Origin of the sequence: Burkholderia sp. Ac-20345, assembly GCF_017104825.1 — a bacterium.
GTDB lineage: Bacteria > Pseudomonadota > Gammaproteobacteria > Burkholderiales > Burkholderiaceae > Burkholderia > Burkholderia lata_B.
The window spans coordinates 1-87,893 of record NZ_JAAGPO010000021.1 but is presented as its reverse complement, the minus strand read 5'-3'; the positions used below and the strand labels follow the sequence as shown (position 1 = coordinate 87,893).

The 87,893-nt window shown below is 60.9% G+C and carries 77 protein-coding genes and 1 pseudogene; 48 read left to right on the top strand and 30 right to left on the bottom strand.

Annotated features, from left to right (window positions below; genetic code table 11):
* Positions 1-900 precede the first annotated feature (900 nt).
* Positions 901-1,161 (bottom strand): hypothetical protein, encoded by a 261-nt coding sequence (locus tag G3O06_RS10930; protein WP_174966828.1) that lies wholly within the window; start codon positions 1,159-1,161, stop codon positions 901-903.
* 118 nt (positions 1,162-1,279) lie between these two features.
* Between G3O06_RS10930 and G3O06_RS10925 the strand changes: the two genes are divergently transcribed.
* Both G3O06_RS10925 and G3O06_RS10920 read left to right on the top strand, forming a co-directional pair.
* Positions 1,280-1,504, top strand: coding sequence for a hypothetical protein (locus G3O06_RS10925; protein ID WP_205816012.1), 225 nt, complete (start codon positions 1,280-1,282; stop codon positions 1,502-1,504).
* 26 nt (positions 1,505-1,530) lie between these two features.
* Entirely contained in the window at positions 1,531-3,132 is a 1,602-nt protein-coding gene (locus G3O06_RS10920; protein WP_205816011.1) for a GMC family oxidoreductase, read from the top strand.
* Positions 3,133-3,328: 196 nt separating this feature from the next.
* On the opposite strand, the gene G3O06_RS10915 is transcribed toward G3O06_RS10920, so the two are convergent.
* From G3O06_RS10915 to G3O06_RS10900, 4 genes are all read right to left on the bottom strand, one after another.
* A complete protein-coding gene (locus G3O06_RS10915; RefSeq protein ID WP_175002061.1) occupies positions 3,329-3,643 on the bottom strand; it encodes a helicase in 315 nt (104 codons plus the stop codon).
* Between the two features lie 166 nt (positions 3,644-3,809).
* Positions 3,810-4,940, bottom strand: coding sequence for an ISNCY family transposase (locus G3O06_RS10910; protein ID WP_346779505.1), 1,131 nt, complete (start codon positions 4,938-4,940; stop codon positions 3,810-3,812).
* A 55-nt stretch (positions 4,941-4,995) separates the two neighbouring features.
* Positions 4,996-5,982, bottom strand: a complete 987-nt coding sequence (gene waaC / locus G3O06_RS10905; RefSeq protein WP_205816010.1) for a lipopolysaccharide heptosyltransferase I — start codon at positions 5,980-5,982, stop codon at positions 4,996-4,998.
* Between the two features lie 144 nt (positions 5,983-6,126).
* Positions 6,127-6,549 carry a TerB family tellurite resistance protein gene (locus G3O06_RS10900; protein ID WP_051890144.1) on the bottom strand — a complete coding sequence of 141 codons (423 nt, stop codon included), beginning with the start codon at positions 6,547-6,549 and terminating at the stop codon, positions 6,127-6,129.
* A gap of 641 nt (positions 6,550-7,190) precedes the next feature.
* Here G3O06_RS10900 and G3O06_RS10895 point away from each other — a divergent pair.
* From G3O06_RS10895 to G3O06_RS10850, 10 genes are all read left to right on the top strand, one after another.
* A complete protein-coding gene (locus tag G3O06_RS10895; protein ID WP_205816009.1) occupies positions 7,191-7,904 on the top strand; it encodes a DsbA family oxidoreductase in 714 nt (237 codons plus the stop codon).
* 34 nt (positions 7,905-7,938) lie between these two features.
* Positions 7,939-8,595 carry a DsbA family protein gene (locus tag G3O06_RS10890; protein WP_205816008.1) on the top strand — a complete coding sequence of 219 codons (657 nt, stop codon included), beginning with the start codon at positions 7,939-7,941 and terminating at the stop codon, positions 8,593-8,595.
* 776 nt (positions 8,596-9,371) lie between these two features.
* Positions 9,372-10,370, top strand: coding sequence for an NADPH:quinone oxidoreductase family protein (locus G3O06_RS10885; protein ID WP_205816007.1), 999 nt, complete (start codon positions 9,372-9,374; stop codon positions 10,368-10,370).
* A gap of 66 nt (positions 10,371-10,436) precedes the next feature.
* A complete protein-coding gene (locus G3O06_RS10880; protein WP_205816006.1) occupies positions 10,437-12,125 on the top strand; it encodes a class I adenylate-forming enzyme family protein in 1,689 nt (562 codons plus the stop codon).
* Positions 12,122-12,910, top strand: a complete 789-nt coding sequence (locus tag G3O06_RS10875; RefSeq protein WP_051890147.1) for a glucose 1-dehydrogenase — start codon at positions 12,122-12,124, stop codon at positions 12,908-12,910. Before G3O06_RS10880 ends, G3O06_RS10875 begins: the two co-directional genes overlap by 4 nt.
* A gap of 137 nt (positions 12,911-13,047) precedes the next feature.
* Positions 13,048-14,424 carry an MFS transporter gene (locus tag G3O06_RS10870; RefSeq protein WP_205816005.1) on the top strand — a complete coding sequence of 459 codons (1,377 nt, stop codon included), beginning with the start codon at positions 13,048-13,050 and terminating at the stop codon, positions 14,422-14,424.
* A 20-nt stretch (positions 14,425-14,444) separates the two neighbouring features.
* Positions 14,445-15,320 carry a MaoC/PaaZ C-terminal domain-containing protein gene (locus G3O06_RS10865; RefSeq protein ID WP_241019755.1) on the top strand — a complete coding sequence of 292 codons (876 nt, stop codon included), beginning with the start codon at positions 14,445-14,447 and terminating at the stop codon, positions 15,318-15,320.
* Positions 15,317-16,087 (top strand): enoyl-CoA hydratase-related protein, encoded by a 771-nt coding sequence (locus tag G3O06_RS10860; RefSeq protein WP_205816004.1) that lies wholly within the window; start codon positions 15,317-15,319, stop codon positions 16,085-16,087. The genes G3O06_RS10865 and G3O06_RS10860 overlap by 4 nt, the downstream gene beginning before the upstream one ends.
* Before the next feature lie 64 nt (positions 16,088-16,151).
* A complete protein-coding gene (locus G3O06_RS10855; protein WP_277403706.1) occupies positions 16,152-16,994 on the top strand; it encodes a class II aldolase/adducin family protein in 843 nt (280 codons plus the stop codon).
* Between the two features lie 122 nt (positions 16,995-17,116).
* Positions 17,117-18,445: an MFS transporter gene (locus G3O06_RS10850; RefSeq protein ID WP_043186857.1), complete on the top strand. Its 1,329-nt coding sequence runs from the start codon at positions 17,117-17,119 to the stop codon at positions 18,443-18,445.
* A 186-nt stretch (positions 18,446-18,631) separates the two neighbouring features.
* Here the strand turns inward: G3O06_RS10850 and G3O06_RS10845 are convergent, their stop codons facing one another.
* The 3 genes from G3O06_RS10845 to G3O06_RS48985 all read right to left on the bottom strand — a co-directional run bounded on the left by G3O06_RS10845 (position 18,632) and on the right by G3O06_RS48985 (position 22,001).
* Positions 18,632-19,924: a porin gene (locus G3O06_RS10845; RefSeq protein WP_241019753.1), complete on the bottom strand. Its 1,293-nt coding sequence runs from the start codon at positions 19,922-19,924 to the stop codon at positions 18,632-18,634.
* A 92-nt stretch (positions 19,925-20,016) separates the two neighbouring features.
* Positions 20,017-21,684, bottom strand: a complete 1,668-nt coding sequence (locus tag G3O06_RS10840; protein WP_205816003.1) for a cation acetate symporter — start codon at positions 21,682-21,684, stop codon at positions 20,017-20,019.
* Complete coding sequence (locus tag G3O06_RS48985) at positions 21,681-22,001, bottom strand: DUF485 domain-containing protein (protein ID WP_277403707.1); 321 nt, start codon at positions 21,999-22,001, stop codon at positions 21,681-21,683. The genes G3O06_RS10840 and G3O06_RS48985 overlap by 4 nt, the downstream gene beginning before the upstream one ends.
* Between G3O06_RS48985 and G3O06_RS48980 the strand changes: the two genes are divergently transcribed.
* A complete protein-coding gene (locus tag G3O06_RS48980) occupies positions 21,955-22,107 on the top strand; it encodes a hypothetical protein (protein WP_241019752.1) in 153 nt (50 codons plus the stop codon). The two genes, G3O06_RS48985 and G3O06_RS48980, sit on opposite strands and share 47 nt — an antisense overlap.
* 18 nt (positions 22,108-22,125) lie before the next feature.
* Here the strand turns inward: G3O06_RS48980 and G3O06_RS10830 are convergent, their stop codons facing one another.
* From G3O06_RS10830 to G3O06_RS10790, 9 genes are all read right to left on the bottom strand, one after another.
* The gene (locus G3O06_RS10830) at positions 22,126-23,352 is read right to left on the bottom strand and encodes an FAD binding domain-containing protein (RefSeq protein WP_205816001.1); all 1,227 of its coding nucleotides are present in this window, start codon (positions 23,350-23,352) and stop codon (positions 22,126-22,128) included.
* Positions 23,353-23,365: 13 nt separating this feature from the next.
* Positions 23,366-23,836: a VOC family protein gene (locus G3O06_RS10825; RefSeq protein WP_205816000.1), complete on the bottom strand. Its 471-nt coding sequence runs from the start codon at positions 23,834-23,836 to the stop codon at positions 23,366-23,368.
* Between the two features lie 280 nt (positions 23,837-24,116).
* A complete protein-coding gene (locus G3O06_RS10820) occupies positions 24,117-24,830 on the bottom strand; it encodes an ABC transporter permease (RefSeq protein ID WP_346779506.1) in 714 nt (237 codons plus the stop codon).
* A gap of 124 nt (positions 24,831-24,954) precedes the next feature.
* The gene (locus G3O06_RS10815; RefSeq protein WP_205815999.1) at positions 24,955-26,145 is read right to left on the bottom strand and encodes an ABC transporter substrate-binding protein; all 1,191 of its coding nucleotides are present in this window, start codon (positions 26,143-26,145) and stop codon (positions 24,955-24,957) included.
* 2 nt (positions 26,146-26,147) lie between these two features.
* Positions 26,148-26,963 (bottom strand): ABC transporter ATP-binding protein, encoded by an 816-nt coding sequence (locus G3O06_RS10810; protein WP_043186871.1) that lies wholly within the window; start codon positions 26,961-26,963, stop codon positions 26,148-26,150.
* A complete protein-coding gene (locus tag G3O06_RS10805) occupies positions 26,960-28,069 on the bottom strand; it encodes an acyl-CoA dehydrogenase family protein (protein ID WP_205815998.1) in 1,110 nt (369 codons plus the stop codon). Before G3O06_RS10805 ends, G3O06_RS10810 begins: the two co-directional genes overlap by 4 nt.
* The gene (locus tag G3O06_RS10800; RefSeq protein WP_205815997.1) at positions 28,042-28,608 is read right to left on the bottom strand and encodes a carboxymuconolactone decarboxylase family protein; all 567 of its coding nucleotides are present in this window, start codon (positions 28,606-28,608) and stop codon (positions 28,042-28,044) included. The genes G3O06_RS10805 and G3O06_RS10800 overlap by 28 nt, the downstream gene beginning before the upstream one ends.
* 101 nt (positions 28,609-28,709) lie before the next feature.
* Positions 28,710-29,666: an AraC family transcriptional regulator gene (locus G3O06_RS10795; protein WP_205815996.1), complete on the bottom strand. Its 957-nt coding sequence runs from the start codon at positions 29,664-29,666 to the stop codon at positions 28,710-28,712.
* 227 nt (positions 29,667-29,893) lie between these two features.
* Positions 29,894-30,616, bottom strand: a complete 723-nt coding sequence (locus G3O06_RS10790; RefSeq protein ID WP_205815995.1) for a TetR/AcrR family transcriptional regulator — start codon at positions 30,614-30,616, stop codon at positions 29,894-29,896.
* A 349-nt stretch (positions 30,617-30,965) separates the two neighbouring features.
* Between G3O06_RS10790 and G3O06_RS10785 the strand changes: the two genes are divergently transcribed.
* Complete coding sequence (locus G3O06_RS10785; RefSeq protein ID WP_205816018.1) at positions 30,966-31,508, top strand: 2,4'-dihydroxyacetophenone dioxygenase family protein; 543 nt, start codon at positions 30,966-30,968, stop codon at positions 31,506-31,508.
* Between the two features lie 40 nt (positions 31,509-31,548).
* Here the strand turns inward: G3O06_RS10785 and G3O06_RS10780 are convergent, their stop codons facing one another.
* Positions 31,549-32,619, bottom strand: a complete 1,071-nt coding sequence (locus G3O06_RS10780; RefSeq protein ID WP_205815994.1) for a substrate-binding domain-containing protein — start codon at positions 32,617-32,619, stop codon at positions 31,549-31,551.
* 281 nt (positions 32,620-32,900) lie between these two features.
* Here G3O06_RS10780 and G3O06_RS10775 point away from each other — a divergent pair, with 281 nt between their 5' ends.
* From G3O06_RS10775 to G3O06_RS10760, 4 genes are all read left to right on the top strand, one after another.
* A complete protein-coding gene (locus tag G3O06_RS10775) occupies positions 32,901-33,662 on the top strand; it encodes an SDR family NAD(P)-dependent oxidoreductase (RefSeq protein WP_205815993.1) in 762 nt (253 codons plus the stop codon).
* Between the two features lie 36 nt (positions 33,663-33,698).
* Positions 33,699-34,811, top strand: coding sequence for a glycerol dehydrogenase (locus G3O06_RS10770; RefSeq protein WP_205815992.1), 1,113 nt, complete (start codon positions 33,699-33,701; stop codon positions 34,809-34,811).
* Positions 34,812-34,861: 50 nt separating this feature from the next.
* The gene (locus G3O06_RS10765; protein WP_205815991.1) at positions 34,862-35,824 is read left to right on the top strand and encodes a cyclase family protein; all 963 of its coding nucleotides are present in this window, start codon (positions 34,862-34,864) and stop codon (positions 35,822-35,824) included.
* Positions 35,825-36,063: 239 nt separating this feature from the next.
* On the top strand, positions 36,064-37,452 hold the full coding sequence (locus G3O06_RS10760) for an MFS transporter (RefSeq protein WP_241019749.1): 1,389 nt from the start codon (positions 36,064-36,066) through the stop codon (positions 37,450-37,452).
* A gap of 343 nt (positions 37,453-37,795) precedes the next feature.
* Here the strand turns inward: G3O06_RS10760 and G3O06_RS10755 are convergent, their stop codons facing one another.
* Positions 37,796-38,329, bottom strand: a complete 534-nt coding sequence (locus G3O06_RS10755) for a helix-turn-helix domain-containing protein (protein WP_205815990.1) — start codon at positions 38,327-38,329, stop codon at positions 37,796-37,798.
* A gap of 488 nt (positions 38,330-38,817) precedes the next feature.
* On the opposite strand from G3O06_RS10755, the gene G3O06_RS10750 reads away from it, so the two are divergent.
* Positions 38,818-39,762 carry an NmrA family NAD(P)-binding protein gene (locus G3O06_RS10750; RefSeq protein ID WP_205815989.1) on the top strand — a complete coding sequence of 315 codons (945 nt, stop codon included), beginning with the start codon at positions 38,818-38,820 and terminating at the stop codon, positions 39,760-39,762.
* Between the two features lie 149 nt (positions 39,763-39,911).
* Here G3O06_RS10750 and G3O06_RS10745 read toward each other — a convergent pair whose 3' ends face one another.
* Complete coding sequence (locus tag G3O06_RS10745) at positions 39,912-40,985, bottom strand: alcohol dehydrogenase catalytic domain-containing protein (RefSeq protein ID WP_205815988.1); 1,074 nt, start codon at positions 40,983-40,985, stop codon at positions 39,912-39,914.
* A gap of 519 nt (positions 40,986-41,504) precedes the next feature.
* Between G3O06_RS10745 and G3O06_RS10740 the strand changes: the two genes are divergently transcribed.
* Positions 41,505-42,416 (top strand): LysR family transcriptional regulator, encoded by a 912-nt coding sequence (locus tag G3O06_RS10740; RefSeq protein WP_346779504.1) that lies wholly within the window; start codon positions 41,505-41,507, stop codon positions 42,414-42,416.
* A gap of 127 nt (positions 42,417-42,543) precedes the next feature.
* On the opposite strand, the gene G3O06_RS10735 is transcribed toward G3O06_RS10740, so the two are convergent.
* Complete coding sequence (locus G3O06_RS10735) at positions 42,544-43,482, bottom strand: nuclear transport factor 2 family protein (protein ID WP_205815986.1); 939 nt, start codon at positions 43,480-43,482, stop codon at positions 42,544-42,546.
* Positions 43,483-43,494: 12 nt separating this feature from the next.
* Positions 43,495-44,472, bottom strand: a complete 978-nt coding sequence (locus G3O06_RS10730) for an LLM class oxidoreductase (protein WP_205815985.1) — start codon at positions 44,470-44,472, stop codon at positions 43,495-43,497.
* Between the two features lie 151 nt (positions 44,473-44,623).
* On the opposite strand from G3O06_RS10730, the gene G3O06_RS10725 reads away from it, so the two are divergent.
* From G3O06_RS10725 to G3O06_RS10705, 5 genes are all read left to right on the top strand, one after another.
* Positions 44,624-45,601 (top strand): LysR family transcriptional regulator, encoded by a 978-nt coding sequence (locus tag G3O06_RS10725; RefSeq protein WP_230624464.1) that lies wholly within the window; start codon positions 44,624-44,626, stop codon positions 45,599-45,601.
* Positions 45,602-45,730: 129 nt separating this feature from the next.
* Entirely contained in the window at positions 45,731-46,753 is a 1,023-nt protein-coding gene (locus G3O06_RS10720) for an LLM class oxidoreductase (RefSeq protein WP_205815984.1), read from the top strand.
* Positions 46,754-46,801: 48 nt separating this feature from the next.
* On the top strand, positions 46,802-47,914 hold the full coding sequence (locus G3O06_RS10715) for an alkene reductase (protein WP_205815983.1): 1,113 nt from the start codon (positions 46,802-46,804) through the stop codon (positions 47,912-47,914).
* A gap of 457 nt (positions 47,915-48,371) precedes the next feature.
* A complete protein-coding gene (locus G3O06_RS10710; RefSeq protein WP_205815982.1) occupies positions 48,372-49,487 on the top strand; it encodes an alkene reductase in 1,116 nt (371 codons plus the stop codon).
* Between the two features lie 365 nt (positions 49,488-49,852).
* Entirely contained in the window at positions 49,853-50,236 is a 384-nt protein-coding gene (locus G3O06_RS10705) for a DUF4437 domain-containing protein (RefSeq protein ID WP_205815981.1), read from the top strand.
* A gap of 85 nt (positions 50,237-50,321) precedes the next feature.
* On the opposite strand, the gene G3O06_RS10700 is transcribed toward G3O06_RS10705, so the two are convergent.
* Positions 50,322-51,713, bottom strand: a complete 1,392-nt coding sequence (locus G3O06_RS10700; protein ID WP_205815980.1) for a PLP-dependent aminotransferase family protein — start codon at positions 51,711-51,713, stop codon at positions 50,322-50,324.
* A gap of 381 nt (positions 51,714-52,094) precedes the next feature.
* On the opposite strand from G3O06_RS10700, the gene G3O06_RS10695 reads away from it, so the two are divergent.
* Genes G3O06_RS10695 through scpA form a run of 10 tightly spaced genes read left to right on the top strand, consistent with a single transcriptional unit; the run spans position 52,095 to position 62,040 of the window.
* Positions 52,095-52,577 (top strand): MSMEG_0572/Sll0783 family nitrogen starvation response protein, encoded by a 483-nt coding sequence (locus tag G3O06_RS10695; RefSeq protein ID WP_006405208.1) that lies wholly within the window; start codon positions 52,095-52,097, stop codon positions 52,575-52,577.
* 19 nt (positions 52,578-52,596) lie between these two features.
* Positions 52,597-53,619 carry a Nit6803 family nitrilase gene (locus G3O06_RS10690; protein WP_205815979.1) on the top strand — a complete coding sequence of 341 codons (1,023 nt, stop codon included), beginning with the start codon at positions 52,597-52,599 and terminating at the stop codon, positions 53,617-53,619.
* Positions 53,612-54,682 carry an MSMEG_0568 family radical SAM protein gene (locus tag G3O06_RS10685; RefSeq protein ID WP_205816016.1) on the top strand — a complete coding sequence of 357 codons (1,071 nt, stop codon included), beginning with the start codon at positions 53,612-53,614 and terminating at the stop codon, positions 54,680-54,682. The genes G3O06_RS10690 and G3O06_RS10685 overlap by 8 nt, the downstream gene beginning before the upstream one ends.
* 2 nt (positions 54,683-54,684) lie before the next feature.
* Complete coding sequence (locus G3O06_RS10680) at positions 54,685-55,245, top strand: MSMEG_0567/Sll0786 family nitrogen starvation N-acetyltransferase (protein ID WP_205815978.1); 561 nt, start codon at positions 54,685-54,687, stop codon at positions 55,243-55,245.
* A complete protein-coding gene (locus tag G3O06_RS10675; protein WP_205815977.1) occupies positions 55,242-56,228 on the top strand; it encodes a sll0787 family AIR synthase-like protein in 987 nt (328 codons plus the stop codon). The genes G3O06_RS10680 and G3O06_RS10675 overlap by 4 nt, the downstream gene beginning before the upstream one ends.
* Positions 56,225-57,409 carry an MSMEG_0565 family glycosyltransferase gene (locus tag G3O06_RS10670; RefSeq protein WP_205815976.1) on the top strand — a complete coding sequence of 395 codons (1,185 nt, stop codon included), beginning with the start codon at positions 56,225-56,227 and terminating at the stop codon, positions 57,407-57,409. The genes G3O06_RS10675 and G3O06_RS10670 overlap by 4 nt, the downstream gene beginning before the upstream one ends.
* 9 nt (positions 57,410-57,418) lie before the next feature.
* A complete protein-coding gene (locus tag G3O06_RS10665) occupies positions 57,419-57,703 on the top strand; it encodes an MSMEG_0570 family nitrogen starvation response protein (protein ID WP_205815975.1) in 285 nt (94 codons plus the stop codon).
* Between the two features lie 56 nt (positions 57,704-57,759).
* Complete coding sequence (locus G3O06_RS10660) at positions 57,760-59,061, top strand: MSMEG_0569 family flavin-dependent oxidoreductase (RefSeq protein ID WP_205815974.1); 1,302 nt, start codon at positions 57,760-57,762, stop codon at positions 59,059-59,061.
* A 4-nt stretch (positions 59,062-59,065) separates the two neighbouring features.
* Positions 59,066-59,905, top strand: a complete 840-nt coding sequence (locus G3O06_RS10655) for a Pnap_2097 family protein (RefSeq protein ID WP_205816015.1) — start codon at positions 59,066-59,068, stop codon at positions 59,903-59,905.
* Complete coding sequence (scpA, locus tag G3O06_RS10650; RefSeq protein WP_205815973.1) at positions 59,902-62,040, top strand: methylmalonyl-CoA mutase; 2,139 nt, start codon at positions 59,902-59,904, stop codon at positions 62,038-62,040. Before G3O06_RS10655 ends, scpA begins: the two co-directional genes overlap by 4 nt.
* 136 nt (positions 62,041-62,176) lie before the next feature.
* On the opposite strand, the gene G3O06_RS10645 is transcribed toward scpA, so the two are convergent.
* On the bottom strand, positions 62,177-63,085 hold the full coding sequence (locus tag G3O06_RS10645) for a LysR family transcriptional regulator (protein WP_205815972.1): 909 nt from the start codon (positions 63,083-63,085) through the stop codon (positions 62,177-62,179).
* A gap of 112 nt (positions 63,086-63,197) precedes the next feature.
* On the opposite strand from G3O06_RS10645, the gene nemA reads away from it, so the two are divergent.
* Positions 63,198-64,301, top strand: a complete 1,104-nt coding sequence (nemA, locus tag G3O06_RS10640; RefSeq protein WP_205815971.1) for an N-ethylmaleimide reductase — start codon at positions 63,198-63,200, stop codon at positions 64,299-64,301.
* Positions 64,302-64,718: 417 nt separating this feature from the next.
* Here the strand turns inward: nemA and G3O06_RS10635 are convergent, their stop codons facing one another.
* From G3O06_RS10635 to G3O06_RS10620, 4 genes are all read right to left on the bottom strand, one after another.
* Positions 64,719-65,702, bottom strand: coding sequence for an LLM class flavin-dependent oxidoreductase (locus tag G3O06_RS10635; protein WP_043186896.1), 984 nt, complete (start codon positions 65,700-65,702; stop codon positions 64,719-64,721).
* A 130-nt stretch (positions 65,703-65,832) separates the two neighbouring features.
* Positions 65,833-66,369, bottom strand: coding sequence for a cytochrome b (locus G3O06_RS10630; RefSeq protein WP_043186898.1), 537 nt, complete (start codon positions 66,367-66,369; stop codon positions 65,833-65,835).
* A complete protein-coding gene (locus G3O06_RS10625; RefSeq protein WP_205815970.1) occupies positions 66,366-67,466 on the bottom strand; it encodes a catalase family peroxidase in 1,101 nt (366 codons plus the stop codon). The genes G3O06_RS10630 and G3O06_RS10625 overlap by 4 nt, the downstream gene beginning before the upstream one ends.
* 195 nt (positions 67,467-67,661) lie before the next feature.
* Positions 67,662-68,864 carry a 3-oxoadipyl-CoA thiolase gene (locus tag G3O06_RS10620; RefSeq protein WP_205815969.1) on the bottom strand — a complete coding sequence of 401 codons (1,203 nt, stop codon included), beginning with the start codon at positions 68,862-68,864 and terminating at the stop codon, positions 67,662-67,664.
* Positions 68,865-69,350: 486 nt separating this feature from the next.
* Here G3O06_RS10620 and G3O06_RS10615 point away from each other — a divergent pair, with 486 nt between their 5' ends.
* The 8 genes from G3O06_RS10615 (at position 69,351) to G3O06_RS10580 (ending at position 80,399) form a co-directional block, all read left to right on the top strand.
* Positions 69,351-70,583 (top strand): CoA transferase, encoded by a 1,233-nt coding sequence (locus G3O06_RS10615; protein ID WP_205815968.1) that lies wholly within the window; start codon positions 69,351-69,353, stop codon positions 70,581-70,583.
* 604 nt (positions 70,584-71,187) lie between these two features.
* Complete coding sequence (locus tag G3O06_RS10610) at positions 71,188-72,837, top strand: AMP-binding protein (protein ID WP_205815967.1); 1,650 nt, start codon at positions 71,188-71,190, stop codon at positions 72,835-72,837.
* Positions 72,803-74,047 carry an acyl-CoA dehydrogenase family protein gene (locus G3O06_RS10605; protein WP_205815966.1) on the top strand — a complete coding sequence of 415 codons (1,245 nt, stop codon included), beginning with the start codon at positions 72,803-72,805 and terminating at the stop codon, positions 74,045-74,047. The genes G3O06_RS10610 and G3O06_RS10605 overlap by 35 nt, the downstream gene beginning before the upstream one ends.
* A gap of 26 nt (positions 74,048-74,073) precedes the next feature.
* The gene (locus G3O06_RS10600; RefSeq protein WP_175856166.1) at positions 74,074-74,841 is read left to right on the top strand and encodes an SDR family oxidoreductase; all 768 of its coding nucleotides are present in this window, start codon (positions 74,074-74,076) and stop codon (positions 74,839-74,841) included.
* A 7-nt stretch (positions 74,842-74,848) separates the two neighbouring features.
* Positions 74,849-75,649 carry an enoyl-CoA hydratase-related protein gene (locus tag G3O06_RS10595; RefSeq protein WP_205815965.1) on the top strand — a complete coding sequence of 267 codons (801 nt, stop codon included), beginning with the start codon at positions 74,849-74,851 and terminating at the stop codon, positions 75,647-75,649.
* Positions 75,646-76,416, top strand: coding sequence for an enoyl-CoA hydratase-related protein (locus G3O06_RS10590; protein WP_205815964.1), 771 nt, complete (start codon positions 75,646-75,648; stop codon positions 76,414-76,416). Before G3O06_RS10595 ends, G3O06_RS10590 begins: the two co-directional genes overlap by 4 nt.
* A gap of 214 nt (positions 76,417-76,630) precedes the next feature.
* On the top strand, positions 76,631-78,427 hold the full coding sequence (locus tag G3O06_RS10585) for an acyl-CoA dehydrogenase (RefSeq protein WP_043187485.1): 1,797 nt from the start codon (positions 76,631-76,633) through the stop codon (positions 78,425-78,427).
* Between the two features lie 457 nt (positions 78,428-78,884).
* A complete protein-coding gene (locus G3O06_RS10580) occupies positions 78,885-80,399 on the top strand; it encodes an acetyl-CoA hydrolase/transferase family protein (protein ID WP_205816014.1) in 1,515 nt (504 codons plus the stop codon).
* Between the two features lie 418 nt (positions 80,400-80,817).
* Here the strand turns inward: G3O06_RS10580 and G3O06_RS10570 are convergent, their stop codons facing one another.
* Positions 80,818-82,887: an FUSC family protein gene (locus G3O06_RS10570; RefSeq protein ID WP_241019745.1), complete on the bottom strand. Its 2,070-nt coding sequence runs from the start codon at positions 82,885-82,887 to the stop codon at positions 80,818-80,820.
* A 279-nt stretch (positions 82,888-83,166) separates the two neighbouring features.
* Between G3O06_RS10570 and G3O06_RS10565 the strand changes: the two genes are divergently transcribed.
* Positions 83,167-84,105: a substrate binding domain-containing protein gene (locus G3O06_RS10565; RefSeq protein ID WP_205815962.1), complete on the top strand. Its 939-nt coding sequence runs from the start codon at positions 83,167-83,169 to the stop codon at positions 84,103-84,105.
* Between the two features lie 167 nt (positions 84,106-84,272).
* On the opposite strand, the gene G3O06_RS10560 is transcribed toward G3O06_RS10565, so the two are convergent.
* The gene (locus tag G3O06_RS10560) at positions 84,273-84,734 is read right to left on the bottom strand and encodes an Lrp/AsnC family transcriptional regulator (RefSeq protein ID WP_043187487.1); all 462 of its coding nucleotides are present in this window, start codon (positions 84,732-84,734) and stop codon (positions 84,273-84,275) included.
* Positions 84,735-84,919: 185 nt separating this feature from the next.
* On the opposite strand from G3O06_RS10560, the gene G3O06_RS10555 reads away from it, so the two are divergent.
* From G3O06_RS10555 to G3O06_RS10545, 3 genes and pseudogenes are all read left to right on the top strand, one after another.
* Positions 84,920-86,017, top strand: a complete 1,098-nt coding sequence (locus G3O06_RS10555; RefSeq protein ID WP_043187489.1) for a branched-chain amino acid aminotransferase — start codon at positions 84,920-84,922, stop codon at positions 86,015-86,017.
* A gap of 510 nt (positions 86,018-86,527) precedes the next feature.
* Positions 86,528-87,649, top strand: a complete 1,122-nt coding sequence (locus G3O06_RS10550; RefSeq protein ID WP_205815961.1) for a branched-chain amino acid ABC transporter substrate-binding protein — start codon at positions 86,528-86,530, stop codon at positions 87,647-87,649.
* A gap of 102 nt (positions 87,650-87,751) precedes the next feature.
* Positions 87,752-87,893, top strand: a pseudogene (locus G3O06_RS10545) (branched-chain amino acid ABC transporter permease LivH); the annotation flags it as partial.

The window sequence follows — 87,893 nt, the reverse complement described above, 5'->3', positions numbered from 1 at the left end:
TCGTCATTCGTCGCTCGGCTTTGTTTCTCCGGAGCGGTTCCTTCGGGACTGGATCAAAGCTCAGCAGACCAAGGACGCCGCTGCATAACTCGGGACCGTTGGAAGGCGAAAAACCGAGGGAAGCTCAGTGCGGACATGGTAAATCTCCTTAGGTTTGCTGAGGTCTGGAAGAGAGCACTTTTCGTTGCGCTCGCAGCTACAAATGCACGGGGCGTGCCAGCCTCGACGCGTGCGCGCTGGCGACTGATCCAACCTCATGAAAACAAAAGCAATTCAATCTGCTTGACGCCGTTTCACCGGGTTTGTCGAGCAAGATCGAAGCACGACGATGTCGGGTTCTTCCAAACAATTTCCGTGGCTGCTGTCTTGTCACGGCCAACATGAAATGAAGCGTGGCGCTTGCGATTTGCGTCGAGGGTATCCATGCGCAGCAGCGGCGATGATTGTGCTCCTGCGCGAAAAAGTTCCGACGCACAAGCGATCCGACGGGCGGATGCAACTCGTATCGATGCAAGGATCGGGGGGCATGTGATTCGGATAGCTGAATTTTCTGCGAATCGGTAGAACGGCGGGACGTAGCGGGAATACCGCGTCGATGGTCAACGATGCATCGACGCGGCACCCAGTTCGATGGCTGGCGCCGCGCGTGCAGGGGAGGGAGGATGAAAGTGCGTCGGGATCAGCACGGCCGCTGGTGAGGGAACAAGCGGTACCGATGACGTCAGCGAATCGGCTTGTTCATGCCGGCTTCGTTCTCGTCATGCAAGGAAGCCCGCCAAGCGACACGGCCTGGCGGGCTTTGAACGCCACGAGGACAACCCCGCGGCGGACTGGAGAACGTCGGTAGTTCGGTACAACGCTATCGAACACTGCTGCCGCTGCGAGAAAGCAGGGTGAAACTTACAGGCCCAGCTTCCCGACAACCAGGCCGCCGAGGTTGTTGATCGAGTTGGTCACGCTGGTGAGATCCAGGTGGGTCGATGCATCGACCTGGGTAACCGGGGCCGTGATGGTGTTCGGGCTGGCGAACGAAAATCCGCTGCCGGTCGTGATGTTGTTGATGCCGAGGTTCTGGAACACGCTACCACCGCTGACGGAAGCCATTTCCTTGCGGCTGAGTTCGTGGGCGCGGGACAGGTCGTTGATCATCAGTGCGGACATGATAAATCTCCTTGAGTTTGCTGCGGTCTGGAAGAGAGCACTTTTCGTTGCGCTCGCTGCTACAAATGCATAGGACGTGCCAACCGCGAATCACGTGCGCAAGACGAGCCTTAAGCGCATGAAAACAAAGGAGATTCTGTACGGCTTTCGACTTTTCACCGGTTCCATCAGGCAAGATCGGGAAACGACGATGTCGGATGTTTCCAAACAATTTCGCGAGCGGCTGTTTCAATCAATCCAACACGACAGCGGCCGGACGGGCCACATCGACTTCGCCGCGGTTGGCATCGCGATGCCTTCGCGGACGAGAGGATTCTTCAGGGGTTTCGCATCGGAACTGTGACGCACCTGCGTCAGGAGATCGTCGTCATGAGCGCGATTGAATACGATGTCATCGTTGTCGGGAGCGGCTTCGGCGGAGCGGTGGCGGCCTGCCGCCTCGCGGAAGCGGGAAGAACGGTGCTGGTGCTGGAGCGTGGTCGCCGCTGGACGCCGGACACGTATCCGCGTGACGAGGCCGACCCGTGGCTGTGGAGTCAGCGGAACCCGCAACGATTCCATGGCTGGGCCGACCTGCGCGTTTTTTCCAACATGTCGGTGGTGGCCGCCGCGGGCGTGGGCGGCGGGTCGCTGATCTACGCCAACGTCTCGGTCGAGGCCAGACCCGACGCCTTCGACCACGGCTGGCCACCGGAGATCACGTACGAGGCGCTCGAGCCTTTTTATCAGCGCGTGGGCTGGATGCTGTCGGTCCAGGAGGTGCCCGACAACCAGATCAGCGAACGCACCCGCTTGTTGCGCGACGCTGCCGACGCCTGCGGGTGGGGCGACCGGTATCGCAAGTTGCCGCTCGCCGTGTCGTTTTCGCCGACCTACGATCCGTCCTTGCCCGGCGCGCGCGACGACCGGCATTCGGTCAGGCACGTCAACGTGCATGGCGTTCCGCAGGGCACGTGCGTCCACTGCGGCAATTGCGACATTGGATGCCAGGTGTCGGCGAAGAACACGCTCGACCTCAACTATCTGGCCGTGGCCGAGCGCCGTGGCGCAAAAATCCTGCCGTTGCACGTCGTGCAGAAGCTCGAGCCGCTGGGCCAGGGATGGCGCGTGCATTTCAACGTCATCGATCCCGCCGCCGGAAGTTTCATGCCCGGCACCGCGACGGCGACCACAGTGATCGTCAGCGCCGGATCGATCGGCAGTACCGAGCTGCTGCTCCGCTGTCGCGACGAGCATCGCACGCTGCCGAATCTATCGCCGAGGCTCGGCTGGGGCTGGGCTTTCAACGGCGATTTCGTCACGCCGGCCTTCTACAGGCACCGGAAGATCTCGCCGTCGCACGGCGTCACCATTTCCGCTGCGATCGATCTTCTCGACCGGACTGACGACGATGGTGAGCCGCTGTTCATCGAGGACGGCGGCGTGCCCAATCTTGCGCATGATTTCGTGCGCCGCCATCTGCAGCGCTCGCACGGCGGGGTGAAGCGCACGTTCTGGCGAGCCTTCGCTCGCCATTTCGATTGCGACGACCCGGTCGAGAACATGATGCCCTGGTTCGGCCAGGCGATCGATCCGGGTGACGGGCGCATGCGTCTCGGGCGCTGCTGGTTTGCGCCATGGCGTCGCGAGTTGCGGCTCGACTGGTCGTACACGCGATCCGAGGCGATCGTCGATGCGATGGTCGATACGCACCGGCGCCTGTCGACTGTGACGGGCGGCACCCCCTTCGTCCCGCCGACGTGGAGCGACTTCCACAAGCTGATCACGCCGCATCCGCTCGGTGGTTGCAACATGGGGCTCACGCGCGCGGATGGCGTCGTGAATGCGGACGGAAAAGTATTCGGGTATGACGGGCTCTACGTGATGGACGGTGCGACGATTCCGCGTGCGCTTGGACTGAATCCGTCACGCACGATCGCCGCGTTGGCCGAGCGCAATGTCGCCGTGTTGCTTGGCCAGGGGGCGGTGTAGGTGTTCCGGGATCGGCGATGGTTGGGGCAATATCCACGAAAGGGTCAATGAAGCCCTTAAGGCAGGGGCTACCATCGCCGGTGGCGTCAGCGTCATACACGGACGCGCTCCGGGTTTCCTGGACAGGTTGGCGTATGAAGCCTTCCAGGCAGTGACGCACCAGAATTAGGATCAACCCATCGGAACCGGCCACTTTTTACGCGTCTTTCAGCCAGGGCATTTCCACGGGCGACACGACCAGTTGCCGGAATTCGCGTTTCAGATCGAAGATGAACCCGACCAGGATCATGGAGTCGGCGTAAGGAATCGGAAAGACATTCGGATTTTCCGGAGTACGCAGGGGGCGCTCGGGGGTGTCCGCTGCCGCCGCGGCGTTCTCGCGAATGCTTTCCAGTTCGTCGGCCATGGCCGGACCACTGACTTTCAGCACACGGCTACGCAGCTCGCTCAACGGCTCGATGCGCGCAGCGTCTTCGTGGTATTCGGGCACTTCGTAAACGAACCAGGACATTTTCGTCTCCTATGAGAAGGGGCGATATTCTAACGCTGCGCGAGGATCCAACGAAAAAGGTAGAAGCTCGGTTCTGCGGAAGTTGAAGATATGGGGGCTCTGAGCGCGTCGCGAGCGATGTCTGACCGCGGACGCGGCCGTGGCCGGCATATCTCCCAAAGGCAAATTATCTCGGTGCAGCCGGAAATCGACGCAAACGCTCGGCGCGAAGTGGAAATTTAAGCCTGACCCTATTGTCCCCGCTAAGTTCAATTGTCGGGCTTCCCGCTAAATTGAAATGTCGCGGTGTTTGGGTTTTGCCTTGCTGTTGTTTATGGGGTTGGGGTGGGGCGGCGAAGCCGCCCCCCCGGTCTCTGATTCCTTCAACACTGACTTCAAGAATGGCTTGATTCAGGTCGGCAAGCGCAATGGCACGCTGCTTCTTCAGCCCGATGAGGGCCTTCTTTGCCTGGACCTCGGCACCGCAATGGGTGCGCGACGGTGAGCCGGAAGCGCGGCGATCGTCACGCATATTCTGGATGCGCCGTGCGACTTCCAGTGCGCTGGACAGCCGCTTGTTCTCGACCTCAGCGCCTTGATCGATGCGCGTGATGCGATCGTATTGCTGGCATGACAGCACCGCGCCGTTGGCCTGTACCTCGATCATCCCGTCCGGATATTCGACGACCTCGACGTATTCGTGCACGAAGCTCCGATTGGCCGCCGAATCGGCGAGCAGGTACATCACGCGGTCGTACTGCACTGTCAACGCGTTGGATACCTTGCGCGGCACGCGATACGACAGTATCTGCCTCAGATCCTCATCAGCACGCAGTGGCCGGTGTGCGTCGTGATCGCTTTTCGGCGGTTTGCCGAAGCGACGGTTAAAGTCTGCGATGAAGGAGGGCGCATACGCATTGGCAGCCTCCCGTGTGCTGATTCCGCGCAGTCTAAGCTCTTTGACGAGCCGGTCCTGCAACGTCAGATTGGCCCGTTCCACACGCCCCTTGGCCTGACTTGAGTTGGCACAGAACGCGTCGACATTGAGTTCGTACAGTGCTCGACCAAACTGCGTGACGCCTTTGCCCGCGGTCTCCGAACGCTTCTTAACGTAAAAGACGCTGGCTTTGTCGCTATAGAACGCGATCGGCTTGCCGTGCGAATCCAGATACTTCGACAGCGCCTCAAAATAGCTGAACGTCGATTCGGTCGCCGTGAAATGCAGCGCCATTAGCCCTACCTGACCTTCCTCAACCGCATCCGTCGCGCCAACATCAGACCTACGGCTGTCCGCTGTCGGTGGATAGCGCGGGGCCATTTACAAAGCTCTCGTCGTCCGACGCGAGACGTCGGTGACTCGCTTGCCACGAACCCTAGGATACGCATTCGTTGCGAGGACTTTGGACTTTGGCAATAGCGACCATCACCTCGCTAACAGATGGCATAGCGTCTGGTTCGCCGATCGACAACACATTCGGTGCGCCGCCGATGCCGCAATGGAGGCGCGATGTCGCGACGAAGATCATCACGGTCGGCCGCTGCAGCGCGTGCGCCATGTGCACGAACCCCGTATCGACCCCCGCCACCAGTGCAGCCCGGCCGAGCGCCGCACCGAGTTCGCGCACAGTCATCGCAGGTAACACAACCGAGCCCGGCGCACGCGCGGCGATGTCCTTTGCATCGTCATGCTCGGCGCTCGATCCCCACGGCAACAGCACCCGCACACCGCGCGCCATCATCTGCGTGGCCAGGTCGGCCCAATGGTCGGCCGGCCATTTCTTGTCGGGATTGGACGTTGCATGGAACAGCAGCATGAACGGTGCGCCGTCGGTCACGGCAGCCGGCAGGCTCACACCCTGCGGCGGGACGACGCCGTAGGTCGCGATACCTTCGGGCCGGTAGCCGAGCGCTTCGCCGGCGCTCACGCGCATGCCGTGCCACGCATCGCAGTCCGGCCGCGGGCCGAAGCGATGCGAATACGCGAAGCGTGCGCCCGTTTCGCCGAGATCCTGGGTCTGGTAGCCGACACGGCGCGCGGCGCGCGCCAGCGCCGAGATGATCGCGCTCTTGTATACGCCATGCAGGTCGATGACTGCATCGTAGCGATGCGCCCGCAACGCGCCGATCGACGCCGAAATCGCCTTCAGATCGCCGGCGTTCCGTAGCTTCTTGAAGCGGCGCAGCGGCGCGCATAGCACGGTGCTAACGCCCGGATGCCAGCGCACGACCTCGGCACATGATTCGTCCACGGCCCAGTCGACCGTCACGCCGGGAAAGGCGTGATGCAGGTCCGCGACGACGGGCAGTGTCTGGACGACGTCGCCGAGCGACGTCACTTTCACGATCAAAATGCGCTTCATTGCGGTCATAATTTTTTCGGGATTGCGCAACTCATGGAACACATTGGACTCGCTGTCCGCGAGGTCGGACCGTCGCTGATGATGTTGCAGCTCGCGGGGGGCGGGCGCCATCGTCGGCTCTGACCCGGCGGGACGAAGCAGTGCTTACGCGAAGCTGCGCTCTGCCAACGCAAAGTTCAGCGTTTGTGGCGTCCACGCGGTCAGAATTGTCCCTAGCACACTGATTTCACCGTCGGCGAGGTGTCCGTCCGCTGATGCGACGGCGAGACACATCTCAATGATCTGCACACGAAGATCGGGATCGTCGATTTCCGCGAGCAGCGTCTCGAGCGTAGCTTGATCGAGAAGGCCGGAAATTGTGGTGGACGAAACATGGCCGATCGCCCGGTCCTCACATACCGTCTGGACGATATGCGCAAACTCGGTCGATTCGATCCCGAATCTGCGATTGATCTGAAGCGTCTCGAGGAGCCGTTCCTCGCTGGGATCGATGTGGCCGTCCGCAATTAGCACCAGCGCAACAATGCGTGCGGCTGCCTGGGCGCTGTTGCGGGGATAGGTTCTCATCCTGTCGTTCCTTTGCGGAATCATTCCGCGTCGTTGAAGAATCAACAGTTTCGATGATTTGAATGATCGGAAAAAGCAGATTATTTGATACAAAAACTTCGTAAAAACCGAAGTTCTGGAATCCTTCCGGACAGGCGCGAGAAACCCCGCGCGGAAACCGTGCGGACCTGTCATGACGATACTTTTGGACGGGGCAACTACGTTGGATCACTTCCATTCATTGACGGCTACGAGGAACGGAAGGGGGCAGAGGTGTAGCGGACCTGGAGTTTTGACGTGTGCCTAGCGCAAGATGAGTCGGTCGCCGTGGCTTGGGAGCATTGACTCCCAGCTATCGGCCGGCATTCGCACCATTAGCGATACGAGCCGAATCCGTTCCTCGGGATCTGTCATTGCGGAATTGGCCCGGCAGGCCGTCGTCGGACGCATATATCGATACCAAGATCGGGGCACCGGGTCCCTATGTCCAGGGAAACGATCACAACCGAGACGGCGCTCGCACGTGGAACTGCCGGATGGCTCCTTGCCTTTCTACGTCAGCAGTTTGCGCAGGATGCAACGGTCAGTTGCGTCCCGTTACCATTCTAAGCGTGCCGGTCAACGTCTAACCTAGAGTGGTCGCAACAGTTGAGGAAAAAGTCATGAAACGACTGCCTGTAAAGATCACGTACGACTTCATCTGCCCGTGGTGCTGGATCGGTCACCGAAATCTTGCGTCCGCACTGACAGACGTTGCCGAAACCATTGAACCGGACATCTCCTATCTGCCCTACGAACTCAACCCGTCCATGCCGCCGAGCGGTGTGGATCGAAAGGAGTATCGCACCAGGAAATTCGGGAGCTGGAACCGCTCGTTGCAAATGGACACGCAAGTAGCGGCAGCGGGGAAGGCGGTCGGAATCGACTTCAACTATGACAAGGTCGCGATTACGCCGAACACATTTCGTGCGCATCGTTTGATGGAATTCGCTCAAGGAAAGGGCGACCCGAAGCGAACCGACGACCTGTTCGAAGCGATCTTCACGGCCTATTTCACTCGAGGCGAGAACATCGGGGACGTCGACGTGTTGGTCAACGTCGCGAGCGGAGCCGGATTCAACGCCGACGAGGTTCGGGAATATCTCTCGAGTCGTCGAGGGGAAGACGAGGTTCTCGCCAAGGAGATTGACGCGCAGTCTGCGGGTGTTCGCGGCGTACCGTTGTTCGCCATCGGCGGCGCGACGATCCACGGTGCTCAACCGACTCATGTGCTGAAGGAAGTCATGGGCGCCGAGATTGATACGGTTACTTCCGGCGACGTGGAACCGGACGAGGCCGACGGTTGTAGCGGTGGTTCGTGCAAATTTGGCGGGTAAGCGGAAGCGAACGTGATCAATATTGAGAATTGAAATGGACAAGACTATCAAGCTGCACTACGTCTATGACCCGTTTTGTGGCTGGTGTTACGGCCTGGCGCCGCTGTTGACGGTGGCAGCCGAAACTAACGGCATAGAAATTGTTCCCCACTCTGGGGGGATGCTGGCGGGCGAGCGTGCCCAAACAATGTCCGCCGATTGGCGAGAGTTCGTTCGTCCCCATGAAGAGCGAATCGCGGCGCTCAGCGGCCAGAAATTTGGCGAGGCATACACCGGAAAGGCCCAGTTCAACTATGACATTCTGCTGGATTCGGGGCCGCCAACTGCGGCAATGATCGCGGCAGAGGAGGTCGGAAAGGCGGGACTGGCGATGCTCAAGCGATTGCAGGTCGCATACTACGTTGAAGGACGTCCTATTGCGAATCGTGAAGAGATCGTCCACGCCGCGGCTGAAATCGGCCTCGACCCGTCACGATTCGAACACGCCTTCGATCACGCTAGCGAGAATCTGGACGCGCATTTCTCCGAGTCGCAGACATTGCTAGAGAAGCTGCGTGGGCAGGGATATCCGACGCTCGCCATTGAGAAGGATGGTGTGCTTCGGAAGCTTCATCTCGGGCACGTGTTCGGAAAGCCGGACCTGTTCCGCGAGATTCTGCGTGATGAAGTCGCTCCAGAGAAAGCGGAGTAACGCAGTACCGGATGGTCATCGAAGCAAAAACATAAAAGAAAGAAGCGCTTCGACGACCATCGCAAGACCCGGAATGGTGGTCGGGTCCAAGGTGTGAGCCCGGATCGTTCTTGAGGGCATCATCGAGTAATGCTCACGTGTTGTCTCATCGCCTTACCGGACGCGCTTACGGATGTTTATCCGAAGGCTCGATGAGTGGAATTTGCCAATCAATCGATTTGCGGGGTGCCGCCTCGCGCTTGACGGTCACGATGTCGGATTTCGTTCGACACACAAGGTCTGATTCTCCAGTCGATAGACGTGATCGCCTACCTGATTGCCTCCACGTCCGCGATGTCTTCTACGCACACCTGCCCAAACGCGGTGTGTCCGCTCGAGCTCGAGTCGTCGATGGCCTACATAGTTTCGCGCATCACGTGAGTGTCGTCCGAAAAGACACATTGTGTGTTTGAAAGTCTGCGGTGTGAACACCCAAGAGACAGTCACATTGGGGTGGCTCTCATGTCGAAGGCAATGAATTCATTAAGGAATTCACGATTCTTTCGTTTGGCATGGTCCTTGCGAACCAGATGCAGGCACGTCCGTCGGGATCAGGAGAGCTCGCCAGGAGACGATTGGCGGTCCCGTCGACGAAGTCTGCGATCGGCGAGGCCCAGCACAAGGTGACTTGTGGGTGAACCAGCCTGAACAAGCAAGGACGTCAAGGTACGCCCGACGAGGACGCAGGCTGCGGCGCGAAGTGCATACGTCTTTCTCATTTCAACAAAGGTCGATTCATGCGTAGCTATCAAGTGTACGAACACGGCGAACCGTCGACGATGCGTCTTGAGGACGTGCCGGACTTGACGCCTGGTCCCGGACAGATTCTGGTGGATGTGGAAGCTGCCGGTATCAACTTTCCGGACATTCTCACGGTTGCCGGGACGTATCAGTTGTTACCGCAACGTCCGTTCGCACCGGGAAAGGACTTTGCCGGTGTGGTGCAGGCCATCGGCCCTGGTGTTACCGAATACCTCCCCGGCGATCGAGTGATGTCGCAAATCGAGTTCGGCGCGCTTGCAGAGCAGGCGCTCGCCACCGCCTCGCAGGTATTTCGCGTGCCGGACGAGATGGCGTATCAGGCAGCGGCGGCTATGGGACTCGTCTATCAGACGGCGTGGTTTGCGCTGATGGAGAGAGGCCAGTACAAGTCCGAAGAGACGGTGCTGATTGGTGGAGCCGCCGGCGGTGTCGGCCTCGCAGCTGTCCAGCTTGCGGTCGGTATGGGTGCGACGGTGATCGGCGCCGTCCGGAGCGAAGCGGAAAGAAAGGTCGTCATGGAATCCGGTGCGCATCACGTGATCGACTTGTCCGGCGGCAACTTGCGCGAGAGTGTGCGTGAGCAAGTTCATGCCGTCACGGACGGCCGCGGCGCGGACGTCATCCTTGACCCGCTCGGTGGTGAGTTCTTCAACGGCGCGATTCGGTCGGCCGCCTGGAGTGGTCGCGTGGTCGTCATCGGGTTTGTCGCGGGCGAGATTCCGTCGGTGAAGGTCAACTACCTGCTCCTCAAGAACATCTCGGTGGCTGGGCTGCAATGGAGCGACTATCGCGACCGCGCACCGGAAAAGGTGCGGGCAGCTCAGGAAAGCATTTTCGGGCTCTGGCACGCCGGTTACGTGCGTCCTGTCGTCATGCGTGCATTCGCGTTCGAGGAGGCTGCGGAAGCGATGACGCTAGTCCGCAATGGCGATGTGCGCGGCAAGGTCGTCGTCAACGTCAGAAGCCCCGGTTGATTTCATTCGGAACGGCGATTCGACGCCGATCGATTCAAAAAAACAAAACTAGATCTGGAGACGGAAATGCGTTCGAACATGCTGACACTGCATGATCCGATGCTTGCGTGCGAATACTACGCCCGAGGCGTGTGGCAGAACGACACGTTGTACACGATGGCCCGAAAGCATGCCGACGCGCGGCCGACAAGCTATGCATTGCGCGATTCGCGTGAACGGTTGACATGGCGAGAACTCACGTGTTGGGCAGACGCCGTGGCGGCCGACCTTCACGATGCAGGTGTGCGGACCGGCGACCGCGTGGCCGGATGGCTCCCGAATCGCGTCGAATGCGTGGTGCTGCTGCTTGCCTGTTCGCGCAACGGCTACATCTGCACGCTGTCGTTGCATCAGAATCACACGGTCGACGAGGTGCTGTCGCTGCTCGACCGTTGTTCGGTTGCGGCATTCGTGGGACAGATCGGATATGGCGCCGACTCGGACGTGAAAGATATCTTCGCGCATATCGGTTCGATCGGCAGCGTGCGACGCGTCTATGCATTTCCGGATCGGGACGGGACGATGGACGGGCACCTGCGCGCATTCCCGACCAGCGAACCGCCGGTGACGCAGCAGCCGGTCAACGACAATCCCGATAAGGTGACCTATCTCGCATTCACGTCGGGAACGACCGGGCAGCCCAAGGCTGTCATGCACAGCGACAACACGTTACTGGCGAACGGGCGGGCAATGGTGGCCGATTGGGAACATACGCACGATCTGATCATGTATTGCCTCGGTCCGCTCAGCCACCACCTGGCGACGGTCGGGCTGGAGCAGTGCCTCGCGTGTGGATGCGAGTTCGTCGTGAACGACTTGCGAAAGGGCGAACATCCGCTCGACCGAATCATCGCGTCGGAGGCTGGCTACCTGATGGGGGTGCCGACACACGCGATCGACATCCTCCGCGAGCTGGACGCACGTGGACTCGACCGACTTGGTGACGTCAGCGTCTTTTATCTGTCGGGCACGGCCATTCCGGCAGAGCTTGCACGTCGTCTCGCAGCACGAGGCATCAAGCCTCAGAACACGTACGGCATGACCGAGAACGGTTCACATACGTCGACGGTCCCGACGGACGATGTCGACACGCTGATCAGGACGGTCGGACAAACTGTCGGGCGCGGGAACTCGTGCTACGAGCTGCGAATCTTCCGCGCAGACGACCGTGATCTCGAAGCTGAGTCGGGCGAAATCGGCGAAATCGGCGGGCGAGGCGCGTCGCTCATGCTTGGTTATTTCAACAACAACGCGGCGACCCAGGCGTCGTTCAATGCTGGCGGCTGGTTCATGAGTGGCGACCTCGGCCGATTCAACGAGCGGGGGGACCTGGAGATCGCGGGACGGTCGAAGGATCTGATCATACGCGGCGGCCACAACATCTACCCGGCGGAGATCGAGGGGCTTGCGTTGAGACATGAGCGCGTCGTCAAGGCAGCCGCATTTCCTGTCGACGATGAGCGGCTCGGAGAGAAAGTGTGCCTCGGCATCATCGCGTCAGACGGGGAACCGGTCGATGCGTATGACATCCTCGCTCACTTGTTCAACGCCGGTCTGTCCAAGTACGACATGCCGGAGTACTTCATCTGCGTCGACGATTTCCCATTGACCGCGAGCGGGAAGATACTCAAGCGCGAACTGTCGGCCCAGGTAAGGGGCGGGCGGCTCGTGCCTCAGCCGGTACGCTGGAACGGGATCCGCGAGGTGTCCGCATGAACGGAATCCAAACGGAGCACCCCGCTGCATTGGTCGACCTCGCAGGAAAGGTCGCGCTGATTACAGGTGCCGCGTCCGGAATCGGGCGTGCCCAAGTCGACTTGTTTATGGCCGCTGGCGCACATGTGGTCGCGGTCGATATCGACCGCCACGGCCTCGAGCGCATATCGACGGCCGGATCCCGCGCGGGTCGGCTACTTTGCGTGAACGCGAACCTGACCGTCATCGACGATATTCATCGCGTCGTGGCGTCTGCGATCGCAGCGTTCGAGAACATCGACATCCTGTGCAACACCGCCGGCGTTCTCGACGATTTCATGGAAAGCCTCGAGACGGACGAAGCGCGCTGGGATCGGGTTTTCAACGTCAACGTCAAGTCGCTGTATCGGATCACAAATGAAGTGTTGCCGCACATGATCCAACGCCAGGCGGGCGTGATCGTCAACATGGCTTCGATTGCAGGACTCAAGGCGGGAGCGGGCGGCGCGGCCTACACATCGAGCAAGCACGCGGTCCTGGGTTTCACGAGGCAACTTTCCAGTGACTACGGCCGGTTCGGCATCCGCGTGAATGCGATCTGCCCCGGGATGATCGACACGGCGATGACCCGTGCCGTGCTCGACGACGAGGATTCATCACGCGTGCGGGCACTTAAGCGCGTACCCGCTGGTCGCCTGGGGCGACCGGAGGACATCGCCCGCGTGGCGCTCTTCCTGTGTGGTCCGGGCGCCGATTTTATCCACGGCGCATCGATCGTCGTCGACGGTGGACTGACCGTGAGGTGAATACGGCCAGTGGCTGGCGCAGATGTCGTCGGCACACACGCCGATCGACAAACCAGGTTCGTATGTCGCGATTCCAGCACGTCGCATCGCAGTGCAAAGCGGCACGCGAGCCATGAAGAACACCATTGGAGACAAGCATGCGCAGTTCGAACGGAACCTCGGCGCGTACCGGCATCATCAAGGTTGCCGCAGCCAGCTTCATCGGGACATTGATCGAATACTTTGACTTCTTTCTGTTTGGCACTGCAGCCGCACTCGTCTTTAACAAGATTTTCTTCCCGAATCTGAATGCGCTAACCGGCACGCTGGCGTCATTCGCTGCATTCGGGGCGGCATTCGTCGCAAGGCCGCTGGGCGGGGTAGTGTTCGGCCATTTCGGCGATCGGCTCGGACGCAAGGCGATGCTCGTGATCAGCCTGTCGATCGTGGGCGTGTCCACGGCCATGGTCGGCCTGTTGCCCACCTATCACCAGGTGGGGATACTGGCGCCGATCCTACTTGTGTTCTTTCGAATCCTGCAGGGTATCGCGATCGGCGGGGAGTGGAGTGGTGCGGTGCTGATGGCGGTGGAACATGCGCCGCCGCGCAAACGGGCGTTCTACGGAAGTTGGCCGCAGTGCGGGATTCCGGCCGGACTCGTGCTGGCGACGGCATCGTTCTACCTGGTCCAGAAGCTCCCTGCCGACGACATGATGAACTGGGGGTGGCGCGTGCCCTTCATCGGCAGTGCAGTACTGGTGCTGCTCGGTCTCTATATCCGCATGAAGATCGAAGAAACGCCTGCGTTCACCTCAGTGCGGGAGCGCAAGCAGGAGGCGCGCTTTCCCGTCGTCGACGTGATCCGGACCGCGCCCAGGCCGCTGCTTGTGACCATCTTCGCGATTGCGTCGCCGAATATCCTGTTCTACCTGGCCACGGTGTTCATCCTGCGTTATGCCCCCGAACGCACGGGAATCTCCCGCGACATCGTGCTGGGTGCGGTCTGCGCGGCGTCGTTCGTGCAGATTTTCACGATCCCGCTGTTCGCGCTGCTGGCCGACCGGTACGGGCGCCGCCCGGTGTTGCTGGGCGGCTCACTACTCGTTGTGCTGTCTGCGTATCCGTTCTTCTGGCTGATCGACAGCGGTAAGCCGGCATACGTCTTTCTGGCGTTGATGCTCGCGCTGCCCCTTCTGCATGCCAGTACCTACAGCCCGATCGCGAGCTTCATGCCGGAGCAATTCGAGACACGCCTGCGTTACACGGGGTCCGCCATCGGATATCAGGTCGGCGGCCTGATCACGAGCGGGCCAGTTCCGTTTGTTGCTGCGGCATTGTTCGCTTCGAGTGGTGCGTCGTGGCCGCTGGCGCTCTACATCATGATCGGCGGGCTGCTTTCGCTGATCGCTGTCGCCGCCGCTCGTGAAACGTATCTCGAGAACATCGCGGTTTCTGAAAGCGACGGAGGGCACTCGGACAAGCCAGGGCGCGACGCCGCGCCGGAGATCGGTGCCACGATTAATTCCCTGCGATGACACGGAAATGGAGGATTGAATTGGCTATCGACCACGCTGCCTTGGCGAACTGGACGTTCGCAGACGTGCAACACCGCTATACGAAGCGGGACACGATTCTCTATGCGCTGGGTGTCGGCGCAGGTGCCGTCCTGCACGATCCTGACGATCTTCGATACGTCTATGAAGAGGAACTGCACGCGTTGCCGACCATGGCCGTCGTGCTCGGCTATCCAGGCTTCTGGATTCGCTGGCCAGAAACCGGAATTGACTGGCGCGCGGTGCTCCACGTCGAACAGAGGTTGGTCGTTCATCGTCCGATCCGTGCCGAAGGAACCGTGATCGGACGGACCCGCGTCGACGGGCTTTACGACCGTGGGCCTGACCGGGGTACCGTATTGACGACGTCCCGCGACATCATCGACTCGGATACCGGTGAGCCGATCGCATCGGTCACGAGCACTGACCTCTGTCGAAGCGATGGCGGATGGGGCGGCCCTGCGTTCCCGCGCGCGGAGAGGGAGCCAATGCCCAACGTGGATCCGCATCGGAAGATCCCGCTTCGTGCCGCGTCGAATGCGGCTTTGATTTATCGCCTGAGTGGCGACGATAACCCGCTGCACGTCGATCCTGCCGTCGCCGCCACGATGGGATACGAACGCCCGATCTTGCACGGCCTGTGTTCGTTCGGGATGGCCGGGCATGCACTCGTCCGGGCTATCGCAGGAAACGATCCGGGCTCGGTGCGCGAGCTGCGCGTTCGCTTTACTGCCCCCGTCTATCCGGGCGACGACCTGATGCTCGACGTATGGCAATCACAACCGGATGCTGTTCGATTCCGGATACGTGCCCCGTTGCGCAATGCGATCGTCATCGACGACGGGTACTTCAAGATCGACGCGGGAATGGGCTCATGACACTCAGGTTTACTACATGTGAAGTCCGCGATCAGGTACTCGTGGTCACTATCGATCGTCCCGATTTCCGGAATGCACTGAATGTTGACGCGCATCACGAACTCGCGCAGATCTTCGACGGCTTCGAAGCAGACGCATCGCTACGGGTGGCCGTCATTACCGGACGGGGCCCCCAGGCATTCTGTGCGGGCAGCGACATCAAGGACGATCTCGACCCGACGAAGAAGCCGTTATCAGGATTCGCGGGGCTCAGCCGGCGATTTCAGCGGCGCAAGCCGGTCATTGCGGCGGTCAACGGCGTTGCGCTTGGTGGCGGCGTGGAGATTCTTCTCGCATGCGACCTTGCTGTTGCTGCGGATACCGCGCGTTTTGCCCTTCCCGAGCCGAGAGTCGGTCTCGCTGCCATCGAAGGCGGAGTGCAGCGCCTCGCGCAGCATATTCCATTGAAGTTTGCGATGCAGATGCTGCTGACTGGTGCGTCGATCGACGCGGAAACCGCGTTGCGTTTCGGGCTCGTCAACGAAGTCGTACCGCCGGATCGGCTCATGGACGCGGCGATGCGCTACGCGACGTCGATTCTCGAATGTTCACCGGTTGCGATTGCCGCAACGATCGAGGTCGTTGGCAAAACCCCAGTGATGGCCGGCGTTGCAAATCCGGAGCTTTGGGCGCATCCGGCGATTGACCGCCTCTGGTCCAGTCGCGACGCGAAGGAGGGCGTCGACGCATTCATCGGCAAGCGCTCACCGGTCTGGCAAGGCGAGTGACCCTGCCCGTGTCGCTTTGAGAGCGCGACACGCATCATCGTCGGGAGGGGCGGGCGTTGCACTGATGCCCGCTCATGCGCATACGTTTCGAGCATGGAAGGACAATCAAAAGGAGACAACAATGGCATACGAATACAGTGACGCGGAATGGAAAATTCGCTGTGAACTCGCCGCGCTGTACCGGGTGATCGCGTATCACCGGATGACCGACCACATTTATACCCATATCAGCGCACGTGTTCCCGGTACGGACGCACACCACTTCCTGATCAACCCCTACGGCCAGATGTTCCACGAGATTACTGCGTCCAGTCTGGTCAAGATCGACCTGGACGGCAACATCGTGGACATGCGAGCCGACCGACGCCAGCGTGTGAACAAGGCGGGCTTCATGATCCATTCGGCTGTGCACATGGCGCGCCATGATGTCGCCTGCGTGATCCATACCCATACGGCATCCGGGATTGCCGTGTCTGCACAGGAGCAAGGGTTGTTGCCGATCAGCCAGCATGCGTTGAAATTCTACGGGCGAATCTCGTACCACAACTACGAAGGCATCGCATCGGACGCGGACGAGCGTGCCCGGCTGGTTTCCGACCTCCGTGACAACAAGGCGATGATTCTCCGCAACCATGGGCTGCTGGCGGCAGGCAATACGATCGCGGATGCATGGACCGTCATCTATTACCTCGAGCGCGCGTGCCAGGCCCAGGTTGCCGCACTGGCCGGCGGCAGCAACCTGATCTATCCACCGGAAGTCGTGCGCAAGCATACGTCCGACCAGTTCGCGAAGCTCGATATCGCGGATGACGCGATCGATACCGGCGGAGTGCAGAGCTATCAGCAGGTCGGGTTCGACGCCGCGGTAAGGCTCGTGGAACGTGAGTTGCCTCGTTACGACAGTTGAACTGCTGGACGCATTCGAACGCCCACCAAAACAAGCCGCCCGGCAGTTCGATACCCGGTTCGAACGGATGAAGTCGGTATCGCCGGTGCCTGACGGCAATATATGCGAAGGATGGAAGAGACATGGATGCCGTCGATCAACGTTGCATGCGCAAAGTCTTGCAGCGGTTCTTGCCGTTGCTGCTTGTCTGTTACGTCATATCCTATCTTGATCGCGTCAATGTCGGCTATGCCGCGCTGACGATGAATCGGGATCTGGGGTTGTCCAACGCCGCGTACGGACTCGGCGCGGGGCTGTTCTTCATCACATATTTTGCGTTCGAGATTCCTTCGAATATTGCTTTGCAACGCTTCGGCGCTCGTCGCTGGATCGCTCGCATCATGTTTACCTGGGGCATCCTTTCGGCTGCCATGGCGCTTGTCCAAGGCGAGATGAGCCTGTACGTCGTTCGCTTGCTGCTCGGCGCTGCAGAGGCTGGCTTCTTGCCTGGCATCATCTTCTTCCTGACGTTATGGGTGCCGAGTCGATGGCGCGCGACTTACGTGGGTACGTTCATGGTGGCGATACCCATCGCTAGCGTCGTCGGGGCACCGGTATCTGCATTTCTGATCAACGGTTCCGGTTTATGGGGACTGAAGAGCTGGCAGACAATGTTCATCGTTGAGGCGATTCCGGCGCTGTTCCTGTCGCTGGTGGTGTTCAAGGTGCTGCGCGACAAGCCCGAGGATGCCGAGTGGTTGAGCGACGCGGAGAAGCGCTGGCTAGTCGCGACACTGGCGGCCGAGCGGGCTCAAAGCGTCGGGCATCGGCATGAAAGCATCCTGCCGATCTTCCGGGACGCGACGATGTGGGGACTTGCGTATATCTACTTCTGCCTGGCCGGCATTTCATACGGGTTGTCGTTTTTTCTGCCGCAAATCATGAAGGAGGCGCACCTGAGCATCATTCAGACTGGCTTCGCGACTGCCGCTCCGTTCCTGATCGGCGCCGTCGGGATGGTGCTGTGGGGGCGCAGTTCCGATCGTCATCAGGAGCGCCGCGGTCATGCGCTCGTCGCGCACGGGCTGGCTATCGGTGGTCTGGTCGCGGCGGTTTTTGTCCCGTCGCCGATCGCAAAGATTGCCGCCTTCTCGGTGTCCGCGCTTGGTCTGATGTCGGCGCTTCCGGTCTTCTGGACCTTGCCGAACCTGTTGACGCGATCGACTGTGGGCGCCGCGGGCATTGCGATGATCAGTTCGATCGGGAACCTGTCTGGATTCGTGCAATCTGTTTTGATGGGCGTCATTCGCGACAGGACGGGGAGCTATAGCGCGGGCTTGCTGCTGATCGCTGCAGTCGCTGCGGTGGGGTTCGTCGTTCTGCTCCGGATGAGTAGACGGATCGGGCGCGGCAGCGAGAATGAGCTATCAGGCAGTCGTGAGGTCGGCATCGAAGGCGCTCCACCAGTCTGATCGATGTGTCCTGTCGGAGCCTTGGATCGGTTGATTGAGCTGCAAGCCGACCCGAACGCTTTACGGATAACGTTGACGCATTGGGGAATAGCTGAAAGTTTGGTCGACCTGCGTTCGGATCAGATACATCCCGTTTCATTATGCCGAAGCGGGATGTTCGTAGCACTCTGAACTGGCCGATCGATCTCAGAACCGGTGGGTGATACCAACCGTATCGACGAATTGCTGACGCGTGGACGACGGTGTCATTCCGTTGATAGAAGCGACTGCCGTCTGTCCGAGTGAGTCTACGCCGGATGCCCGTTGATACGCGCCGACCATATAGACGTCAGTGCGCTTTGACAGAAAGTAGTGAACACCGGCGTTCACTTGATTGTAGTGGGCTTTGTTTGCGTTCGGACCGCTCGTTGTCGTGTATGCATATGATGCCGAGATAGAGGTTTCCGGCAAGACGCGGCAGGAAGCGCTCAGCTCAATGGTGTTGAACGCGGCGCTACCCTGATATCCGAGTGGATTCGGACCAGAGGCCGAGCCAAGGCCGAGAAAACGCGTATTGGTGTAGAGCACACCAAGCGTCGTACGACCGAGCGTATAGGCGACTCCTGCACCGAACACCTCCTCACGATGCGCGGACGCATAACCGGCGATGACGGGGTTCTTTTCCGGCATCGTCGCGGATCCGAACGATCCGATATTGTTGGCAGTGACGCCGCCGGCATTGGGCTGTCCGCCCCACATCGAGATGTTCGGGTCATACGCGCTCAGGTATCCGATAGCGACCTTGAGCGGGCCGCCTGTATATCCGGCACCCACCGACACGACCTGATTCGTGGACATGCTTCCTGCAACGCCACCGAAGGCATACATGGCGTTGGCGGAGAAGCCGTTCCAGACTGGTGAAGAGATTTTCAGTGCGTTGTTCTGACGGACGGTCAACCCGAGATTGTCGATGTCATCCGGATGTGCGGTGATGAAGCCGCCCCATTGGCTGACCGGCGTCAACGGGAACAGATAGTCCGCGAACGACGAATACTGCCGGCCGGCCGTGATCGAGCCGATCCGGTCGTTCGACAGACCGACGAATGCCTGGCGGCCGAAGAGCAACCCGCCCTGACCGAGCGCACCGTTTGCAACGTTGAACCCATTCTCCAGCGTGAAGATCGCCCACGATCCGCCGCCTAGATCTTCAATGCCACGGAAGCCGAAGCGGCTGCCGATGTATGCCGATGTCGACGCATCCTGCATTGAAAACTGACGTGCACCGTGGAGTATGCCACCAGCCTTGTTGGTTTGCGCGTTACTGACGTAGACGAGCGCAGGATCAATGATGCCGTAGAAGGACACGCTGCTTTGAGCGAATGCCGTCGGCGTGACGCCGACGGCGGCGAGTACCGAGAGCACCATCGTAGTCCTGATGGAAGTTGATGTATTTCTCAGGCTATCAACCTTGTTTCGGGGGCGAAAAGTCGCGGACGTCATACTGATCTCCTGATGTCGATGTTGTCTTTTATGGTCAAGCAACGGAGCGTAGGGCAACGATTTCGCTGCTTGCGCGCTCCGTTGAACATGTGTCAGTGATTTGCCGGGATGGGTGAGGGCGAGCCTGTCTCGCACACCACGAGTTGATCGTCGAACATGGCGCGTTCGCGATTGCCGGTCGCTGAGCGATCAGTCACGGAGAACAGCCAGATGCCGGAAAAGGCAGCAATGATTGAGAACAGAGCGGGATATTCGTACGGATAGATCGCATGGCTGTGACCGAGAACCTGGACCCAGACCGTCGGGCTGAGAATCGTCAGGACGACCGCAGTCAGCAAGCCCAGCATTCCGCCCATCACAGCGCCTCGGGTTGTGAGGCCACGCCAGTAGATCGACAGCAGTAGCACGGGAAATGTCGAGCTCGCGGCAATCGAAAATACCAGGCTGACGACGAAAGCGATGTACTGGTTTTCGAATGCGATCGCCAGCAAGGTCGCGAGTACCCCCAATACGAGGGTCGTGATGCGCGATACATTCAGCTCCTCCTTCTCGGTTGCGCGTCCTTGCCGAAATGCATTCGCATACAGGTCGTGGGACACTGCTGATGCACCCGCAAGCGTGAGCCCCGATACGACCGCCAGAATGGTCGAGAACGTGACTGCGCAAATGAATCCCAGGAAGAGGTCGCCACCGACTGCATGCGCCAGATGGATCGCGACCATGTTCACGCCGCCGATCAGCGCGCCCTGGCCGTCGTGGTAGGTTGGGTCGGACGATACGAGCGCAATGGTGCCGAAGCCGATGACCACGATCAACGCATAGCCGATGCCGACGATGCCGGTTGCATGAAGAATGCTCTTGCGTGCCTCCTTCACATCGGCAACGGTAAAGAAGCGCATCAGGATGTGCGGAAGTCCGGCGGTGCCGAATATCAACGCCAGGCCGAGCGATACGGCTGAAACCGGATCATGAATCAGCCCGCCAGGGCTCATGATCGCGTCGTGTCGCGGGTGTGCCTGCACGGCTGCTGCGAAGAGGGCGTCCGGGTTGAAGGCGAAATGGCGCAGTACCATGAACGCCATGAATGCGCATCCCGAGAGAAGCAAGACAGCCTTGATGATCTGGATCCACGTCGTAGCAAGCATTCCACCGAAGAACACGTAGACGACCATCAATACACCGACGATGATTACGGCCGGAAGATAGTGAATGCCGAAGAGAAGTTGAACGAGCTTGCCGGCACCGATCATCTGTGATACGAGATACAGCAGCACTATGACGAGTGAGCTGATCGCGGAGAACGTCCTGACCGGGCGCTGCTGAAGGCGGTACGATACGACGTCAGCAAAGGTGAATCGTCCGAGATTGCGCAGTGGCTCTGCGATCAGTGCGAGGATGATCGGCCAGCTCGCGAGGAAGCCGACGGAATAGATGAGCCCGTCGTAGCCGTTGGAAAATACCAACGACGAGATGCCGAGCAGCGATGCGGCCGACATGTAGTCGCCCGCGATTGCCCAACCGTTCTGGCGGCCGGTAATCTTGCCGCCGGCCGCGTAGTGATCGGCGACCCCGTTATTCTTGCCGGCAGCCCAGCGCGTGATCACCAGTGTCGCGACGACGAACGCGACGAACATCGCGATGGCGATCGGATTACGCGTCTGATGCGACGTCGTCGAGACCGGGCCGCTGATGACCGGACTCGCCCATGCGAAGGCCGACGGAAACACCGCGACGCACGTCAGCATTTTTGGGATTTTCATGATTGCTCCTCGCGGCGAATGGCGTCGAGTGTGGTGTCAAAGACCGTATTGGCACGGTGCACGTAGATCGCGACCAGGGCGAACGTGAACCCGAGCATGCCGACGCCAATCGGAATGCCCCATGTGGTCGGATGGCCTGCAACGATCGGCGTGCCCAATACGCGCGGCGCGAGCGCGATCAGCAGAATGAATGCGAAGTAGGCCGCGAGCATGCTCACGGTCAACGTCCATGAAAACCGGCGCCGGCTCCGTACGAGCTGACGAAACCGAATGTCGGCCAGAATCGCCTGTGCCTTCGCTGGCCCGTGTCTCGGCATCGAGGGCTGGGCAGCGCTCGAATACGCCGTCGCGTTTGTCATCGTCTTCCTCCAGGTGGTGGCTAATCGTTTCGATGCGGCGGTACCGGCTCTGACGGCCGGTTAGCCAATCCGCACGTTTGCATCAAAGTTGCGGGGCGACCGCTGTTTCCCGCATGACTGCTTCGGGCGTCCGGTACTTCTCTGCCATGTCGCGCTCGATCTGACTTTTCATTTGTGCCTGCATGTATGCGCCGAGGTGGCGGGCATGTTCGACGATCGCCGTGCCGAACCGCAGGCGCTGATGCTCATAATCCGCCAGCGCATCGACGATACTGGCGCTTGCGGCCAACGAGCGCGCGAGTTGCATCGCGTCTCCTGCTGCTTTGGTGACACCCATGCCGCAATGCGGACGAGCGACGAAGGCGGCATCGCCGAGCAGCACGACGCGATCAAATACGAGTTGCGTTGCCTCGAGGTCGTAGATCGGCTGGAATAGCGGTTGCTTCGTCCTGGTTACAACTTCCGCAAATTCCGGAGACAGGAGGCTGTGTGCCGCGTCACGCATGTCGGCCAGGACATCGGCGCGAATCAGATGCGGCGGAATGCCGTTCGCGTGAAATTTGCCCGTTGCATCGGTCAGCAGGTCGCGCAACGCGACCGCTTCGTCGGTAGGCCGGTACCACACAAAGTTGTAACGGCGTTCTCCGGCCCGGGTGCTGTTGCCCGGACCCGCGACCGGATAGCCGAGCATTTGCTCGCCGGACGGAAGGCAGAAACCGAACTTGTCGAAGAGGGTGTCCCATGTTCCCGGGGACAATTCGCGTTCGTCGACCAGTCCGCGCCATGCAATGTAGCCGGCATACTGCAAAGGCACATCGGGCAGGAACTTCTGGCGGATCGCCGAGCGAAACCCGTCCGCCGCGACGACGAGGTCAGCCTGCAGCGTGTCGCCGTCGGACAGTTTGACTTCGGCGTGGTCGTCCGAACTGACGACTTCCTCGACGATGGCGCCTGATCGGTAGCACGTGTCAGGCAGTGCGGACCGCAGGACGTGAAACATCTTGCTCCACGCCGTGAGGGTTTGCGTCAGCGGACACGTACCCGCCGAACTTCCGTCGGCATTCAGCGTGATCCGGCTGTGCACCGTGACGCCGATATCTTCGTTGACCTCGACGCCGGCCGCAGTCAGCGCATCGAAGAGTTCCGGATGTGTGACGATACCTGCGCCACGACCCGAGAGTTCGTCGGGTGAGCGCTCGAGAACGGTAACGTCCCAACCGCTTCGAAGCAGCAGGTTTGCCGCGAAAAGTCCGCCGAGCGAGCCGCCGACGATAAGAGCCTTGCGGCTATCGGTGTGGTTGCGTTGCATTTTGGATTCCTCCTTACTTTGCCGTAGCGGCGGCCGGTGTGGCTTGCTTGAGTGCGATGGCCTCGTCTGCCGGGAAATTCACTTCGATGGTGACGCCCGACGGATCCTCGACGAACACTTGATGCAGGCCGAGACTCGGCACCGTACGGTCGCGCCACGCGTAGCCGGCATCGCGCAACCTTGCCCAGAACTGTTCAAGGCCGGTTGCGAGAAACGCGATGTGGTCGACTGTGCCGGTGCCTGTTTGCGGCAAATCCTTGTCGCCGAGATAGGCGATCAGCCCTTCCGGGGCGTTCGGGTCGATACCGATGATGTGGACGACGCCGAACTCGGATTCGTCGCCGCCGTTGTAGAGCCAGACGCCCGGAAAATTGAATGGGGGGCGGAAACCCTCACGAAAGCCGAGAACCTGCGTATAGAACTGCCGCGACTTCTCAAGATCGGTCGTACGGATCGAGTAGTGGGCAAGCTTGGTGATGGCCATTGGCGTCTCCTTAATTTATCAACCGATAAGTTATCGTTTGATAAATTATAGGGCGAGGCGATTTTTCGTAAAGCGTGATGTGCGTCGGTGTTTACCCGTTATGGGGAGTGAGCATGTGACCCATCTTGGATCGCCGGTTTCTGCGCAGTCGGGACGGGCAGAATGTATGAGGAATCGTCACCTGCGATACGAAGACTGTGTTTTCGACACGGTCAGACTGGCTGCATCCGACCGTATCGCCAAACTTGTGTTTTTGAGTGGGCGTGCGCCGACTTCACGATTACCGCATGGAACTTGCTGTGCCGAAACGGTTCCATGCGAGCCGCGCGGTTTGGTCGAGCATGAAGCCGAGCGTACCAATCACGAGAATGATCGCGGTGAGTTCGGAATAGGCGAGCCTGTCGCGCGTATCAAGCACCAGATATCCGAGCCCTGAACTTACGCCCAGCATCTCAGCGGGCACGAGCACGATCCAGAGAATGCCGATTGCAAGGCGCACACCGGTGAGTACATGGCTGGCGATGCCAGGCAAATAAACGTGCAGGAGCATCTCGGCGGGCGTCGCCGCCAAGCTTTCGCCAAGCTGTACCCAGCGCCGGTCGATCTGGGCTACGCCATGCGCCGTGCTCATCAGGACCGGCCACAGCCCGGCGAATGCCAGAAGGAAGATGACCGGCCGCTCGCCGACACCGAGTGACATTACGGCAATGGGCATCCACGAAAGCGGTGAAACCATGCGGAGGAACTGAAGCACCGGCGATAGCGTCGCATCGATCGCCTTGATTCGGCCGAGCACGAAGCCAAGCGGTACACCGAGCAGTACGGCGATCGCGAGTCCGCTTGCAATGCGCCGCAGGCTCGTCGTGATGTGCATGAGGAGATGGTCTTCCGCGACGAGGATAGGTAGCGCGGCGAAGGCTCGTGCTGGCGAGAACTGCACGGCGAGGCTGTCTGAATCAGTGGCAAGCGTCAATGCGACCGACCAGAGCACGATGACGCCGGCAAGGCCGACCGCGCCAGGTACGGCCCGTGCAAGCCCGTGGCGCAGGCTGCTCCAATTGGCTTGTGCCGTGCCGTAACGGCTAGCCCTGTGTGGCGCGCCAGGTGGCAGGGGGCTACTAGACACGAATCAGCTCCGTGCGCGTATAGCCGTCGGGCAAACCGAAGGCCGACATGCCACCCACCGCTTCGATGCTTTTCCTGACGAACCGGTCATCCACCAGGTCACGGGAAACGAACGCCGGATCCAGCGTTGAAACGAACGCCGTATCACCTTCCACGCGCGTTTGCTTTAGGCGCCGCACCAGCTCTTCTGTATAGCCGGGATAGGGGTAGGGCTGGAAATCGATTCGCTTTCCGTGCCAATCAGGATGAACGATTGCACGGTCGCCAAGATAGCGGCCGGTAGCATCCGGCGGTGGTGCAAGCACAGCACGGAGGATCTCCGGGCTGTGTGGCGTGTAGCGATTCTTGCCGGTCTTCGACAGCAGGCCGGCGGCTTCGTCGGGATGGTCGCGTGTCCAGGACTGCGCTTTCACGATCGCATCGATGACCTTCTGAGTCCAGGTCGCACGCTCCCGCAAATCCCGCTCGTGCATTGCCACGACGCAGCACGCATGGTTGCGCCAGACATCGCCGGTAAACCGCAGGACCTTGCCGATCTTCAGGTTCTCCGCTGCCGCATTGAATGGCTCGGCGACGATGAAACCGGCAATCTGCCTTGAGGCCAGTGCGGGTGGCATGTCGGAGGGAGCCATCACAATCAGTTTGACTTCGCGGGGGCCAGGTGAGCCATCCTTCCTGAGTACTGGGGTGAGGCCTTGAGCACGCAACACATCTTGTAGCACGACGTTGTGAATGGAATACCAGAATGGAACGGCGACGGTCTTGCCACCCAGGTCGGCCACGCTTCCAATGTCGGCCGAAACAGTCAGCGCTGAACCGTTGACATGGTTCCATGCCATGACTTTGAGAGGGGCGCGGCTGCCGTAGCGCGCCCAGACTGCCATTGGCGACAGGAGGTGGACCACGTTGACCTGACCGGACAGGAACGACTCGACCAGTTGGGCCCAGCTACGCAGCAATACGGGCTTGTCGGCGGGAATACCTGCAGATTCGAAATAGCCGTTGTTGTGAGCGACCAGAAGTGGTGTTGCATCGGTAATCGGCAGATATCCGATGCGAACCGGAGCATCCGGCTCACTTGCCGCGCGTGCATGCTGACTGGCGATCAACGGCGCGGCGCCGGTGGCGGTGAAGAGCGCCGCGAGCTTGAGCCACTCACGGCGAGATATCGGAAGTTGGCACATGATCAATCCAGCGTAAGGAAATCAGAGGCCGTCGTGTGTATCCACGATGGTGTTGACGTGTACTTGAGCGCACGGTGCAACGAGCTGAGGATCTGCTGGCGCACGGCACTCAGTTCTGCCGTGAGCACCTCGCGCGGCTGAGGGGAATCGACTCGCCAGTGGTCGATTGGGCGGCCCGACGTGCCGATCAGCATGATGCGATTTGCGACGAGCAGCGCTTCATCGATGTCGTGCGTCACGAGCACTGTTGCTGTGCGCGTTTCCTGGACAACGCGGATGAGCAATTGCTGCATGTCGGCGCGCGTGATTTCGTCGAGTGCCGCAAACGGTTCATCGAGCAGCAAGAGCCGTGGTCGTCTGGCAAGCGAACGTGCCAGCGCGACGCGTTGGGCCATTCCGCCCGAAAGCTGAGACGGACGCAGCGCATGTGCATGTGCTAACCCGACTTCGGCCAGCGTTTCGGCAACACGCATCCGCCGTTCCGCACGGGATAGGCGCAATTGGCGGGAGAATGTCAGCCCGAACGCGACATTGCCGGCGGCTGACAACCACGGAAGCAGGCATGGGTCCTGAAACGCGAGCGCGATGGACGGGTGCGGGCCATCGATGCACTCGCCACTGATCCTCACGGTCCCGTGTGTCGGGCGCTGTAGTCCGGCCAGAACGCGTAGCAGGCTCGACTTGCCAGACCCGCTCGGACCGAGTAACGCGACGACCTCGCCGGCGGCGACGTCGAGTGAGACTGCGTCAAGTACGAGCGTCTCGCGGCCCGGATAACCGACGCATAGATCCTGCACCTCGACAAGCGGATCGCTCATGTCGCCTCGCTTCGGGAGCGTCGATCAAGCTCGGCCTTGAGTTGCACCAGACTTGGCGTCACGATCGGGATAAATGCGGCTTCGCGCCAGCGTCTATCGAATCCAGCGTTCGCATCACGCAGGTATCCGCGGCCGCCGCTTGCTTGCAGTTCGAGATGCACTGCCCGGTGAGCAAGGTCGGCAAGTGCGATCCGGATATGGAAGAGGCTGGACGGATCTGATCGAAACGATGAGTCGCTGATGCCCTGGAGCAGGGCCGCAGACGTCAGATCAAGTGCCTCGGCGGTTGCTCGGAGTTCCGGCCCGAGAACGGCTCGAGCCGAAGCCCGAGATGCCTCGTGAAGACTGCGTCGCGCGAGACCGATCGACATCCCGCACTGCAAGGCGAGAAATGCTGGTCGAGCCTGGGAAAGAAACACGGTCGCGTCGGGATGCAGTTCCCATGATGGATCGGAGCGAACACGATCGATGGTCAGTGCAGCCGTATTGCTGCCACGCAGCGCGATCAATTCCAGGTCTGCACTTCGAATCATGCCGGTTGCGGAGTGGGGGACCGCAACGATCGACGCACGGTCGCCATCGCGGCGAGCAACCGCGGCTGCGACCACGAAACCTTCGGGCCGAAGGTTCGTGATCCACGCGAGCTTCCCGTTCAACCGCAGGCAATCGGCCTCGCTGGCGTCAGGCGTTGCCTCGACCTGCAGCGTCTCGATCCCCGACAGATGCTTCATTGCATTCGACAACCCGGTCGCACCGGCGATGTGTCCATCGAGTACGTCCGGGAGCAATCGTTCACGCAACGCCGAATTCGGGCTCTGCAACAGATATTCGACGAACGTGCGTTGGCCCCACAGTACGAACGCCGCTGTCAGTGAACGTTCGGCTAACGACGCGATTGCGCCGACGGCGTCGGCCGTGTGTCCCCCGATACCTCCGGACGCGACAGGGACGCCGACGCGAAACAATCCCGCGCGCGCCAGCTTGGGAACGACCTCGGCTTTCAACGCAGTACCCGTATCCAGTTCGCTGGCGTGTTCGTCGAGCCATCCGTCGAGTTCTGACGCAAGCCCGGGAGGCGTCACGCGGCTTGTTTGGAAGGTTCCCATTGGTAGCTGACGAGTTCGGGATTCAGTTCGTTGCGAGCAAGATTGTTCGCAAAATTGCATAGTGTCGCAAGGCTGACGCCGAGTACGACCTCGAGTGCGTTGGCGTCTGAAAATCCTGCACGACGAAACGCATCGAGTGCGTCGTCAGCGACATTGCCACGTGTCGCGATGACAGCTCGCGTGAACGTTGCGATGGCGTCGAGCCGTTCGTCAGGAATAGTGGCGTTCGCTCTCAGCGCATCCACGACTGTTGGCGCGAGCCGGGCCTTCTTCAGTGCTGCGGCAGTGTGGCCGGCGACGCAGAAACCGCATCCGTGGATGGCAGCTGCCGTGATCTGAACGGCCTCCCGTTCCGCGAGGTCGAGACCGGCACGGCCGTTGATTGCGGCGACGGTCAGGTACGTTTCGAGGGCGGCCGGCGCTGTGGCGAGCGAAGCGACCAGGTTCGGCAGGAAGCCGTTGGCCTGCAAGGATTTCTCGAGCAACGGTGCACTTTCTACGGGCGCACTGTCGACGGTGTGAAGCGGAAATCGGCTCATTGGTTTCTCCGGTAATGACAGGATCATTGTCGTTACGCGGCCGTAGCCGGGCAATGCGCGAACGTCTGCGTTTGCTGTGCGTTCGTCTCGGTGGAGAATCGTTAGTGAACGGCGGCGAGTGGGGCGTCGGTCCGGATCCCTGGTGCTCCGTGGGTGCGACGCCACGCCCCCGGCTGCACACCCGTTGTGCGCTTGAAGGCGTGCGCGAATGCCGATTCGGACTGGTATCCAACGTATTCGGCGGCGCGCGGGATCGCCCAGCCTTGCGAGAGCAGTTCGCCGGCAATTTTCATGCGCATCAGCGTCACGAATTGACCTGGAGGATGTCCGCACGATTCGCTGAAGTGCTTGTAGAACGCTGCACGCGACATGTTCACGAATGTCGCCATTGATTCGGTCGTCCACGCGTCCTTGGGCGCGTCAATAATCGCGGCGATCAGCGATGCGAACTCGGTGCGTTTCATCAGCAATGCAAGCGCGCTCGCAACCGCATTGTGTCGCGCCGCCTCGCGAACCGCGTAGAAAAGCAGCAATTCCACGAGCCGATCGAGCAGTGGAGACGGCCTGTCGCCGGAAGCGGACGCTTCATCGTGCAGCAGATCGAACAATGCGTGAACCCCGGAATGGGCCGCGTCGCCCTGGCGCACGATCAGGTGATCGGGAAACATCGATACGATCCACTGACTGGTGTTGCCATGAAAGTCGACAAAGCCGCATGCCAGGCCGACGGATTCCGGCACTGTATTATCAAGCGGCTGCATCGTGCCGCGGCGCTCGACCTCCGTTCCGATCCCGGGTTGGTTCGGATTGGCGGAGAGCCAGTGCGGGATATCACGGAGCAGGAATACTGCATCGCCTCCTGAGACCGATATGCTGGGACGGCCATCGTTGAAATGCAGCCAGCATGTGCCATGCAGAACGACGTGAAAACTCGCGCGTGCACGTCCGTTGGTCGATGCCTGCCAATCGCCGCAATACTGACCGACGTGAAATAGCGAACTCGCGGGTTCAAGGCTCGAAAGCAGCCAATGGATAATCTTGTCGGTCGAAGCGGTCATGGCGAATCGAGGGCAGATGCAACGCATATCGACGACCGGCTGCCGTGCGGGCGCGCCATGTCGGCACACGATCGTAAGCCGACGCGTGCCTAAAGCAAAAGAATATCTGGTGGAAAGGATATTCCAGGGCGCTGCAAATGGAACCGGTGCAAATGGCGCGGGACGCTACTGCGATCTACCGCGGCGTTGGCATGCGCGCAGGAAGGAGGGGACGGGTGAGGTGGGACTTATGCGGACCTGCGGCGCGACACGCGGGAAGGCGCACGCATCTTTTTCAGCGTTGCCGGCGTTCCGTTCAGGAATACGTCGACCTGTCGATCGACCAGCGTATCGACATCTTCCGGTACAGGTAACCCATATACCCACATTCGGACACCGATATAAAAAATACTCGCATGGAGATTCCAGATCAGCTCGATCTCGGCGTCGAGCTGGGCATGACTCGTTGGGTCGGGAATGTCATAGGCGCTGCGCAGCTCGCGCAAAACCGGCAGAAAGACGCGCTCGCGCAGCTTGGTCAGGTATTTCGTGTTGATGCCTTCTCGACTGAGGCCCGCGAAGATGAAGGTGCGTATCCATTCCCGCTGGAGAATGGTGTGTGCATACGACCGATAGAATCCTGAAAGGCGCTCCTGCAGCGGAATCGTGCGGTCCGAGATCTGCTTTTCCCAGGTGGGATCCCACTTGTAGATCTCGCTGTATACGCGATCGATGAGGGCATCCTTGCTCGGAAAATAGCGATACAGCAGAGGCTGCGTGACGCCAATCTCGCGGGCCAGTTCGCGTGTGCTGCCGGAAAAGCCGTGCGTTGCGAAATGCTCGATCGCCTTGTCGACGATCTGTTGTTCGCGTTCCTCGGGAGCGAGGCGTCGCCCGACCGTCGAGCTCGCGGGCTTCACCGGCTCCGGGTGAGCGGGGGGGGCAGAATTGACGCGCTTGGGCTTCGACATGATTGAGCTCCTGATCCGCTGCCATTGTTATCTATCGGTCGACAAATAGCAATGTGACCCAACGCGGGAAAGCCGCTGGGGTCGCCCAACCGGCGGGGACGATCGGCGCGTGTTGATCGCACGTCTGCACGGTGCCCGATTCCGGCGCGCCGAAGGGGCGCCGATTGACGACCGACACGGGATTCACGGTTGGCCTGCTCATGAGTGTTTGAAAATATGAAGCGCTTCAAATATACTGGCGACCCAGGTGCTTCTGAAACAAGATAAGCACCCAAAATATGAAGCGCTTCATATTTGGCTGGATGAAGCGTTCCTCACTACCGTCTCGATGTTCACCCGGAGCTCAATGATGTCTACTACGCTTGAACGTAAACCCGACGAACTCGCTGTCCCGTACGCATTGCCGCAGGTCCCTTTCATGTCTCCGGATATCGTTCACACCGGCGTCCTGGGCAAATGGCTGGAAGACGACAATCTGTGGGTGCCGACAACGCAGACCGTCTCATTCAAGCCGCTGCTTCTCTGCGCAAGCCAGGGCTACTACGTGAATCTGCTCCGGGTGCGCCAAGCCGGCGTACTTTCACGCCATCGGCATACCGGCCCCGTTCACGCAATCGTGCTGAAGGGGCGCTGGTACTACCTGGAGCATGATTGGGTGGCCGAGGAGGGTGGCTATGCCTATGAGCCCGCCGGGGAGACGCATACGCTTTACGTGCCCGAAGGCGTCGACGAGATGATCACCTGGTTTCACGTGACGGGCGGCTATACGTACGTCGACCCGCAAGGCGTTGCCGTCGGCTACGAGGACGTATTCACGAAGATCGAGGCGGCCAGGCGTTACTACGAAAGGGCCGGTCTTGGTGCCGACTACGTCGAGCAGTTCATTCGATAAGGTCGTCATTTATGGGGAAAGCGCCGTTCGGCGCGTTTCCTCAGGCCTGCTTGCGCGTGCGCCTAGACGTAGCCGGGCGTCGGGCACTGTCGGGTACGTCGCCGAGGCTGTCGCGCAACACGATTTCCGCGGCGACGGCTTGCGGATCGTCGAAGGTGCGATTTTCCGCCAGCCCGACGATACGTCGCGCAGCGAGCACGCCGATTTCCCTCGTCGGGACGCGGATGGTCGTGAGCGGCGGCTTCGTGATGGCTGCCAGTTCGATATCGTCCATCCCGGTGATCGACATGTCCTCCGGGACGCGAATACCGTGCTCGCCGCACTCGTGCAATGCGCCGATTGCCTGAAGGTCGGTGTGGCAGATCAGGACAGTCGGCCGCGTGTCCATCGCGATGACGCGGCGTGCTCCGTCGCGTCCTCCCTCGATCGAAAAAGGCTCCTCGATCACGCAGTTCGGATCGAGTTCGAGTCCGGCTTCCTTCATTGCATCCGCTATGCCGGCCACGCGCTGGCGGGCACGCTTGTTGTGCTCCAGCGAGCCGCAAATCGTCGCGATGCGCTCGTGTCCTCTTTTGAGGACCTCCTTCGTCATCAGGTAGGTCGCCTGCCGGTTGTCGAAATGGATGCACTCGCCATAGCGAGGCTCGTCGTTTTCCCAGGTCAAGACGAGCGGGATGCGTCGTTGGCGCATCAGGTCGAACACCCGGTCTTCGTGCGCGGTCCCGACCAGGACGACGCCGTCCACGCCGCGCTCGACCACCGCCTTCACGACGTCGTACTCCCGTTCAGGGTTGTATTCGTGGCTGGCAAGCACGACCTGGTAATTGAAATCCCACAGGGTGCGCTGGAGCGTATCGAGGGACTGGACGAACGCCGGGTTGTACATCGTCGGATAGATCGCGCCGATCGTCCGGGTCTTCCTGGAAGCGAGCGCGCGCGCGGCGCCGTTGCTCACATAGCCGAGTTGCTCCACGGCGCGCTTGACCAGGGCAAGCGTCTTTGGCTTGACCTGGTTCGGCACGGAGAGGGCGCGGGAGGCGCTGCCGAGTGAGACCCCTGCGAGCCTCGCGACATCCTCGAGGGTGGGGCGGGGGGAGTCGAAATCTTTCATGACTGCAATTATTGCAAAGTTGAAGACCCGGATTGGTCATTGTGCCCTACGGGTAAACGTGCGTCGACAGGGAGTACCGTCGATCCAATAATTGAAGCGCTTCATATTCTTGCGATCCATCGAACTTCCGTCATTTCAGAATTTTTCATGATGGCTTGCCTGATCCCAAAAATGAAGCGCTTCAATAATACTGGAATCATAGCCGATTCCAGCAATCGACATGGAATGTGCGGACCGCGGCGGAGCGAGTCCTCCAGCATGCAAAACAGTACGGTGACGAAATGAATCATCAAGGGCGTGTTGTGTTGGTGACGGGTGGGGTCGGCGGTATCGGCTCGGCGATTGTCGAGAGGTACATCAGCGCCGGTGCACGCGTTGGCGTGGTGGACTTTGACGAGCGCCTCGGGCGAGAGAAGGTCGATCATTGGCAACGAAATGGTGGTGACGTTCACTTCGTGGCCGCAGATGTCGGCAAGTACGAGGACTGCGAGCGTGCCGTGGACGCCGTATCCGGCGCGCTGGGATCGATCGATACGCTGGTGCTGAACGCCGGCATCTCGCCAAAACACGACGGCTTGCCGAAGCGCATCTTCGAGATGGACGAAGCCGAGTGGGCGCGTGTCGTCGACGTCAACCTGAACAGCGCGTTCCATTTCTGCCGCGTCGCGTCGCCTGCGATGGTGAAGAACAGGTTCGGCCGAATCGTGATGATGTCGTCAGTGGCGGGCAAGGCGTATCTCGACATCGTCGGCGCCCACTACAGCGCGACGAAAGGCGCGCTCATCGCGTTCACGCGTCACCTTGCCGGTGAGTTGGGGCCGCACGGAATCACGGTCAATGGCCTATCTCCCGGCCGCATCGACACGCCGTTGCTTCGTACCGTCTCCAGCGACGCAAATTCGGCCGTGGTGAACGCTACCCCGCTGCGTCGCCTCGGGACCACGGATGAAGTCGCGGCAGTCTGCGCGTTCCTGACGTCGGCGGATGCGAGCTTCGTGACCGGTCAGGTGATCGATGTGGCTGGCGGCTGGCTGATGACCTGACCCGGCAAACCCGGTCCAACAAGCGAGGATTCAAAGATGCTACGTACGATGGGATTTCCGGGCCAGTATGTCCAGGGCCCGGATGCATTGCTCGAGCTGGGGCGTGAACTCGGCCGAATGGGGTTTCGCCGGCCGTTGACATTATGCGACGCGATCGTCGGAGAGAAGGTCTGGCCGGTTGTCGAGCGCGTGCTGGCCGATGCCGGGCTCGCGCATCGGCGCATCGCGTTTCCCGGCGAATGCTCGAAATCGACAATCGACGCCCTTGTTGTCGAGGCAAGGCCCTCGGAACCCGACGTGATGGTCGCCCTGGGCGGCGGAAAGACCATCGACTCTACCAAGGGCGTGGCGGCCACCCTCGGGTTGCCGGTGGTGATCTGCCCGACAGTGGCTTCGAACGATTCGCCGACGAGTCGCCTTATCGTGCTGTACGACGACCAGCATAAGGTCGCCGGCGTCGAGTATCTGACGAGCAATCCGGCGGCCGTCATCGTCGATACGAAGATTATCGCGCAAGCACCAGTCCGTTTCTTTGCGGCAGGGATCGGTGACGCCGTCAGCAAGAAATTCGAGGCGCGGCAGTGCCACGGCTCAGGCGGCAAGAATTCCTTCGGTACGCCGGCGCTGCATACCGCGCTGCTGCTCGCCGATGCCACCTATGACACGCTCGTCGAACTCGGACCAACTGCATATCGGTCGGTATCTGCCGGGCAGGTTGACGAAAGCGTGGAACGCGTGGTCGAGGCGACGGTGCTGTTGAGCGGTATCGGTTTCGAGAGTGGCGGACTTTCCCTCGCGCATGCGTTGATCCGAGGGCTGACGGCCATTCCCTCGATGGCCGCGGCGCTGCACGGTGAACTGGTCGCATTCGGTACGTTGGTCCAGTTGCTGATCGAGACGCGCAGCGATGCCGAGGTTCGCGCGCTGCTCGAACTGTTGCTGGCCGTGCGTCTTCCCGTGACCTTCGACGAACTCGGACAGGCCGCACCGCTGACGCCCGACGAAATGTCGATCGTCGTCGGCGCGACGCTCGCAACCCGCTACAGCAGCAACATGGTGCCCGCGCTGACGGCCGATCGCCTGGCGGAAGGATTGAACCGCGCGGACCAGATCGGCCGGCAGGCGCGGCTGTCGCACGAAAAAACGTAACTTAAATCATCGCATGTCACGACATGCACCATCGCAGCACGGAGGAAGACATGGAAGCCAGAAACGTACCGCACGTTCGAGAACTGCTCGCAGACTCACCGAGGAACTGGGGGAAGTGGGGGCCCGACGACGAAGTCGGCGCATTGAACTATCTGACGGCTACGGAAGCGCTCAAGGGGATCGCAACCGTGAAGCAAGGCAAGTCGTTCACGCTTCAGGTGCGCATGGGTGATCCGGACGGCGATCCCGTGTGGCCGGGGCGTCAGGGTGCCAAACGCATGAACGTGATGGACCGCGGGCAATATTGCTGCGGCAAGGGGCCGAAGTTTCCCGGCTCGTATCAATATGCCGACGACGTGATGTTCATGTACCTGCAGGGTTCGACACAATATGACGCGCTTGGCCACGTCTGGTACGACGATCAGATCTGGAACGGCTACGACGCGGAGACGACGATCGGTAGCCTTGCGAAGGCGAGCGTGTGTCCGATCGGCGAGCGCGGCGTCGTGGGGCGTGGCGTGCTGATCGACATCGCGCGATACCGCAAGAAGGAGGTGCTGGAGCCGGGTGAGACGTTTACGCATCTCGACCTGCTGGCCGCGGCCGATGCGCAGGGCGTTTCGATCGAGAAGCGCGACATTCTCGTGATTCGTACCGGATGGATCGGTTCATTTTACAAACGGGATCGCGCGGAATTCTACGCAAACTTCAAGGAGCCAGGCCTCACGTACAGTCGCAAACTCGTTCAGTGGTTCCACGACATGGAGATCCCGAATCTCGTTACAGACACGATCGCCAACGAGGTGACGACCGATCCCGTTTCAGGCGTCGACTTACCGTTGCACAACGCATTGATGCGGAATCTTGGCATCACCATGACCGAAATCGCACAACTGGATCCGCTTGCCGACGATTGCGCACAAGACGGGCAATACACGTTTCTCTATACGGCCGCGCCGTTGAAGGTGGTTGGCGGAACGGGGGCGCCCGTGAATCCGGTCGTGCTCAAGTAGGCGCACGACCACGAACCGACCCGCGGCGTAGTGGCGGACAAAGGACCGTCGGCCACGCGCATTCATGCTGTTTCAGGTAGTCGACACGGGAAACGTGCGGCAACGACGATGCTCCAACTGAAGCGCGTCAAAGCAGCCGCTTTATGAAGCGCTTCATTTGTTCGTCGGTGGTCTCGCACGATGACGCGTATTCCACACAGCGGCCGCCGCCCCGAAATAAGAGAAGAGGAGAGGAGTACATGGAAACGATGAATAGCGGAGCGGCGCCGGAGCGCGCCGGATCGACGCCGGGCACGCGCAAGATCGCGAAGGAATCCTGGATGGCGTTGCTGCTGCTGTGGCTCGTCTACGCGATGGACGCTAACTCGCGCCAGATGTTCTTTGCCGTCTTGCCCTCGATCACCAAGGAATTCGGAACGAGTGCGACGACGATCGGACTGTACGCAGCCATCATCACGATGTCGACCGCACTGATCGCGATCCCGGCAATGGTGTGGGCTGACAAGGGCGGGCACGGCTGGCGGCGCAAGTACCGTCATCTTCCGATCGTCGTCGGCTACACATTGTTTACGTTCCTGACGGGGTTCAACCTGTTGACGGGAACGCTGGGCGTGCTGATTGCGCTACAGGTTCTGTCGCACGCGTTCGGCGGAGCAGGTGAATCCATCGAGGTCACGTCGCTGGCCGAATGGTGGTCAAAGGAGCGGCGAGGTCTCGCGCTCGGCATTCATCACACAGGGTACCCGTGGGGCACGTTGCTGGGCGGGTTCGCGATCAGCGGGTTGCTGAGCATCTATGGACCGGAGAACTGGCGTATCGCGTTCTTGCTGTTCCCGATCCCGATGATCATCGTATTTGCATTGTATTGGTGGTACGGCAGCGAGAAGCGTTATGACCGGCTACATGCGCAAATCGCCGCAGCGGGTGAGACGCCACCGCTGACCGCCGATCTCGAACACGGCTCGGGTGCACCGAAAGGCTCGTTCGGGGTTGCGATGAAAAATCCGAACATCTCCGTCATCGCGCTGGTCTCGCTGCTGGCCATCGTCGGCTATTTCGGTATCAGCTTCTGGCTGCCCCAGTATCTGGCGTTTGTCGCGCATTACAACTTCGCGGAGGCCGCTGCATATAGCGTGCTGTTCACGATCACTGGGGGGATCGGCCAGATCGTCTGGGGATGGATCTCCGATCGCGTCGGCCGCAAGCTGTGCCTGATGGTAGTGTTCGTCTGGCTAGCGATCGGGATGCTGCTGTTCAAGTATTCGTCCATGAGCCTGGCAACCCTGATCGCGATCCAGCTCTTTGCCGGATGCGCACTGAATGCGCCGTACACGCTCGTCTACGCGATCGCGTTCGATTCGACCCGACCAGGCACCACCGGCATCGCCGGTTCCATCATCAATGCAGGGATCTATCTTGGTGGGTTCGGGCCGTTCGTGATCGGTGCACTCATTGGTGCGGGCGGGGGCTTTAGCTCTGCGTCGGGGTATAACAACGCGCTCTACTTCATCTCGGGTCTCATGGTCGTTGCTTTCGTCCTGACGGCATTGTTCACGCGTGAAACCGCCGGATGGTTTCGTGCGCATGATCGCGCGCTGGTTAGCAAACGGGCATGCAATCTTGAATAGGCTTGGTTTTGCGACTGAGTTCGTTCCCGGGTGTAGTCAGGAAGGTGGCGGGCATTGAGAGCGGTGGTCCGTTGTCGATGACGCGAAGTATGGGGCGCCCGAGTGTATGTCCTGCTGGTTAGAAATGAAGGCGACCGTGTTGACAGGCCAACATGTGACGGAAACACGATCGCCGGCCAGTCAAAAGGGTGCCCCTTGTACAGCGGCCGCTGCCTCGAGCCCTGTTCCTGAGATGACTCCCGATCTATCCAACTGCGCCATCGCATGAGTCAAGGACTCGTGTTGAACCGTGTTTCGTGAGATGCGAAGTAAGAACGTCCAAGCGGAACACCACAGGCAGATTTCATCCGCAGGCTTCTTGCGGGGGATCGGTATGGGTTTCTGCTGCGCGCTTTGCTTCGATATAAGCGAAGCGGTCCTGAACTATCTTGTCTGCAGCAGGGCCGGGCACGACAACGTACTCTTCGTTGTTGATTGCCCGGCCAGTCTGTAGATCCACTAGCCCCATGCGAACCGGACTTCCAGAGGTCCGTTCAATCAACTGTACAGAGCGACCCTCCGGGGAAAAATGCTCGTTTCCCCACTCAATAAGCGCCAGCATCACGGGGCGAAACGACCAACCAAGGTCAGTGAGATGATATTCATAGCGGGGGGGCTTGTAGCTGTACTGGACGCGATTCATCAGCCCAGTTGCCACCAAATCTGACAGGCGCTTGGTCAGCATGCTCGGCGCGATGCCAAGACTCTTCTCGAACTCGTCAAAGCGTGTCAGACCATAAAGGGCATCCCGGAGGATCAGGATGTTCCACCACTCTCCAACTCGACTCAGGCTTTTGGCCACAGGGCAGGGCCACTCGCTCAGATCCACGCGTTTCATACGACCCTCGAGGAAACAGTTGCTTTCATGATGATAGTAACTATATGCTACTATATCGATAGTAACAGGCTTGACCGATCTGAGGGCTCGCTGCGGTGTACGTTCGACCCCAAGGTGGCTTCCGTGCTGGGTCGTCAACGGTGTGCCCTCGTTGGAGGGCGGCGGGACCGCGCGGACCTTACCTGGAGCTCGACCTTGCGTGTGCGCGATCGATTTTCATTTGCATAGCGCGTGTGCAGCGACGGCAGGACACCGATAGATTTCTCGTAACAAGTCCAGGTCTTGGACACGGTGTTGACTGGGAGGGTGGGGCGGCAGATCTGTCGAGCTTGTTGCTATTGACATCAACCGATGCGAACGGGTGATTGCATGCAGCTTGATGTATCAACCAATCGCTTAGGACTGCAATATTAATATGGTAAGAACAGGCTGTCCCCGCAACGCTTTCAGGGGCTTGTCGTCATTTCGAATAGAAAGGTCACCATCTCATGTCTGAAAATCTCTCAAAGCAAGAAACGATACTGATTACTGGAGCAACGGGCCGCCACGGAGGCACGTCTGCACACGTAGTAGACGAGTTGTTGCGGAACGGGCATGCAGTTCGTGTCTTTGCGCGCAGCGAGAGCGAGAGAACAGAGAGAATGAAGGCGTTAGGCGTAGACATTGCGTTGGGGGACTTCAACGACCGACGGAGCCTCGTCGCTGCGCTGGATGGTGTTACAACTGCAACCTTCACGTATCCCATTGCAGGTGGCATCGTCCCAGCAGCCGCGACCTTTGCATCTGCTGCTCGCGAGAAACAAAATGGGCTGCGGATTGTCGTGATGTCAATGGCGGTTGCGCACCCCGATAGCCCAAGCCACCTGGGTAGGGCACAGTGGTTGGCGGAAGAGATTTTTCAATGGGCCGGACTGGACGTCTGTGTGCTTCGAATTGCAGCCTTGTTTATGGAGAACCTTGCGACGCTCCACAGCACATCTATCAAGGCAAATTCCGGCTTCGCCAACAGTTTTGGACATGTCAACGTTCCGTGGATAAGTGGCATCGACGCCGGCCGCCTCATGGTCGCTGCCATTCTTCGGCCAACGCTGTTCGAAGGGCATAGTGTGCACTATCCCCCCGGCGCGGAACAATGCAGTCACGACGAGATTGCGTTGATGTTATCCGATGTGCTCGGTCGGCCAATTCGCTTCAATGCGCTTACCCAAACTGAGTGGACTGAAGATATTCTCGCGCAGGTTCAGTCGGATCCCGACTCAATGTTAAATGCAGATATGGCAAAACATATATCTGCAGTCGGCGCAGCACTCGCGAATTCCAAAGCCCCGATCCGCTTACCGAACCCCGAGGAACTCCGGAACCTTACTGGGGTAAAGCCGATCTCGGTACGGGAGTTCATCACAATGAACCGTGATATTTTTGTCACAGGCTAACTGTCGTGTAAAGGCAGTCGGTACGACATCCGACACATCTGCAAACGATGTGCAGTTCTAGCCGTACCTGACGTCACTTAATCGATCGCGGTGTGCGCCTGATCAGGGGTTGGACGATCAGGCGCGTACGCAGTGGCAGTGATGTTTGACTACGGTTTCAGGGCGAGTTTCACGACTCCATCCCGTTGATGGCCGAACAACTCATAAGCCTCGACAACATCGTCGAGCGAGTAGTGGTGTGTCACGAGGTGATCGAGCTTGATACGTTGGCTCGACACTACGTTAAGCAGTCGGCGCATGCGCTCCTTGCCGCCCGGGCAGGTCGACGTCACGATGCGCTTGTTGGCGAGGCCGGCGCCAAAGCCGTCCAGCGGGATCGGGATGCTCTTCGAATAGATGCCGACGCTCGAGATTGTGCCGCCTGGGCGCGTGACATTGACGCACGTTCCGATCGTCTCGTCTCGGCCGAGACATTCGAGGGCGACGTCCGCGCCCACGCCCTGGGTGAGCTTCATTACTTCCTCGACCACGTCGCACTTCGTCGGATTGAGCAGAACGTCCGCGCCCATCGTCTTCGCCTTCTGCAGCCGCTCTTCGACCGGATCGACCGCGATGACGAGACCGGCACCCATGAGCCGTGCGCCACTCGTCGCACAGAGGCCGATCGGGCCTTGGGCGATGACGACGACGACGTCGCCAATCTTGATGCCGGCGGATTCGGCCGCGGAGAAGCCCGTGCTGACGATATCGGGAATGAGCAGAACGTCCTCATCCGTCAGGTTGTCCGGGATCAGCGCGAGGTTTGCCTGCGCGTCGGGCACGACAAAGTACTCGGCCTGGCAGCCATCGAGATAATTGCCGATCTTCCAACCGCCAGCGACCTTCCAGCCGCTCGGCGATCGGCTGCCGCATTGGGAGTGGAAGCCCATCAGGCACGACGAACACTGCCCGCACGGCGTGACGGCCGCGCACAGCACGCGCTGACCTTCCTGGTAACCCTTTACCTGGGAGCCGAGCTTTTCAATGATGCCGATCGGCTCGTGGCCGAGCGTCAGCCCTTTCTCGACCGGATATTCTCCCTTGAGGATGTGAATGTCGGTGCCGCATATCGTCGTGGTCGTGATGCGAATGAGTGCATCCGTCGGCCCGATGTCCGGAATCGGCTTGTCTTCGAGCGCGATACGGCCGGGCTCGATGAATACGGTTGCTTTCATGGTTGCCATCTAGCTCTCCTGTGAACAGCGCGCATCTCCATGCAATGCGGGACCGGGAAGTATCCGCACGAGATGCATGAACTATCTTGCGATACCGGTCAGAAAAATCGCAGCGCCCGCCATCTCTTCACTGATGGTCGGTCGTCGCCGACGTGACATTGCCAATGGGGTGATCAGGCCCGGGAATGCACGAAGGCAATTGAGGACTTCGCTCGCCTCGGTATCGTCCTTCTTGCCGACACTTAAGTGATCGGTTGATAAATTATAGTGATGAGCCGACAATAGAAGCACATGTCGACGGTAGGTGTTTACCCCTTCGAGCGTGGATTGACGCAAGGGCCAGCGTGTTCGTGCGTCGATTGTTAGCAGTATTGCTAACGATGAGTTAACGACGCGCACCATGAGCCGGGGCGCGCTGCTGCATGATCCAGGCGACGCGCACGTCGCACTTGATCATGCGGTCGTACGGACTAGCGTGGCAGTTGCGTCTCGAGACGAGGCTGCACAAGGTGCCAGTGGGAGTAGTCAATGGATAAATTTCAAACCATGCAGATTTTCGTTCGCGTCGTCGACGTGAACGGTTTTTCGAAAGCGGCGGATACGTTGCAGCTTGCGAAGCCAGTCGTGACACGCGCGATCAAGGACCTGGAAACGCGCCTCGGTGTGCGGTTGATCAATCGCACGACACGAAAGCTGCACCTGACCGAGGAAGGTCGGCTCTATTACGAGTCCGCGGTCAAGATCCTGAGTGCCGTCGACGAAAGCGAATCCGTCTACAGGCTGGGCGTCGCGAAACCGACCGGTACGCTGAGGATCGACATGCAGACGTCGATCGCGAAATGCGTGATCGTTCCCAAACTCGCGGCGTTCCGGGAGCAGTATCCGGGAATCAACTTGATCATTGGCGCCACCGACAGGATCGTGGACCTGATCGAGGATGGCGTCGATTGCGCGATTCGTGTCGGCGTGCTGGGCGATTCGACGATGATCGCGCGGCAGATCGGTGTATTCAAGCGCGTGACGGTTGCGTCCCCGGACTATTTGAAGCAGGCAGGCATACCGGAAACGCTGGACGACCTGACCGATCACCGTGTCGTCTACTACACATCGGGCAAGGGCGTCCGACCGCCGACGTTCGATTTCCAGACCGATGCTGGGCCGACCACAATCCGCATGACCAGCAGCGTTCAGGTGAATAACTCGGATACCTATATCGCGCTGTCGAAAGCGGGTTTCGGCCTGATACAGCCGGCGCGATTCGCAGTAAGCGAGGAACTGCGGCGCGGCGAACTCGTAGAAGTGCTGCCGAGCTATCCGGTGCCGCAGAAGCCTATCTCCGTGGTGTACTCGCAGCGGAGCAACCTCGCGCCCAAGCTGTGCGCTTTCCTTTCGTGGGTGTCGGACGTATTCGAGTCCTGCCAGGAAACATTGAATGCATGAGTGCGGGACGGCATGCCTGACGCATATTCGTCCTGCTTGGCCAGCGCGTACGCAACACCGGTCACTGAAGGGCAGACTGCCTTCACTCAGCGAACGTGCCGTTACGGCATCGCCCGCTGTTCCTTCGTCACGCGGTGAACCAGCCGGGAAAATACGCCATGTGCTCGATTTTCCATGTGCCGTCATGCTCCTTCGCGAGGCGGATCCGATAATGCGCGCCGTACAACCGGTTGCCGGAATCATCGCCGGTGCGGCCGGGCATGATTCTGCCGAGCACCATCGTAGCGTGATCTCCGTCCGGTCCGATCTCGATGCGGAGAGGTTCACCGTTGTGCTGCATCCACGGCCAGGGCATGCGAAACGCCTTCAACGTCGTCATCAGCTCGCGACGTCCCTTCAGGTGCCCCATGGGTGTCAGCTCGGCCTCTGCCTGCTCACTGAAGGCCGCGGCGAAGAGCACGAAATCGGCTTGATCCAGTGCCCATGCATAACGGAACCACGCGTCGGCGATCGCTTGTTCGTCGCTGACCGGAAGTAACGATTCGGGAACGCGATGCCAGGGAGCGTCGAGCTCGCTGACGATGACTGCTGGCGCGTCGCCGGGTTTCCAGGCGCGATCCGATGGTGGGAGCTTCCATCCGGGCAACGAAGTGGCGTCGCCCTGAGTCCAGTTCAGTTGAATCCTGATTTCGCGAATCCGTGGCTCGCCGTGGTGCGTTTCGACAGTCAGGACAACAACGCCGCCGAACCCCGTGACAGTTGAGTCGCGAGGTCCGCCGGCCGGACGAACTTCACCGTGGACGTACGCGCTGACGACGGCGGTGTCGCGATCGGCACGCGCGACGCGATTGGTCGCGGTGATGCGTGTGAACCCGGAGCCGGAAAACTCATTGCGCAGTCGCTCGATGACAGTGCCCTTTCCATGAACATGTCCGCGGTGGCTGCTGAAAAGATCGACGTTTTCGTCGAGCAAGCTGTCGACCGACGCAACGCGAGGATCCGCCCATGCATCGACGAATGCATCCAGCGTGTCGAGCAATTGACTGCGTGAAGTGGCTGACGACATTGAATTTCTCCTTTACTCGGCCGGAAAGTGCGGCAGGACGAATTCCGCGAGTTCTGCCAATGCCTCTTCCGCCGGCCGGCGCAGAGGTTTGAGATTGAGCGTGACGTGGCTGACCCCCTGGGCCTGCTGCCTTTTCCACAACGCGATAAGTGCGTTGCGGCCGATCCGGATACCGTTGGCAACGTATTGCATCGGCTCGTTCGGGTTGTCCGAGAGGTCGAAGAACGCCGCATAGCCGTAGGGCCGCACCCAACTGCCGTCGTGACTCGCACGCCACATCTGCAGCAGGTCCGGGATGCGGTTGAAATCGCTCAGGTGCCAGATCCAGCCGTCGCTGTGCGACGCGATCCACCGCAAGTCCTGGCGTGCGCGGCCGATGACGAGCATGGGCATGCGTTCGCGAGCGGGTTTCGGCACCATGTCTATGTCGCCTCGCAAGGTGCCGTAATGCCGGGTCGTAGCGCGAGGGAACGATTGTTCCGTGACGGTCTTGATCAGGTCGAATGCATCGCGGTAGCGTTCCCCGCGGTTTTCGTACGCGACATTGAACGCCGGGTATTCGATCGCGCGATCTCCGCTCGACAGGCCGAGCAGCAATCGCCCGTTCACCAACTGGTCGACGGACACGGCTTGTTTGGCGACGATGAGCGGATCCCTGAGCGGCAGGACGATGCCGGCGGTGCCGAGCGCGATCTTGCGGGTGTGAGCCGCGAGGAAGCCCAGGTAGACCATCGGATCCAACATCTGCCCGGTGTCGCCGAATTGCGGATCGTAGAACGGCACGTCGCGCATCCAGAGCGCGGAGAATCCCGCCTCGTCCGCAATGGTCGCCAGCCGCTGGTGGTTTTCGAGCGTCGGGAACGGCGACTGCGGATAACCCTCCAGCGGCATGATGAAACCGAAGGTCAACCGCCCGGGTTGAAATACCCGACGGTATCCCGGATGTGCTTGCAGTTCTGCAGGCAGGGGCCCGATAGGGGGCTGATTCATGATTTGATTCCGGTCGAGGAAGCGGCATGGATCCTCGACAGTCATTCGGGCGTGTTGTTGCTCGCACTGCTTATGTCGAAGTCCTGCCTCGATATGATTCGATTCTGGACAGGTTTGAAGGATACGGCGATGATTGGGGACATGGATTCCCATGTCAGGGAACGCCGCTTTCCAATTACATCGCGAGGCATTGGCTACCTTGGAACCCAACCGATTCGGTGATATCTCCGCATTCGTCGCGGCAGTGAAGGCTGGCAGTTTCACTGCGGCAGCGTCGTCGCTGGGCGTGACTCGCTCAGCCGTCGGCAAATCGATCCTGCGCCTCGAAACCCGCCTGGGGGTACGCCTGCTCAATCGCACAACGCGGACGTTGAGCCTTACTGACGAGGGGCGGGTCATGTACGAGCGCTGCCATCAGATCCTGCAGGATCTTGATGAGGTCGATGCGCTAATGGCCCAGCGCCGGGGCAAGCCGACCGGCACGCTCAAGCTGACGGCTCCGCTGTCGTTTGGCCAGCGCCACGTGCTGCCGATCCTAGATGTGTTTCTGAAGCAGTGGCCTGATTTGCGGGCCGACATCTGGTTTACGGATCGCTTCGTCGACCTCGTCGACGAAGGGTTTGATATCGCGGTCCGGATTGGTACGCCGAAAGACGATTCGCAGATCCTGACGCGAACTGTGGGCGCCCAGCAGTTCGTCGCCTGTGCGTCGCCGGATTATCTGGCCCGGCGCGGGACACCGCGTATTCCGCAGGACCTCGAGGGGCACGACACGATCGTTCTGCTCAGTGCGGAACATCCGCGAGCTTGGCGTTTCGAGATGTCCGACGGTCCCTATGTATTCGAGAAACCTGGGCGCTTGAACATCGACAGTTCCGAGGCGATGCGCGAGGCTGCGCTGGCCGGCTTCGGTCTCGTTTACCTGCCGACCTACATTACGGGAAACGACCTGCGCGCCGGTACGCTCGTAGAGGTGTTGAGCGCCTATCGCACCGCGCCGGATCCCATTCGCCTGATCTATCCGAGCAAGCGCCATTTGTCGCCGCGCATTCGCGCATTCATCGACCTGCTCGTCGAGTCATGGTCCGCCGGTGTCCCTTGGGAGCGGGTAACGCCTGCCGCCAACTAGCATCGACGCAAAGAGGAGCACGTCGGCGATTGGGTACTTGAGGGACCGGGTTCAGGTCACATTGGCCGGTTTATCCCGTTCGCGGAATCAATGACACTGTGGGTCATGCGAAACCACGAGGTCATAGCCATGACTGACTCCCTTGCCGCAGTCCCATCGGTTACGGACACCGATATCCCCACTCCCCATCCTGCGCTCCAGCAGCATCCGGGATTCCAGCGTCTGTTCCGACCGAGCGCGCTGACCCTTGGCCTGATTCTGCCGCTCGAAACCCATCCGGGACGACCCGCACCCACGATGCGAGGCCACGTGCAGATGGCACAACGCGCGGAGGCGCTGGGATTCGGTGCGCTGTGGATGCGCGACGTGCCGTTCTACGATCCCCATTACGGGGATGTTGCGCAGATCTTCGAGCCGCTCGTCTACATCTCGTATCTGGCTGCGGCCACGCAGACCATTGCGCTCGGCACCACTGGAATCGTGCTGCCGACCCGCGAACCGCTGAATCTCGCGAAGCAGGCGACTTCACTGGATCAGCTGAGCGGCGGTCGTCTGGTGCTGGGCCTGTCGTCGGGCGATCGCTACAGCGACTATCCCATGTTCGGTATCGACTACGAGAGCCGTGGCGATCGTTATCGCGACGCGTATGCCGTGTATCGAAGCGTGTCCGAGGAGCACTTTCCGCATTTTGAATCGGCCCGGTTCGGCGGCTCGACCGGCGAACTTGACCTGGTGCCGAAGGCACCGTTCGGACGGGTTCCCGCGATCGCCGTGGGGCAGGCGCAGCAAAGCATCCAGTGGCTTGCGCATCATCTCGACGGCTTCCTGGGAGCCGCGCCCAATGTGGATCGGCTAGCGCAGCTAGGTGTCGACTGGCGCACCCAAGTCCGCCTCGCTGCCGGTGACGACGCGTTCAAGCCCTGGGGGCTCGGGGGCTATCTTGATTTGAGCGACGATCCGGACGTGCCGTTCCAACGGATCCCCGGCGGATTTCGTGCTGGGCGCAACGGGTTGCGGGCATATCTGACGGCAGCCCGAGAGGCCGGCGTCTCGCACGTTGCGCTCAATCCGAAGGTCAGCCGCCAGCCTTATGACGAGATTCTCGACGAACTGGCGGAATACGTTCTTCCGGATTTTCCTTCGCATATCTGATCAAAATAGGACGCAAGAATCCCTGCGTCCATTCGTGGAGTGTTCATCATGCCGACGTTGTTCGATGCTTACGATCTCTCTGACCTGCGGCTGTCCAACCGTATCGTCATGGCGCCGATGACGCGCGCACGTGCAGTTGATACCGTTCCGCCCGCGCACATGGCAACGTACTATGCGCAGCGTGCCGGGGCCGGACTGATCATCACTGAAAGCGCTCAAGTGTCAGTGCAGGGGCGCGGCTACTTGTGCACGCCGGGCATCCACACGTCGGCGCACATTGCCGGCTGGAAGCGGACGACCGATGCGGTGCATCGCGCGGGTGGACGCATTTTCATACAGCTCTGGCACGTCGGGCGGGTTTCTCACGCATCACTGTACGACGATGGGCAGCACCCGGTTTCGTCGGTCGCCGTGGGCGCCGCTCATACGCTCGTCCAGGCTTACGGCGACGATGGCTTGCCGGCACAGGTGCCGACGAGCGTACCGGTTGCACTGGACGTCGCCGGCATTCGGCAAGTGATCGATGATTTTCGCGTGGCGGCGCGTAACGCGATGGCCGCGGGATTCGACGGCGTCGAGATACATGCCGGAAACGGTTATCTGTTCGAGCAATTCATCAACGCCGGCCTGAACACGCGTGCCGACCTGTACGGCGGCCCATCGATCGACAACCGGCTGCGCCTGCTGCTCGAGACCGTGGATGCCGTCAGCGAAGAAATCGGCAGCACCCGTGTTGGTGTGCGCGTGTCGCCCTACGCGCGCCTCGCAGATCTGACTGCATTCGACGGGGAAGACGAAACGTGGCTCGCACTTGCGGATGTGCTTTCGCAGCGCAGTCTGGCTTACGTACATGCCAGTCATCTCGGTACGGCTGCATTCCAGCAGGCGTTTCGACATGCGTATCGCGGTACTTTGATGCTGGCGGGTGGCTTTACGGCAGAAACGGCCCGGCTGGCGATCGAATCCGGGCAGACCGACCTTGCAGTGTTCGGGCGTCCGTTCATCGCCAACCCGGACCTGGTCGAGCGATTCCGTCATGGATGGCCGTTGGCGGAAGCCGGGAAGGATGCATTTTACGGCGCGGGGACGCGTGGCTACATCGATTATCCCGCCTATTGTCCGGATACAGGTCAAGAGGCGGAGGCGGTCGGGGTGCAGTAATGCGTCGAATAGCCACACCGTACATGTCGGTCCGATGCGGAACTTGACCGGGCGTGATTGCATGAATGCGCATATTGTGAGCGAGGCGGCCGCTGCCCCGTTGCCTTGCACGCAATGTAGCGTTGCGTACCGGGTGCATTCCCCGAGCAGGTGTCGGCACATATGCTCGTCGCTGTAGTCGCTCCCGGGCTTCAGGCGTGAACCGCGCTTCCGGCAAGCGCTCCGACGAGACCGCGTCGATTTTGTTAGCAATTTTGCTAATGATCAGTTGGTCTGTCACGGCTTTAACGCCGGTCGGGCAATACATATAGTTTCAGTCTGATGGTAGAGAAGGGCACTTTCCGGCGCTGGCGCCACGCCCCTTTATTTATCGGATGATTAATTGAATGGTGAGTCGATACAGGATGCACGGTTTCGTGCGCCAGCGACTCGCCTGACTCATCAAGGAGAACACTGAATGGCTTCGCTTTTTGATTCTTTTGACCTTGGCGCGATCCGACTCCCGAACCGCGTCGTCATGGCCCCGCTGACGCGTGCTCGCGCAGACGAGAACGATGTGCCGACCGAGCTGATGGCAAAGTACTACGCCCAGCGCGCAAGTGCGGGCCTGGTGATTTCCGAGGCAATCAACATCACGCCGAACTCGCAGTCGTTCGAGCGCTCGCCGGGCCTCTACACGCCGGATCAGACGGAAGGGTGGCGCCGCGTCGTCAATGCGATGCATGAAGCGGGCGGACGCATCGTCGCTCAACTGTGGCACACCGGCCGCGCTAGCTCGTTCGCGCTGCTGGATGGTCAGGCGCCCGTGTCGCCTTCCGGTCTGAATGACGATCTGCATGAACTCCATGTCTGGGGGCAGCTGGAAAACGGCGTATACACGAAGATCCATGCGACTCCGTCGCGCGCCATGACGCTCGACGAAGTCAAGGAGGCCGTGCAGGAATATCGGCACGGTGCCGAAAATGCGGTCGCGGCCGGATTCGACGGTGTCGAGATCCATGCTGCGAACGGTTACCTGCCGCATCAATTCCTGTCCCCGACGACCAACCAGCGCGACGACGTATACGGTGGTTCCGTCGAAAATCGCGCTCGTTTCCTCCGCGAGATCATCGAGCAGGTGGCGGAGGTCATTCCGCTGAATCGCATCGGCGTTCGGATTTCACCGTTTGCTGCGTACAACAACGTGCGGGACCCGAATCCGGTCGAGACGTACAAGTACGTTGCCGAGATGCTGGAATCGTTCGGCGTCGCGTATCTGCATATCGGCGATACCAACGGCTGGTTCGACCGTCCGGACCTGCCCGAGATTCTCGAGATCGTGCGTCCCGGCTTCTCAGGACCGATCATCGTGAACGGCGGGATCAGCGGCGACAAGGCTCAGGCACTGGTCAGCAGCGGGGACGCCGATCTCGTCGCGTTCGGACGAGCGTTTATCGCCAACCCGGATCTGGTCGATCGCCTCAAGGTTGGTGCGCCGATCTCAATGCCGTCGCCGATGGACTGGTACGGTGGCTCCGAGAAGGGATACACCGACTACCCGACGTACGCACGAGCCGCAAGCACGGCGCAGTAAGCGACCGAAGCTGATCGGGCTGCCAGACGTCTGCGGGCTCGATGCCTGAGACGTCTCCTCGACGCCACCGATTCCGACCCGACGAGCATGCGCGGACGTCAGCGGAAATCGAGTGTCGTCGGGGGCCGATATGGCAGGGCAGCGGAGAGAGAACGTGCTCGGTTGTAGCGGCAGCCGGCCTACACTGAGCCATGGCTGCCTCGTCCGGGAGACTGGTGTACGTCGGGATCTTGTTTATAGCGTGTGGATGCAGCCGATCGGGTCGCAACATCGCCGGATTCGACGTCCTTGTCCGTAACTGAAGTGTTGTTTCAGCGTACAGGTAGGCGGTTTTCGAATTGCATTGTCACGTGAGGAGAGATGAAATGAGCAATCAAGAAGTGAAAGTCGTCGACACCAACATGATTCCGTGGGAACTGCTTGATGTTCCCGAACTGAAGGCCACGATTCCGCAGAAGCTGTGTGTCGTCGACGAGGACACGGGAATGTCCGTTGCGAAAATTTGCTACAAGGCCGGCTTCACGAACGTTTCCCACTGGCACAACTGTGCGCATGGGATGTACGTGCTTGACGGCATTCTGGTCACGAGCGCCGGCTCGTTCGGTCCGGGCAGTTTCGTGTGGTTCCCGGAAGGCACGACGATGTCGCATGGCGCTCAGGCCGACAACGATGTGACGTTCCTGTTCATCACGAACAAGCCCTTCGATATTCACTACACGCATCTCGACGGAGATGCGCCCAGGAAGTAACCATAATAATCCGGGCGGGGCGCGATGGTGCGGGCAGATCGCTGCCTGACCGTTTGGCCGTGCTTGCACGCGTGCAGACCGTCAATCACAGCGTCGCACCGTATAAATGATGCGCATCGGTCAATGCATCGGCGACGAGTTGCAAGCCGTCCCGGCACTGCTCCCGATCCTGCGGCCCGCCCAGGCAGATGCGAATCGCGGCGGGCGGGTTACCGTCCGTTGAGAACGCAGCACTTGCCACGGCAGCGACGCTGCGACTTCGCAGATGCTGGGCCAGATCGGACGCACTCCACAGGCTCTCGTGCGGAATCGGAAGCCAGAGATGGAAACCGTCGGGATGCGCATCGAACGGCCACGCGCCGAGAACCCGAGCGGCGATCGCCTGCCGGGCATGGGCCTCCGACCGGATTGCCGTCAACATCTCGCTCGCCGTTCCGTCGTTGATCCATTCGGTGGATAGCAGCATCGTGAACGGACTCGGCATCACCGTCGTGGCGCGCAACGCGCCGGCGATACGCTGCGCCTCGCGTGCCGTCGGCGCCAGCAGGTAGGCGATACGCAGTCCGGCACCGAGATTCTTCGACATGCCTGTCACGTAGTAGGTCAGTTCAGGTGCCAGCAACGCCAGTGGAGGCGGTGCGCTCTGCGGCAGCATCGCGTAGGCGTCGTCTTCGATGATGGGTACGTTGTAGCGCATCGCGACGTCGGCCAGTGCTTCACGGCGTCTGTACGGTATCGTCACCGTGCTCGGGTTCTGAAGGGTGGGGTTGCAATAAAGTGCGGCAGGCCGTCCGGTTCTGCAAAGCGATTCGAATGCATGAGGCAACGGCCCGTCGTCGTCGCGTGGCAGCGGCTGCAACTGCACGCCTAATTGCGATGCAATCGCCTTGATGCCGGGGTAGGCGAGCGCGTCCAGGCAGATCGAATCGCCGCGGCGTGCCAGTCGAGAGATGAGCGCGACGAGGGCGCTGTGGATTCCCGGGCAGACGAGCACGGCATCGCCGCTGCAGCCGGGAAGTCGATGCGCCAGCCACACGCGGCCGGCGGCGCGATCTGCCGGCGTGCCGCCGAAATCCTGATATCGCATCAATTGATACGGATCGGCCGCGTTGAGCAAGGCGGCTGCCGATTCCTGCAGTCGCCTGGCCATCTCGGGCGGCTCCGGCGGCATGTTCATTGACATCTCGACGCTGCTCCCACCCGACAGCGGGATGGTCCGGGTCGGGCCGCGCACGAACGTACCGCTTCCTGCCCGTGTATCGAGCAAGCCGCGTCTGCGGGCTTCCGCATAGGCGCGCGCCACCGTCGTGTAGTTCAGGTTCAACGCACCGGCGAGATCGCGCAGTCCGGGCAGGCGATCGCGCGGTTTCAGGCGGCCCGCCGCCAGATCTTCCTCGATGAGATCGGGGATCAACAGATACGCCGGTTTTCTGCTTGCCGACAGCCGCTTCGACCAATGATGGATTGCGTCATCCATACCTGTTTCCATTTGATGATTCATCAAAACGTTAGCATGGCGGATCAATAGAAAATATCTATATCGACAGTCTGAAGCCGGCTGATCGCATTGATTGCATCGTGTATCGGATTGATGCATCGATGCACGCTCGATGCGCACGCATTCATGCCTGTTGCATCAGTCAGGTGCACGCCACCGCCCGGACAGGCCGCTTCCTGTCCGAGCCGCATTCGGTCACGCAAGGATCGGACCGGCTGCAACGGCATTTATCGAATGAATGATTGGAGAGTGATTGCATCAGGTCTGCGCCTGGTTGGCATATGCGTTGCGTTAATGAGATCGCCCGGACTCGAAAGCGTTCGGGAACATCACTCAACGCATTTTCAAACGGAGCGTGCCATGCCCGCAGTGAATCAGCCTCTGCACAAGAAGGGAGATTTCCTCGTCGACTACGAGGAGAAAGTGTTCGAAGACGTCAAGGCGGAACCGGGCGAGAAGGCGCTCGTAACGTTCCACACAGTCGCGTTCGAGGGATCGATCGGCTTCGTGAACCTCCTGCAGGCGACGCGCCTGCAGCGCAAGGGGTTCGAGACGTCGGTGCTGCTCTACGGCCCCGGCGTGACACTCGGCCTGCAGCGCGGGTTTCCGACGCTCGGCGACGAGGCGTTTCCCGGTCACCTGAACTTCAACAAGCAACTCGTCAAGTTCATGGAAGAGGGCGGGAAGGTCTACGCGTGCCGCTTTGCACTGCAGGCACTTTACGGGCATGGCGAGGCGTCGCTGATCGAGGGCATTCGACCGATCAATCCGCTCGACGTGCTGGATATCCAGCTGCTTCACCGCAAGGAGAACGCGCTGGTCATCCATACCTGGACCGTTTGATCGAATGACGGGTGCCATCATGTCCGACAAACGCATCGTCCGGGCGGCAGCCGTCCAGATCGCTCCCGATCTGGAGCGTGCCGGCGGGACGCTCGACAAAGTCTGTGCGGCGATCGACGAGGCCGCCGGCAAGGGTGTTCAGCTGATCGTTTTCCCCGAAACATTCGTGCCGTACTACCCGTACTTCTCGTTTGTGCGGTCGCCGGTCGCATCCGGCGCCGATCACATGCGGCTCTACGAGCAGGCCGTGGTGGTGCCCGGTCCCGTGACGCATGCGGTCGCCGAGCGCGCGCGCCTGCACGGGATGGTCGTCGTGCTCGGCGTGAACGAGCGCGACCACGGCAGCCTGTACAACACGCAGTTGATCTTCGACGTCGACGGACGCCTCGCGGTGAAGCGCCGCAAGATCACGCCGACGTTTCACGAGCGGATGATCTGGGGGCAGGGCGACGCGGCCGGACTCAAGGTTGCGCAGACCGGTGTCGGACGGGTCGGCGCGCTCGCGTGCTGGGAGCACTACAACCCGCTCGCCCGCTATGCGCTGATGACGCAGCACGAGGAAATTCATTGCAGCCAGTTCCCCGGTTCGCTGGTCGGCCCGATCTTTGCGGAACAGATCGAAGTCACGATTCGTCACCACGCGCTGGAGTCGGGCTGCTTTGTTGTCAATGCGACCGGCTGGCTGACGGACGCGCAGATCGCGTCGGTCACGAGCGATCCGGCGCTGCAGAAGGCCCTGCGGGGCGGTTGCAATACCGCGATCGTATCCCCGGAGGGCCAGCATCTGGCCGAGCCGTTGCGCTCGGGCGAAGGGATGGTGATCGCCGATCTGGACATGTCGCTGATCACCAAGCGCAAGCGAATGATGGATTCGGTCGGCCACTATGCGCGACCGGAACTTCTGAGCCTTGCCATCAACGATCGGCCGGCCGCGACGGTGACCCCGATGGGGATCAGCGGGTCGGCCGCACATGACTTCGAGGGAACCTGCCATGAGCGCGAACGCGAAACCGTCGGTGCAGAGCCGGCAATTGATGACTGAATTGCAATCGGTCGGGCTGCGTCTCGTGGATCCGCGCGCCGGAGCCGCGAGCCGGCGCGGCGGCGCCGGGCCGTCCGATCACAAGGCCGTGACGGTCGACGGCGTGACCATCATGGTGCCCGTGCATACGAGCACCGCGTGGGAATCGCCGTTCGTCGCGGCGGAGCCCGATGCGGCCGGTGTCAGCCTGCTGTCGCGCGGCACGATCCCGATTGCGAGCATCAGTTTTCCGTCGAACCCGCGATTCTATGCGTTGCAGACCCTCGAGGGCGTGCCGTACTCGCACATCGCGACCCTGCACGGCGCCGATGTGCTTGCGACCACGGTGTTGCAGACCTGCATTCGCTACGAGAGCCGGCGCAAGACCTGCCAGTTCTGCTCGATCGGCCAGTCACTCGCGGCCGGCCGGACGATCGCGCGCAAGACGCCTGAACAGCTCGCCGAGGTCGCGCGCGCGGCGGTCCTGCTCGACGGCGTCAAGCACGTGGTGCTGACCACCGGTACGCCGCCGACGCCGGATCGCGGCGCCCGCGTGCTGTGCGAAAGCGCGTTCGCGATCAAGGCGGCCGTCGATCTGCCGATCCAGGCGCAATGCGAACCGCCCGAAGACGACGGCTGGTTCGACCGGATGAAGGCAAGCGGGATCGATACGCTGGGCATGCATCTGGAAGCCGTGACACCGGCCGTGCGCGAACGGATCATGCCGGGCAAGGCGAGCGTGCCGTTATCCCGGTATATGGCGGCATTCCGTGCGGCCGTCGCCGTGTTCGGCCGCGGACAGGTCAGCACCTACATTCTCGCCGGGCTGGGGGACAGCGAGGCTGAGATTCTGGACATGTCACGCGAGCTGATCGGCCTGGGCGTGTATCCGTTTGTCGTGCCGTTCGTTCCGATCAGCGGCACGCCGCTGGAGAGCCACCCCGCGCCGTCGCTGGACTTCATGCGGGCGGTACTCGCGCCGCTCGGCGCCATGTTGCGCGACGCAGGCATGCGTTCCGCCGACATCAAGGCCGGGTGCGGGAAGTGCGGCGCCTGCTCGTCGCTGTCCACCTACGAGGCGTGATCATGTACTGCGCAGAGATGGGACTGGTCAACAGCCGCGACACGTACCGGCCTTCCGAATACCGGATCAAATGGGCGGAGCTTCCCTGGGAAATCGACGAAGCGTACAAGCTGCGCCGGGCCGTATTCTGCGTCGAGCAGGGGATCTTCGTCGGCGACGATCGTGACGATATCGATCGCCACGCGCAATTGCTGGTCGCGGTGAGCTGCTGCGCAGGGTTGCCGGAGCAGGTGGTCGGCACGGTGCGGATTCATGAAACCGTGCCCGGAACCTGGATGGGTTCGCGGCTCGCGGTGCATCCAGCGTTTCGCCGGCAGGGTAGGATCGGCTCGATGCTGATCGCGCTGGCCGTCAGCAGTGCGCGTGCCGAAGGGTGCCGGACCTTCGTCGCACACGTGCAATCGCAGAACGTGCCGTTGTTTCGTCGGCTTCACTGGGATGCGCTCGGCGAGGAAACGTTGTTTGGCCGCTCCCATCAACTGATGCAGGCGCAACTGGCGCACTATCCGCCGTGCGGCACGCCGTTCTCCGGATTCGTCCTGCGCTCGGAGGCACGGCAATGAGCATCGAAAAGCGTGTCGCAATGCTTCGCGCGAGCCGCGGCTTCCAGCACAAGCACGATATCTCCGGCGTGGTCGCGTCGCTGGCGGAGGCATTGCCAAACGGCGAACGGGATCTCGCGCAGGCTGTGGCACTCGGCGACGACTGCGCCGCGATCATGGTCCCGGACGGCTACCTGTTGTTCGCGATCGAGGGCATGGTCGGCGATTTCGTCGAGTCGATGCCGTGGTTTGCCGGGTACAGCGGCGTGATGGCGAACATCAGTGACATCTATGCGATGGGCGGGCGACCGATCGCCGTTGTCGATGCGTTGTGGAGCGACGGGATCGACGCCGCGCAGCCGGTGCTCGCCGGGATGGCCGCGGCTGCGTCGGCATATGGCGTACCGATCGTCGGCGGTCACAGCAACACGCGCAGCGCACAGGGGCAGCTGGCGGTATCGATCCTGGGCCGGGCCCGCGCGCTGCTGTCGAGCTTCAACGCGCGGCCGGGCGATCGCCTGATGATGGCGGTCGACCTGCGCGGCGCATTCGAGGAGCCGTATCCGTTCTGGAATGCGTCGGTCGGCGCGCCGCCGCCCCGGCTGCGCGCGGATCTCGAGATCCTGCCGGCGCTGGCCGAAACCGGGCTATGCGATGCCGCGAAGGATATCTCGATGGCGGGCGTGCTTGGCACGGCGCTGATGCTCGTCGAATGCTCGCGCGTCGGTGCGCGGATCGCGCTCGACGCGATCCCGCGTCCTCCAGGTGTCGACTTCGATCGCTGGCTGACAGCCTTTCCGAGCTACGGGTTCCTGATGGCGGTGCGGCCGGCGCATGCCGACACGGTCATGGAGCGCTTCGCCACGCGCGGGCTCGCATGCGCGGTGATTGGCGACATCGATGCAACGCGCGAGGTCGTCGTCGAGGAGGCGGGTGAAACGGCGGTGCTGTGGGATTTCCGGATCGCCCCGTTCATTGCCGGTGCAAGCGGAGGTGCCCGATGAGTCGCGATTCATTGCGCATCGCGCTGCTTACCCACTCGGTCAATCCGCGCGGTGGTGTCGTGCACACACTCGAACTGGCCAGCGCGTTGCACGAAGCGGGAAGCGACGTCACCGTGTTTGCGCCGGCAGCGCCGGGGGAGGCGATGTTCCGCGATGTCCCGTGCCGCGTCGTTCTGGCCCGCGTCGATGTCCGTCCGAGCAGCATCGCCGAAATGGTGGCCGGCCGGATTGCCGCGGTCGGGAACACGTTGCTGCAGCACGACGTCAGCCGGTTCGACATCCTGCATGCGCAGGACAGCATCACGGGGAATGCGCTGGCCGAGCTGAAGCAGGCAGCGGCGATAGACGGATTTGTGCGGACCGTGCATCACCTCGATGTATTCGACGACCCGCAGCTCGAAAGCTGGCAGGAACGAGCGTGGCGAGAGGCGGACCAGGTGCTGTGCGTGAGCGCCGCCTGGAAGGCCACGATGCGCGAATTGTTCGGGATCCGGGCGAGCGTGGTGTCCAACGGCGTCGACGTCGCCCGATTCGATCATGTAGACCAGGGCGGAATGCAGGCGGTGCGGAGCCGGTTCGGCTTGCACGACGGGCCCGTCGTCCTGGCGGTCGGCGGGATCGAGGCCCGCAAAAACGCCATCGCGTTGCTCGACGCGTTCGCACGACTGCGCAGCAAGATGCCCGATGCACGGCTCGTGATCGGCGGCGGTGCCAGCCTGCTGGACCACGACGCATATGCGCGCCGCTTCGTCGCGCGTGCTGCCGCGCTCGGGCTCGGTATCGGCGTTGGCGAGCCTGTCGTGACCACGGGGCCGCTCGACGACACGGCGCTGGTGGCGCTGATGCACTGCGCCGACGTGGTGTCGATGGTATCGATCCGAGAGGGATTTGGGCTGGTCGTGCTCGAGGGGCTCGCATGCGGAAAACCCGTCGTCGTGTCTCGCATCGAGCCCTTTACAGAGTATCTGGACCAGCATGCGTGTGTATGGGCCGATCCCGGCGACGTCAATTCGATCGCCGACGCGTTGCACGATGCGCTATCGGGACGGCGTTCTCCCGATTTCGCTCATGCGGTCCCCGCACTGCTGAACCGCTTCACATGGCAAGCGAGCGCGCGCAAGCATCTGGACATCTACCGGGACAGGCTGGCGCAGCGTGCGCAAGTCGTGTCCACCGAATGAGGAGGAATCATGCCGGTCATGCATTTTCGGGTCCGTTGGCCCGACCAGTCGGAAACCAACTGCTATTCGCCTTCGACTGTGGTGTCGGAATTCTTTACACCCGACACGCAATACGCGCTCGACGATTTCGTCGAACGGGCACGCCGCGCATTGGGTATCGCGTCCGATCGGGTGCGCGAGAAGTACGGGTTTGCGTGCTCGGCCGCCATGGACGAACTGGTACGGATCGAGGCGCACGCGGAACGATTTTCGCCGCAAGGTGACGCGACCGTGACCGTCATCGAACTCATCTGAGGCGGTCGTCGCGCACGATCTACTTGCTGTCACCACCACACATTCAGGACTGCATGATGTCAACCGAACCCATTGTTTCCTCGACCATTCCGTATGTCGATTCCCATCTCAGCGTAGCCGTCATCGGTGGCGGGCAGGCGGGATTGTCGATCAGCTACTACCTGAAGCAGGCCGGCATCGATCATCTCGTCTTCGAAAAGGAGACCGTGACGCACACGTGGCGCAAGCAGCGCTGGGACGCGTTCTGTCTCGTGACGCCGAACTGGCAGTGTGCGCTGCCGGGCTACCCGTATCGCGGTGCCGATCCGCACGGCTTCATGACGAAGGACGAGATCGTCGACTATCTCGACGGATTCATCCGGAGCGTCGAAGCCCCGGTGCTCGAACATACCGGCGTCGAGCGGGTGACGCGTGACGCTGACGGACGCTATCGCATCGCGACGTCGCGTGGCGCGTACACGGCGGACCAGGTCGTCGTGGCGTCGGGCGGCTACCATCGGCCGATCGTGCCGCGGATGGCCGAGCGGCTTCCGGCATCGATCGTGCAGATCCAGTCGTCGGCGTACCGGAATCCGGCCGCATTGCCGGACGGACCGGTGCTCGTGGTCGGATCGGGGCAGTCGGGTGCGCAGATCGCGGAAGATCTTCATCTCGCCGGGCGGAAGGTGTACCTCGCGGTGGGCGATGCGCCCCGCTGTGCCCGTTTTTACCGGGGCCGGGACGTCGTCGACTGGCTTGCCGACATGCAGTACTACGACATGCCGGTCGATGCGCATCCGCTGCGCGAAGGCGTCCGTGACAACACCAACCACTATGTGACCGGCCGCGACGGCGGTCGCGACATCGATCTGCGCCGCTTTGCCGCCGAAGGGATGGAGCTGTATGGCAGGCTCGAGGACTTCGTCGACGGGCGGTTGCAATTCTCCGCAGACCTGGCGGCGCAACTCGACAGCGCCGACGATACATACAACCGGATCAATGCCGGCATCGATGCCTACATCGAGAAGAACGGGATAACGGCGCCGTCTGCCACACGCTATGAACCCGTGTGGCGGCCGTCCGGCGAACGCACGGCGCTCGATCTGGCGGCCAGCGGCATCACGTCGGTCATCTGGTGCATCGGATTCACCCCCGATTTCAGCTGGCTTGATGCGCCCGTCTTCAATGGCCGCGGCTATCCTGCGCACCAGCGCGGCGTGACGCCGGTTCCGGGGCTGTACTTCGTCGGGCTGCCCTGGCTTCATACGTGGGGTTCGGGACGGTTTTCCGGGGTTGCGCGCGATGCCGCCCACATCGTCGAGCAGGTCGAGGCTGCTCGGACGGCCGCACGAGGTTCGGCAGAGAGCCTGGTCGCCTGACGCGATGCATTCCACCATCCATCGCTATCGGGCCGGCATGCCGCAACTCGCGCACACGGGGCTCTCCGAAAACTGGCTGCTCAAGGAGTGCGGGCAGCGTCACTGGGAGGCGCTGGCCGCGCATTCTGGCCGCGGCGTTCCCGAGTTTTTCGACGACGCTGGGCGGCGCGCCTATCCGTCGTTCGTCGCGGTATGGGTCGACATGAATCCGCGTCACGCGATTCGCGAAAATGAAGCATTTGAACTCCATGTCATGCTGCACCGGGTTGGCGCTATTCGCCATTTCAGCGAACAGCGGATCCGGCGAGGCGAGGATGAGGTCGGCGTCGTACGAATGATGTCGGTGTTCGTGACACGCGAACACGCCTGCAACAACCGCTCGGTGGTGAAGGCGCGCATGAGCGGTATCGATGGCCGTGCCGATTCGGTGCCGGTCGATGCACGATCGATGGCCGAACGTGCGAAGCGACTGCGTGTACGGGATGCATCGGCGCTTCCCATGCTCATGAGTGTCGGCGAGCGCCGCGCCGACGGTGCCGTATTCCTGCCGTGTCCGAACATGGACTTCAACGGTGCCGACCTGTTGTACTTCGCGAACTTCCAGGCATTCACCGACCGGGCGGAGTGGCAGCGCCACCGCCACCGCTTTTCGCATGTGCCGCTGCTGACGGCACGTCAGTTGTATTTCCACGGCAACCTCGATATCGGTGACACGTTGACCGTCCGCGTTGTGCGCGAATGCGTGGACGCCCGAGGCCTCGTGCACTGGAGCGAAATCGTGCGCGGCAGCGACGGCATGAAGATTGCCGATGTCGTCACGGAAAAATGCCGGGAGCGAACATGAAAGTGTCAATTTCCCGGCGGCGAGCCGTCGGGGGGCAGGAGGCGACACCGATCGAACCGCGTGCGCGCACCGTGCCGCTCAAACCGATTTATACGCAGGCGGACCTCGCGGGAGTTCCGCACCTCGGCACGCTACCGGGCGCCTGGCCTTACGTGCGAGGTGCCCACGCGTCGATGTACACCGAGCGTCCGTGGGCGATCCGGCAGTACACCGGTTATGCCGATGCCGCAGACACCAATCTGGCCTTTCGTACCGCGCTCGAACAGGGAGCACAGGGGGTGTCGGTCGCGTTTGACTTGCCGACGCAGCGCGGCTACGACTCCGATGACGCCGAGGCATCAGCCGATGTCGGCCTTGCAGGGGTCGCGATCGATACGACCGATGACATGGTGCGACTGTTCGATGGTATTGCGCTTGACCGGACGACAGTGTCGATGACCATGAACGGTGCCGCGCTGCCGATCATGGCAGCATTCGTCGTTGCGGCCGAGGAGCAGGGCGTGCTACCTGCACGGCTGCGCGGAACGATCCAGAACGACATCCTGAAGGAGTATCTGGTTCGCAATACGTGGATCTACGGGCCGGAACCGTCGATGCGAATCGTGGCGGACATCGCGTCATGGCTGGCGCAATATGCGCCGCAGTTCAACGCGTTGTCAGTGTCGGGTTATCACTTCCAGGAGGCCGGCGCCGATGCGGTGCTCGAACTCGCGCTGACGCTTTCGAATGCGAGGGCGTACGTCGACGCAATGACGGCGCGCGGCGTGCATCCGGACGAGGCCTGCTCGCGCCTGAGTTTCTTTTTCGGCGTCGGCAGTGACTTCTATACCGAGATCGCAAAGCTTCGTGCGGCGCGTCTGCTGTGGGCGGACGTTGCAGCGGCCTGCGGTTCAGGTTTGCCGAAAGCGCGTGCATTGCGCATGCATTGTCAGACGTCGGGTTGGTCGTTGAGTGCACAGGAGCCCGCGAACAATGCCGTACGTGTCACGGCCCAGGCGATGGCAGCGGTATTCGGTGGTACACAGTCGCTGCACACAAACGCGTACGACGAGGCATTGGCGTTGCCGTCCATGGAGGCAGCACGACTCGCGCGCAATACTCAGCTGATTCTGCAGCATGAAACGGGCTTGTGCGATACCGTCGATCCGTGGGCCGGCTCGTACATGATGGAATCCCTGACGGATGGCATCGCAACGCGTGTCCGCACGGAAATGGAGGCCATCGACCGGCAGGGCGGGATCATTGCAGCGATTGACTCCGGATGGGTCAAACGGCGTCTGCTGTCTGCGGCCGCCGCGATACAGGGGGAGATCGACGCGGGCCGCAGGGTCGTCGTTGGAATGAACCGGTTCGTCAGTCCGGAGCTGGACGGAGATATTGCCTCGCGCGAGATCGATAGCCACTATGTGCGCGCCGCCCAGACGACGCGAATCGCTGCGACCAAGGCGTCACGCGACGCTGTACGGGTCGCGTCCGCATTGCGCGATCTGGCCGAAGCGGCACGCAGCGGGAAAGGTAATCTGCTCGGGGTGACGATCGAGTGCATGCGCGCTCGCGCGACGGTTGGAGAGTGCACGCGAGCGCTGGAAGCGGTTTGGCCCCGTCATGTTGCGGTTGTGGATGACGGAGCGAGTGCCTATGACGAGCGGAGGCAGGAAGACGCGTTGTGGCTGGCGACCAAGAATCGAGTGGAACTGCTGTCGAAGCGTATTGGACGCAAGCCGCGAATTCTGATCGCCAAGCTCGGACAGGACGGGCATGACCGCGGTGCGGCTGTCGTCGGGTCCGGTCTCGAAGACGCCGGTTATGACGTCGTTCGTATGCCGCTGTTTCAGCAACCTGCATCGGTTGCTGCTGCGGCCGAAGCCGCCGACGTCGACCTTGTCGGCATCTCGTCTTTGTCGGGTGCACACGTCGAACTCGTCGATGCCGTGCTTCGCGAATTGGTCGCGCGCGGGTCGACAATTCCTGTCGTATTGGGCGGAGTCGTTCCTGAGCGGCATGCCGAACAACTGCGGAATCGGGGTGTGGCGGCGACCTTCGGGCCTGGCGTGCCGCTCGACGCGATTGTCGACACGCTATGTTCATGCGTTGAGATGATGTATGACGGGGCCCTCGCGAGCGCTCCCGTCTGATGTCGAGATTCACTTCAAGATGGCAGTCGAGATGTGGAGGATTTGGAAGGGCTCACCGGCGCAGTTCGGCCAGGACGGGACATATTTCTGAACGTTGATGTCCGCTTATGTGCAGGGTGAGTGCGGACGCTCGGGTTTACCGAAGCGATTCGCTGGCGCCGGTGTGAGCGGCAAACATGTCTATGAATGCTCTGATTCGCGGCGAGAGATATTTCTTGCTCGGATACATAAGCCGGATGGGCTCGGGGTTGGGGCGGAAGACCTCCAGCACCTCTACGACTTGCCCGCTGATCAGATCAGCGCCAACGACATAGCTGGGCAGGTACGCAAGTCCAGCGCCCGAAAGCACCGCGTTGCGTATTGCCTCAGCGTTATCGGCCATAAATCGTCCCGGACCTTCGTAAACGACCTGCTCGCCTTGGTCCTGAAGTTTCCACGCGAGCGCGTGACCAGCGCTGTGAAAGAAGATCGAATCGTGCGCCCCCAACTCCTTCGGGGACGCCGGCGTCCCACGCGCCGTTAGGTACGAGGGGGCCGCGCACACCATGTACTGCTGCCACCCCACAGTTCGAGTCAGGACTTCTGAGTTGGCTTTCGGATGGCCAACGCGAATTGCAATGTCAAACCCCTCCTCGATCAAGTCAGTGAATCGAGGCGTAAGCGAAAGCTCGGTCCGCACGTTGGGCCATTTCCTCAGAAAAGCATTTATCACCGGCACAACGTGTCGTTGGCCAAGTGCCACAGGCGCCGTGATTTTCAGCATGCCGGTCGGTTCGCGCCTTCTTGATGCGACAGCTGCATCAACGTCCTCAAGCTCTTCCAGAACGTGCGCCCAGCGCTCGAAGACGACATGGCCTTCGTCCGTCAAGCTAATGGATCGCGTGGTTCTGTTCAGGAGGCGGACCCCCATCGACTCTTCAAGTCGGCTCACGCTCTTTCCCAGCGCTGAGCGGGTGAGCTTCATCGACGCGGCCGCAGCGGTGAAACTTCCGTGCCTGACGACCGACACGAAGGTGGCGATATCGGCGAATCGTTTGGGCTCCATGAGCTATCCCTCCAGAGTCTGTCCATCCCATAACTGGGGAATTATATTCGCTAATTTTGAGCATACGATGCATACGTGTTCTTTTTAAGCGCCAATCCAATGGCGAAAGAAAATGAAGTTTCCGAAGCTCTTTACCTCCCTGCGCATTGGCGCAATCACAGTCCCCAATCGAGTGCTGATGGCGCCGTTGACTCGACTGCGCAGCGCTGAGCCTGGAGACGTTCCAACGTCATTGATGGGCGATTACTACGAGCAGCGCGCCGGCGCGGGACTAATCATCTCTGAAGCTACACAAGTCTCGTTCCAAGCCAAGGGCTATTCAGGCGCGCCGGGTATACATACACCGGAGCAAATCAACGCGTGGCAGACGATCAACCGCCGTATCCACGATGCAGGCGGGCATAGTGCGGTTCAGCTGTGGCATACCGGGAGAATCTCGCATGCCTTACTTCAACCGGGGGGATTGCCTCCCGTTGCCCCATCTGCGGTTTCGCCCCAAACCAAGACTACGTTGCGCACTGCCGATGGCTTTGCCGTACGCGTAGAAACGTCATTTCCCCGTGCGCTCACGAAGCCTGAAATTGCCCAGATCGTTTCTGACTTTCGGCAGGCAACGAAGAACGCCCGTGAGGCGGGCTTCGATCTGGTCGAAATTCATGCCGCACACGGCTACCTTCTGCACCAGTTCATGTCACCGCTCGCAAATAAACGTGAGGATGAATACGGTGGGAGCGTGGAGAACAGAAGGCGTTTTGTGCTGGAGGTTCTGGACGCGGCCATTGATGGCTGGTCGTCCCAACGGATTGGCATCCGTATCTACCCCCTTGGCGAGTTCAACGGTATCGACGGTGGAAACGAACACAATGATGCCGCCATCGGGCTAATTAATGAAATCGCGACACGTAACCTGGCATACCTTCATGTGTCGGAGCCGGATTGGGCCGGAGGAAAGCCATTCAGCCCCGAGTTCCGTAAGGCCATCCGTTCACACTATCCGGGCACGATCATCGCTGCTGGCGGATATTCTGCGGAGAAGGCAGAGGCGCTAATCGAAGAGGGGCTGATCGACGCGGTCGCTTTCGGCCGGGCTTACATCGCGAATCCTGATCTGGCATATCGACTGAAAACCGGCGCCCCACTCAACCCGCTTCGGGATGAATTTAAGCAGGGGGGCGGAGCGGAAGGGTATACGGACTACCCGAGATGGGTCGACTGATCAACTGACTGTGCGCAAGAACCTGCAAGCGAAGGCGGCATTATGTCTTGGCTGTCACTGGCAGAGTTAGCCAAGCCGTCCGTCGTGTCGAAGCCTGAGCACACGACTGCGCCGGCACGAAGCGGACATGTGGTTTCCCGGCTTGGGTGTCAGTTTCGGGGCGATCGGTGACCTTCTGATGCGGCGTCTCCACTCTCGGGCGATATGGTTCGGCGTCACGTGATTCAGATCACCGATAGTTTCGATTCGGGCTAACTGCAAATTCACAGTTGAATGATGGGGCAGAGCGGTAGCCCCCGGCGCTGCCGGACCGTATGTTTCTAAGTTGAATTCGAGTCCTTACATGCGACACGCAACCGACCGATCATTCGGCGATGGGGCGATGTGCTCCCCTGTGCCCACAGGGGAGCGACAATGTCACCCGAGCAGGTCTTGAATCGATTCGGCCGCGTATTCGTGCGAACGCATTCTGGCGGCAGGATCGTAGATACGGGAATCGATCATCAGCTCGTCCGCGCCGGTCCGGGCCAGCAACTCACGAAGCCCGGTTCCCACAGTTGCCTTGCTGCCGGCGACGGTACACGCCATCACCTGGTTCAGGACGTCGCGTTCGTGGGCAGGCAATCCCTGAACATAGCCCTCGACCGGTTTGGGCAGCAAACCCAGGCGCCCCACGTGCAGGTCGAGCATCCAGCGGCGGTGCGAACTGCCCAGATATTCTGCTTCCTCGTCGGTGTCGGCGACGAACACGTTGACGCCAACCGTAACGTATGGCGCCGCGAGGTGTCTGGAAGGACGAAAGTTCTTCCGATAGTGGGCAATCGCGTCGAACAGGTGGCGCGGCGCAAAGTGCGACGCGAACGCATATGGCAGTCCGAGTTTTGCTGCAAGATCGGCGCCATAGAGGCTCGAGCCGAGGATCCAGATCGGGATCGCATGCGGCTCTTGGACGGCGCGAGCGGGCTGCTTGCCGTCGTCGGCCAGATAGTCGATGACTTCCTGGACATCCTGCGCGAAATCTCGTTCCGGGGCACCGCGACGCAACGCACGAACGGCCGCTCCCGCGCTGCCGGGCGCACGTCCGAACCCGAGGTCGATGCGTCCTGGATAAAGGCTGTCCAGTGTGCCGAAGTGCTCCGCCACCGCGAGTGGGGCGTGATTCGGCAGCATGATGCCGCCTGCGCCGACGCGGATCGACGACGTGGCCGATGCGATGTCGCTGATGATCAGCGACGTCGCCGCCGAACCTATGCCAGGCATGTCGTGGTGCTCGGCGATCCAGTAGCGCCGATACCCATGCTTTTCGACGTGGCGCGCCAGTTGGCGCGACTCGTCAACTGCATCGGCGAATCGCTTCCCTTCGCCGATCATTACCAGATCCAATACGGATAACGCGGTCATATCATTCAGTGCCGGGTGTTTAACGTACTGACAGTCTCGTCGATTCCCCGATAACGATAAATACCTGCACCAGACCGTCACCCGGTCTTTTCGGGACCCAATCAGTGGTGGGCCGGCGAGCGTCTCGCGATCAACGCACGGGACCACTGGCCATCGAAGAAAACACGCCATCCCGGCGTACCCATGCGTGGTGCAGTGCTGCGCATAGATGCGCGATCACGGTCGCGAACAGCAAGAAGGCGAGCCATACGTGAGCCAAATGCAACCGAGCATAGGCAATCGGACTCGTCGGCAGAATCGCGGGAAGACGGACGTTACCGTAGAGCGTTACGGGAAAGTCGCCAGCCGAAAGCATGGCCCAGCCGAGCAGTGGCAGACCGATCATCAACGTGTAAAGCAGCAGGTGAGACCCGTGAGCTGCTGCGATCTGCCATCGCGGCAGATCGGCAGGTAGTGCCGGCGATCGGCCGGACAGACGGTTTGCGATGCGCACGAGCGCCAGCGCACCGATTGCGATGCCCAACGGACGATGCAGATCGAGCAGCCAAGGGCGCAGCGATAGCGACGCGACCATGGCAACGCCAATGAACAGCATGGCGACGATCAGTGCCGCCATCGACCAGTGCAACAGGCGGGCGAGTCGGTTGAAATGGATGGGGCGGTTCATCGGCGAGCTTCCAGTCCGGTGGCGTCGGATGCCTGCCCGCGAGCAATCTCGCGTTCGCGGCGGTTGTAGGATTGGGCGTAGACGGCAGAACGTGCCGCCAGGACCGGATCGTCGGAGGGTTCGATTCCGTGCGGAAGGACCAGCGGATCGTAGTTGACGTCGCGGCATGCCCCTGTTGCCTGCGGCGTGAGCCTGTCCAGTTCCAGTGTTCCGGCAATCACCTGTGCGCGCTCTTCCGGCCATGGGCGCGATGGGTCGTCGACAGGGTCGCCGGGAGCGGCCAGTGTGACCACGAGATCCCAGCGCACGGGGCCGAGTGTCAGGCGGCGCGCGAATTCCTCGCTCAGGTAATCGCCATCGACTTGCGCACGCTGCTCGGCAGTCATCGCCACGAATGGCGCCTGCGGTCGCATTGACCAGCGAACGGTGTGTCGCGTCCCGTCGGTCGCCACGAAGCGGAACGCATCGACACCGTTGAACTGCGTGTTGGCCCAGCTACTCGGCCAAGGAGCCGATTTCGCCCATGCGTCGTAACGGCGCGCTTCCGGATGTGCCGCGTAGAAGGCGCTTAGCTTTGCCGGATCGGGTTTGCCGGTCGCCGGATCCGGCGCCGCTGCGAGCCGCTGTTCGTAGAATCCTTGCGGCGTGGATACCGGGAAAAACGGGAAGCTGTTCATCGCCATGCGCCATTGCTGTCCGTCGTCGGTCCGCAGCAGCAAGGCCAGGCTTCGGATGCGCTGGGCGGCGTCGGGCGCGTGCGGATCGGCGCCGGCAATCGAAAGACGTCCGAGTACCGGGACATCGGCTTGCCGGAACACGCGAGCCGATGACAGTGCCGTTACCGCGGATGCAGGATGGAAGCGGCCGGTCACGCACACGCCCTTGCTGTGCGCACGCCGGAAGCCGGCATACACCTTCCCGTTAGTCTGCTCCATGACGTCGGTAAAGCGTGCAGCCGTGATTTGATTGCCGATCCATCCGGCGGACCAGGCCCACGCTGCCGTCAAGGCCCCGCCGATCGCGGCGATCGCAATGAGCGGCAGGACGATTCGCCGGGGGCGGGTTCGGGATGACCGGGATCGGAGCGGGTCATGCATGGTGAGCTCTTGGAAAAGACGGGATCGAATGATACCGACGAGGTCTTGTTGCGGGTGTCACCGGAAATGGAGCAATCGCTGCGCGGGACCGATTGCGCCAGATGGTCGATGGGGCGGCAGGGACGCGCGGCGTCACGACCGTGAGCGGCAGCAACATCCGATCGCACCGGTGCCGCCCCGCCGATTAGTCCGGTGTTACACGCGCTCGATGACGACGGCCAGCCCTTGTCCCATGCCGATGCACAGGCTCACGACCGCGTACCGCCCGCCGCGTCGCTCGAGTTCGCGCGCTGCGTTGAGCAGGATCCGTGCGCCCGACGCGCCCAGCGGATGACCGACCGCAATCGCGCCGCCATTCGGGTTGACGCGCGGATCGTCGAATGCCACGTTCAGCAGCTTCAGGCAGCCGAGGACTTGCGCAGCGAATGCTTCGTTGATCTCGATGACGTCCACATCGCCCAGCGTCAGGCCGGCGCGTTCCAGGGCCTTCGGGATTGCGTAGGCTGGGCCGATCCCCATGACGCGCGGCTCGACGCCGACCGCGGCGCCGGCAAGGATCCGTGCCATCGGCTCGATGCCCGCAGTCTCCCCGATCGCACGATTGCCGACGAGCAACGCGACAGCGCCGTCGTTGACCCCCGATGCATTACCCGCGGTCGTGACGCCGCCGGCTTGCAGCGCGCGCAGCGTCCCGAGCGTTTCCACCGTTGTGTCGGCACGCGGGTGTTCATCGATGTCGATCACTTTCGGCGGCGTCTTCTTGCCGGTGGGCACGGAGACCGGAAGGATTTCACCCGCGAGGAAGCCCGATGCCTGGGCTGCGGCGAACTTCGCCTGCGACGCTGCCGCAAAGCGGTCGCTGTCCTCGCGCGTCAGGCCGAGCTCGCTCGCCACGTTGTCGGCGGTCTGCGGCATCGTGTCGGCACCGAACTGACGCTCGATCAGCGGATTCGGGAAACGTGCGCCGATCGCGGAATCGTAGACCTTGAATTCGCGACCAAAGGCCGCCTCGCTCTTGGCAATGACAAACGGTGCGCGACTCATGCTCTCGACGCCGCCCGTGACATAAAGCTCGCCTTCTCCGGACGTGATCGCGCGCGCCGTGTCGAGGACCGCGGCGAGGCCGCTCGCACACAGGCGATTGACGGTTTGGCCGGGCGTACTCGGTGGTAAGCCTGCCAGCAGCGCGGCGTGGCGAGCCACGTTGCGGCTGTCCTCCCCGGCCTGACATGCACAACCCAGCACCACGTCTTCCACTTGGTCAGCACGAAACGGACTGTGCTCGAGGACGTGGCGGATGACCGTCGCGACAAGATCGTCGGGGCGAACTGGGGCGAGCGCGCCAGCAACGCGGCCGAATGGCGTGCGGAGTCCAGCGTAAAGGTAAGCATCAAGCATGGTCGATTCCTTGGAAGGCACTGCATTTGCTAAGACCGGGACAGGGGCGGTTGCGGCCTGTTGGTGCACCGTGGCCGACGTCGCGCGCGTCACTGTTGCGAAGCAACCCGTGACACGCCAGGCGACCGGCAGCATTGGTGCTCGACCCGAGCAGTTCGCCCGGCGGCCAAGTGTCCGCCCACCGTTGCCGCATTCTAGCGTACTTACAGCAACAATAACATGATCATGACATGTATTCGTATCGAGCGATGAGGTTTACTCGGATATTTCCAACGTTTAATTCGGGATCGGCATAGCTCTAAGATCTTATAAATGTAATGTACGTGACGTATATTTCATGCGTGACTAGCATCCCAGGCAGACGGTGGTGGTGCGCATGGCGAACCGGAGCGGCACGGCCGGTCCGGCGATCCCGGCGACTCCACTCAACCATCCACGCGGCCCGGATCGCACGGCCATCCATCATCGATTGCGTTCATACCTGCCATGGAAGCCACAGAAAGCATCTTTTCGACGCTGAAAGTCATCGACTTTGCAAGCTACGTCGCGGGCCCTGCTGCCACGACCATCCTTTCCGATTTCGGCGCGACCGTCGTCAAGATCGAACCGCCCGGCGCGGGCGACCCCTATCGCCATTTCTATAAGGCGCCGCCCAATCCGGCGAGCGAATACAACTATCCGTGGCAACTGACCAATCGCAATAAGCAAAGCCTAGCGCTAGATCTCAAGTCGCCGGATGCGCGAGACGTGGTGAGCCGGCTGATCAAGTGGGCGGATGTCGTCGTCGTGAACTTTCCCCCGAGCGTCAAGGAGAAGCTCGGCCTCACGTATGAGGCGCTCTCCGCACTGAATGAGCGGCTCGTCTACGCCGATATCACCGGATACGGCGCGAGCGGACCGGAAGCCAACAAACCCGGATTCGACGTCACCGCGTACTGGGCTCGCTCCGGGTTGATGGACATCACCCGGGACGGGAACAGTCCGCCTGCCGTTCCGGTTCCAGGCATCGGCGATCATGCGACCGCGTGCACGCTGTACTCGGCGATCGTGACGGGCCTGTATCGACGCGAAAAGACCGGCAAGGGCAGCCACGTCACGACGTCGCTGATCGCCCAGGGTGCGTGGGCGTCCGCGATGTGGATCGAGGGTGGGTTGAGCGGCGCCCGGTTCGATCGCGCGCTGACCCGCGAGGCGCCGCAAAACGCATTGTTCAATCCGTACCGGACGTCTGACGGTCGCTGGTTGATGCTCATCCTGTTGCAGGAGAAGGACTGGCAGGGGTTCGCGCAGGCCATGCAGTTGTCGTCCCTGTTGACGGATGCGCGATTCGCCGACAGCAACGTGCGCGCAAAAAATGCCGGCATTCTGGTTGGCCTGCTCGACCACGCATTCGCCCGGCATCCGCTCGCGTACTGGAAGGCGCTCTTCGACGAATGTCGTGTGGTCTATGGTGTTGCGCAGAACATGGAGGAGATCGTCGACGACGAGCAGATGTATGCGAACGATATCTTCGTGCCGCTGGTGGACCCGCTCGGCGACGCCACTCACACCGTCAGCAGTCCGTTGCAGATCGCAGGTGTGAAGAAGGTTGCGCCGCGCAGGGCGCCTGATCTGGGTGAGCACAGTCGCAGCGTTCTGCGGCAACTGGGTTACGACGATCGCGAAATCGAACGATTCATTGCCGACCGGGCGGTCGTGCAGGGCACGCCCGCACACTGACCACCCGGGGCACCCGAGTGTGCCGGTCGCCACAACGGTGCGCCCCGACGCACGGCCCACGGCGGCAGCGACCGATTGTTCGACCCCAGCCATGACGGTCCGACATTCGAGACACGAGAACCCTTGCGAAATCGTCGTACGCATCCCTGTTCGACGTGCCTGTCCGGAATTCGTGGGAGCACCGTTCGCATTCCCGCTGCCCACACCGGACTTGCGGCAATCGCAGGCGCGTCACTTCCCCTTTCCCGCCTCGATTCTGGCGCGTCGCTGCGCCGACTCTGTCGCGCCGCGCGAGGAAGTCGATGTCGCCATAAGCGACATATACCTGTCATTGATTTGAGCGATTGTGCGGCGCAACAGCCAATAGAAACCGATGATCCGTCAAAATACATATCAAGTACTTGACACATATGGGTTGGTGGAGGACTATGTAATCGTCGCTGCTCACTGCTGACTGGATCGTGTCGATGCGCTACGGCCGAGGGCAGTGAAGTTGGACCTGATCCGCGGCTCAGACGTCGCCGCCGGACCAAATACGCCGCGCGCGATCGACGATGGCCACGCGGCCGGCAGCTTCTTTGTGACGAGACCAAGAGAGCGAGACATGAGCAACAAGTTCGACGTGGGACTGGACAGGAATCCGGCCAACTATCAGGCGATGACGCCCATCGCCTTGCTCGACCGTGCGGCTGACGTCTATCCCGATCGCACCGCCGTCATCCACAAGAACCAGCGCTACACGTGGCGCGAATATGCGCAACGCTGTCGGAGTCTCGCCCGTGGCCTGATCGGCGCCGGGATCCAGCGCGGCGATACGGTCTCGATCCTCGCAACGAACGTGCCGGCCATGGTAGAAGCTCAGTTCGGCGTGCCGATGTCCGGAGGCGTACTCAATTGCATCAACATACGGCTCGATGCCGCCGGCATTGCGTTCATCCTGCAGCATTCCGAAACGCGTTTGCTGTTCGTGGACCAGCCATTCGCGGACGTCGCCCGTGAAGCCATTGCACTCGCCGGTATGCATATCGACGTCATCGATATTCGCGACGACGATGTCCCCGATACAGTGCCGGTCGGCGCAATCGAATACGAATCCTTTCTGGCGCAGGCTCCCCGTGATGCGCAAGTCCTCTATCCGGACGACGAGTGGGATGCGATCGCGCTGAACTACACGTCGGGTACGACCGGCAATCCGAAAGGCGTCGTGTATCACCATCGAGGCGCATATTTGAATGCACTCAGCGCGGTGATCTATGCCGGACTGAACGTCGGCACGCCCGTGTATCTCTGGACGCTGCCGCTCTTTCACTGCAACGGCTGGTGCTATGCATGGGCACTGGCAGCAGTCGGCGGCACGCACGTTTGCCTGCGCAAGGTCGTGGTCGAGGACATCTACGACGCGCTCGAGCGGCACGGCGTCACGCACTTTTGCGGGGCCCCGGCTGTGCTGAGCGCGCTGGTGGCGGGCAAACCGGCCGACTGGACCCATCCTGACGCACCCATTTCGGTCGTTTGCGCCGGCGCATCACCGCCCGTCGGCGTCATCAAGCAGACGGAAGCGCTCGGCTTCAAGGTGATCCATGTGTACGGCATGACCGAGCAGCATGGGGTCAACACAGTATGCGTATCGCAAGACGAGTGGAGTGACTTGCCGCAGGACGAGCGACTTGCCCGGATGGGGCGTCAGGGTGTCCGCACCGCAGTCGCGGGCGAGCTGATCGTCGCCGACCCGGAGACTTGCGAGCCGGTTCGGTCCGACGGGAAGACGATGGGCGAAGTCATGTTCCGCGGCAATCTTGGCATGAAGGGCTATCTGAAGAACGCCGAGGCGACGCGGGAGGCCTTCTCGGGCGGATGGTACCGAACCGGGGATCTCGCGGTGCGGCACGCGGACGGCTACATCGAGATCAAGGATCGCTCGAAGGACGTCATCATTTCCGGCGGAGAAAACGTGTCGTCCATCGAGGTCGAAGAGGTGCTGTGCACGCACCCGGCGGTAATCGGCGTCGCCGTTGTGGCTGTTCCCGACGAGAAATGGGGTGAAGTACCGTGCGCGATTCTCGAATTGCACCCCGATCACGCGGGTCTGGTTACGCAGGACGACGTCATCCGGTTCTGTCGGGCGAAGCTCCCCGGCTTCAAGACACCCAAGCATGTGATTTTCGAACCAATCGTTAGGACTGCTACTGGGAAGATCCAGAAATTCGCGCTTCGCAAGCATGCCGCGGAAATCATCGCCGCGCGGCAGATGTGAAGCGCGATGCATAGGCTTGGGTTCGCGAATGTCGTGTCGGGACCCGGTTCATCACTTGACGATCAAGGATAGGAGCATGCATCTGAATCAACAGCAATCGGCGTGGCAGGCTGCAGCACGGTCTTTCGCCGAACGCGAAATCGCGCCGCTCTCCCGCGAGATGGACACGTCCGATGTCTTCCCCGCCGAGCTATTCAGGAAGATCGGCGAAAGCGATTACTTCGGGTTGTCCCTGCCGGCCGAGTATGGCGGCAAGGGCGCCGACATGGTGTCGGCTGCGTTTGCACTGGTCGAAATCTCGGCAGCCAACGCGAGTGTCGGATTCACGCTCGATGCGCACTGGCTATCGGCCGAGACGATCCTGCATTTCGGTTCGGAAGAACAGAAGCGCAAATATCTTCCGAGAGCGGCGCGCGACATGCTGTGCGCGTTCGCCCTGACCGAGCCATCTGGTGGCTCGGATGCCGCCAGTATCCAGACGACGGCCGAGAAGGACGGCGATACCTACGTCCTGAACGGCACCAAGACTTGGTGCACCAATTCGGCGGTTGCCGGTGTCGTCATCGTGATGGCGAAGACTGACCCGTCCGCAGGAGACAAAGGCATCTCCGCCTTCCTCGTCGAGACCGGCACGCCCGGATTCACGGTCACCCGAAGCGAAAACAAGATGGGCCTGCGCGGCGGCTCGGTCTCCTCCGAACTATCGCTCGAAAACTGCAGGATTCACGAAAGCTGCCTGCTCGGGAAGGAGGGCGCCGGATTCCTGATCGCGATGCAGGGCCTCGATATCGCGCGGATCTGCATCTCGGCAGTCGCCATCGGCACGGCCGAGGCCGCGTATCGGTACGCGAAGGCGCATGCAAAGCAGCGCAAAGCGTTCGGTGCGCCCATCGCGAGCTTCCAGGGCGTCCAGTTCAAGGTCGCCGACATGGCAATCGGCATCCAGGCCGCTCGGCTGCTGTTGCAGCAGGTCGCCACGATGGCCGACGGCGGCACGAATCATCGGAAGGAGTCGGCGATTCTCAAGGTATTCGCGTCAGACCTTGCGATGCAGGCCGCATCGGAGGCAGTCCAGATTTACGGCGGCAACGGCTACAGCAAGGACTATCCCGTCGAACAGCTGTTTCGCGACGCGAAGGTGCTCCAGATCGGCGAAGGGACCAACGAGGTTCTGCGCATGCTGATCGGCCGGATGGCATTCGCCGAGTAACGACTATCAACCAAGGAGTATTGGAAATGCGCGGTCTCAAAGACAAAGTCGTCGTCATTACAGGCGCCGCAGGCGGTATCGGGAAAAGCCTCGTGCAGCGCTTCTGCGAGGAAGGTGCTCATGTCGTCGGCCTGGATCTGAGCCAATCCGGCCTCGACGATCTGAAGAAAGGACTCGAGCAACACGCGGAACGTCTCACACTGCTGCCGCTGGACATCACCGACCATGCCGCTGTCGTGCGCACGATCAAGCAGGTCCATGGCGATCTGAAGCGGATCGACGCACTCGTGAACAACGCGGGCTGGGACGTTGCCATGCCATTCCTGGAAACGACCCCCGATTTCTGGAACAAGGTCGTCTCGATCAACCTGATGGGGCCGCTGAATCTCCATCACGCCGTGCTGCCGATCATGGTGGAGCAGGGCGGCGGCAAGATCGTCAACATCGCATCGGATGCCGGCCGCGTCGGGTCGTCCGGCGAATCGGTCTACTCGGCGTGCAAGGGCGGCATTACGTCCTTCAGCAAGACCGTGGCGCGCGAGTGCGCACGCCAGAACGTGCGCGTGAACGTCGTCTGCCCGGGGCCGACCGATACGGCCCTCCTGCGTTCGTTCATGGGCGAAGGCGAATTCGGTCAGAAAGTCTACGACGGGTTGCTGCGCGCGATTCCGTTGAAGCGTCTCGGCCAGCCCGCCGACATCCCTGGCATCGTCGCGTTCCTCACGAGCGATGACGCCGATTTCATCACCGGACAGGTCATTTCCGTCTCCGGTGGCTTGACCATGCATGGGTGATACGAAAATGAGCGACTATACCGATATCCTGTACGAAGCCAAGGCGGGCGTTGCCCGCATCACGATCAACCGCCCCGACAAGTACAACGCATTTCGTGGCAAGACCTGCGACGAACTCATCGACGCGATCCAGCGCGCCGGCTGGGACAAGTCGATCGGCGTGATCGTCCTGACCGGCGCGGGCGAGAAGGCGTTCTGTACCGGTGGCGACCAGTCGGCCCATGACGGCGGCTATGACGGTCGCGGCATCATCGGCCTGCCGGTCGAGGAACTGCAGGGCGTCATTCGCGACGTTCCGAAGCCCGTGATCGCACGCGTGAACGGCTTTGCGATCGGCGGCGGGAACGTACTCGTCACGTGCTGCGACCTCGCGATCGCCGCCGAATCCGCCCAACTGGGGCAGGTCGGCCCGAAGGTCGGCTCGGTCGATCCCGGCTTCGGGACGGCGTTCCTGGCGCGCGTCGTCGGCGAGAAGAAGGCGCGCGAAATCTGGTTCCTGTGCCGCCGCTATACCGCGCAACAAGCGCTCGCGATGGGGCTCGTCAATGCAGTCGTGCCGATGATCGAACTGGACGCCGAGGTCGACCGCTGGTGCCAGGAAATTCTTCAGCTCAGCCCGACAGCGATCGCGATTGCGAAGCGGTCGTTCAATGCCGACTCCGATTCGATTCGCGGGATCGGCGGACTCGGGATGCAGGCGCTGGCGCTGTACTACGGCACCCCCGAATCGCACGAAGGCGTCGCGGCATTCATGGAAAAGCGCAAGCCGCGCTTCCGCCCGGCACCCGACGAAGGCTCCGAAGCATGAGCGTCACACTGGAGCATCACGGCGATATCGCGGTCATCACGCTGAACCGGCCGGAGGCGATGAACGCGCTGAACGCCGACATGATCGAGCGGATCGGCGCACTGATCGACGAGGCGGCCACGTCGGCACCGCGCGCGCTGCTGTTCAAGGGGGCAGGCGGCAAGGCGTTTTGCGCGGGCGCGGACATCAAGGAATTGCTCGATCGAAGCTCAAGCACGCATCGCTCCGCCGCGCGGATCGGCCAATACACGTTCGCGAAGCTCGACCAGCTGCCTTTTCCGTCGCTCGCAGTGATCCAGGGCGTTGCACTGGGTGGCGGGCTTGAGCTGGCCATGGCCTGCACGTTCCGGATCGCGATGACGGGCACCCGGTTCGGTCTGCCGGAGATCAAGCTCGGTCTTATTCCCGGCTACGGGGGTACGCAGCGCCTGCCTGCGCTGGTGGGCAAATCGCGCGCGCTCGAGATGATCGCGAGCGGTCGACTGATCGGCACAGAGGAGGCGGAACGTATCGGCCTCGTCAATCAGGTGGTTGATGCTGGCGATCCGGTCGAGCTGGGCGTGCGTTTCCTCGATGGACTCGGCAACCGCTTCCCGGCCGCGTTGCGCCTGGCCAAGACGGCGGTGGAGAAGGCACTGACGGTGTCGCTCGAAGATGGCTTGCGACTCGAAGCCGACTTGTTCGTCGCCGCCACCCAGACGTCGGACGCGAGCGAGGGCATGCACGCGTTCCTCGAAAAGCGCAAGCCCGCCTTCACCGGCACCTGATGCGCTGTGCGAGCCGCGCATCCTGCCCGGGTTCGGCCGGACAGTCCCGACATGTTCGGGCGCCGTCCGGCCGCCGCCGAGATCGATCGGTGCCGCGCCGTCGCCGGACCGGTTACGCATGGAGTGCAGGCGACGGACGAGCATCCCGGTTCAACCGGACGACGCACGACGACGGGTGCGCAAACCAGACGAAGTCGCTCTCAGGAGACACTCAATGAACCAATACTTGGCTCCGATTCAGGACATTCAGTTTGCCCTGCAGGAACTTGCCGACCTGCACGGCATTGCAGCGCTTCCGGGATTCGAGGACGCGACGCCCGACGTCGTAAACGCCATTCTCGAAGAAGCCGGCGCGTTCGCCGCCGAGGTAATTTCACCGATCAATCGGACGGGCGACCTCGAAGGCGCGCGTCTCGAGGGCGGTAGTCCGAGGATGCCGGCAGGGTGGAGGGACGCGTACGCCCAGTTCGTCCGCGGCGGATGGAGCGGGCTATCGGTTCCCGCTGCGCTCGGCGGCCAGCATCTTCCACGCGTCGTGGCGGCTGCCGTGGACGAGATGTGGAACGGTGCCAGCGTGGCATTCGCGCTGCTGCCGATGCTCACGCGCGGCGCGATCAACGTGCTCGAGCATGTTGGGTCGGCGCAATTGAAAGAGACGTTCCTGCCGCGCATGGTAACCGGCGAATGGACCGGCACGATGGTGCTCACCGAGCCCCAGGCGGGTTCGGACTTGTCCGCCGTGCGCACGGCGGCTCGACCGGCAGGGAACGGCACCTATCGGCTGTCCGGCACCAAGATCTTCATCACGTATGGCGATCACGATCTTGCCGAGAATGTGATCCATCTGGTGCTCGCTCGCGTGGATGGCGCGCCGGCCGGAACCCGGGGGATCTCTCTGTTCGTCGTCCCGAAGCGTCTAGTGAACGACGACGGTACCCTGGGCGCCTTCAACGACGTGAAATGCGTGTCGCTCGAGCGCAAGCTCGGCCTTCATGCGACGCCGACCTGCGTCCTGGCATTCGGAGACGACGCGGGCGCTGTGGGTTATCTGGTCGGAGAGGAAAACCACGGCCTCGAGAACATGTTCATCATGATGAACGGTGCACGGTTCGCGGTCGGCCTCGAAGGGATCGGCCTGGGCGAACGCGCTTACCAGCTAGCACGCGATTACGCACGAGAACGCGTGCAGGGCGTCGAGACCGGATCCGGGTCCGCCATCAAGGTACCGATCATCCGGCACCCGGACGTTCGACGCATGTTGATGAGCATGAAGGCGCGTGTCGAAGCGATGCGCGCCCTGAGCTTTGTCATCGCGGCCAGCATGGACAAGGCGGAAACTCATCCGGATTGCGGCGAGCGGAGCTCGCATCAGGCGTTCGTCGACCTGATGATGCCGATTGCGAAAGGCTGGTTCACCGAGGCCGGACTGAATATCGCTTCGATGGGCATTCAGGTTCACGGTGGAACCGGCTTTATCGAGGAGACGGGGGCAGCGCAACTCTTGCGGGATGCGCGGATCACGACGATCTATGAAGGCACGACCGGAATCCAGGCGATGGATCTTGTCGGGCGGAAGATCGGTCGAGACGGTGCCGAGACGATTCGGACGCTGATTCGAACGATGGAAGAAGCGCAAGTCGCGCTGGAGAGTGCGGGCCATGCCGACCTCCGGGCAATCGGTTTGCAGCTTGGCCGGGGCATCGGCGAGCTGTCCCGTGCTGTTGATTACCTGGCTGACACTTATGCTGAAACACCCAAGCGCGCGCTGGCTGTATCCGTGCCGTTTCTCGACCTGCTCGGCACCGTGGCGTGCGGATGGCAGATGGGACGCGCTGCCCTGGCGGCCCATCGTCTTCTTCAAGACAACGCCGAAGACGCGACTTTCCTCGAGAGCAAGATCGTGACCAGTCGCTTCTACGCCGAACATGTATTACCGCTCTCGGCATCCTACAGTCATACGGTCGTTCATGGCGCCGAAGCCTCCCTGGAAATGGCCGAGGACGCTTTCTGACGAGACTTTCCGGGCGTAGACGCGACGCACTGCTCGATGCCGTTTATCGGTATCGAGCAGCGTCGTGCATCATCTGCATGAATCGGCTTGTTTGCGATTGCCGATACTCTCACTTCTCTCCAGTCGTCCGTGCAGGATTGTTAGGACGTTTTTTCGATTCGGTCGATCATTTTCAGATGCTGACGAACACGTCGATCTGCAAGTAGATTGTTACGAAAAGCTGCACGTAGTTTTCCAAAATTCGAAATGGAACGCGAAAGCGGTCTGATCCATCATGACGCTCTTGCGAATCATTGGGCCAGGTTACGGACGTCCAATGCATCGCATGACGAACGAATATGGTCAGTCATCGAAGCTGCAGAAAATGTGGCTGAGCGATCTCGGGATCCTTGATCCAATTCACCAGACGGACACCCGGGAGTGTACTGACTTTGGAATCAGATTCAGGAGAGAGACGATGGAGATGGAGAGGATTCGCTGCAACCGATTACGCAGTCGGGTAACAACAGCAGAAGAGGCAGCCGCACTGATCAGAGATGGCATGACCATCGGCATGAGCGGCTTTGGATACGCAGGCGATTGCAAGCGCGTGCCGTTCGCTCTTGCACAGCGTGCCGCAAGCGAAGCGACTCGGGTGACGCTCATTACCAGCGCTTCACTTGGTCACGATATCGACAAGGTGCTGGCAGACGCGAATGTTACGACCCGCCGAATGCCTTTCCAATCGGATGGCACACTGCGTCGAAAGATCAATGCCGGAGCGGTGATGTATATCGACCAGCATCTGTCCGAAATGGTCGAACAGCTGCGCGGGAAGTATATGGGTCCCATGGACGTCGCTGTTATCGAAGCAACGGCGATTACCGAAAGCGGCGGAATCGTGCCGACCACATCGGTAGGGGCGTCGGCTGATTTCGCGGCGATGGCGAAGCACGTGATCGTGGAGATCAACCTGAACATGCCGATGGAGCTAGAAGGCCTGCACGACGTGTACGTACCGGTTGATCGTCCGCATCGTCTTCCAATACCACTGATCGCGCCAGAGCAACGCGTTGGTTTGCCCTTCATTCAGGTCGACCCGGAGAAAATTGCTGCGATTGTTTTCACCCAGCTCAATGATTCGCCCACTACCTTGCTTCCGTCCGACGAGGACACGCAGAATATCGCACGGCACCTCAACGAATTTCTGGTCCATGAAGTTCGTGCAGGCCGTCTTGCACCGTCGTTGCAGCCATTGCAGGTAGGTGTCGGCACGATTTCCAATTCTGTACTGAACGAAATGGTCGATTCTCCGTTCAGCGATCTTCGGATGTATTCCGAGATCCTGCAGGACAGCACGATCGCCTTGCTCGACTCGGGACGCCTGCGGTTTGCCTCGGCATGTGCGATAGCGCTGTCGGAGTCGGTTCAGCGGCGCTTCCTGGCCGAGATCGACCGATACAGGTCTCGTTTGGTCCTGAGGCCACAAGAGATCAGCAACCATCCCGAAGTGATCCGGCGGCTTGGCGTGATTGCCATCAACACCGCCCTGGAGTGCGACATCTACGGAAACGTGAACTCGACGCACGTCGGCGGCACGCACATGATGAATGGCATTGGTGGATCCGGCGATTTCGCCCGCAACGCGCACTTGTCCGTGTTCGTGACAAAGTCGATTGCGAAAGATGGTGACATCTCGAGTATCGTGCCGATGGTTTCGCATGTCGACCACACCGAACACGATGTCGACATCATCGTGACGGAGCATGGTCTTGCTGATCTGCGCGGCTTGGCGCCGCGTGAGCGTGCGTCGCAAATTATCGAAAAGTGTGCTGATCCGCTGTATCGGGATGCACTACGCGACTACGTGAAGCGTGCCGGAGCAATGGGTGGACAAACGCCGCATGTTCTCGAAGAGGCACTGGCTTGGCACGTGCAATATCGTGACGATCGAACGATGCGCAAGGTCATCGGTGCGGACTGCCCGCTTTGACGGCAACATGACCCTGATGGGGATCGCGCGATGCTTCGACGTGCGCGTCCCCGTCCATTATCGCGTGAACGGGCCAGGTCACCAGCACAACATTCACCGGCAGTTAGTTCAGCGATTGCTCGATGCGCTTCGGCGCCCGGATTCCGAGTTGCCGGTGAGTACCCTCGTACGTTGCACGCTGAGTTGCGTGGCAGCCGCCTGAAAGTCCGCGGGATAGAAGGCGTCCGTGCTCACTCCGGGTCGATAGCCGGCGTCTTCATACCGTATTAAATCCTCTATGACCTGATTCCTTGTTGGTTGGTTTGCGGCTTGGCAGAATGCGATGGTGGGCATGCAGATCGAGATCGAAAACACAGCTTTTAGGGTCCAGTTCACGGGATGTGTTCCATGTGAGGTTGACGGATGTTGTCCGCGTTATTCATCCTCGCAGCGGCGAATGAGGGTCGAGCAACGCAGATCGAATGAGATGCAATTGGCTTACGATCTGTCGCAGGCACTGCTGGTACGACTCGGCGTACGGCTCAATACCTTTTTCGTCTAGGGCCGACTGCATGGCTTCTGTTGCTACACGGGTCGCTGATATCGCCTGTTCCAGCCTGGCTCGTTTCGGATTAGAAAAGAGCTCGCTGATCGACTTTTTCATTTCATCGAGCACACGTGAGAGTAAAGGAGCATGCGGACGGTCACCACCTCCTAATGCTTGCCGCACTTCGTGAAGATCGATCATCGCGACACCAATCTCGGTAACGGCGAAGAACCACCGCAGCGTATCCTTTCGCTCGGTCTGTTTGTTTGTCGACAGGGAAAGAAGCTGCAATGTGAGGTCGCGGGCGCCACTTTCGAATCGCGAGCGAACGCGTGTAAGACTGTTGTGTTTCTCGATTTGGCACGCAGATGCACCGTGTCGTCGTAGTTCAACAAGGAGCACGCGGCGAAGCCAGCCGGCAGTCGGTGGGGCGAACAGCGCGTACGACAACGACGCGACGAGCATTGACAGAACAATGGCTACGGCGTCGTTGAGAAAGGCCTCCGGCCTGAAGACCGTTCGGTTGTCCGGGCCGGCGAGAAAGCAAAAGAATATGCAATAGCCGATTCCGTAACCTGCCCATTTTGGCCGAATCGACATGTACACACCTGGCAGCAGAAACGGCACGAGGGCGACGCATAACAGCGGAAATCCATCGATTCTCGGGTAGATTTCGAACGTCGCTATCATCGCCGCGATAACGGCAAGTACAGTGCCGACAGCCATCTGATATGCAGTACGACTGGGGTTTCCGGTGGATGATGCAAGTGCACAAACGGTTGCACCGACCAGCGTGAACGTCGAGCCGCTTGGCCATCCGGTGGCAATCCAGAATCCACCGAGCAAAATTACAACGAACACTGTACGCAATCCGGTTACCCACGCGGCAATAGAGCTCGTTCCCGGAACGAAGCTTCCGTCCCAGACTTCACGAGGACGATGACCGCTTCGTACCGACACGAAGGTAGTTGCTAGCGCTCGCATGTCTCCGATGAATCGGTCAATGAGCTCGATGCCGGTGTCAAAATCGAGAAGCGATGTTGCCGTTTCGTTTGCCAAAGGTGTTCGTTCGTCCTCCGTGTCGCCGGCCAATGTTGCCTGGTACGACCGAAGTTGCTCCTCGATGCGAGCAGCACCGTCACGATCTCCCAACGAGGCGCCGCCAAGTTCGAGACAGTCCGAAATGTGGTGAAAGCGGGTCGTCAGTGCAGCGGCGACTGACAAGGACTGTGAGCTCCTCAGTCGCTCCATCAGTTGGTGAAGCGCCTGGATGCGTGTGGTGGCCGCCATGAATTCGGCGTTGAGGCGGGCCAGTCGGTGTGCACCGCGCCGGGCATCAGGGCCTTCGAAAAACACCATGCTTCTGGATGATTCGAAACCTATGGCATCCGCTATAAATCCGGTGTTCGCGGATTCGATCTCTTTGATGTCCATGCGCCCAGCCATCAGTGCGCGCACGTAGACGACAAAGGATACGAAACGTGTCCTGGCAGACGCATGTATCGCCGGCTCCATGGTCTGCGGAAAAACAAGCGCGCTGACCGCCCCCGCACATGTAATGCCGAGCATCACTTCCGCCAGGCGGGTCATTGCGGAAAGGAACGCGCCTTCGGGATATAGTGCGGCTGGGACGCCGACGAGAGCAGCGGTGTAGCCCGCAAGTACGAAGCCGTACGAGCGAAAATTTCGGTTTCGCGCCGCACCGGCAGTGCAGATTCCGATCCACAGCGCCAGACATGCGATGAACGGTTCGGGTTGCTGTGGAAGTAGGCCGACGAGAATGAGCGTGACGATCAGACCAACGGTCGTTCCACACATTCGATAGAAGCTCTTGGCGAACACCATTCCACTTTGTGCCTGCATGACGATAAATACGGTGGTCATCGCAGTACGTGGCTGGGGAAGTTCGAGCCGCATCGCAACGAAGAGTGAGAGAAAGGCGGCTAGCAAGACCTTTGTCATATACAACCACGTAGGTCCATCTGTACGCAACCAGTCCCGCGCGATCGCTAGCCACATGGGCGTTCGCGTTTGTTGCTTCGATTTCACGACATCCATTATTTGAACTCAGACATCCGATGTTCGGAGGTCGTGTTGAGCCTGTATCCCAAGGTGTACAGATTTTATTTTTTGCAGGTATCGCGATATATCTCTGCGTTTGCAATCTGCTTTTGAGTGAATTGCAACTATCGCTTTTGCACCATGTGCAACAATCGCGACCAGCCGTATTTGGACGTCTTCATGGACACTCTTCAAAACATGCGCGTATTCATACGCGTCGCCGAATCCGGGAGTTTCACTGCAGCGGCACTGAGCCTGGATTTCACGACAGCTCATACGTCACGCGCGATTTCCGACCTTGAGCGGCGCCTTCGGACGCGACTTCTGAATAGAACAACGCGTCGCGTTGCGCTGACCGAAGCCGGCGAGCGATACTTTCACCACTGCGTTCAAATTCTTGCGCATGTCGAGCAGGCGGAGGCCGAGGCGGGGAGGGCACATGCGCGCCCATCGGGAAAGCTCCGCGTTCGCGCCCCGGTCGGATTTGGACAGCATTACCTGATCAAGGCGATCGGCGGCTATCAGCATCGATTCCCGGAGGTCAGGATTCAACTGACGCTCGCCCAAGGCTCGCTGGATCTGGTTGACGAGGGCTACGATATGGCTATCGTAGCTGCAGTTGCATTATCCGATTCGACGCTGATTTCGCAGAAAATCGGCACGGCATTCAGTATCGCGTGTGCATCGCCCGTGTATCTTGATGCCCACGGTACCCCTCAAGATCCCGATGATCTATTGGACCACCGCTGCGTTCACCTGAACACGCCGGAGTTTCCAATGAGCGCCTGGACTTTCGATGGCCCCGACGGCGAGAAGTCTGTTCGGCTTCGACCGGCAATGCTCGAAGTCAATACACCGGAGGCACTGGCCGCGTGCGTCCGGGAAGGACTTGGTGTCGGCTTGATTCCAATCTATTCGGCGATCGACGGGCTGTGTAATGGGGAACTGGCATGGGTGCTCCCGGAGTACAAGTCGCAACAGATGGGGTTATACGCAATGTACCCGTCACGGCAATATGTCGACGCGAAGATTCGAACGTGGGTCGACTATTTGAAAGACACGATACCGACCTCCATGGCGGCCGATCAAGAGGCCGCGCGTCGCTTTGCTCGCAGTTGATCGGTTTATGACCGGTTGAAAGGGTAGGCAACTCGCCATATGCGGATGCGTTCCATGGTACGCGCGGGGCTACCGATGTGCGGGGCACGCACCATGCATCGGGTTGCCATCCCGTCGCAAGGGCGTGCTTCTCCGCATCGTCGTGCGTGCGTCGGGAAGATAGGGATTCAGATCGGCAGCGACGAAGTAAGTTTGATCTGCTGAATCGGGATCTCTGTCTTCACGCTCTGCACCCCCTTGATGCGTGTCAGATGGTCGATCTGAAGTTGACGATATGCATCAAGATCGGCTGCTACGACTCGAAGCAGGAAGTCGCAATCGCCTGCCATCAGGTGGCATTCGACGATCTGTGGATGCTTTTTTATTTCGGTGGTGAAGTAGTTGACCGTTTTGGCATCCTGACTCGTCAGCCAGATGCGTACAAAGACCGTCAAGCCAGCGCCGACCTTCTTTGCGTTGAGGAGCGCAACATATCGCTCGATGACACCGGATTCCTCAAGAATGCGCACACGTCGTAAGCAGGGTGATGGCGACAATCCTACTGCTTCGGCCAGTTCGACGTTCTGAATACGTCCATCTTCCTGCAGTTTACGGAGAATGCTGCGATCGATTTCGTCTAGATTTTCCATGATCGAGGTATCTTGTCATTGTGAGTGGCATCTGGTGCCACTAGTTGTCGGATTGTGAATGATTTGATGCCAAACATGAGCAATAATAAGGCACAAACGCAACCAAATTCTCTTTTTTTTGGGATAGAGTATCAGCTCAAACTAATGGCGGGGTCATCCCGCCGCAGACGAAGGAGCGGACAGAGATGAGCACCACCGGTATGCAGACATTCCAGTTTGAACGCAATCCCAGCCCGGTCGCGGCCAACCAGCGCGCTGCATTGCTCGAGAATCCCGGTTTCGGTCGGGTGTTTACGGATCACATGGCGACGATCCGGTATTCGGAGGAACGTGGCTGGCACGACGCCAAGATCGGTCCGCGTGGGCCGTTCAGCCTGGACCCGGCAACCCTAGTGCTTCACTACGCGCAAGAGATCTTCGAAGGCATGAAGGCCTATCGGTTGCCTGACGGCGGTGCCACGCTGTTTCGTCCCGACGCGAACGCCCGACGCTTTCGCAATTCCGCCGAACGACTTGCAATGCCGTTGCTGCCGGAGACGCTGTTCGTCGAATCGGTTCGTGAACTCGTCCGCGTCGACAAGGAATGGATCCCGTCGACTGAAGGCTCTGCACTGTATCTTCGCCCGTTCATGATTGCGACCGAGGCCGTTCTGGGCATGAAGCCGTCGCCCGAATATCTGTACTGCGTTGTGGCGACGCCGGTCGGCGGATACTTCAAGGCCGGCGCGGCGGCGGTCACGCTCTGGGTGTCCGAAAACTACACGCGGGCTGCGCCGGGCGGCACCGGCGATGCGAAATGTGGCGGGAACTATGCGGCAAGCCTGGCGGCGCAGGCAGAAGCCATTCGCCAAGGGTGTGACCAAGTGGTATTCCTCGACGCGGTCGAGCGGCGCTGGGTCGAGGAACTCGGTGGTATGAACGTATTCTTCGTGCTCGACGACGGTTCGATCCAGACGCCACCGCTGACCGGCACGATCCTGCCGGGCATCACGCGCGCGTCACTGATCACGCTTGCCCGGGATCTCGGTATCACTGTGCGCGAGGAGCCGTATGCAATTGACCAGTGGCAGGCTGACGCGAAGAGCGGGCGCCTCGTGGAGGCGTTTGCATGCGGAACGGCGGCTGTCGTCACGTCGATCGGCAAGGTAAAAGGGCGCAGCCACGAGTTCACGATTGGGGACGGCACGGGTGGCCCGGTCACCGCACGTCTCAAGAATGCATTGCTCGACATTCAGAACGGTCGCGCGGCAGATCATCACAACTGGCTGGATCGCGTGTTCTGAACGATGCGTTGACATACCGCGCGGCATGCCGGGCCCCTTCATGAGAATGATTGGGTCCGAGAATTGTCACTACGGCAAGCGAAGGGATTTACCCCGTTGGACGTAACGTGATGGTCGATCCATCCCAGGCAACTGCGCACCGGTTTGCGGTCGAATCGTGATTTGACACGCTTTCTCGAGTGCATCGTTGTGTCGCGCATAGGGCCTGCGTCCGGGCTATCGCACCAGCCTGCTACGTGAGACTGGTATCCGACAAGTTTGCGTCCAAGTGGCCATCATTGGGTACCCGCAACGGTTCCGATGAGATGACGTCGCAGGTCAATGCTGAGGTCGCGTGTGGGGATGCGGGTGACCGACGCCCGTGCATGTCCTGCGACCACAGATCGTTCGGATCGCGCTCGGCACGAGCGTTTCGTGCAACGCGCAATAGCGCCAGATTCCCCACTGTTGCGACGGTTTCGGCGAGCACGTGTTCGCCATCCAGTCGCACTCTTTCATTCTAAATCTATCATGAAGTTCTTTTTCTCCTTCTCTTCTGTTGCTACTGCGACTGCGCTGGCCCTGTGCACCCCATACGCGCAAGCGGAAACCGTAAAGATCGCCATCGCTGGTCCGATGAGCGGTTCGGTCGCCCAATACGGCGATATGGTGAAAGCCGGCGTGCTGACCGCGATCGACCAGATCAACGCTTTGGGTGGCGCGGGTGGCAACAAGCTCGAACCTGTAATGATGGATGACGGATGTGAACCGAAGCAGGCCGTCGCCGTCGCCAACAAGATCGTCAGCCAGAAGATCAAGTATGTGATCGGTCATCTTTGCTCGGGGGCGACGATCCCCGCGTCCGACATCTACGAGAACGAAGGCATCGTGATGGTCACGCCGTCGGCCACCGCGCCGCAACTGACGGAAGGCAAGAAGCGCCACTTCATCTTCCGCACGATCGGCCGTGACGACCAGCAAGGCCCGGCCGCCGCGCACTTCATCATCAACAACGTGAAGCCGAAAAAGGTCGCCGTGCTGCACGACAAGCAGTCGTACGGCCAGGGCATCGCGTCGTCGGTGAAGAAGGACCTCGAAGCCGCGAAGATCCCGGTCGTGCTGTTCGAAGGCATCAATGCCGGCGATTCGGACTACTCGGCGATCATCACGAAGCTGAAGTCGCAAGGTGTCGACTTCGTCTACTTCGGTGGCTACCACCCGGAAATGGGCCTGCTGCTGCGCCAGGCGCGCGAGCAGGGCGTGAAGGCAACGTTCATGGGGCCTGAAGGCGTGGGCAACAAGGACGTGACGGCGATCGCCGGCCCGGCCTCGGAAGGCATGCTCGTCACGCTGCCGGCCGACTTCTCGGCCGATCCGGCCAACGCGGCGCTCGTGAAGGCGTTCGCGGACAAGAAGCGCGACCCGAACGGCCCGTTCCAGATGCCGGCGTACGCAGCGGTGAAGATCATCGCCGACTCGATCGCCGGAGCGAAGACGACCGACCCGACGAAGGTCGCCGCGTACATGCACAAGACGACGTTCGACACGCCGATCGGCAAGGTAGCGTATGACGCACAGGGGGACCTGAAGGCGTTCAAGTTCGTCGTGTACACGTGGCATAAGAACGCGACCAAAACCGTCGCCGCGAACTGATCGACGTCTCAGCCAGTCAATCCGCCACGTCCGCGTACCGGACGGGGCGGATTGTATCGCTGCGGTGATCGAATTCCCTTGCGGCCGACTAAAGCGACTTCCATGACAGAATTCTTCCCTCAATTCGCCCAGCAGCTGGTCAACGGCCTGACGCTGGGTGCGATCTATGCGTTGATCGCCATCGGCTATTCGATGGTCTACGGCATCATCGGCATGATCAACTTCGCCCACGGCGAGATCTACA

What these genes read in the sequence shown, in the direction of transcription:
- G3O06_RS10745 (WP_205815988.1), bottom strand. Translation starts at nt 40,985, where the DNA reads ATGGCAACCATGAAAGCAACCGTATTCATCGAGCCCGGCCGTATCGCG.
- G3O06_RS10615 (WP_205815968.1), top strand. Translation starts at nt 69,351, where the DNA reads ATGGAAGCCACAGAAAGCATCTTTTCGACGCTGAAAGTCATCGACTTT.
- G3O06_RS10740 (WP_346779504.1), top strand. Translation starts at nt 41,505, where the DNA reads ATGGATAAATTTCAAACCATGCAGATTTTCGTTCGCGTCGTCGACGTG.
- G3O06_RS10760 (WP_241019749.1), top strand. Translation starts at nt 36,064, where the DNA reads ATGGAAACGATGAATAGCGGAGCGGCGCCGGAGCGCGCCGGATCGACG.
- G3O06_RS10870 (WP_205816005.1), top strand. Translation starts at nt 13,048, where the DNA reads ATGCGCAGTTCGAACGGAACCTCGGCGCGTACCGGCATCATCAAGGTT.
- G3O06_RS10775 (WP_205815993.1), top strand. Translation starts at nt 32,901, where the DNA reads ATGAATCATCAAGGGCGTGTTGTGTTGGTGACGGGTGGGGTCGGCGGT.
- G3O06_RS10890 (WP_205816008.1), top strand. Translation starts at nt 7,939, where the DNA reads ATGGACAAGACTATCAAGCTGCACTACGTCTATGACCCGTTTTGTGGC.
- G3O06_RS10900 (WP_051890144.1), bottom strand. Translation starts at nt 6,549, where the DNA reads ATGAGAACCTATCCCCGCAACAGCGCCCAGGCAGCCGCACGCATTGTT.
- G3O06_RS10660 (WP_205815974.1), top strand. Translation starts at nt 57,760, where the DNA reads ATGTCAACCGAACCCATTGTTTCCTCGACCATTCCGTATGTCGATTCC.
- G3O06_RS10830 (WP_205816001.1), bottom strand. Translation starts at nt 23,352, where the DNA reads ATGCAACGCAACCACACCGATAGCCGCAAGGCTCTTATCGTCGGCGGC.
- G3O06_RS10595 (WP_205815965.1), top strand. Translation starts at nt 74,849, where the DNA reads ATGAGCGACTATACCGATATCCTGTACGAAGCCAAGGCGGGCGTTGCC.
- G3O06_RS10605 (WP_205815966.1), top strand. Translation starts at nt 72,803, where the DNA reads ATGCCGCGGAAATCATCGCCGCGCGGCAGATGTGAAGCGCGATGCATA.
- G3O06_RS10780 (WP_205815994.1), bottom strand. Translation starts at nt 32,619, where the DNA reads ATGAAAGATTTCGACTCCCCCCGCCCCACCCTCGAGGATGTCGCGAGG.
- G3O06_RS10560 (WP_043187487.1), bottom strand. Translation starts at nt 84,734, where the DNA reads ATGGAAAATCTAGACGAAATCGATCGCAGCATTCTCCGTAAACTGCAG.
- G3O06_RS10815 (WP_205815999.1), bottom strand. Translation starts at nt 26,145, where the DNA reads ATGTGCCAACTTCCGATATCTCGCCGTGAGTGGCTCAAGCTCGCGGCG.
- G3O06_RS10755 (WP_205815990.1), bottom strand. Translation starts at nt 38,329, where the DNA reads ATGAAACGCGTGGATCTGAGCGAGTGGCCCTGCCCTGTGGCCAAAAGC.
- G3O06_RS10875 (WP_051890147.1), top strand. Translation starts at nt 12,122, where the DNA reads ATGAACGGAATCCAAACGGAGCACCCCGCTGCATTGGTCGACCTCGCA.
- G3O06_RS10670 (WP_205815976.1), top strand. Translation starts at nt 56,225, where the DNA reads ATGAGTCGCGATTCATTGCGCATCGCGCTGCTTACCCACTCGGTCAAT.
- G3O06_RS10630 (WP_043186898.1), bottom strand. Translation starts at nt 66,369, where the DNA reads ATGAACCGCCCCATCCATTTCAACCGACTCGCCCGCCTGTTGCACTGG.
- G3O06_RS10790 (WP_205815995.1), bottom strand. Translation starts at nt 30,616, where the DNA reads ATGTCGAAGCCCAAGCGCGTCAATTCTGCCCCCCCCGCTCACCCGGAG.
- G3O06_RS10680 (WP_205815978.1), top strand. Translation starts at nt 54,685, where the DNA reads ATGTACTGCGCAGAGATGGGACTGGTCAACAGCCGCGACACGTACCGG.
- G3O06_RS10765 (WP_205815991.1), top strand. Translation starts at nt 34,862, where the DNA reads ATGGAAGCCAGAAACGTACCGCACGTTCGAGAACTGCTCGCAGACTCA.
- G3O06_RS10570 (WP_241019745.1), bottom strand. Translation starts at nt 82,887, where the DNA reads ATGACAAAGGTCTTGCTAGCCGCCTTTCTCTCACTCTTCGTTGCGATG.
- G3O06_RS10735 (WP_205815986.1), bottom strand. Translation starts at nt 43,482, where the DNA reads ATGTCGTCAGCCACTTCACGCAGTCAATTGCTCGACACGCTGGATGCA.
- G3O06_RS10565 (WP_205815962.1), top strand. Translation starts at nt 83,167, where the DNA reads ATGGACACTCTTCAAAACATGCGCGTATTCATACGCGTCGCCGAATCC.
- G3O06_RS10685 (WP_205816016.1), top strand. Translation starts at nt 53,612, where the DNA reads ATGACTGAATTGCAATCGGTCGGGCTGCGTCTCGTGGATCCGCGCGCC.
- G3O06_RS10725 (WP_230624464.1), top strand. Translation starts at nt 44,624, where the DNA reads ATGTCAGGGAACGCCGCTTTCCAATTACATCGCGAGGCATTGGCTACC.
- G3O06_RS10700 (WP_205815980.1), bottom strand. Translation starts at nt 51,713, where the DNA reads ATGGATGACGCAATCCATCATTGGTCGAAGCGGCTGTCGGCAAGCAGA.
- G3O06_RS10925 (WP_205816012.1), top strand. Translation starts at nt 1,280, where the DNA reads ATGAAAACAAAGGAGATTCTGTACGGCTTTCGACTTTTCACCGGTTCC.
- G3O06_RS10645 (WP_205815972.1), bottom strand. Translation starts at nt 63,085, where the DNA reads ATGGAGCCCAAACGATTCGCCGATATCGCCACCTTCGTGTCGGTCGTC.
- G3O06_RS10695 (WP_006405208.1), top strand. Translation starts at nt 52,095, where the DNA reads ATGCCCGCAGTGAATCAGCCTCTGCACAAGAAGGGAGATTTCCTCGTC.
- G3O06_RS10720 (WP_205815984.1), top strand. Translation starts at nt 45,731, where the DNA reads ATGACTGACTCCCTTGCCGCAGTCCCATCGGTTACGGACACCGATATC.
- G3O06_RS10855 (WP_277403706.1), top strand. Translation starts at nt 16,152, where the DNA reads ATGCCCGCTCATGCGCATACGTTTCGAGCATGGAAGGACAATCAAAAG.
- G3O06_RS10825 (WP_205816000.1), bottom strand. Translation starts at nt 23,836, where the DNA reads ATGGCCATCACCAAGCTTGCCCACTACTCGATCCGTACGACCGATCTT.
- G3O06_RS10715 (WP_205815983.1), top strand. Translation starts at nt 46,802, where the DNA reads ATGCCGACGTTGTTCGATGCTTACGATCTCTCTGACCTGCGGCTGTCC.
- G3O06_RS10885 (WP_205816007.1), top strand. Translation starts at nt 9,372, where the DNA reads ATGCGTAGCTATCAAGTGTACGAACACGGCGAACCGTCGACGATGCGT.
- G3O06_RS10705 (WP_205815981.1), top strand. Translation starts at nt 49,853, where the DNA reads ATGAGCAATCAAGAAGTGAAAGTCGTCGACACCAACATGATTCCGTGG.
- waaC (WP_205816010.1), bottom strand. Translation starts at nt 5,982, where the DNA reads ATGAAGCGCATTTTGATCGTGAAAGTGACGTCGCTCGGCGACGTCGTC.
- G3O06_RS10850 (WP_043186857.1), top strand. Translation starts at nt 17,117, where the DNA reads ATGGATGCCGTCGATCAACGTTGCATGCGCAAAGTCTTGCAGCGGTTC.
- G3O06_RS10710 (WP_205815982.1), top strand. Translation starts at nt 48,372, where the DNA reads ATGGCTTCGCTTTTTGATTCTTTTGACCTTGGCGCGATCCGACTCCCG.
- G3O06_RS10675 (WP_205815977.1), top strand. Translation starts at nt 55,242, where the DNA reads ATGAGCATCGAAAAGCGTGTCGCAATGCTTCGCGCGAGCCGCGGCTTC.
- G3O06_RS48980 (WP_241019752.1), top strand. Translation starts at nt 21,955, where the DNA reads ATGTCGGCCAGAATCGCCTGTGCCTTCGCTGGCCCGTGTCTCGGCATC.
- G3O06_RS10555 (WP_043187489.1), top strand. Translation starts at nt 84,920, where the DNA reads ATGAGCACCACCGGTATGCAGACATTCCAGTTTGAACGCAATCCCAGC.
- G3O06_RS10805 (WP_205815998.1), bottom strand. Translation starts at nt 28,069, where the DNA reads ATGGGAACCTTCCAAACAAGCCGCGTGACGCCTCCCGGGCTTGCGTCA.
- G3O06_RS10610 (WP_205815967.1), top strand. Translation starts at nt 71,188, where the DNA reads ATGAGCAACAAGTTCGACGTGGGACTGGACAGGAATCCGGCCAACTAT.
- scpA (WP_205815973.1), top strand. Translation starts at nt 59,902, where the DNA reads ATGAAAGTGTCAATTTCCCGGCGGCGAGCCGTCGGGGGGCAGGAGGCG.
- G3O06_RS10770 (WP_205815992.1), top strand. Translation starts at nt 33,699, where the DNA reads ATGCTACGTACGATGGGATTTCCGGGCCAGTATGTCCAGGGCCCGGAT.
- G3O06_RS10750 (WP_205815989.1), top strand. Translation starts at nt 38,818, where the DNA reads ATGTCTGAAAATCTCTCAAAGCAAGAAACGATACTGATTACTGGAGCA.
- G3O06_RS10635 (WP_043186896.1), bottom strand. Translation starts at nt 65,702, where the DNA reads ATGACCGCGTTATCCGTATTGGATCTGGTAATGATCGGCGAAGGGAAG.
- G3O06_RS48985 (WP_277403707.1), bottom strand. Translation starts at nt 22,001, where the DNA reads ATGCCGAGACACGGGCCAGCGAAGGCACAGGCGATTCTGGCCGACATT.
- G3O06_RS10625 (WP_205815970.1), bottom strand. Translation starts at nt 67,466, where the DNA reads ATGCATGACCCGCTCCGATCCCGGTCATCCCGAACCCGCCCCCGGCGA.
- G3O06_RS10655 (WP_205816015.1), top strand. Translation starts at nt 59,066, where the DNA reads ATGCATTCCACCATCCATCGCTATCGGGCCGGCATGCCGCAACTCGCG.
- G3O06_RS10895 (WP_205816009.1), top strand. Translation starts at nt 7,191, where the DNA reads ATGAAACGACTGCCTGTAAAGATCACGTACGACTTCATCTGCCCGTGG.
- G3O06_RS10860 (WP_205816004.1), top strand. Translation starts at nt 15,317, where the DNA reads ATGACACTCAGGTTTACTACATGTGAAGTCCGCGATCAGGTACTCGTG.
- G3O06_RS10730 (WP_205815985.1), bottom strand. Translation starts at nt 44,472, where the DNA reads ATGAATCAGCCCCCTATCGGGCCCCTGCCTGCAGAACTGCAAGCACAT.
- G3O06_RS10800 (WP_205815997.1), bottom strand. Translation starts at nt 28,608, where the DNA reads ATGAGCCGATTTCCGCTTCACACCGTCGACAGTGCGCCCGTAGAAAGT.
- G3O06_RS10785 (WP_205816018.1), top strand. Translation starts at nt 30,966, where the DNA reads ATGTCTACTACGCTTGAACGTAAACCCGACGAACTCGCTGTCCCGTAC.
- G3O06_RS10930 (WP_174966828.1), bottom strand. Translation starts at nt 1,161, where the DNA reads ATGTCCGCACTGATGATCAACGACCTGTCCCGCGCCCACGAACTCAGC.
- G3O06_RS10590 (WP_205815964.1), top strand. Translation starts at nt 75,646, where the DNA reads ATGAGCGTCACACTGGAGCATCACGGCGATATCGCGGTCATCACGCTG.
- nemA (WP_205815971.1), top strand. Translation starts at nt 63,198, where the DNA reads ATGAAGTTTCCGAAGCTCTTTACCTCCCTGCGCATTGGCGCAATCACA.
- G3O06_RS10585 (WP_043187485.1), top strand. Translation starts at nt 76,631, where the DNA reads ATGAACCAATACTTGGCTCCGATTCAGGACATTCAGTTTGCCCTGCAG.
- G3O06_RS10910 (WP_346779505.1), bottom strand. Translation starts at nt 4,940, where the DNA reads ATGGCCCCGCGCTATCCACCGACAGCGGACAGCCGTAGGTCTGATGTT.
- G3O06_RS10620 (WP_205815969.1), bottom strand. Translation starts at nt 68,864, where the DNA reads ATGCTTGATGCTTACCTTTACGCTGGACTCCGCACGCCATTCGGCCGC.
- G3O06_RS10795 (WP_205815996.1), bottom strand. Translation starts at nt 29,666, where the DNA reads ATGACCGCTTCGACCGACAAGATTATCCATTGGCTGCTTTCGAGCCTT.
- G3O06_RS10550 (WP_205815961.1), top strand. Translation starts at nt 86,528, where the DNA reads ATGAAGTTCTTTTTCTCCTTCTCTTCTGTTGCTACTGCGACTGCGCTG.
- G3O06_RS10880 (WP_205816006.1), top strand. Translation starts at nt 10,437, where the DNA reads ATGCGTTCGAACATGCTGACACTGCATGATCCGATGCTTGCGTGCGAA.
- G3O06_RS10810 (WP_043186871.1), bottom strand. Translation starts at nt 26,963, where the DNA reads ATGAGCGATCCGCTTGTCGAGGTGCAGGATCTATGCGTCGGTTATCCG.
- G3O06_RS10915 (WP_175002061.1), bottom strand. Translation starts at nt 3,643, where the DNA reads ATGTCCTGGTTCGTTTACGAAGTGCCCGAATACCACGAAGACGCTGCG.
- G3O06_RS10845 (WP_241019753.1), bottom strand. Translation starts at nt 19,924, where the DNA reads ATGACGTCCGCGACTTTTCGCCCCCGAAACAAGGTTGATAGCCTGAGA.
- G3O06_RS10600 (WP_175856166.1), top strand. Translation starts at nt 74,074, where the DNA reads ATGCGCGGTCTCAAAGACAAAGTCGTCGTCATTACAGGCGCCGCAGGC.
- G3O06_RS10920 (WP_205816011.1), top strand. Translation starts at nt 1,531, where the DNA reads ATGAGCGCGATTGAATACGATGTCATCGTTGTCGGGAGCGGCTTCGGC.
- G3O06_RS10690 (WP_205815979.1), top strand. Translation starts at nt 52,597, where the DNA reads ATGTCCGACAAACGCATCGTCCGGGCGGCAGCCGTCCAGATCGCTCCC.
- G3O06_RS10580 (WP_205816014.1), top strand. Translation starts at nt 78,885, where the DNA reads ATGGAGATGGAGAGGATTCGCTGCAACCGATTACGCAGTCGGGTAACA.
- G3O06_RS10665 (WP_205815975.1), top strand. Translation starts at nt 57,419, where the DNA reads ATGCCGGTCATGCATTTTCGGGTCCGTTGGCCCGACCAGTCGGAAACC.
- G3O06_RS10840 (WP_205816003.1), bottom strand. Translation starts at nt 21,684, where the DNA reads ATGAAAATCCCAAAAATGCTGACGTGCGTCGCGGTGTTTCCGTCGGCC.